This is a genomic window from Mycobacterium shimoidei, from assembly GCF_900417275.1.
Lineage (GTDB): Bacteria > Actinomycetota > Actinomycetes > Mycobacteriales > Mycobacteriaceae > Mycobacterium > Mycobacterium shimoidei.
Genome location: NZ_UEGW01000001.1, coordinates 3,989,262 through 4,103,027, shown reverse-complemented (window position 1 = coordinate 4,103,027; position 113,766 = coordinate 3,989,262). Strand labels below are relative to the sequence as shown.

Annotated in this window: 113 protein-coding genes and 1 pseudogene (2 of these 114 running past the window's edge); 78 read left to right on the top strand and 36 right to left on the bottom strand. The window is 67.1% G+C overall.

What is annotated here, in order from left to right:
• The 4 genes in view from hcaB to MSP7336_RS19710 are tightly spaced (each overlapping or abutting the next) and all read right to left on the bottom strand, a layout consistent with a single transcriptional unit that may run on beyond the window.
• On the bottom strand, positions 1–555 hold the 5' portion of the coding sequence (gene hcaB, locus MSP7336_RS19725; protein WP_069396651.1) for a 3-(cis-5,6-dihydroxycyclohexa-1,3-dien-1-yl)propanoate dehydrogenase. 228 nt of this gene lie to the left of the window's left edge; only the first 555 of its 783 coding nucleotides appear in the window; the start codon lies at positions 553–555; the stop codon falls past the left edge of the window.
• Positions 552–764, bottom strand: coding sequence for a dihydrodiol dehydrogenase (locus MSP7336_RS19720; RefSeq protein WP_069396652.1), 213 nt, complete (start codon positions 762–764; stop codon positions 552–554). The genes hcaB and MSP7336_RS19720 overlap by 4 nt, the downstream gene beginning before the upstream one ends.
• Positions 761–1,276 (bottom strand): 3-phenylpropionate/cinnamic acid dioxygenase subunit beta, encoded by a 516-nt coding sequence (locus MSP7336_RS19715; protein ID WP_069396653.1) that lies wholly within the window; start codon positions 1,274–1,276, stop codon positions 761–763. Before MSP7336_RS19715 ends, MSP7336_RS19720 begins: the two co-directional genes overlap by 4 nt.
• Entirely contained in the window at positions 1,273–2,613 is a 1,341-nt protein-coding gene (locus tag MSP7336_RS19710; RefSeq protein ID WP_069396654.1) for an aromatic ring-hydroxylating dioxygenase subunit alpha, read from the bottom strand. Before MSP7336_RS19710 ends, MSP7336_RS19715 begins: the two co-directional genes overlap by 4 nt.
• Before the next feature lie 183 nt (positions 2,614–2,796).
• Between MSP7336_RS19710 and MSP7336_RS23910 the strand changes: the two genes are divergently transcribed.
• Genes MSP7336_RS23910 through pcaC form a run of 6 tightly spaced genes read left to right on the top strand, consistent with a single transcriptional unit; the run spans position 2,797 to position 6,590 of the window.
• Positions 2,797–2,949 carry a hypothetical protein gene (locus tag MSP7336_RS23910; protein WP_181786858.1) on the top strand — a complete coding sequence of 51 codons (153 nt, stop codon included), beginning with the start codon at positions 2,797–2,799 and terminating at the stop codon, positions 2,947–2,949.
• Positions 2,950–2,984: 35 nt separating this feature from the next.
• Positions 2,985–3,707 (top strand): protocatechuate 3,4-dioxygenase subunit beta, encoded by a 723-nt coding sequence (gene pcaH, locus MSP7336_RS19705; protein WP_069396655.1) that lies wholly within the window; start codon positions 2,985–2,987, stop codon positions 3,705–3,707.
• Positions 3,700–4,242: a protocatechuate 3,4-dioxygenase subunit alpha gene (gene pcaG, locus MSP7336_RS19700; protein WP_069396656.1), complete on the top strand. Its 543-nt coding sequence runs from the start codon at positions 3,700–3,702 to the stop codon at positions 4,240–4,242. Before pcaH ends, pcaG begins: the two co-directional genes overlap by 8 nt.
• Complete coding sequence (locus tag MSP7336_RS19695; RefSeq protein WP_069396657.1) at positions 4,239–5,432, top strand: lyase family protein; 1,194 nt, start codon at positions 4,239–4,241, stop codon at positions 5,430–5,432. The genes pcaG and MSP7336_RS19695 overlap by 4 nt, the downstream gene beginning before the upstream one ends.
• Positions 5,429–6,208 carry an alpha/beta fold hydrolase gene (locus tag MSP7336_RS19690; RefSeq protein WP_069396658.1) on the top strand — a complete coding sequence of 260 codons (780 nt, stop codon included), beginning with the start codon at positions 5,429–5,431 and terminating at the stop codon, positions 6,206–6,208. The genes MSP7336_RS19695 and MSP7336_RS19690 overlap by 4 nt, the downstream gene beginning before the upstream one ends.
• A gap of 1 nt (position 6,209) precedes the next feature.
• Positions 6,210–6,590, top strand: coding sequence for a 4-carboxymuconolactone decarboxylase (gene pcaC / locus MSP7336_RS19685; protein ID WP_069396659.1), 381 nt, complete (start codon positions 6,210–6,212; stop codon positions 6,588–6,590).
• Here pcaC and MSP7336_RS19680 read toward each other — a convergent pair.
• The gene (locus MSP7336_RS19680; protein ID WP_069396660.1) at positions 6,587–7,438 is read right to left on the bottom strand and encodes a class I SAM-dependent methyltransferase; all 852 of its coding nucleotides are present in this window, start codon (positions 7,436–7,438) and stop codon (positions 6,587–6,589) included. The genes pcaC and MSP7336_RS19680 overlap by 4 nt on opposite strands.
• Positions 7,438–8,034 (bottom strand): DUF2249 domain-containing protein, encoded by a 597-nt coding sequence (locus tag MSP7336_RS19675; RefSeq protein WP_069396661.1) that lies wholly within the window; start codon positions 8,032–8,034, stop codon positions 7,438–7,440. Before MSP7336_RS19675 ends, MSP7336_RS19680 begins: the two co-directional genes overlap by 1 nt.
• 54 nt (positions 8,035–8,088) lie before the next feature.
• Between MSP7336_RS19675 and fdxA the strand changes: the two genes are divergently transcribed.
• From fdxA to MSP7336_RS19650, 5 genes are read left to right on the top strand one after another with little or no spacing between them, the layout of a single operon-like run.
• A complete protein-coding gene (gene fdxA, locus MSP7336_RS19670) occupies positions 8,089–8,445 on the top strand; it encodes a ferredoxin (RefSeq protein WP_069396662.1) in 357 nt (118 codons plus the stop codon).
• A complete protein-coding gene (locus MSP7336_RS19665; RefSeq protein ID WP_069396663.1) occupies positions 8,442–9,098 on the top strand; it encodes a helix-turn-helix transcriptional regulator in 657 nt (218 codons plus the stop codon). The genes fdxA and MSP7336_RS19665 overlap by 4 nt, the downstream gene beginning before the upstream one ends.
• On the top strand, positions 9,095–9,520 hold the full coding sequence (locus MSP7336_RS19660; RefSeq protein WP_069396664.1) for a hypothetical protein: 426 nt from the start codon (positions 9,095–9,097) through the stop codon (positions 9,518–9,520). The genes MSP7336_RS19665 and MSP7336_RS19660 overlap by 4 nt, the downstream gene beginning before the upstream one ends.
• A 23-nt stretch (positions 9,521–9,543) precedes the next feature.
• A complete protein-coding gene (locus MSP7336_RS19655) occupies positions 9,544–9,885 on the top strand; it encodes a cupin domain-containing protein (RefSeq protein WP_069396665.1) in 342 nt (113 codons plus the stop codon).
• Between the two features lie 12 nt (positions 9,886–9,897).
• On the top strand, positions 9,898–10,875 hold the full coding sequence (locus tag MSP7336_RS19650; protein WP_113964389.1) for an NAD(P)H-dependent flavin oxidoreductase: 978 nt from the start codon (positions 9,898–9,900) through the stop codon (positions 10,873–10,875).
• Here the strand turns inward: MSP7336_RS19650 and MSP7336_RS19645 are convergent.
• Positions 10,842–11,525 carry a helix-turn-helix transcriptional regulator gene (locus tag MSP7336_RS19645; protein WP_069396667.1) on the bottom strand — a complete coding sequence of 228 codons (684 nt, stop codon included), beginning with the start codon at positions 11,523–11,525 and terminating at the stop codon, positions 10,842–10,844. The genes MSP7336_RS19650 and MSP7336_RS19645 overlap by 34 nt on opposite strands.
• 90 nt (positions 11,526–11,615) lie before the next feature.
• Between MSP7336_RS19645 and MSP7336_RS19640 the strand changes: the two genes are divergently transcribed.
• Positions 11,616–12,053 (top strand): Rv2617c family stress response/phage resistance protein, encoded by a 438-nt coding sequence (locus MSP7336_RS19640; RefSeq protein ID WP_069396668.1) that lies wholly within the window; start codon positions 11,616–11,618, stop codon positions 12,051–12,053.
• A 55-nt stretch (positions 12,054–12,108) separates the two neighbouring features.
• On the opposite strand, the gene MSP7336_RS19635 is transcribed toward MSP7336_RS19640, so the two are convergent.
• Positions 12,109–12,606 (bottom strand): DUF1990 domain-containing protein, encoded by a 498-nt coding sequence (locus tag MSP7336_RS19635; RefSeq protein ID WP_069396696.1) that lies wholly within the window; start codon positions 12,604–12,606, stop codon positions 12,109–12,111.
• A gap of 33 nt (positions 12,607–12,639) precedes the next feature.
• Here MSP7336_RS19635 and MSP7336_RS19630 point away from each other — a divergent pair, with 33 nt between their 5' ends.
• Both MSP7336_RS19630 and MSP7336_RS19625 read left to right on the top strand, forming a co-directional pair.
• The gene (locus tag MSP7336_RS19630; RefSeq protein ID WP_113964388.1) at positions 12,640–13,503 is read left to right on the top strand and encodes an aldo/keto reductase; all 864 of its coding nucleotides are present in this window, start codon (positions 12,640–12,642) and stop codon (positions 13,501–13,503) included.
• 50 nt (positions 13,504–13,553) lie between these two features.
• Complete coding sequence (locus MSP7336_RS19625) at positions 13,554–14,168, top strand: PaaI family thioesterase (RefSeq protein ID WP_069396670.1); 615 nt, start codon at positions 13,554–13,556, stop codon at positions 14,166–14,168.
• 3 nt (positions 14,169–14,171) lie between these two features.
• On the opposite strand, the gene MSP7336_RS19620 is transcribed toward MSP7336_RS19625, so the two are convergent.
• Positions 14,172–15,866: a Na+/H+ antiporter gene (locus tag MSP7336_RS19620; RefSeq protein WP_069396697.1), complete on the bottom strand. Its 1,695-nt coding sequence runs from the start codon at positions 15,864–15,866 to the stop codon at positions 14,172–14,174.
• Between the two features lie 101 nt (positions 15,867–15,967).
• Between MSP7336_RS19620 and MSP7336_RS19615 the strand changes: the two genes are divergently transcribed.
• The 12 genes from MSP7336_RS19615 to MSP7336_RS19560 all read left to right on the top strand — a co-directional run bounded on the left by MSP7336_RS19615 (position 15,968) and on the right by MSP7336_RS19560 (position 27,468).
• Positions 15,968–16,408, top strand: a complete 441-nt coding sequence (locus tag MSP7336_RS19615) for a TIGR02611 family protein (protein ID WP_069396671.1) — start codon at positions 15,968–15,970, stop codon at positions 16,406–16,408.
• Positions 16,409–16,470: 62 nt separating this feature from the next.
• Complete coding sequence (gene thrS / locus MSP7336_RS19610; protein ID WP_069396698.1) at positions 16,471–18,525, top strand: threonine--tRNA ligase; 2,055 nt, start codon at positions 16,471–16,473, stop codon at positions 18,523–18,525.
• The gene (locus tag MSP7336_RS19605) at positions 18,518–19,069 is read left to right on the top strand and encodes an ATP adenylyltransferase (protein ID WP_069396672.1); all 552 of its coding nucleotides are present in this window, start codon (positions 18,518–18,520) and stop codon (positions 19,067–19,069) included. Before thrS ends, MSP7336_RS19605 begins: the two co-directional genes overlap by 8 nt.
• Positions 19,051–19,710, top strand: a complete 660-nt coding sequence (gene pgsA / locus MSP7336_RS19600; RefSeq protein WP_113964387.1) for a phosphatidylinositol phosphate synthase — start codon at positions 19,051–19,053, stop codon at positions 19,708–19,710. The genes MSP7336_RS19605 and pgsA overlap by 19 nt, the downstream gene beginning before the upstream one ends.
• The gene (locus tag MSP7336_RS19595; protein ID WP_084226494.1) at positions 19,707–20,690 is read left to right on the top strand and encodes a phosphatidylinositol mannoside acyltransferase; all 984 of its coding nucleotides are present in this window, start codon (positions 19,707–19,709) and stop codon (positions 20,688–20,690) included. Before pgsA ends, MSP7336_RS19595 begins: the two co-directional genes overlap by 4 nt.
• Entirely contained in the window at positions 20,690–21,820 is a 1,131-nt protein-coding gene (locus tag MSP7336_RS19590) for a glycosyltransferase family 4 protein (protein WP_113964386.1), read from the top strand. Before MSP7336_RS19595 ends, MSP7336_RS19590 begins: the two co-directional genes overlap by 1 nt.
• Positions 21,820–22,848: an NUDIX hydrolase gene (locus tag MSP7336_RS19585; RefSeq protein ID WP_069396674.1), complete on the top strand. Its 1,029-nt coding sequence runs from the start codon at positions 21,820–21,822 to the stop codon at positions 22,846–22,848. Before MSP7336_RS19590 ends, MSP7336_RS19585 begins: the two co-directional genes overlap by 1 nt.
• Positions 22,849–22,962: 114 nt before the next feature.
• On the top strand, positions 22,963–23,856 hold the full coding sequence (gene pdxS, locus MSP7336_RS19580) for a pyridoxal 5'-phosphate synthase lyase subunit PdxS (protein ID WP_280524369.1): 894 nt from the start codon (positions 22,963–22,965) through the stop codon (positions 23,854–23,856).
• 6 nt (positions 23,857–23,862) lie between these two features.
• Positions 23,863–24,696: an acyl-CoA thioesterase II gene (gene tesB, locus MSP7336_RS19575; protein WP_113964384.1), complete on the top strand. Its 834-nt coding sequence runs from the start codon at positions 23,863–23,865 to the stop codon at positions 24,694–24,696.
• Positions 24,693–25,289 (top strand): pyridoxal 5'-phosphate synthase glutaminase subunit PdxT, encoded by a 597-nt coding sequence (gene pdxT, locus MSP7336_RS19570; RefSeq protein ID WP_069396676.1) that lies wholly within the window; start codon positions 24,693–24,695, stop codon positions 25,287–25,289. The genes tesB and pdxT overlap by 4 nt, the downstream gene beginning before the upstream one ends.
• Positions 25,290–25,322: 33 nt before the next feature.
• The gene (locus MSP7336_RS19565) at positions 25,323–26,672 is read left to right on the top strand and encodes an ABC1 kinase family protein (protein ID WP_113965108.1); all 1,350 of its coding nucleotides are present in this window, start codon (positions 25,323–25,325) and stop codon (positions 26,670–26,672) included.
• A 43-nt stretch (positions 26,673–26,715) separates the two neighbouring features.
• Complete coding sequence (locus MSP7336_RS19560) at positions 26,716–27,468, top strand: YebC/PmpR family DNA-binding transcriptional regulator (protein WP_069396677.1); 753 nt, start codon at positions 26,716–26,718, stop codon at positions 27,466–27,468.
• A gap of 158 nt (positions 27,469–27,626) precedes the next feature.
• On the opposite strand, the gene MSP7336_RS23905 is transcribed toward MSP7336_RS19560, so the two are convergent.
• From MSP7336_RS23905 to MSP7336_RS19545, 3 genes are all read right to left on the bottom strand, one after another.
• Positions 27,627–28,229: a hypothetical protein gene (locus MSP7336_RS23905; protein WP_181786856.1), complete on the bottom strand. Its 603-nt coding sequence runs from the start codon at positions 28,227–28,229 to the stop codon at positions 27,627–27,629.
• Positions 28,230–28,331: 102 nt separating this feature from the next.
• Positions 28,332–29,393, bottom strand: a complete 1,062-nt coding sequence (locus MSP7336_RS19550) for a class I SAM-dependent methyltransferase (RefSeq protein ID WP_069396679.1) — start codon at positions 29,391–29,393, stop codon at positions 28,332–28,334.
• Between the two features lie 21 nt (positions 29,394–29,414).
• Positions 29,415–30,014: a hypothetical protein gene (locus MSP7336_RS19545; protein WP_084226496.1), complete on the bottom strand. Its 600-nt coding sequence runs from the start codon at positions 30,012–30,014 to the stop codon at positions 29,415–29,417.
• Between the two features lie 236 nt (positions 30,015–30,250).
• Between MSP7336_RS19545 and ruvC the strand changes: the two genes are divergently transcribed.
• From ruvC to ruvB, 3 genes are all read left to right on the top strand, one after another.
• Complete coding sequence (ruvC, locus tag MSP7336_RS19540) at positions 30,251–30,805, top strand: crossover junction endodeoxyribonuclease RuvC (protein WP_069396680.1); 555 nt, start codon at positions 30,251–30,253, stop codon at positions 30,803–30,805.
• A complete protein-coding gene (gene ruvA, locus MSP7336_RS19535; RefSeq protein ID WP_069396681.1) occupies positions 30,802–31,380 on the top strand; it encodes a Holliday junction branch migration protein RuvA in 579 nt (192 codons plus the stop codon). Before ruvC ends, ruvA begins: the two co-directional genes overlap by 4 nt.
• A 105-nt stretch (positions 31,381–31,485) precedes the next feature.
• On the top strand, positions 31,486–32,529 hold the full coding sequence (ruvB, locus tag MSP7336_RS19530; protein WP_069396682.1) for a Holliday junction branch migration DNA helicase RuvB: 1,044 nt from the start codon (positions 31,486–31,488) through the stop codon (positions 32,527–32,529).
• A gap of 16 nt (positions 32,530–32,545) precedes the next feature.
• Here ruvB and MSP7336_RS19525 read toward each other — a convergent pair whose 3' ends face one another.
• Positions 32,546–33,769: a class I SAM-dependent methyltransferase gene (locus MSP7336_RS19525; RefSeq protein ID WP_113964382.1), complete on the bottom strand. Its 1,224-nt coding sequence runs from the start codon at positions 33,767–33,769 to the stop codon at positions 32,546–32,548.
• 4,965 nt (positions 33,770–38,734) lie between these two features.
• On the opposite strand from MSP7336_RS19525, the gene MSP7336_RS19480 reads away from it, so the two are divergent.
• Positions 38,735–39,544 (top strand): sulfotransferase family protein, encoded by an 810-nt coding sequence (locus tag MSP7336_RS19480; RefSeq protein WP_069397246.1) that lies wholly within the window; start codon positions 38,735–38,737, stop codon positions 39,542–39,544.
• A gap of 42 nt (positions 39,545–39,586) precedes the next feature.
• On the opposite strand, the gene MSP7336_RS19475 is transcribed toward MSP7336_RS19480, so the two are convergent.
• Positions 39,587–40,147 carry a hypothetical protein gene (locus MSP7336_RS19475; RefSeq protein ID WP_244917496.1) on the bottom strand — a complete coding sequence of 187 codons (561 nt, stop codon included), beginning with the start codon at positions 40,145–40,147 and terminating at the stop codon, positions 39,587–39,589.
• A gap of 149 nt (positions 40,148–40,296) precedes the next feature.
• Between MSP7336_RS19475 and MSP7336_RS19470 the strand changes: the two genes are divergently transcribed.
• A complete protein-coding gene (locus tag MSP7336_RS19470) occupies positions 40,297–40,965 on the top strand; it encodes a hypothetical protein (protein WP_069397247.1) in 669 nt (222 codons plus the stop codon).
• A gap of 33 nt (positions 40,966–40,998) precedes the next feature.
• Here MSP7336_RS19470 and car read toward each other — a convergent pair whose 3' ends face one another.
• From car to MSP7336_RS19450, 4 genes are all read right to left on the bottom strand, one after another.
• Entirely contained in the window at positions 40,999–44,460 is a 3,462-nt protein-coding gene (car, locus tag MSP7336_RS19465; RefSeq protein ID WP_113964376.1) for a carboxylic acid reductase, read from the bottom strand.
• A gap of 153 nt (positions 44,461–44,613) precedes the next feature.
• Complete coding sequence (gene gabT / locus MSP7336_RS19460; protein WP_113964375.1) at positions 44,614–45,936, bottom strand: 4-aminobutyrate--2-oxoglutarate transaminase; 1,323 nt, start codon at positions 45,934–45,936, stop codon at positions 44,614–44,616.
• 36 nt (positions 45,937–45,972) lie between these two features.
• On the bottom strand, positions 45,973–46,284 hold the full coding sequence (locus MSP7336_RS19455; protein ID WP_069397250.1) for a hypothetical protein: 312 nt from the start codon (positions 46,282–46,284) through the stop codon (positions 45,973–45,975).
• Positions 46,285–46,329: 45 nt separating this feature from the next.
• On the bottom strand, positions 46,330–47,004 hold the full coding sequence (locus MSP7336_RS19450; RefSeq protein WP_113964374.1) for a nitroreductase family protein: 675 nt from the start codon (positions 47,002–47,004) through the stop codon (positions 46,330–46,332).
• 68 nt (positions 47,005–47,072) lie between these two features.
• On the opposite strand from MSP7336_RS19450, the gene yajC reads away from it, so the two are divergent.
• From yajC to MSP7336_RS19420, 6 genes are read left to right on the top strand one after another with little or no spacing between them, the layout of a single operon-like run.
• The gene (gene yajC, locus MSP7336_RS19445; protein ID WP_069397252.1) at positions 47,073–47,396 is read left to right on the top strand and encodes a preprotein translocase subunit YajC; all 324 of its coding nucleotides are present in this window, start codon (positions 47,073–47,075) and stop codon (positions 47,394–47,396) included.
• 59 nt (positions 47,397–47,455) lie between these two features.
• On the top strand, positions 47,456–49,309 hold the full coding sequence (gene secD, locus MSP7336_RS19440) for a protein translocase subunit SecD (protein WP_069397253.1): 1,854 nt from the start codon (positions 47,456–47,458) through the stop codon (positions 49,307–49,309).
• A 4-nt stretch (positions 49,310–49,313) separates the two neighbouring features.
• The gene (gene secF, locus MSP7336_RS19435) at positions 49,314–50,546 is read left to right on the top strand and encodes a protein translocase subunit SecF (protein ID WP_113964373.1); all 1,233 of its coding nucleotides are present in this window, start codon (positions 49,314–49,316) and stop codon (positions 50,544–50,546) included.
• A gap of 6 nt (positions 50,547–50,552) precedes the next feature.
• Positions 50,553–52,211 (top strand): ABC transporter substrate-binding protein, encoded by a 1,659-nt coding sequence (locus MSP7336_RS19430; RefSeq protein ID WP_113964372.1) that lies wholly within the window; start codon positions 50,553–50,555, stop codon positions 52,209–52,211.
• Positions 52,193–52,732, top strand: a complete 540-nt coding sequence (locus tag MSP7336_RS19425; protein ID WP_113965101.1) for an adenine phosphoribosyltransferase — start codon at positions 52,193–52,195, stop codon at positions 52,730–52,732. The genes MSP7336_RS19430 and MSP7336_RS19425 overlap by 19 nt, the downstream gene beginning before the upstream one ends.
• A 31-nt stretch (positions 52,733–52,763) precedes the next feature.
• Entirely contained in the window at positions 52,764–55,121 is a 2,358-nt protein-coding gene (locus MSP7336_RS19420) for a RelA/SpoT family protein (protein ID WP_113965098.1), read from the top strand.
• Positions 55,122–55,139: 18 nt separating this feature from the next.
• Here the strand turns inward: MSP7336_RS19420 and MSP7336_RS19415 are convergent, their stop codons facing one another.
• Entirely contained in the window at positions 55,140–56,042 is a 903-nt protein-coding gene (locus MSP7336_RS19415; protein WP_113964371.1) for a peptidylprolyl isomerase, read from the bottom strand.
• A 99-nt stretch (positions 56,043–56,141) separates the two neighbouring features.
• On the opposite strand from MSP7336_RS19415, the gene MSP7336_RS19410 reads away from it, so the two are divergent.
• The 3 genes from MSP7336_RS19410 to MSP7336_RS19400 all read left to right on the top strand — a co-directional run bounded on the left by MSP7336_RS19410 (position 56,142) and on the right by MSP7336_RS19400 (position 60,376).
• On the top strand, positions 56,142–56,816 hold the full coding sequence (locus MSP7336_RS19410) for an MBL fold metallo-hydrolase (protein WP_069397257.1): 675 nt from the start codon (positions 56,142–56,144) through the stop codon (positions 56,814–56,816).
• A complete protein-coding gene (hisS, locus tag MSP7336_RS19405) occupies positions 56,813–58,075 on the top strand; it encodes a histidine--tRNA ligase (protein WP_113964370.1) in 1,263 nt (420 codons plus the stop codon). The genes MSP7336_RS19410 and hisS overlap by 4 nt, the downstream gene beginning before the upstream one ends.
• Before the next feature lie 123 nt (positions 58,076–58,198).
• Positions 58,199–60,376, top strand: a complete 2,178-nt coding sequence (locus MSP7336_RS19400) for a cellulase family glycosylhydrolase (RefSeq protein ID WP_113964369.1) — start codon at positions 58,199–58,201, stop codon at positions 60,374–60,376.
• Between the two features lie 26 nt (positions 60,377–60,402).
• Here MSP7336_RS19400 and MSP7336_RS19395 read toward each other — a convergent pair whose 3' ends face one another.
• Positions 60,403–61,968, bottom strand: a complete 1,566-nt coding sequence (locus MSP7336_RS19395) for a purple acid phosphatase family protein (protein ID WP_244917495.1) — start codon at positions 61,966–61,968, stop codon at positions 60,403–60,405.
• A gap of 82 nt (positions 61,969–62,050) precedes the next feature.
• On the opposite strand from MSP7336_RS19395, the gene MSP7336_RS19390 reads away from it, so the two are divergent.
• The 3 genes from MSP7336_RS19390 to MSP7336_RS19380 all read left to right on the top strand — a co-directional run bounded on the left by MSP7336_RS19390 (position 62,051) and on the right by MSP7336_RS19380 (position 64,911).
• Complete coding sequence (locus MSP7336_RS19390; RefSeq protein WP_113964368.1) at positions 62,051–62,836, top strand: aldolase; 786 nt, start codon at positions 62,051–62,053, stop codon at positions 62,834–62,836.
• Between the two features lie 11 nt (positions 62,837–62,847).
• Positions 62,848–63,723: a dihydrodipicolinate synthase family protein gene (locus MSP7336_RS19385; RefSeq protein ID WP_113964367.1), complete on the top strand. Its 876-nt coding sequence runs from the start codon at positions 62,848–62,850 to the stop codon at positions 63,721–63,723.
• Positions 63,724–64,044: 321 nt separating this feature from the next.
• On the top strand, positions 64,045–64,911 hold the full coding sequence (locus tag MSP7336_RS19380) for a hypothetical protein (RefSeq protein WP_139819657.1): 867 nt from the start codon (positions 64,045–64,047) through the stop codon (positions 64,909–64,911).
• Between the two features lie 33 nt (positions 64,912–64,944).
• Here MSP7336_RS19380 and MSP7336_RS19375 read toward each other — a convergent pair whose 3' ends face one another.
• Entirely contained in the window at positions 64,945–65,967 is a 1,023-nt protein-coding gene (locus MSP7336_RS19375) for a hypothetical protein (protein ID WP_142706812.1), read from the bottom strand.
• An 80-nt stretch (positions 65,968–66,047) separates the two neighbouring features.
• On the opposite strand from MSP7336_RS19375, the gene MSP7336_RS19370 reads away from it, so the two are divergent.
• A complete protein-coding gene (locus tag MSP7336_RS19370; RefSeq protein WP_069397263.1) occupies positions 66,048–67,058 on the top strand; it encodes an Rv2578c family radical SAM protein in 1,011 nt (336 codons plus the stop codon).
• Between the two features lie 6 nt (positions 67,059–67,064).
• Here the strand turns inward: MSP7336_RS19370 and ypfJ are convergent, their stop codons facing one another.
• Positions 67,065–67,943 (bottom strand): KPN_02809 family neutral zinc metallopeptidase, encoded by an 879-nt coding sequence (gene ypfJ / locus MSP7336_RS19365; RefSeq protein WP_069397264.1) that lies wholly within the window; start codon positions 67,941–67,943, stop codon positions 67,065–67,067.
• A 61-nt stretch (positions 67,944–68,004) separates the two neighbouring features.
• Complete coding sequence (locus tag MSP7336_RS19360; protein WP_084226551.1) at positions 68,005–68,895, bottom strand: oxidoreductase; 891 nt, start codon at positions 68,893–68,895, stop codon at positions 68,005–68,007.
• 39 nt (positions 68,896–68,934) lie between these two features.
• Between MSP7336_RS19360 and aspS the strand changes: the two genes are divergently transcribed.
• Together aspS and MSP7336_RS19350 are read left to right on the top strand one after the other, a co-directional pair.
• Complete coding sequence (gene aspS / locus MSP7336_RS19355; protein ID WP_069397265.1) at positions 68,935–70,710, top strand: aspartate--tRNA ligase; 1,776 nt, start codon at positions 68,935–68,937, stop codon at positions 70,708–70,710.
• 70 nt (positions 70,711–70,780) lie between these two features.
• Positions 70,781–71,173, top strand: a complete 393-nt coding sequence (locus MSP7336_RS19350) for a PaaI family thioesterase (protein WP_069397266.1) — start codon at positions 70,781–70,783, stop codon at positions 71,171–71,173.
• Between the two features lie 2 nt (positions 71,174–71,175).
• On the opposite strand, the gene MSP7336_RS19345 is transcribed toward MSP7336_RS19350, so the two are convergent.
• From MSP7336_RS19345 to MSP7336_RS19335, 3 genes are all read right to left on the bottom strand, one after another.
• A complete protein-coding gene (locus tag MSP7336_RS19345) occupies positions 71,176–71,619 on the bottom strand; it encodes a transglycosylase family protein (RefSeq protein WP_069397267.1) in 444 nt (147 codons plus the stop codon).
• A gap of 241 nt (positions 71,620–71,860) precedes the next feature.
• The gene (locus tag MSP7336_RS19340) at positions 71,861–72,250 is read right to left on the bottom strand and encodes an MmcQ/YjbR family DNA-binding protein (protein ID WP_069397312.1); all 390 of its coding nucleotides are present in this window, start codon (positions 72,248–72,250) and stop codon (positions 71,861–71,863) included.
• A 52-nt stretch (positions 72,251–72,302) separates the two neighbouring features.
• Positions 72,303–73,283, bottom strand: a complete 981-nt coding sequence (locus tag MSP7336_RS19335; protein WP_069397268.1) for a DUF7544 domain-containing protein — start codon at positions 73,281–73,283, stop codon at positions 72,303–72,305.
• Between the two features lie 143 nt (positions 73,284–73,426).
• Between MSP7336_RS19335 and MSP7336_RS19330 the strand changes: the two genes are divergently transcribed.
• Entirely contained in the window at positions 73,427–74,770 is a 1,344-nt protein-coding gene (locus MSP7336_RS19330; RefSeq protein ID WP_069397269.1) for a replication-associated recombination protein A, read from the top strand.
• A 36-nt stretch (positions 74,771–74,806) separates the two neighbouring features.
• Here the strand turns inward: MSP7336_RS19330 and MSP7336_RS19325 are convergent, their stop codons facing one another.
• On the bottom strand, positions 74,807–75,427 hold the full coding sequence (locus tag MSP7336_RS19325) for an antibiotic biosynthesis monooxygenase (protein ID WP_069397270.1): 621 nt from the start codon (positions 75,425–75,427) through the stop codon (positions 74,807–74,809).
• 202 nt (positions 75,428–75,629) lie between these two features.
• Between MSP7336_RS19325 and MSP7336_RS19320 the strand changes: the two genes are divergently transcribed.
• The 10 genes and pseudogenes from MSP7336_RS19320 (at position 75,630) to aroQ (ending at position 85,222) form a co-directional block, all read left to right on the top strand.
• Positions 75,630–76,019: a secondary thiamine-phosphate synthase enzyme YjbQ gene (locus MSP7336_RS19320; protein WP_181787010.1), complete on the top strand. Its 390-nt coding sequence runs from the start codon at positions 75,630–75,632 to the stop codon at positions 76,017–76,019.
• Between the two features lie 56 nt (positions 76,020–76,075).
• Positions 76,076–78,766 (top strand): alanine--tRNA ligase, encoded by a 2,691-nt coding sequence (alaS, locus tag MSP7336_RS19315; protein ID WP_113964365.1) that lies wholly within the window; start codon positions 76,076–76,078, stop codon positions 78,764–78,766.
• Position 78,767: 1 nt separating this feature from the next.
• A complete protein-coding gene (gene ruvX, locus MSP7336_RS19310) occupies positions 78,768–79,268 on the top strand; it encodes a Holliday junction resolvase RuvX (protein ID WP_113964364.1) in 501 nt (166 codons plus the stop codon).
• A gap of 91 nt (positions 79,269–79,359) precedes the next feature.
• A complete protein-coding gene (locus MSP7336_RS19305) occupies positions 79,360–80,538 on the top strand; it encodes an endolytic transglycosylase MltG (RefSeq protein ID WP_113964363.1) in 1,179 nt (392 codons plus the stop codon).
• On the top strand, positions 80,516–81,310 hold the full coding sequence (locus MSP7336_RS19300; RefSeq protein WP_244917494.1) for a shikimate dehydrogenase: 795 nt from the start codon (positions 80,516–80,518) through the stop codon (positions 81,308–81,310). Before MSP7336_RS19305 ends, MSP7336_RS19300 begins: the two co-directional genes overlap by 23 nt.
• A gap of 9 nt (positions 81,311–81,319) precedes the next feature.
• Positions 81,320–81,727, top strand: coding sequence for a prepilin peptidase (locus MSP7336_RS19295; protein ID WP_113964361.1), 408 nt, complete (start codon positions 81,320–81,322; stop codon positions 81,725–81,727).
• A 126-nt stretch (positions 81,728–81,853) separates the two neighbouring features.
• Positions 81,854–83,059: a chorismate synthase gene (aroC, locus tag MSP7336_RS19290; RefSeq protein ID WP_113965092.1), complete on the top strand. Its 1,206-nt coding sequence runs from the start codon at positions 81,854–81,856 to the stop codon at positions 83,057–83,059.
• A pseudogene (locus MSP7336_RS19285) lies at positions 83,059–83,565 on the top strand (shikimate kinase); the annotation flags it as partial. The gene aroC and the pseudogene MSP7336_RS19285, both read left to right, overlap by 1 nt.
• Before the next feature lie 143 nt (positions 83,566–83,708).
• A complete protein-coding gene (aroB, locus tag MSP7336_RS19280) occupies positions 83,709–84,797 on the top strand; it encodes a 3-dehydroquinate synthase (RefSeq protein WP_069397277.1) in 1,089 nt (362 codons plus the stop codon).
• A complete protein-coding gene (gene aroQ, locus MSP7336_RS19275; RefSeq protein ID WP_069397278.1) occupies positions 84,794–85,222 on the top strand; it encodes a type II 3-dehydroquinate dehydratase in 429 nt (142 codons plus the stop codon). Before aroB ends, aroQ begins: the two co-directional genes overlap by 4 nt.
• 3 nt (positions 85,223–85,225) lie before the next feature.
• Here aroQ and MSP7336_RS19270 read toward each other — a convergent pair whose 3' ends face one another.
• Complete coding sequence (locus MSP7336_RS19270; RefSeq protein WP_181786851.1) at positions 85,226–85,834, bottom strand: B-4DMT family transporter; 609 nt, start codon at positions 85,832–85,834, stop codon at positions 85,226–85,228.
• A gap of 33 nt (positions 85,835–85,867) precedes the next feature.
• Between MSP7336_RS19270 and MSP7336_RS19265 the strand changes: the two genes are divergently transcribed.
• The 7 genes from MSP7336_RS19265 (at position 85,868) to MSP7336_RS19235 (ending at position 90,706) form a co-directional block, all read left to right on the top strand.
• The gene (locus MSP7336_RS19265; protein ID WP_113964359.1) at positions 85,868–86,950 is read left to right on the top strand and encodes a M24 family metallopeptidase; all 1,083 of its coding nucleotides are present in this window, start codon (positions 85,868–85,870) and stop codon (positions 86,948–86,950) included.
• Positions 86,951–86,965: 15 nt separating this feature from the next.
• Positions 86,966–87,523, top strand: a complete 558-nt coding sequence (gene efp / locus MSP7336_RS19260; RefSeq protein WP_069397281.1) for an elongation factor P — start codon at positions 86,966–86,968, stop codon at positions 87,521–87,523.
• Positions 87,516–87,989 (top strand): transcription antitermination factor NusB, encoded by a 474-nt coding sequence (nusB, locus tag MSP7336_RS19255; RefSeq protein ID WP_113964358.1) that lies wholly within the window; start codon positions 87,516–87,518, stop codon positions 87,987–87,989. Before efp ends, nusB begins: the two co-directional genes overlap by 8 nt.
• The gene (locus MSP7336_RS19250) at positions 87,986–88,369 is read left to right on the top strand and encodes an antitermination protein NusB (protein ID WP_069397283.1); all 384 of its coding nucleotides are present in this window, start codon (positions 87,986–87,988) and stop codon (positions 88,367–88,369) included. The genes nusB and MSP7336_RS19250 overlap by 4 nt, the downstream gene beginning before the upstream one ends.
• Positions 88,370–88,498: 129 nt before the next feature.
• The gene (locus MSP7336_RS19245) at positions 88,499–88,879 is read left to right on the top strand and encodes a hypothetical protein (protein ID WP_069397284.1); all 381 of its coding nucleotides are present in this window, start codon (positions 88,499–88,501) and stop codon (positions 88,877–88,879) included.
• A gap of 82 nt (positions 88,880–88,961) precedes the next feature.
• Positions 88,962–89,525, top strand: a complete 564-nt coding sequence (locus tag MSP7336_RS19240; protein ID WP_069397285.1) for a TetR/AcrR family transcriptional regulator — start codon at positions 88,962–88,964, stop codon at positions 89,523–89,525.
• Between the two features lie 38 nt (positions 89,526–89,563).
• Positions 89,564–90,706, top strand: a complete 1,143-nt coding sequence (locus MSP7336_RS19235; RefSeq protein ID WP_113964357.1) for an acyl-CoA dehydrogenase family protein — start codon at positions 89,564–89,566, stop codon at positions 90,704–90,706.
• A 91-nt stretch (positions 90,707–90,797) separates the two neighbouring features.
• Here the strand turns inward: MSP7336_RS19235 and MSP7336_RS19230 are convergent, their stop codons facing one another.
• Positions 90,798–92,024 (bottom strand): serine hydrolase domain-containing protein, encoded by a 1,227-nt coding sequence (locus MSP7336_RS19230; protein WP_069397287.1) that lies wholly within the window; start codon positions 92,022–92,024, stop codon positions 90,798–90,800.
• Positions 92,025–92,118: 94 nt separating this feature from the next.
• Between MSP7336_RS19230 and pyrR the strand changes: the two genes are divergently transcribed.
• The 7 genes from pyrR (at position 92,119) to pyrF (ending at position 100,810) form a co-directional block, all read left to right on the top strand.
• Complete coding sequence (gene pyrR / locus MSP7336_RS19225) at positions 92,119–92,691, top strand: bifunctional pyr operon transcriptional regulator/uracil phosphoribosyltransferase PyrR (RefSeq protein WP_069397288.1); 573 nt, start codon at positions 92,119–92,121, stop codon at positions 92,689–92,691.
• A complete protein-coding gene (locus MSP7336_RS19220; protein WP_113964356.1) occupies positions 92,688–93,632 on the top strand; it encodes an aspartate carbamoyltransferase catalytic subunit in 945 nt (314 codons plus the stop codon). The genes pyrR and MSP7336_RS19220 overlap by 4 nt, the downstream gene beginning before the upstream one ends.
• Positions 93,629–94,933, top strand: coding sequence for a dihydroorotase (locus tag MSP7336_RS19215; protein WP_069397290.1), 1,305 nt, complete (start codon positions 93,629–93,631; stop codon positions 94,931–94,933). The genes MSP7336_RS19220 and MSP7336_RS19215 overlap by 4 nt, the downstream gene beginning before the upstream one ends.
• Positions 94,930–95,436, top strand: a complete 507-nt coding sequence (locus MSP7336_RS19210) for a PH-like domain-containing protein (RefSeq protein WP_069397291.1) — start codon at positions 94,930–94,932, stop codon at positions 95,434–95,436. Before MSP7336_RS19215 ends, MSP7336_RS19210 begins: the two co-directional genes overlap by 4 nt.
• Complete coding sequence (gene carA, locus MSP7336_RS19205; RefSeq protein WP_113964355.1) at positions 95,433–96,545, top strand: glutamine-hydrolyzing carbamoyl-phosphate synthase small subunit; 1,113 nt, start codon at positions 95,433–95,435, stop codon at positions 96,543–96,545. Before MSP7336_RS19210 ends, carA begins: the two co-directional genes overlap by 4 nt.
• A gap of 96 nt (positions 96,546–96,641) precedes the next feature.
• On the top strand, positions 96,642–99,989 hold the full coding sequence (gene carB / locus MSP7336_RS19200) for a carbamoyl-phosphate synthase large subunit (protein WP_069397293.1): 3,348 nt from the start codon (positions 96,642–96,644) through the stop codon (positions 99,987–99,989).
• 2 nt (positions 99,990–99,991) lie between these two features.
• Positions 99,992–100,810 carry an orotidine-5'-phosphate decarboxylase gene (pyrF, locus tag MSP7336_RS19195; protein WP_069397294.1) on the top strand — a complete coding sequence of 273 codons (819 nt, stop codon included), beginning with the start codon at positions 99,992–99,994 and terminating at the stop codon, positions 100,808–100,810.
• Positions 100,811–100,827: 17 nt separating this feature from the next.
• Here pyrF and MSP7336_RS19190 read toward each other — a convergent pair whose 3' ends face one another.
• Positions 100,828–101,250 (bottom strand): TOBE domain-containing protein, encoded by a 423-nt coding sequence (locus tag MSP7336_RS19190; RefSeq protein WP_069397295.1) that lies wholly within the window; start codon positions 101,248–101,250, stop codon positions 100,828–100,830.
• Between the two features lie 727 nt (positions 101,251–101,977).
• On the opposite strand from MSP7336_RS19190, the gene mihF reads away from it, so the two are divergent.
• From mihF to metK, 5 genes are all read left to right on the top strand, one after another.
• Positions 101,978–102,295, top strand: a complete 318-nt coding sequence (mihF, locus tag MSP7336_RS19185) for an integration host factor, actinobacterial type (RefSeq protein WP_003932123.1) — start codon at positions 101,978–101,980, stop codon at positions 102,293–102,295.
• A gap of 175 nt (positions 102,296–102,470) precedes the next feature.
• Positions 102,471–103,097, top strand: coding sequence for a guanylate kinase (gene gmk, locus MSP7336_RS19180; RefSeq protein WP_113964354.1), 627 nt, complete (start codon positions 102,471–102,473; stop codon positions 103,095–103,097).
• A gap of 69 nt (positions 103,098–103,166) precedes the next feature.
• On the top strand, positions 103,167–103,490 hold the full coding sequence (gene rpoZ, locus MSP7336_RS19175) for a DNA-directed RNA polymerase subunit omega (RefSeq protein WP_069397297.1): 324 nt from the start codon (positions 103,167–103,169) through the stop codon (positions 103,488–103,490).
• Positions 103,491–103,510: 20 nt separating this feature from the next.
• A complete protein-coding gene (coaBC, locus tag MSP7336_RS19170; RefSeq protein ID WP_113964353.1) occupies positions 103,511–104,761 on the top strand; it encodes a bifunctional phosphopantothenoylcysteine decarboxylase/phosphopantothenate--cysteine ligase CoaBC in 1,251 nt (416 codons plus the stop codon).
• A 100-nt stretch (positions 104,762–104,861) separates the two neighbouring features.
• Positions 104,862–106,073, top strand: coding sequence for a methionine adenosyltransferase (gene metK / locus MSP7336_RS19165; protein ID WP_069397299.1), 1,212 nt, complete (start codon positions 104,862–104,864; stop codon positions 106,071–106,073).
• Here the strand turns inward: metK and MSP7336_RS19160 are convergent.
• The 4 genes from MSP7336_RS19160 to MSP7336_RS19145 all read right to left on the bottom strand — a co-directional run bounded on the left by MSP7336_RS19160 (position 106,070) and on the right by MSP7336_RS19145 (position 109,858).
• On the bottom strand, positions 106,070–107,554 hold the full coding sequence (locus MSP7336_RS19160; RefSeq protein WP_069397300.1) for a flavin-containing monooxygenase: 1,485 nt from the start codon (positions 107,552–107,554) through the stop codon (positions 106,070–106,072). The genes metK and MSP7336_RS19160 overlap by 4 nt on opposite strands.
• 41 nt (positions 107,555–107,595) lie before the next feature.
• Entirely contained in the window at positions 107,596–107,880 is a 285-nt protein-coding gene (locus tag MSP7336_RS19155; RefSeq protein ID WP_069397301.1) for a hypothetical protein, read from the bottom strand.
• Between the two features lie 89 nt (positions 107,881–107,969).
• Positions 107,970–108,923 (bottom strand): alpha/beta hydrolase, encoded by a 954-nt coding sequence (locus tag MSP7336_RS19150; RefSeq protein WP_113964352.1) that lies wholly within the window; start codon positions 108,921–108,923, stop codon positions 107,970–107,972.
• On the bottom strand, positions 108,920–109,858 hold the full coding sequence (locus tag MSP7336_RS19145; RefSeq protein WP_113964351.1) for an alpha/beta hydrolase: 939 nt from the start codon (positions 109,856–109,858) through the stop codon (positions 108,920–108,922). The genes MSP7336_RS19150 and MSP7336_RS19145 overlap by 4 nt, the downstream gene beginning before the upstream one ends.
• On the opposite strand from MSP7336_RS19145, the gene MSP7336_RS19140 reads away from it, so the two are divergent.
• Together MSP7336_RS19140 and MSP7336_RS19135 are read left to right on the top strand one after the other, a co-directional pair.
• Positions 109,857–110,582, top strand: coding sequence for a lysoplasmalogenase (locus tag MSP7336_RS19140; protein WP_113964350.1), 726 nt, complete (start codon positions 109,857–109,859; stop codon positions 110,580–110,582). The two genes, MSP7336_RS19145 and MSP7336_RS19140, sit on opposite strands and share 2 nt — an antisense overlap.
• Positions 110,583–110,645: 63 nt before the next feature.
• Positions 110,646–112,586: a primosomal protein N' gene (locus tag MSP7336_RS19135; RefSeq protein ID WP_113965089.1), complete on the top strand. Its 1,941-nt coding sequence runs from the start codon at positions 110,646–110,648 to the stop codon at positions 112,584–112,586.
• A 29-nt stretch (positions 112,587–112,615) separates the two neighbouring features.
• On the opposite strand, the gene MSP7336_RS19130 is transcribed toward MSP7336_RS19135, so the two are convergent.
• Positions 112,616–113,266 carry a hypothetical protein gene (locus MSP7336_RS19130; protein ID WP_113964349.1) on the bottom strand — a complete coding sequence of 217 codons (651 nt, stop codon included), beginning with the start codon at positions 113,264–113,266 and terminating at the stop codon, positions 112,616–112,618.
• A 62-nt stretch (positions 113,267–113,328) separates the two neighbouring features.
• Positions 113,329–113,766, bottom strand: partial view of a hypothetical protein gene (locus MSP7336_RS24520; RefSeq protein ID WP_181786849.1) — the end only. The gene runs 843 nt beyond the window's last position; 438 of the gene's 1,281 nt are visible here — the last part of the coding sequence; its start codon lies beyond the right edge, outside the window; it ends in the stop codon at positions 113,329–113,331.

Sequence of the window (113,766 nt, the reverse complement as noted above, 5' to 3'; positions counted from 1 at the left end):
GGCCACGCCATTGACCCGGATCCGCGGTGCGAGCTCCCGGGCAAGCGCGGCGACAAGCCCGCGCACCGCGAACTTCGACGCCACATACAGCACGCCGCCACGTCCGGGATAAAACGACGACGCGGATTCGGCCAGCACGATCGACGACCCGGCCTGGGCGTGCAACGCCGGCACCGCAGCCTTGACCGATTGCAGATGGCTGAGCACGTTGGTGCGGAACATTTCCTCGAACGCCGCCTCGAGGTCCTCGGCGTCGATGTCGCGGATTCCCTTGTAGAAGTCGAAAACTCCCACACAGTTTACGAGTGTGTCGAGCCCGCCGAAGCGCTCGACCGCGGCGGCCACCGCGCGCTCGTTGGCGTCGCGACTGATCGCGTCGCCACTGACCACCGGTACCTCGGGACACTGCTGTTGCAGGGTGTCGCACTTGCCCGGATCGCGTTCGAGCACGGCCACTTTCGCGCCCTCGGCCAGGAACGCGTCAACCACAGCCCTGCCGATTCCCGATCCGGCGCCCACCACCAGTGCGCGCTTGCCGGCTAGCCAACCGGTCATGGCAGCAGTGGTCCGTCCGTATTGCCCACCATTGACTCGAGTGTTCGGGTGTTCTGGCGGGTCAGTGCCTCGAGCTCGAGTGCATCCAGGCTGATCGACTGCCCGGACTTGACAGCAGTGATCAGCAAGCGTGCCCCGTTGCGGGTATCGATGCAGCGAACCTCGACCTCGGTGAATTCGTTTGCGATGGTGAGAGTTTCTCCGTTCACAGGAACACCGCCAAATTCTGCATGCGTAATACCGACTCGTCGACCATGATGGTGCGCCGCGCGAGCTTCAGTCGATCATTGCAGCGACGCAGCATGTCGCGCCGGCCGCAGGACACCAGCGCGGCCTCGTTGCGATCACCGCGGCTGCGGAACAGCAGTTCGGCAGATTCGACGATCAGGTGATCGGCGTCCTCGCCGGCGAACGTGCGCACGTTGGTGATGTAGTGTCGCAGCCGCGACGGCGGATCCTCGGTCCAGGCATGTTCGGTGCGCAACCGGGCCACCCGTCGGGTCAGTGAGTACTTGTCCTCGTCGAAATGCGCCATGCCCGGCGAGGTGTCGAAGCCGGCGCCCACTGCCGTGGTGACTCGCACCGGCATCAGGTAGCGAATGTCATCGGTCAGGGTGTCCAGCCACGCGTCGTACTCCTGCGCGTCGAGTAGGTAGGCTTCGTCAACCAGGAACTGGTGTGCCTGGAGGTGTCGATCGTCGTTGAACGGTAGTGGTCTCACGCCGACTCCAGGTGCTCGGCCCACAGTTTGAGTAGCTCGCGCTGGTTGTGCTCGTTGTAGCCGACTTGAGCGCGGCCGGGCCCGTGAAAGGCTGTCGCGGGGAGTGTTTCGACGACCGGTCGGTCATCGCAGAGCAGACCCATTCGGCTGTTGAGCAGCAGTCGGCGCGCCATCAAGCCGCCAGCGGTGGTGGTCAACGACACCCAGTTCTCCACGTCGTCCTGCTCGAACATGCCGGTCGATCCGAAGCACATCAGATAAGCCTTGTACGAGTTCTGCTTGTAATCCGGCGGCGCCGCCGAGTCCACCGCGAACCACGAGCACACCTCGGTTTCGTTCTCACTGATCGGCTGCCAGAGCCGGATCGAGATGAACGGTAGAACGCTTTCTTCTTTGTGCGAACCGTCCTGCACTTTGGGCCAATTGTGCACAAAGCTGAGATTCGGAAAGCACGACGCGGCCGAGATCATGAACCCATCGTCACCAACCATCTGTCGATGCCTGGGCGACCAGACGTCCTTGACGCGATCGATCATGTCGTCTGGATAACCCACATAGCGCATGCGTTCCTCGAAACTGCCCGGCGGGAGCTTGTAGGTGGTGCCGCCCCCGCACCCGGCCCAGTAAGTGGCGCCATCTTTGCGCTTCTGGGCTTTGGGTTCACGGAAGAGCCCGATCTCGACGATCGAGGCGTGGGTGTGTGGGGTGTGGTACATGTCGCCGGCGAAGTTTTCCGCGCCGATCTTCCAGTTGGCTTTGATCCGCCAGCGCTGCGGGCCGCGGACCTCCAGGCCGGTGGTGCTCTGTTTGGTGTAGAAGTCCAAATAGAACCGGAAATCGCCGAGGAAGTCCTCCAGCGGCTGTGCGTCGCGGTCCATGTTGATGAAGATCAAGCCGTTGTAGCTGGCGAGATTCGGTGCAGGCAAGAGACTTTGGCCATCCTTGGGGAATCCATCCTCACCGCCGTACGCTTCTCGGTGGAATGGCAGGCCGGTGAGTCGACCGTCATTGCGGTACGTCCACCCGTGGTACGGGCAGCGGAAGTTGGACGCGTTACCGATCTCTGCACGGCACACCTGCATCCCGCGGTGCAGGCACATGTTAAAGAGCGCGCGGATGTCACCGTTCGAGTCGCGGGTGATGATGAACGAGTCGTCGAGGACTCGCCGCACCACGTAGTCGCCGTCGTGGGGGATCTCCGATTCGTGGGCCACGTAGATCCAGGCCCGGCTGAACAGCCGCTCCTTTTCGAGCTCGAAGAGTTCTTTGTCGTTGTAGATGTGCGCGGGAACCATTCCACGCCGGACAGCGTCGAAGACTTCCCGGTGATCGGCCATAGGCAGGATCCCAATCTCAGCGAAGCAACACTTTGTCTGCTGAACAGAGCACAATTCTGTCAATTAGAGGATGTCGCAGTGGGGGGCTCTGGTCAACGGGAGCTGCACAGTACGAGGCCCTGACGCCAATAAGACCGTACATGCGTAGACCTAATCGTGATTAATCCGAATTTGAGGAAACAAGTGATATGGCTGCGCGGCCCTCGGAGCGGCCAGCTGGACCAGGTCGCCGTGCTGCTGCGCACGTCGCCGACCGCGCCCACCTGCGACGACGAATGGCATGCGGTTGCGACGGTCCTCGAGGTGCACGCCGAGGAGGAGGAACGTGACACATAGCCACTCGCCACGACCTGACGGTACGGTCTGCAACCATGGCGGCGTCCCAACGTGACATCACGGCGGAGATCGCGAGCATCGCAGCCGAATACCGAGACAACCACCAAATCCAGCCGCTGCTGAACTATCCGCCGTATCGCAGCAGCGCACTGCGGCATCCGCAGTCGCCGTTTGTGCGGGTAGACCCCGAGCAGCTCGAGCTTTCCGCCCCGTGCTTCGGCGAGCGAGACGTCCATCCGGTCGACGCGGACCTCACCGCGGGGCACCGCGGTGAGCCGATCGGCGAGCGCATCATCGTGACCGGACGCCTGCTCGACTCGGCGGGCCGGCCGCTGGCCGGACAACTGGTGGAGATCTGGCAAGCCAACGCCAGCGGCCGTTACCACCATCAACGCGACCAACACCCGGCGCCGATCGACCCGAACTTCACCGGCGTCGGCCGCTGCCTGACCCAGGCCGACGGGACCTACCGTTTCCTGACCATCAAGCCGGGACCTTACCCCTGGCGTAATCACGAAAATGCCTGGCGGCCAGCACATATCCACTTTTCGCTGTTCGGAACCGCCTTCACCCAACGGCTGGTCACCCAAATGTACTTTGCGGGCGATCCGCTATTGGATCTGGACCCCATCTACCAGTCGATCACCGATCCCATTGCCCGCCAACGTCTGATCGCCGCCTACGATCACGATCTCACTGAACCCGAGTATGCGACGGGCTATCGTTGGGACATTGTGCTGGCGGGTGGCTATGCCTGAATTCTCATGCACCCCAGCGCAAACCGTCGGCCCATTCTTCCACTGCGCGTTGCCCTATCCTGGCGACAACCAGTTGGTCGGTGACGCTCACCCAGGTGCGGTGCGGCTGCACGGGACGGTGTACGACGGCGCGGGGGAGGGCATTCCAGATGCACTGGTCGAACTGTGGCAGCCTGATCCAGACGGCAACGTCATCGCGCAAACCGGTTCGCTACGGCGCGATGATGACACGTTCACCGGATGGGGCAGGTGCGCAACCGACGCCGCCGGGCACTACAGCTTTACCACGCTGACCCCCGGGCGGCCGGCGTTCTTTGCGATCACCGTCTTTGCCCGAGGGTTGTTGAACCGGCTGTTCACTCGCGCTTATCTGCCCGGCGCCGACGTCAACGACGACCCGCTGCTGTCGGCACTCGACGCCGGACAGCGCAACACCCTGCTGTGCGCCGCCGAACCGGGCGGATACCGCTTCGACATCCATCTGCAGGGCAGGCATGAGACGGTTTTCCTGACATACCAGGATGATTCGGCATGACGAACCTGCTGTGGCCGGGAGATCACCGGGCCGGTGAGCTGATGACTGACCAGGCCCTGCTGGCGTCGATGGTTGCGGTGGAATCGGCTTGGCTGGCTACGCTGGCCGCCCACGGGCTGGCGCCGCCCGCTGACCTCGGCCAGCTGATCCAACCGCGGGACCGCGAGATACTGGCGGCTGGTGCCGAAGACGGCGGCAACCCGGTCATCGGCTTGGTTTCACTGCTGCGTGAGCGCACGACACCGGAGGTCAGCCGATGGATTCACCGCGGCCTCACCAGCCAGGACGTTCTCGACACCAGCCTCATGTTGGGCGCCCGAGCCGCCGTCGACACGCTCACAACCCAATTGTCCGAACAGATTTCGACACTGTCGGACTTGGCGGCAACCCACCGGACCACGCCGATGGTGGCCCGCACGATGACCCAGCACGCCGTGCCGACCACGTTCGGCGCAAAGGTTGCCGGCTGGCTGAACGGAGTCGTCGACGCCTACCACCAGCTGCGAGCGCTGCGCTATCCGATTCAAATCGGCGGAGCCGGTGGAACGCTCGCCGCGACAACCGAATTAGCGTCCAGCGAGGTCTCCATACAGTTGGTGCACGCCACTGCTGACGCTTTGAACCTGGAAGTCAGCGCGCCCTGGCACACGACGAGGGCGCCGGTCACTGCGCTCGCCGATGCTTTGGTCGGGTGTACCGACGCCTGGGGGCATATCGCCTCGGACATCGTCACGCTCGCGCGGCCGGAGATCGCCGAGCTCAGCGAGCCGGCCGCCGCCAATCGAGGCGGATCGTCGAGTATGCCCCACAAACGTAACCCGGTGTTGTCCATCCTGATTCGACGCGCCACGCTGGCAGCGCCACCCCTGGCGGCGACACTGCACACTGCGGCCGCGTTGGCGCACGACGAACGGCCAGACGGCACCTGGCACGCTGAATGGGACACGCTGCGCACACTGGCCCGCCGGACCGTTGTCGCGGGCTCGCAATGCACTGAGCTGGTTTCCGGGCTCGAGGTCCACGCAGATCGGATGGCAGAGAATCTCGATGGCGCCGATGTATTCAGCGAACAGCGCGACATAGCGCAGCTCGCCGGAAAGGCAGCATCGCCAGCCTATTTCGGTAGCGTCGAGCGGATCATCGATGACAGCTTGGATCAGGCCCGGCGGATTCTCGAGGGTCACCAATGAGCATCCCCGCTATCCGCGGATCACAGCTGGGGGGCACGCCTGACCTTCCGTTGCTGATCGTGGGCCCCTCGCTGGGAACCTCGGTGGCGACGCTGTGGTCGGCAGCGGCCCGCCGGCTGGCGAGTCACTATCACGTGATCGGGTGGGATCTACCGGGCCATGGTGTTAGTCCTCCGCCGCGCGAGGGGTTCAGCATCGCCGACTTGGCTTCCGCGGTCATCAAATTGGTGGATCACCAGCTGGGCACGGAGCCGTTCACCTATGCCGGTGTGTCGGTCGCCGGCGCTGTCGGGCTTCAGCTGTTGCTCACCCACCCGGAGCGGATTTTGTCAGCCGCGCTGATCTGCACGGCCGCCCGGCTCGGCGACCCGGATGATTGGCGTTCCCGCGCCCAGGTGGTGCGTGATGCGGGTACCGGTGAAGTGGTCTCCCGATCGGTTCGACGGTGGTTCTCACCGGGGTTTTTCGAGCGCAACCCACGATCGGCGCAGGCGTTGTTGGACTCGTTGCGCCGGGTGGACGACGACGGCTACGCGCGTACCTGCGAGGCGTTGGCCGAATTCGACGCGCGCGCTCGGCTCGGCGAGATCGATACGCCGATCGTTGCGGTCGCCGGCGCCAACGACATCGCGACTCCACCCGACTCGGTGCGGTTCATCGCAACGAACGTGAGCCGTGGCCGTTTCGTACAGGTACCCAACGCCGCACACCTGGCACCCGCCGAGCAACCCGACCGCGTCGCCGATGTGCTTGCCACCCTGAGGAAGTGGAGATGAAATGAGCGATAGCCGATACGACCGCGGGATGGCCGTGCGACGTGAAGTGCTTGGCGACGGCCACGTCGAGGGGGCCGAGGCCCGAACGACGGATTTCACCCGCGACTTTCAAACTCTGATCACCGAATACGCGTGGGGCGCAATCTGGGCGCGCCCGGGGCTGGACCGCCGCAGCCGCTCGATGATCGCGTTGACCGCGCTGATCGCGCGGGGCCGCGACGAGGAGCTGGCGGCGCACATCCGGGCGGCCCTGCGTAACGGGCTGTCTCGCGATGAACTCAAGGAAGTCCTGTTGCAGACCGCCATCTACTGCAGTGTGCCCGACGCCAACAGTGCCTTTCGGATCGCCCAGGCCGTGTTCGACGAAATGGACGAAAACTAGCGTGCCTTGTGGGCCACGATGGCCACCGCGGTTAACTGGTCGCGATATCTGCGGAAGGTGCGGCGCATGATCAGCACCCGCCGCCGCGCATCGCGATGGGTCAGCAGATTCTTGGCGAATCGCAGTGTCCCGAGCAGACCTTCGTCGGAGACGAGGCGGCGCGGTTGCAGCAGCGCCATCGGCGCCGTTGCGATCTCGTCGACCACCAGGCCGCTGTCGGCCAGCAGCTGGGTCCATTCGGTCACCGTCAGCGGGCGGGCATTGACTTTGATCGCTCGCGCCAGCGACTGGCGGACATCGGTCTTCACCGCTTCGGAGATGTCGTCAGGCGTAAGCGCAAGTTCGTGGATGGCGTAGCGCCCACCCGGACGCAGCACTCGCGACGCCTCGGACACGATGGTGCGCTTGGCGGTGTCGCCCTGCATGGTGAGCATCGCCTCGCCGATTACAACGTCTCTGCTGGCGTCGGGCAGGCCGGTATCCGCGGCGTCAGTAACGCGCACATCGCCGTGTCCGGCCTGGCTTCTCAGAATCTCCTCGACCGTGCGGGCGGCGTCGGGATCTTGCTCGGCGCCGATGTATGACCGCGGGCCGCGGGCCAGGATCTCGGTCGCGGTGCGGCCCAATCCCGGTGCCAGCTCGAGCACGTCGGCATCGGTGACGTCGGCGCGGGCCAACAGCTTGCGGGTCAGCTCGATGCCGCCCGGCCGCAGCACCCGCTTGCCGAGCCGGGCGAGCAGCCAGTGGCCTTGTACCTGGCTGTCGGCGACGGCCCGTTGCGACCGGCTCCGCCGCGTTCGCGACCGTCGCGTGTCGTCGGTCCGGTTGGCCGATGTCGGGAAAGCCATCAGACCGCCTGCCGCACGGTCGGCATCAGCGGGAGGATCTCCCGTTTCTGGTGCACGGTCAAATAGCGTAGGCCATCCGGGCCGGCGCTGAACTGGCGTCGGGACCGCTTAGGCAGCCACAGCAACGCCCCCGGGACCAGCTCGATGTCGCCTCGCTCGGTGGTGAGCCGGCCGCCACCGGCGAGCACGTGGATCAACACGTCGACGTCAGCGCCGGCGTGCGCGTCAATTCCGCCGCCCGGCGCCAGCGAGATGACATTCGAATCCAGATCGCGATCGCGGACCTCCAGCTTCCACACCGCCCCGGCCACGTCGGGCTCGGCTGCGATCTCGCCGGTGTTGGCGAGGACCCGGGGCAGCGGGGTGGTGGCAAGCTTGGTGATCCGGATACGCCAGCGCTCAGGCCCTTTTTCCACGTACTCCCAGCCGTAGCTGCCGGCGTGGTCCAGTTCGAACTCGTCTCGCAGATGCTTGGGATCATGGTTGTTGACCAGCACGAACGACTCACCGACCGACAGGGCGGCATAGGTGGCGAATATCTTCGGGTGTTTTTGCGGCTTGGGTAGCTGTCGGACGTCAAGTTCGTTCTCGGCCATGCAGTTTCATGCCTCCTCTAGTTTTCACAAGTCCACTTGTGTAAACTCTAGCGCATGACGTACGTGATCGGAAAGCCCTGCGTCGACGTGATGGATCGGGCATGCGTCGATGAGTGCCCGGTCGATTGCATTTACGAGGGCGCGCGCGCACTCTACATTCACCCCGACGAGTGCGTGGATTGCGGAGCATGCGAACCGGTTTGCCCGGTTGACGCGATTTATTACGAAGACGACCTGCCCGAGGATCTGCAGCCGTACATAGCCGACAATGCAGCGTTCTTCAGTGAGACGTTGCCGGGACGAGACGAGCCGTTGGGTTCACCGGGGGGAGCGGCCAAGGTGGGGCCGCTGGGCGTGGACGCTCCGCTGGTGGCTAGCCTGCCGAAGGCGGACGAAGCGCAAGGAGCGTGAGCGAGATCGTCAAGACAACAACCGAACCGGTCGGTCATCGCCGTGACGTATTGCGGGTGCTCAAATCGGCGAGCGCCCCGATGAGCATCGCCGCGATCGCCGACGAGCTACATCTGCACCCCAACACCGTGCGCTTCCATCTCGACAGGCTGGTCAATGCCGGCCAGGTCGAGCAGGTGGCGGCGGATCACAAGCGGCCGGGCCGGCCGCCGCTGATGTTTCGGGCAACTGCCCGGATGGACCGGGATGGCCCACGGAGTTACCAGGTGCTCGCCGAGATCCTCAGCTTGGCGTTCGCGGCGGAGAGCGACCCGGGTACAAAGGCTCTGGCTGCCGGTCGGGCGTGGGGACGGCAGCTGCAATCGCCTACCGGAAAGGTAGGAGTCAAGAAATCCGTCGAGCACCTTCTCGAGGTTCTCGACGAGCTCGGGTTCGCACCCGAGCGCCGCGGCCAACATCGGGTCGGTTTGCGGCACTGCCCGTTTCTGGAGCTGGCCGAGGCCCGCACCGCCGTGGTCTGCCCGATCCACCTCGGGCTCATGCAGGGAGCGCTGGAAGCCTGGAACGCGCCAGTGACCGTCGACCGCCTGGACGCGTTCGCGGAGCCAGACCTCTGCCTGGCTCACCTAACCCGAACGGACACCGTCACATGAGTACTGCACCTGCGATCGCCGTCGCCCTGACCTTCCTCTGGCTGGGCATGGTGCTGGCCATTTCATTTTTGGAAGCACCGCTGAAGTTCCGTGCCCCCAACGTGACGCTGCAGATCGGGCTCGGGATCGGCCGGTTGGTCTTTCGGGCACTCAACACCGTCGAGGTCATCCTGGCGGTCGTCATCTTGGTGGCCATGCTGATCGATCTGCCGACTCCGGCTGCCAACGTCGCCTTTGTCGTCGCGTTCGCCGTGCTGGCCGGTCAGCTGCTCCTGGTGCGCCCGTGGCTGAACCGCCGGTCGGACAAGGTGCTGGCCGGCCTCAACGCGCCACGGTCGCGTGCCCACTACGCTTATGTAGGCCTCGAGCTGGTCAAGGTGTTCGCCCTGGCGGCAGCCGGGATCCTTCTACTGTCCAGCTGAAACCGCGACCGAAGGACGCATCGATGGAATCCATCTCGCTGACCGGCTTGGCCGACCAAAAGCTGGCCGAGGCCCGGCAAGCGCACAGTGGGCGCGCCGCGCACACCCTGCACGGGGGGCACGACCACGAACTCCGGCAGACCGTGATGGCGTTGTTGGCCGGTCAGGGCCTTGCCGAACACGACAGCCCCGGTCAGGCGTCGCTGCAGGTCCTGCAGGGGCACGTGCAGCTCATCGCCGGCGACGACAAGTGGGAGGGTAAGACCGGCGACTACGTCATCATCCCGCCGCAACGGCACTCACTGCAGGCCGTCGAGGATTCGGTGATCATGCTGACCGTCTTCAAGAGTCTGTCGACGGCATAGCTGGCATAGCGGGTGCTCTCCACGCAGTGGTCCCGAGCCATGGGGCTGGCGGTGCCGATCGTCAACGCCCCGATGGGCGGAGTCGCCGGCGGACGGCTTGCCGCGGCGGTCACCGCGGCGGGCGGACTGGGCATGGTCGGCATGGGCAGTGCCGGATCGGCGTCATCGCTGCGTGCCGAACTGCAGCACGTGCGCGGCAGGTTCGGCATCGGCTTGGTCGACTGGGTGATGCGCCAGGAACCGGAGCTGTTCGATGCGGCGCTGGCCGCGCGACCGGTACTGTTGTCGGTCAGTTTCGGTACCGACCTGTCATGGGTGACGCCCGCGCATGATGCCGAAATCGCCACGGCCACACAGGTTTACGATGTCGACCAGGCCCGGCGTGCGCAAGACGCCGGCATCGACGTGCTGATTGCCCGCGGCGCCGAAGGCGGCGGCCACGGGGAGGCCAAGATCGCATTGCTGCCACTGCTCGATGCGGTCTTGGACGCGGTGTCGGTACCGGTGCTGGCCGCCGGCGGAATCGCCTCGCCGCGAAGCCTGGCCGCAGTTCTGGCTGCCGGGGCCAGCGGGGTGTGGTTGGGCACATGTTTGTCGGCCTGCCCCGAGGCACTGACCAGCGACGCCGGCCGCCAAGCACTGATCGCCGCGCGCGAAACCGACACCACGGCCACCCGGGTCTTCGACGTCGGCCGCGGACGTCCATGGCCGCAGCGGTTTCCGTCGCGTGTGCTGCGCAACGACTTCGTCGCACGCTGGGACGGCCACGAAGATGCGCTGGCTGACGATCCCGGCGCGCAGGCTGAGCTTGCCGCGGCGATCGAGGCCGAGGATTACCGGGTCGCGCCCGTCGACGCCGGTGAGGGCGTCGGCAAGATCACCGGCGTGGAACCGGTCGCCGACGTGATCGAGCGACTGTGCGCGGGCGCGGAAAGCCTGTTGACCCGTTGGGGCGATCAGTCCCCCGCCGTCACCACCACACAGCACTGATCCGGGTGCGGCTGCAGCCGTGCGCGCGGACAGTGCGGGGTGAACGCCTCGGCCACGCCGGAGATCAGGGCATGGTTCATGCCGCAGGCCAGTTCGGTCTGGCGCTGGGCCAGCGCGTGAAACGGGCAATTGGCCAAGTGGATCTCGTCGTCAACACGTCGTGGCTCGTAACCGTGCTCGGCCAGCACTGCCGCGGCAAGTAAGAGCGCTGACTTGCCGTCGCCCGCCCGTTGGCCGTCGGCGATGGCGCGGCCGTAGTCGCGGGCGATTTGGTGCAGCGCCTCGATGACCGGCACGCCGGTCAGTGCCGACGAGGCGATGGCATCGGCCATCAGTCGCCCGGCCAGCTCGTAGTCGCGTCGCGGCAGGCTGACCGCGATGTCGCGGCGGGCGCGCCGGTACCGCTTCGAGGTCCGTCCGGCACCGGGACCCGACCGCCCGGTCAACCGCGCGTAGTCGCATTCCAGCAGCCCCTCGGCCTCCAGCCGATCGAGGTGGAATTTCGCCTGGTGGCGGGCAATGCCGACGGCCTGCGCCGCCTGGTCACGACTGACCGGCCCGTCTTGCGAGCAGACATACCGGTAAAGGTCACGGCGCACCGGGTCGGCCAGCGCACCGATGCCGGCGGCATCGCGCTGCAGGTCGTCCATTTTGCCCACTTCTAAGTAGTAGAACTCTTGACGTTAGAGTGTACAGGTTCTAACGTCCAAATTAGTATCCGTTAGGTTCAGGAGGAAATCATGACCGCTACCCAAAGCAGTTCCACCACTGTGGACCGACTGAAGGACCCAGCGTTTTCCGCGTATGCGCTGCTGCGTCTCGGGTTCACCGTCGCGCCGATCCTGTTCGGTCTGGACAAGTTCTTCAATTTGCTGACACATCCACATCACTGGAGCATGTATCTGGCCGGTTGGATCGACGACATCGTGCCCGGCACCGCTGACCAGTGCATGTATCTGGTGGGCGTGATCGAGATCGCGGCCGGGATACTCGTCGCGGTCGCGCCGCGCATCGGCGGCTGGGTGGTTGCCGCCTGGCTGGCCGGCATCATCATCAACCTGGTCACCTATTCCGGCTACTACGACATCGCGCTGCGCGACTTCGGCCTGTTGCTCGGCGCCGTCGCGCTCGCCCGGCTGGCGCAGGCGTACCACACGGCCACACCAGCCCGGCACTAGCCGGCCGGACCCTCGGCGACCGCGTGCTCTTGCCGCGGTCGCCGAGCCGTGTTTTCTACACCGCGTGTACGTAGCGCTTGGCGATGATCCGCTGACCCAGCGTGAGCAGTGGCCCGGCGGCTTTGCTCCACCACTTGGCCGGCCGGGAGAACGACGACACTTCGGCGAACACCGCGGCGGTGACCGGGTCGTGGCGCACCACGAAGCGCTCCTCACCGGACTCCGGGTGGCCGGGCAGCGTGCCGTAGGCGAAACCTTTGATGTCGGGTTCGTCGATGACGTAGACCACCCGGCAGGGCGCCCACACGAAACCGAGCCCGACCATGACCACGGCGCCGATGGTGACGACGTCGCTGCTGGCCCGCACCCGCAACCCGGCCCCGCGCTGCATGCCCCAGTGCATCACCGCGGCCGCGGCGTCCTGAAAACGCTTCTGGCCCACTCCGATTTGGCTGGAAAACCCCAGGTACTTGTAGCCAGGCGGCGGGGGACCGGCCGTCGCGCCCACTTCTGGATAGGTCAGCGGAAAGTCTGCCAGCGTGTCTAGGTCCACGCATTTCAGCTTGCCACGCGTACGGTCGGCACTGTGACTGCGCAACTTTCCGGAACGTTGACTCTCGGCGACCTCACGGTCAACCGGCTCGGATACGGCGCGATGCGCCTCACCGGCCCGGGCGTGTGGGGCCCGCCGGCCGACCGCGACGAAGCGGTGCGGGTGTTGCGCCGCGCGGTGGAACTCGGCGTCAACTTCATCGACACCGCAGACTCGTACGGTCCCTACATTGCCGAGGAGATCATCTGCGAGGCATTGCATCCCTATGACGGCGTGGTGATTGCGACCAAGGCGGGGCTGCTGCGCACCGGGCCGGATGTATGGATCCCGCTGGGCAATCCCAGCTACCTGCGCCAGGAATGCGAGATGAGTCTGCGGCGCCTGGGCGTCGAGACCATCGACCTGTTCCAGCTGCATCGGGTGGATCGCAACTTTCCGCTGGCCGACCAGGTCGGCGAGTTGGCCAAGCTGAAAGACGAAGGCAAGATCCGGCACATCGGCCTGTCCGAGGTCACCGTCGACCAGCTCACCGAGGCCCAGCAGATCACCCAGATCGTGTCGGTGCAGAACCTGTACAACCTGGCCGCGCGGACCGCCGAGCCGCTGGTGGACGCCGCGACCGAGCAGGGGATCGCATTCATCCCGTGGTTCCCGCTGGCGGCCGGGCCGTTGGCCGCGCCGGACGGACCGCTGCAGAAGATCGCCGCCGAACACAACGCGACGCCCTCGCAGCTGGCGCTGGCGTGGCTGCTCAAGCGCTCACCGGTAATGCTGCCGATCCCGGGCACATCCAGCGTGGCGCACCTGGAGGAAAACGTCGCCGCCGCCGAGATCACACTGTCCGACGACGAGTTCGAGACACTCGCGGCGGCCGGGGCCCAGCTGAGCGCCAACTGACTCTGCGGCTACCGTGCAAAAGTGCGAGTGGACCGCGCGGTGAGCGCAGAGTGAACGCCAAACATCCCGGCGGCGGATTCAACCCGCCCGAGCCGACGACCAAGGGCGGTCCGGATTACGGCCGGTTCATCGACGCCATGCGAGCGCTGCAGGATCACGCCCGCGCCGTCGACGCACCCGACGAGGTGATCAGCGAGGCGGCCAACCTCATCGAGAAGGTGTCCGACCTGTTGAGCCCGTTCGACACCGACGAATGGCGCTCCCCGTCGGGCCGCCGAATGGACCTGCCGATGCGCGGCAACCTGTTGTCGGTGCCGATGAAGATGAAGAAAACAGACGACGGCCGCATCCGCGGCTGGGCTTACTTTCGCCGGTTTCATCTGGGCCGCAACGGCGCCGTGCATGGCGGCGAGGTCGCGCACCTCTTCGATTCGGTGCTCGGGCTGGCCTCGGCGGTGCTCACCGGTGGGCCCTATCAGCGCACCGCCTACCTGCACGTCAACTACCGCCAGATCGTGCCGATCGAAAAAGAGCTTCACGTCGACGCCGGAATAAGTCGCGTGGACGGCCGCAAGATCTTCGTCGAGGGACGGTTGTGCGACGGCGACACAGTGTTGACCGACGCCGAGGCGCTGTTCGTACGGCTCAAGCCCGGCCAGCCGTAGGCGCTACGCGTCGCGCCAGGGTGATTGCGGCGTGCTCACCGGCAGCGTGCCCTCTTCGTGGTCGAGTTCGCGTCCGAGCACGCGAAGACTGCGGTCCGACAACATGCCGGCGTCGCGCCACCGGACGAGCTCATCGCGCTGGGCATCGATCACGGCCCGGCGCAACCCGATGGTCGCCTCAAACCCTGTGGGCTTGGGAATCTCGTCGGAATCCGCCGACTCCAGCACGTCGATGCGACGGCGATATCGCCTCAGCCGAGCGGATAACTGTTCGCGCACCGCTTCGAGCGCGCGGACGTCGACGTCCTCATCATCGTCGTGTTCGATCTCGTCGAGCCGGTCCAGCGCGGCCTCGACGGCAGCCGCGCGAGCGTGGTTGCGCAGCCGCAGTTCATCGATCGCGTTGGCGCGAACGTCCAAAGCGCGCACCAGCGGCGCGAACGTGCTGCCCTGTCCGATCAGCGTCACCAACACGACCGCGAACGTGCACAACAACAGCAGATCGCGGTTGGGAAAAGGTGCGCCGCTGTGCGTCACCATCGGCACCGCGAAAATCGCCGCGACACTGACCACTCCGCGGGTGCCTGCCCAGCTCAATACGAAGATCTCACGGCCGCTGAGCTTTTCCGAGTCGCCGTTGCGGCCGGCAGCGTCGACGTCCTCATCGGAGTCGGCGACGTTTCCCAGCCGGGTATGCAGCCGGCGGGGAAATAGCTGGGTGAGCACCAACCACAGCGGCCGAACCAGCAGTACCACCGCGACGGTGACAGTGACCGCCACGATGATCGTCGACGTTTCGTAATGCGCCAAGCCGTCGACGATGCCCGGAAGCTGCTGACCGATCAGCAAGAACACCAGGCCTTCGAGCAAAAAGTTGACCAGTTGCCAAACCGCCCGGGTCTGCAGGCGGTTGGCTCCGGATTCCAACCGTGGCGAGTAGTGCCCGACGATCAGTCCGCACACCACGACCGCCAGTACGCCGGAGGCGTGGATCTCCTCGGCCAGCACATAGGCCAAAAACGGTGTGGCCAGCGAGACCGCGTTGGCCGTCAGCACGTCGTGGGTCCAGCGTCGAACGAAACGTCGGCAGAACGCCAGCACCACGCCGACCACCAGACCGCCCACCGCCGCGAGCGCGAATTCCTCAACCGCCGACGGCACCGAGAATTCGGCTCCGCTCGCGGCCGCGATGGCGACCGACAGCGTGGTGAGCGCGGTGGCGTCGTTGAGCAGTCCCTCACCTTCGATCAAGGTGACGATGTTCAGCGGCAGCCCCACCTTGCGCGCGACGGCGAGCGCCGCCACCGGATCGGTGGGTGCCACGGCAGCGCCCAGCACCATGCCCACCGCGATGGTCGTGCCGCCGACCAGCAGGCCGAATGCGACACCGACCGACGCCGCGGTCAGCAGCACAAGAACCACCGACAAGCTGATGACCGTGCGCAGGTTGCGCCGGATCCCGACAAGCGACGACTCCAGCGCCGCGTTGTAGAGCAGCGGCGGCAGGATGCAGGTCATCACGACGTCGGGTGCAAGGCTGACGTTCGGACCCGGCAGCAGCGCATAACCAATGCCGACCAGCGTGAGCAGGCCGGCGCTCGGCAAGCCGGTGCGCACGCTGATCCAGTTCACCACCACGAAGACGCCGATGGCTGCGAGCAATAACGCCAACGCCGTCTGGACCCCCATCCCGCACATTGTGCCGGACACCGGTGATCGCGACGCTCGTGGCGCACTGGTCGACCCGCCGACGGCAAGTATCGGCGCGCGGACGGGCGCACCTAAACTAACGTCTTATCGTGTCCACCGAAAACGAAGCAACGCGCGGCGCCAGCATCAGGCGCCGCTGGGCCCGATGGCGTGACGGGCTGCGCGATCGGCCGGTCGCCGACTTCGGCTACCGCGTCGCGGTTGCCGGGGTGGGGTTCCCGGTGGTCGCGGTCGGCATCGTTGCAATTCCGTATCCAGGTCCGGGATGGGCCATCGTGTTCGTGGGCCTGGCCATTCTCGCCAGCGAATTCGCCTGGGCGCGCAAGTTCCTGAAGTACGTCAGGAGCCGATACGACGCGGTGATGGCCTGGTTCACCCGCAGGGGTTTGTGGACGCAGGCACTGGGCGTCGCGTTCACCGCGGCGGTTGTGGTGACGACGCTATGGCTGCTCGGCGTTGTGCACTGGTCGGCTGCTTTGGTGGGCATCGATCGGCCGTGGTTGACCAGCCCGATCGCCCTGCACTCGTAGTCGGCTGCACCGATAGCATTGGGCACGATCGGAATCAGCCCGCTTACTTGGAGACCGCCGCGATGACCGCCCCCGCAGAACCCGCCTGGCCGGCTGCGATCCGGGTTCCCGCCGGCACGAGCGCGGCCGCCGCGGTGCGCGACGCCGGGTTGCCCGGTCGCGGCGCTCCCGACGCCGTGGTGGTGGTGCGCGACGCCGACGGCAAACTGCGGGACCTGGCCTGGGTGCCTGACGCCGACACCGAGGTGGTCCCGGTGCCGGCCAACACTGACGAGGGTCGCAGCGTGATCCGGCATTCCTGCGCTCATGTGCTGGCCCAGGCCGTGCAGGATCTCTTCCCGGATGCCAAGCTCGGCATCGGCCCGCCGATCACCGACGGCTTCTACTACGACTTCGATGTCCCGAAGCCGTTCACGCCGGAAGATCTGGAGGCGCTGGAAAAGCGGATGCGTCAGATCGTCAAGGATGGGCAGCTGTTTTCCCGGCGAGTGTACGAATCCAAGGACCAGGCCCGCGCGGAGTTGGCCGACGAGCCGTACAAGCTCGAGCTAGTTGACGACAAGTCGGGCGACCCTGCGATCATGGAGGTCGGCGGCGATGAGCTCACTGCCTACGACAATCTCAATCCTCGTACCCGCGAACGGGTTTGGGGTGATTTGTGCCGAGGTCCGCACATTCCGACCACCCGGCACATTCCAGCGTTCAAGCTGACCCGCACCTCGGCGGCCTACTGGCGCGGCGACCAGAACAACGCCAGCCTGCAACGGGTCTACGGCACCGCCTGGGAGTCGCAGGAGGCGTTGGAGCGGCATCTGAGGTTGATCGAAGAAGCACAGCGCCGCGATCACCGCAAGCTGGGCATCGAACTCGACTTGTTCAGTTTTCCGGACGAAATCGGTTCTGGCTTACCGGTTTTCCACCCGAAGGGTGGCATTGTGCGCCGGGAGTTGGAGGAGTACTCCCGGCGTAAGCACATCGAGGCCGGTTACGAGTTCGTCAACACCCCGCACATCACCAAGGCCGAGCTGTTCGCCACGTCCGGGCATCTGGACTGGTACGCCGAGAGCATGTACCCGCCGATGCACCTGGACGCGGAGTACAACGACGACGGCACGGTGCGCAAGCCCGGGCAGGACTACTACCTAAAGCCGATGAACTGCCCGATGCACTGCCTGATTTATCAGGCCCGGGGCCGGTCCTACCGCGAATTGCCGTTGCGGCTCTTCGAGTTCGGCACCGTCTACCGCTACGAGAAATCCGGCGTGGTGCACGGTCTGACCCGAGTGCGTGGCCTGACCATGGACGACGCCCACATCTTCTGCACCCGTGAGCAGATGCGCGACGAACTCGCATCGCTGCTGCATTTCATCCTCGAGTTGCTCAGCGATTACGGCCTGGCCGACTTCTATTTGGAGCTGTCCACCAAGGACCCGGAAAAGTTCGTCGGCTCCGAGGAGATCTGGGACGAGGCCACCGCGACACTGGCCGAGGTGGCCGAGGCGTCGGGTCTGCAGCTGGTGCCCGACCCGGGCGGCGCGGCGTTCTACGGCCCCAAGATCTCGGTGCAGGCCCGCGACGCGCTGGGCCGCAGCTGGCAGATGTCCACCATTCAGCTGGACTTCAACACCCCTGAGCGTTTCGAGCTGGAATACACCGCCGTCGACGGGATGCGCCGGCGCCCGGTGATGATTCACCGGGCGCTGTTCGGATCGATCGAGCGGTTCTTCGGGATCCTCACCGAGCACTACGCGGGGGCGTTCCCGGCCTGGCTCGCGCCGGTTCAGGTGGTCGGCATCCCGGTCGCAGACGACCATGTGCCGTATCTGGAAGATGTTGCCGCACAGCTTCGCTCGCACGGTGTGCGGGTCGAAGTCGACGCCAGCGACGACCGGATGGCCAAGAAGATCGTCAACAACACCAACCTGAAGGTGCCGTTCATGCTGGTGGCCGGTGACCGCGACGCCGCCGCCGAAGCGGTGAGCTTCCGGTTCGGTGACCGCACGCAAATCAACGGGGTGCCGCGTGCCGACGCCGTAGCCGCGATCGTGAAATGGATCGCGGATCGCGAGAACGCTACGCCCACAGCAGATCTGGTGAAGGTAGCCAGCCGTGGCTGACGAGGACTTCATTGTCGACCGCGGCGTCGGTGAGACCGATCACCTGCAGCGGTTGTGGACGCCCTATCGGATGTCCTATCTGGCCGAGGGGCCGCTGAAGCAGGAAAACGACAGCCGTGCACAACCTTTTACTGACATTCCGCAGCTGCCCGACGAAGACGGGCTGGTGGTGGCTCGCGGCGAGCTGGTGTACGCCGTGCTCAATCTGTACCCGTACAACCCGGGTCACCTGATGGTGGTGCCATACCGGCGGGTGTCCGAATTGGAGGACCTCACCGAGAAAGAGAGCGCGGAGCTGATGGCGTTCACGCAGAAGGCGATTCGCGTGATCAAGAAGGTGTCGCGACCGCACGGGTTCAACGTCGGGATGAACCTGGGCACATCGGCGGGCGGATCGCTGGCCGAACACCTGCACATGCACGTGGTACCGCGGTGGGGTGGCGACGCCAACTTCATCACGATCATCGGCGACTCCAAGGTCATCCCGCAGCTGTTGCGCGATACCCGGCAACTGCTGGCCACCGAATGGGCACGCCAACCGTGAGCAGGGTTTTCTCCCGTGAAGGAGTTGCCCACGTCACCACGCCGGTGGCCCGCGCGTTGCTGCGGGCCGGGTTCACCGCCGACGGGGTGACGATCGTCGCGACCGCGGCGGCAGTGGTGGCGTCGTTGACGCTGTTCCCGACCGGGCAGCTGTTCGCCGGGACCTTGGTGATCTGGTTCTTCGTGATGTTCGACCTGGTCGACGGGGCGATGGCGCGAGAAAGCGGCGGCGGCAGCCGGTTCGGGGCCGTGCTGGACGCCACCTGCGATCGGATCAGCGACGGCGCGGTCTTCTGTGGGCTGGCGTGGTGGGCGGCGTTCGGCCTGCGGAGTCCGTCGTTGGTGGCGGCGACGTTGATCTGCCTGGTCACCTCGCAGGTGATCTCCTATATCAAGGCCCGAGCCGAGGCCAGCGGACTGCGCGGTGACGGCGGGTTCATCGAGCGCCCGGAACGGTTGATCATCGTGCTGGTGGGCGCTGGGTTGTCGGATCTGCCGGTGATCCCGCTGCCGTGGGCGCTGCATATCGCGATGTGGCTGCTGGCGGCGGCCAGCCTGATCACTTGCGCGCAGCGCGTGCACACCGTGCGGCACTCGCCCGGGGCAGCTGAACCGCTGAAGCCGGGGAAGAGCGAGTCGTGATCGCTGTCCCGGGGGGTTTGAAGGTGCCCGGGGTGAGCCTGAGCGACTGGGGTTATGCCTCCGGCTGGATGATGGTGCGTTTTATGCCGGAGTTCGCCGCGCGCAACCTGTTCGACGCCGCGGCGCTCTACGCGTCGCGGGGCGGCGGACCCGATCAGCTGCGCAAGAACCTGGCCCGGGTGATCGGCGTGCAACCGGCCGAAGTGCCGGGCTCGCTGATGCGGGCCTCGTTGGCTTCCTACGCCCGGTATTGGCGCGAGGCGTTTCGACTGCCGACCATGAACCACGCCAAGCTGCGCCGGCAACTGGACGACCTTGTTGCCGGCAGGCACCATCTGGAGGCGGCGCTCGCGGCCGGGCGCGGTGCGGTGCTGGCCTTGCCGCACAGCGGCAACTGGGACATGGCCGGGGTGTGGCTGGTCCAGACCCACGGTCAATTCACCACCGTCGCCGAGCGACTCAAACCCGAATCGCTGTACAAGCGGTTCATCGACTACCGGGAAAAGCTGGGCTTCGAAGTCCTTCCGCTGTCCGGCGGCGAACGCCCGCCGTATGGTCTGCTGCGGGAACGGTTGAACGACAACAAGATTGTGTGTTTGTTGGCCGAACGTGACCTCACCCGCAACGGCATCCAGGTCGACTTCTTCGGCGAAGCCACCCGGATGCCGGCCGGGCCGGCGAAGCTGGCGATCGAAACCGGCGCCGCGCTGTTGCCGGTGCACTGCTGGTTTTCCGACGGGGGCTGGGGTTTCGAGGTCTTTCCCGCGCTGGACTGCTCCAGCGGAGACATCGGTGTGATAACCCAGGCGTTGGCGGACCGGTTCGCGAGTAACATTGCCGCACACCCGGCCGACTGGCATATGCTGCAGCCGCAGTGGCTGGCCGATCTGCGCACCGGCGACGATGCGGGCCGGAAGGACCCGACAAGTAGCCGGGCAGACAGCTCCGAGCAGCGACGGGCCAGATTGGGGGACACCTGATGCGTATCGGCATGGTGTGCCCGTACTCGTTCGATGTGCCGGGTGGGGTGCAGTCGCACGTACTGCAGCTGGCCGAGGTGATGCGCTCCCGCGGACACACCGTCAGCGTGTTGGCCCCCGCTTCTCCAGAGGCGCACGTGAAGTTGCCCGACTACGTCGTCTCAGCGGGCAAAGCCATCCCAATTCCCTACAACGGGTCGGTGGCCCGCCTGCAATTCAGCCCCGCGGTGCACGGCCGGGTCCGGCGATGGCTGGCCGACGGCAACTTCGACGTGTTACACCTGCACGAGCCCAACGCGCCGAGCCTGTCGATGTGGGCGCTGCGGGTGGCCGAGGGCCCGATCGTCGCGACATTTCACACCTCGACCACCAAATCGCTGACGCTGTCGGTGTTTCAGGGTGTGCTGCGCCCCTGGCACGAGAAGATTGTCGGCCGGATCGCGGTGTCGGACCTGGCGCGACGCTGGCAGATGGAAGCGTTGGGTTCCGATGCGGTCGAGATTCCCAACGGTGTGGACGTGGCGTCGTTCGCGTCGGCGCCGTTGCTGGACGGGTATCCGCGGGCCGGCAAGACGGTGTTGTTCCTGGGCCGCTACGACGAACCGCGCAAGGGCATGGCGGTGTTGATCGACGCGCTGCCCAGCGTGGTCTCACGTTTCCCGGATGTGCAGCTGATGGTTGTCGGGCGCGGCGACGAAGACGAACTTCGCGACAGCGCAGGCTCGTTGGCGAAGCACCTGTGCTTTATGGGTCAGCTCGACGACGCCGCGAAGGCATCGGCGCTGCGGAGCGCCGACGTCTACTGTGCGCCCAATACCGGCGGCGAGAGTTTCGGCATCGTGTTGGTGGAGGCGATGGCCGCCGGCACCGCGGTGGTGGCCAGCGACCTGCACGCGTTTCGCCGGGTATTGCGCGACGGCGAGGCCGGGCGGCTGGTGCCCGTCGACGACGGTGCGGCTCTGGGTTCCGCGCTGGTCGAGGTGCTGGAGAACGATGTGCTGCGCGAACGATACGTCGCGGCCGGCGCCGAGGCGGTGCGCCGCTACGACTGGTCGGTGGTGGCCAACCAGATCATGCGGGTCTACGAAACGGTCGCCGGTTCGGGTGCCAAGGTCCAGGTGGCCAGCTGATGGTGTGGCTGGTCAGCACCGGCACCGCGCTGGCCGTTTTGCTGGTGTTGCTGCTGGTGCTGGCCGCGTGGGGGTATCAGACCGCGCACCGGCTGGACCGGCTGCACGTGCGCTACGACCTGTCCTGGCAGGCGCTCGATGCTGCGCTGGCACGCCGGGCGGTGGTGGCCCGAGCGGTCGCGCTGGATGCTTTTCAGGGCGCCGCCGAGGGCCGGCGCCTGGCGGCGCTGGCCGATGCCGCCGAGAACGCGCCGCGGCATCGTCGGGAAGCCTGCGAAAACGAGTTGTCCGCGGCGTTGGCGGCCGTGGACCCCGAGTCGTTGCCGTCGGGTCTGGTCGCCGAGCTGGCCGACGCCGAAGCCCGGGTGGTGCTGGCCCGCCGGTTTCACAACGACGCGGTCCGCGACCTTTTGGCGCTGGGCGAGCGACGCATGGTCAAGCTGCTGCGGCTGGGCGGAAGAGCGCCACTGCCAAGCTATTTCGAGATCGCCGAGCGTTCGGGAGCGGCTACACACCATGGCGCATCCGACAAGCGGAGGTCGGCGCGGGTGGTGTTGGTCGACGAGACCGGTGCGGTGTTGCTGTTGTGCGGCTCCGATCCGGCGCTGCCGGCCGACAGCGCGCCGCGGTGGTGGTTCACCATCGGCGGGCAGATCCGCGACGGCGAGGAGCTGGCCGAGGCGGCCGCTCGCGAGCTGGCCGAGGAGACGGGTTTGCGGGTCGACCCGGCCGACATGGTCGGCCCGATCTGGCGGCGCGACGCTGTCTTCCAGTTCAACGGCGCGGTGCTCGACAGCCAGGAGTACTTCTTCGTCTACCGCACCCACCGGTTCGAGCCGTCCGGGACCGGGCGGACCGAGCTGGAACGCCGCTACATCCATTGCCACCGCTGGTGTGACGCCGCCGACATCGCCGCGTTGACGGCCGCCGGTGAAACGGTCTATCCGCTGCAGCTGTCCGAACTGCTGGCCGACGCGGTGTCGGTGGCCAGCGCCGGTGCGCCCGGCGAGTTGCAGTCCATCCGCTAGCCGCCCCGACTTGTGCCGAGTGTGCGGCCAGCTTCACGTTCGGCGCCGAGTGTGCAGCTAGCTTCACGTTCGGTGGGCAAATACTGATTTGGGCCCACCATTAGACTGGTAGCCGTGACTTCTAACGGGCAGACCGGCACGGCGCGGGTCAAACGCGGCATGGCCGAGATGCTCAAAGGCGGCGTCATCATGGACGTCGTCACACCCGAGCAGGCCCGTATCGCCGAGGGCGCCGGCGCCGTGGCGGTGATGGCGCTGGAGCGGGTGCCCGCCGACATCCGCGCCCAGGGCGGTGTGTCCCGGATGAGCGACCCGGACATGATCGAAAGCATCATCTCCGCGGTGACCATCCCGGTGATGGCCAAGGTGCGCATCGGGCATTTCGTGGAGGCGCAGATCCTGCAGAGCCTCGGGGTGGACTACATCGACGAGTCCGAGGTCCTCACGCCCGCCGACTACACCCACCACATCGACAAGTGGAAGTTCACCGTGCCGTTCGTGTGCGGCGCGACGAACCTCGGCGAGGCGTTGCGACGCATCAGCGAGGGTGCGGCCATGATCCGCTCCAAGGGCGAGGCCGGCACCGGCGATGTCTCCAACGCCACCAAGCACATGCGGGCCATAAGTAGCGAGATCCGTCGGCTGACGTCGCTGTCCGACGACGAATTGTATGTAGCCGCAAAGGAATTAGGGGCGTCCTACGAGCTGGTCGTCGAGGTGGCGCGGGCGGGCAAACTGCCGGTCACGCTGTTCACCGCCGGTGGCATCGCCACCCCGGCCGACGCGGCGATGATGATGCAGCTCGGCGCCGAGGGCGTGTTCGTCGGCTCGGGCATCTTCAAGTCCGGCGCGCCGGAGCACCGCGCCGCCGCGATCGTCAAGGCCACCACCTTCTACGACGATCCCGACGTGCTGGCGAAGGTGTCACGCGGACTTGGCGAGCCGATGGTCGGCATCAACGTCGAGGACATCGCCCCGCCGCATCGTCTGGCCGAGCGCGGTTGGTAACGCTTCGTGTCGATCGAAAAGATCCTCGATCTCGAGCAACTCGAGGTCAACATCTACCGGGGCAGTGTGTTCAGCCCGGAATCGGGCTATTTCCAGCGCACCTTTGGGGGGCATGTGGCCGGCCAGTCGCTGGTGTCGGCGGTGCGTACGGTGGACCCGCGCTTTTTGGTGCATTCGCTGCACGGTTACTTCATCCGGCCGGGAGATGCCAAGGCGTCCACTATTTTCCTCGTCGAGCGGATCCGTGACGGCGGCTCGTTCTGCACCAGAAGAGTTAACGCCATCCAGCATGGGGAAACCATTTTCAGCATGTCGGCGTCGTTTCAAACCGATCAGAGCGGCATCGAGCACCAGGACGCGATGCCGTCGGCGCCGCCGCCCGACGACCTGCCCGGGCTGAACTCGATGAAGGTGTTCGACGACGCGGGATTTCGCCAGTTCGAAGAATGGGATGTGCGGATCGTGCCGCGGGAGAAGTTGGCGTTGTTACCCGGTCTGGCGTCCCAGCAGCAGGTGTGGTTTCGCCACCGGGACCCCCTGCCCGACGACCCGGTGCTGCACATCTGCGCGCTGGCCTACATGAGCGATCTGACGTTGCTGGGCTCGGCACAGGTCACCCACCTCGACGAGCGTGAGCATCTGCAGGTGGCCTCACTGGACCACGCCATGTGGTTCATGCGCATGTTCCGCGCCGACGAGTGGTTGCTCTACGACCAGACATCGCCGTCGGCGTGCGGCGGACGGGCGCTGTGCCAAGGCAAGCTGTTCAACCGGCACGGCGAAATGGTCGCGGCGGTGATGCAAGAGGGTCTGACCCGCTACAAGCGGGATTTCCAATGAGCACTCCACGCATCGGGGTTTTGGCGCTGCAGGGAGACACTCGCGAACATCTGTCGGCCCTGCGGGAAGCCGGCGCGACTGCGACACCGGTGCGGCGACTCAGCGAGCTCGACGCGGTGGATGCTCTGGTCATTCCCGGTGGGGAGTCCACCACGATGAGCCATCTGCTGCGCGATTTCGACCTGCTCGATCCGCTGCGCAAACGGCTGCTCGACGGTATGCCCGCCTACGGGGCGTGCGCCGGGATGATTCTGCTGGCCAGTGAGATCCTCGACGCCGGATCCGTGGGCCGCGAAGCGGTGCCGTTGGGTGGTATCGATATGACAGTGCGTCGCAACGCTTTTGGACGCCAGGTCGACTCGTTCGAGGAGGACATCGAATTCCAGGGTCTCGACGATCCGGTACATGCGGTGTTCATCCGCGCACCCTGGGTGGAGCGGGTCGGCGACGGTGTGCAGGTGCTGGGCAGCGCGGCCGGTCACGCTGTCGCGGTGCGGCAGGGCCCGGTGCTGGCGACGGCGTTTCATCCGGAGATGACCGGGGATCGCCGCATTCACCGGCTGTTCGTCGACATGGTGACCGGAAAGCGCTAGGCCGTAGGCCCTCCCACCAGGCATGATGTGGTGATGGCCGACATCGTGCGGGGCCGACTGGGACGTGTCGCAAAGCTGGCGGGCCTTCCGGCCGGGGCGGCCGGGCGGGCCGCGTTGGGCATGGGCAAGCGGATGACCGGCAAGTCCAAGGAAGAGGTCAACGCGGAGCTTCTGGAAAAAGCCGCCGACGAGCTGTTCCAGGTCTTGGGCGAACTCAAAGGCGGAGCCATGAAGGTCGGTCAGGCGCTGTCGGTGATGGAGGCCGCGATACCTCCGCAGTTCGCCGAGCCGTTTCGCGACGCGTTGGTCAAGCTGCAAAGCGAGGCCCCGCCGTTGCCGGCGGCCAAGGTACACCGGGTGCTTGATGCCCAACTCGGCACCAAGTGGCGCGAACGTTTCCAGTCCTTCGAGGACACGCCAGTGGCGTCGGCGAGCATCGGCCAGGTCCACAAAGGTATTTGGAAAGACGGGCGCGAGGTCGCCGTCAAGGTCCAATACCCTGGTGCCGACGAGGCATTGCGCGCCGATCTCAAGCTGATCCAACGGTTTTCCTGGCTGGCCAAGCAGGTTATGCCGCGAGCAGATGTGGACCGACTGGTTTCAGAGGTCGGCGAGCACATCGAAGCGGAGCTGGACTACCGTCAGGAAGCCGAGTATCAGCGTGCGTTCGCGAAAGCCTTTGCCGGAGACCAGAAGTTCTTCGTGCCGGCGGTGATCGCCAGCGCGCCGAAGGTGATCATCTCCGAATGGATGGAGGGCCGCCGGCTTTCCTCGATCATCGCCGGCGGCACCGCGGATGAACGAAATTTTGTGTGCGCCTTGCTAATCGAATTCACCCTCAGTTCGCCCGCGCGGGTCGGGCTGGTGCATGCCGATCCCCATCCGGGTAATTTCATGGTGTTGGCCGACGGCCGACTGGGAGTCATCGATTTCGGCGCCGTTGCCGAACACCCCGGCGGGGTGCCTGCCGACTTCGGTGAACTCTTGTGCTGGGCGCGCGACGAACAGTGGGATGAAGTAATCCGGCTGTTGAAGAAGCTCGGGTTCATGCCGCACGCGTACGACCTGACTGCCGAGCAGCTGGTGGAGTACATCGCTCCGCTGTGGGCGTACATCGACCCGCTGCGGGCGGGCGAGTTCCACTTCACCCGGGAATGGTTCCAGAAGTCGGCATTGGTCACCGCCGACCCCCTCGAGGAGGGATTCGCCGACCGGTTCAAGGTCGCCCGCCAGCTGACGGTGCCGCCCGGCTACGTCATGTTGCTGCGCACGCTCGGCGGTCTGCTCGGGGTCGCCGTGCAGCTTGACGCGCATGTGGCCTACGCCACGCTGATCGAGCGGTGGGTGCCGGGATTCTTCGAGCCCAATGCGGGTCACACGTAGACTCGTCTGGCGAACTTTCAGAGCGAGAAGAGGTAGTCAGGCGATGAGCGGCCATTCCAAGTGGGCCACCACCAAACACAAGAAGGCTGTCATCGATGCGCGCCGCGGCAAGAACTTCGCCCGGCTGATAAAGAACGTCGAGGTCGCGGCCCGTGTCGGTGGCGGCGACCCAGCCGGTAATCCGACGCTGTACGACGCCATCCAGAAGGCGAAGAAGAACTCGGTGCCCAACGACAACATCGAGCGGGCCCGCAAGCGCGGCGCCGGCGAGGAGGCCGGCGGCGCCGACTACCAGACCATCACCTACGAGGGCTACGGCCCCAACGGGGTGGCGGTGCTCATCGAATGTCTGACCGACAATCGCAACCGCGCCGCCAGCGAGGTGCGAGTGGCGATGACCCGCAATGGCGGCAGCATGGCCGATCCAGGCTCGGTGTCCTACCTGTTCGCCCGCAAGGGTGTGGTGACGCTGGAGAAGAACGGGCTCACCGAGGACGACGTGCTGGCCGCGGTGCTCGAGGCCGGTGCCGAAGACGTCAACGATCTCGGCGACAGCTTCGAAATCATCACCGAGCCGGGCGACCTGGTCGCGGTGCGCACCGCGCTGCAGGACGCCGGCATTGACTACGACTCGGCCGAGGCGGGCTTTCAGCCGTCGGTGACGGTTCCGCTGGATGCCGAGGGCGCGCAGAAGGTGATGAGGCTGGTCGACGCGCTCGAGGACAGCGACGACGTGCAGAACGTCTACACCAACGCCGACATCCCCGACGAGATCCTGGCTCAGATCGAGGAGTAGGCCCACACCCTTTGCGCCTTTGCGCCTTTGCGCCGAGATCGACACCAGCGTGCTGCTCTCTCGCGGTTTTCCGCGCTGAGGTCAATCTCGGCGTGGGTGTGGATGGGTGTCGGCGGGCGCGTCCGCGCGGATCAACGGTGCGGTGAAACTAACAGGTTTCAGCCGCCTGGTTGGCCGTGTGCGCCGGGCTGACCGGGGGTTCCGCCAGGGCCGGGCGCGCCTCCGGCGCCGCCCTCGCCGCCCTGCCCGGGCTGACCGCCTGGACCGGCCGCACCGCCCTGACCGCCGGCGCCGCCGTTACCGCCATGACCTCCCTGGCCGCCGGCGCCGCCCTGACCGCCCTGACCTCCCTGGCCGCCGTGACCTCCCTGGCCGCCCTGCCCGCCGTGACCGCCCTGGCCGCCGGCACCGGGTGCCCCGGGTGCACCGGGTGCGCCTGGTGCGCCTGGTGCGCCGTCGCCGGCGTTGCCGACTGTCCCGCCGCTGCCGCCATCACCGCCGTTGCCGCCGGCACCGCCGGACGCGCCGGGGGTGGGGGTGTCGGGCCCGTCGCCGCCGTCGGTGCCGGGCAGCGGATCGCCGAGAGCCGGGCCGCTGAAATTGGTGGTGACGAAGCCTCCGACGTCGGCGTTTGCGATGCTCGTCGCGGCCAGCGGCGTCACCGCCGCGGCCAGCAGCGTGGCGGCCGCAGCCCCCCCGCCGAGCACCCGATGTCCCTTACGCGACCTGCGTGCCCGCGCAATGTTGTCTTGTCGAGCCATGAATCATGCCTTTCTGCGCAGCCACACATATTTGCCGTTCGCGTCAACTTAGATGCTGGCGCGACCACGGTCGGCCGAATGTCACAAATTCATCGAATATGTTCAGGTTTCCGATCGAGCGTGCCGGCCCAGCTTGCGGTAGACCAGCCAGCGCATTTCGATCGGAGACGCCGCGCGCTCGACGTCGAACACGTCGAGACCGCTGACCCAGTCGGCGTACCAACTTGTGGGTGGCCATGCGCCGGCGGGCAGGTGTGTTTTCTCGTAGTCATAGACCGAATCGTCGGCGATCAGTTCCAGCGGCAGGCCGGCCGCCGCACTGTTCATCTCGTCGCGGGTGAAGATCGCGGTGTAGGTCTGCTGTCCGAGTTCACGCGCGGCGTCGTCGGGGGTGTAGTCCGGGTTTGCCAAGAACGCGTTGAACACCAGACGCCCACCGGCGGCCAGGCAATCGGCGGCGAGTTGGAACGTCCCGCGCAACTGCTCGACCGTCTTGAAGTCGGACACCACCTCCGAGAGCAGGATCAGCTGGTAGTCCCGTCTCAGATCATCGGTGGTCGCGAAGACGTCGCGCTGGATGACCCGAACGTCGAGTGACTCCCGTTGCGCCTCCGTGCGAATGATGTCGGCGAACTTCGGGGTCATCTCCACCACGTCCACCGGGTGGCCACGCCGCGCCAGCGCCAGCGCGTTGCGGCCGGTCCCGCCGCCGATGTCGAGCACACCAAATGTGGCGGGGTCGGCTGCTTCGCCGGCCAACGCCCACACCCGCGCGTCCGGTTCGGTCCCGAACAGCGGCGGCTTGCGGTTGACAATCCAGTTCTCGTAGGCCGCCTCGATCGTCAGCCATTCGGGTCTCACGTGGTAATTCAGCACGGTGCCGACCGGGGAGTCGTAGGAGATGACGATGTTCGAACGCACCGAGGCCTGATAGGCCGCCGCTAACTCACCCTCCAGCACCGACTTCAGATGAGCGAGTTCGTCGATGGTGAACCGCACACCCACGGCGGCAAAGATGCCGTCGCACATCCTGACGTATTCGTCGATCATGCCCGGGACAGCCGGCAACGTGATCTGCCCGCTGACCACCGATCGGCGATGCAGCCGCCGCGCCATCGCCTCGCGCAGCTGCGCTGGATCGACGGAACGGAGCGGCGGCTCCATCAGACCCTGCCGACCAAACGCTTAGCCGCACATCTGGTTGAGCTGGCTGATCTGGTTGTCGAGGTCGTGGCGCAGCGGCTCCTGAACGTCATTGGGTGCCCCGGCCATATAGTTGACGCCCAGCTGTTGGATCGTGTTGGCCATAGCATCGACGACCTTGGCGAGATCGGCTGGAGCCGCCGTGTTCGCCGCCAGCCGATCCTTCAGATACGAGCCGCCCCCCAACAGGGACAGGCGTGCGTTGGCGGCGACCGAAAGTTGGCCCACTGGGTTGTCCGGGGTGGGGTTTGCCATGTGGGTGTTGGCGACGACCCCTTCGTGAACGGTGTTGTAGGCCGCGCAAACGTTGGTCTTCGCGTCGCCGCCCTGCTGCTCGACGGCGCCGGCCGAGGCCTTGTCGTGCGATGGGTGGAAATAAGCCAGGGCAGCAAGGACCACGGCGATCACGGCGAGCGCGATGGCCGCGTACGCGGCCCACTTCGTGGCCTGCGATCCGTCGGGGTATGGCAGAGCCCCCTTCGGCGCGGAGCCCTTGGAGGCAGGCTCCTTGGATGCAGATTCCTTCTGGGTTTCGGCGTCGCTCGCCGACGAGCTGGATTTACCGAGAGGTCTGTCAGACATTGGGCGATAGTATCGCGCCTCACCAACTCCGTTGAGGCATTGCTGAAATCTGTTCGGGCACAAGCAGTCCCCTTACGATTCGATACGAAATCGTTATGTTGGGCGCGTCGTCGGTGGACCGGCGATCTGCTACCGCGCCAAAGTCCTGCGCTCGGCGTCCGCGTGTCTGCCGAACGATGTCAGTCCGGCCCGCTAAGGTATCGAACAACCGTTCGGCTACTCGAGGGAGCGTTGACGTGCGTGTGATGGGCGTCGACCCTGGACTGACCCGTTGCGGGCTGTCGGTCATCGAGGGCGGCGTGGGCAGACAGGTCATCGCGCTGGATGTCGACGTGGTGCGTACCCCGGCCGAGGTGGCGCTGCAGCAACGGCTGCTGACCATCAGCGATGCCGTCGAGCACTGGCTGGATACCCATCATCCGGACGTCCTCGCGATCGAGCGGGTGTTCTCTCAGCAGAACGTGTCCACGGTGATGGGCACTGCGCAGGCCGGCGGCGTGATCGCGTTGGCCGCCGCCAAACGCGGCATCGACGTGCACTTCCACACCCCCAGCGAGGTCAAGGCTGCGGTCACCGGCAACGGCGGCGCGGACAAAGCTCAGGTCACCGCGATGGTCACCAGAATCCTTGGGCTGCAAGCCAAACCGACCCCGGCTGATGCTGCTGATGCGCTGGCGCTGGCGATCTGCCACTGCTGGCGCGCGCCGATGATCGCGCGGATGGCCGCCGCCGAAGCCAAGGCGGCTGAGCAGCGCAAGAAATTCAAGGCGAAAGTCAAGGCCGCCACATGATTGCCTCGGTTCGCGGTGAAGTTCTCGACGTGGCGCTCGACCATGTCGTGATCGAGGCCGCCGGGGTGGGTTACAAGTTGATGGCCACCCCGTCGACGCTGGCGACACTGCGTCGCGGCAGCGAGGCGCGGCTGGTCACCGCGATGATCGTGCGCGAAGATTCCATGACGCTGTACGGATTTCTCGACACCGACGCCCGCGACTTGTTCCTGACGTTGCTGAGCGTGTCCGGTGTCGGGCCCAAAATCGCGCTGGCCACACTTGCGGTGTACGACGCGCCCGGGTTGCGGCAGGCGCTGGCCGACGGCGACGTCACCGCGCTGACCCGAGTGCCCGGCATCGGTAAGCGCGGTGCCGAGCGGATGGTGCTGGAGCTGCGCGACAAGATGGGTGCGGCGCCGAGCGCATCGGTCAATGGTCATTCGGTCCGCGGTCCGGTGGTGGAAGCCCTTGTGGGACTTGGCTTTGCGGTCAAGCAGGCCGAGGAGGCCACTGACAAGGTGCTGGCGGGCGACGACGGTGCGACCACCTCCAGTGCGCTGCGGGCGGCGCTGTCGATACTGGGCAAGAAATGACCCACCAATCACCGTTGAGATTGCGTGCAGGGCTGTTGTTTCAGCGGAATCACGACCCTGTGCGCAATCTCAACCGACCCGAGCGCTGTCAATGTTAGGGAAAAAGTGACCGAACCCGACGAACGGGAGCTGTCGCCGGCGCTGACCGTTGGCGAGGGGGACGTGGACGCCAGCCTGCGGCCGCGTTCCCTGCAGGAATTCATCGGTCAGCCACGGGTTCGCGAACAATTGCAACTGGTGCTCGAAGGCGCCAAAAACCGTGGCGGCACACCGGATCACATTCTGCTGTCGGGGCCGCCGGGGTTGGGCAAGACGTCGTTGGCGATGATCATCGCCGCCGAGCTGGGATCGTCGTTGCGGGTGACGTCCGGGCCGGCGCTGGAACGCGCCGGCGACTTGGCGGCGATGTTGTCCAACCTCGTCGAGCACGACGTGTTGTTCATCGACGAGATCCATCGCATCGCCCGGCCCGCCGAGGAGATGCTGTACTTAGCGATGGAAGACTTCCGCGTCGACGTGGTTGTCGGTAAAGGCCCTGGGGCAACATCGATTCCGCTGGAGGTGGCGCCGTTCACCTTGGTCGGCGCCACCACTCGGTCCGGGGCGCTGACCGGGCCACTGCGCGACCGGTTCGGTTTCACCGCGCACATGGATTTCTACGAGCCGGCCGAGCTGGAGCGGGTGCTGGCGCGCTCGGCGGGGATCTTGGGCATCGAATTGGGCGGCGAGGCCGCCGCGGAGATCGCCCTGCGGTCCCGGGGAACCCCGCGGATCGCCAACCGGCTGCTGCGCCGGGTCCGGGACTACGCCGAGGTGCGCGCGGACGGCGTCATCACCCGCGACGTCGCCAAGTCCGCGTTGGAGGTCTACGACGTCGACGAGCTGGGTCTGGACCGGCTGGACCGCGCGGTGCTTTCTGCGCTGACCCGCAGCTTCGGCGGCGGCCCGGTCGGGGTGTCGACGCTGGCGGTGGCCGTGGGGGAGGAGGCCACCACCGTCGAGGAGGTGTGCGAGCCGTTCCTGGTACGTGCGGGCATGATCGCGCGCACCCCGCGAGGGCGGGTGGCCACCGCGCAGGCCTGGACGCATCTGGGTCTGGTGCCGCCCGTCGGGGCCGGCGGGCTGGGACAAGCGGGTCTGTTCGACTAGCTGTACTAGCCGCTCGTTAGCCCTGCGACGTCTTCTCCAGCCCCATCGCGACGAAGTCGAGGCGCCACAGTGCCTCAAAGAGCCTGCGCGCGAACTTTTCAACGTCGGCAACGCTGCCCCGCTGCGAGCCTTCGCCACGGACGGACGCGGCGATCTCGCGGATGGTGCGATTGCCGTCGACCTGTTGCACGAACGGCAACTGGGCCGAGTTGAGGTTGGTTCGCCAATCCGACCGATAAATGGCGTTACCGGCGAGCCCGCACCGCATGCGCATCAGCGGGACATAGTCCAGGCAGTCCAGCGTCGAAAAATCAATCGCATAGCTCTTTTTCGGCCGCTCGGGACGGCATGCCATAAAGAAATGGCACGCGTTGACCGTGTGCAAACGCTCCATCACCGACCACAGCATCGGCTCTGGCAGCGCGTTGATCGCCGGATAGAGCTGGTTGGGGGCCGCGAACAAGTCGTGCGGGTAGTACGGCGCCTTGTGAAACCAGCCCTGAAACTCCAGTCCGGCGGAGGTGACGAGGTCGATGCACTCGTCGACGGTGTAGCTGCGCTCGCGGCCGTGCAAAAACGTATCCACCAGCACCGCGTCGGATGCCAAGTCGTTCGCTACGTTCAGATAGCTTTGCACCGGATGACTTGCGGGCAGCAACGAAAGCGTCTGCCGCACAAGCGCTATCGATGCTTCGTTTTGGCCCAGGCCTAGGTCGCGGAAGACCGACTGCAGCAACTCCAGCCCTATTCGGCCGTTCTTCGCGTACAGCATGATCCCGATCGCGCCGTCGGGACGCAGACAACTCGCGATCGCATTCATTCCCACTTGCGGATCGGCCATGTGATGCAGCACGCCGGTCGACACGATCAGGTCGAAATCGCGGCCCAGGGTGGGCAACTCCTCGATCGGAAGCAGGTGCAACTCGAGGTTGAACAGCCCGTGTTTGTCTTTGAGGTACTGCTGATGATCCAGCGACGGCTGGCTGATATCGACCGCCACAACCTTGGCATCCGGGTTCATGAATGCGAAAACCGCCGCCTGGTTGGTGCCGCAGCCCGCGATCAGAATGTCCAGATCGGGCTTGTATTCGCGGTCCGGCCACAACACCCGGTGCGCATGGCTGGGGTCGAACCATTCCCAGTTGTTCGCCAGCCACGCTTCGAGGTCCTGGATCGGGTGGGGATACCTGTACCGCTCGTACTGGCGAGTGACCACATCGGCACGCGGATTGTCGTTCACTTCTGCGGTATCTCCTTCACGGAATGCTTGTCAGCCGAAAGCGTTTCGCCTCGGCGCAGCTCCCCACCCACGCAGCGATTATCGGCTACCGGCCCCGTCGCCCGCAGGCGATTCGGGAACCGTTCCGGGATTGCTCACGACGTGCCCGTCGTGCGGGGTCCTCAGGTAAGGGGAAAGGCCCGCCGTAGCGGGCCTTTCCGTTGTGTACCTCCTGATTGGTTACGGAGCGCCATCGCCGCCGTTGCCGGCGTTGCCGCCGGTGCCGCCGTCGCCGCCGAGGTTGCCGTTTGGCGGTTGGCCGGGTGTGCCGGGGGTGGGTCCGCCCGCGACGCCGAGCCCGGGTGCGGTGGTGCCGGGGACTCCGGCGCCGTTGGCTCCGCCGTTGCCGCCGACGGTGCCGTTGGTGGCGTTGCCGCCGGTTCCGCCGGTGCCGGCGGGTGTGGCGTCGCCGCCGTCGCCGCCGTCGCCGCCGTAAGCGCCAACCGAGCCGTCGCCGCCGGATCCGGGTGCGCCGGCCAGGCCGCCGCCGGGTGCGCCTGCGGCCCCGCCGGCGCCGCCGTTGCCGCCGTCACCGCCGATGCCCGCGGTTCCGGCGTTGCCGCCGGTGCCGCCGGTGCCACCGGGTCCTGCGGTTCCGCCGTCGCCACCGGTTCCGCCGTCCGACGAGTTGAATCCGAAGTACCCGCCGTCGCCGCCGTCGCCGCCGTCGCCGCCGTTGCCGCCGCCGACGACGTTGCTGGCTGCCCCGCCGTTGCCGCCGTTGCCGCCGGCGGTGGCGTTGGAGGCATTACCGCCGGCACCGCCGTTGCCGCCGTGGCCGGACCCGGCCGCAGCGCCGCCGTTGCCGCCGTCGCCGGTGTCCCCCAATGCGGCGTAGTTGCCGGCTCCGCCGTCGCCGCCGTCGCCGCCGTCGCGGGTGGCGCTGGCGGCTCCGCCGTCGCCGCCGTTGCCGCCGACACCGTTGGTGCCGCTGTCGCCGCCGGCTCCGCCGTTGCCGCCGTTGCCGTTGCCGGCCGCGTCGCCGCCGTAGCCGCCGTCGCCGCCGGTGCCGGCCGAGCCACCGAGGCCGCCGTCGCCGCCGTCGCCGCCGATGTCGGTGGCGGTGGCTGCGCCGCCGTTGCCTNGCCGCCGACACCGTTGGTGCCGCTGTCGCCGCCGGCTCCGCCGCTGCCGCCGTTGCCGTTGCCGGCCGCGTCGCCGCCGTAGCCGCCGTCGCCGCCGGTGCCGGCCGAGCCACCGAGGCCGCCGTCGCCGCCGTCGCCGCCGATGTCGGTGGCGGTGGCTGCGCCGCCGGCGCCGCCCGTGCCGCCGTTACCGGTGGGCCCGAGCGCCGAGCCGCCGGCGCCGCCGTCGCCGCCGTTGCCGGCGCGACCGCCATACCCGCCGTCACCGCCGTCACCGGGGACGCCGAAGCCGCCGAGACCGCCGATGCCGGCCGCCGCGCCGGTGTTGCCGCCGGTGCCACCGACGCCGCCGTTGCCGCCGTTGCCGCCGAGGCTGCCGCTGTCGCCGCCGTCGCCGGCGCCACCGCCGTGGCCGCCCCACCCGGCGTCACCGCCGTTGCCGCCGTCGCCGGTGCCGGTTGCGGTACCGCCGTTGGCGCCGAGGCCGCCGTTGCCGCCGGTGCCGCCGTTGGCGCCGGCGCCGCCGTTGCCGGTGCCGAAGCCGTTGCCGCCGTCACCGCCGTACCCGCCGTGGCCGCCGTGGCCGCCGTCGCCGCCGTCGCCGCCGTCGGCGTTGGCGTTGATGGGTCCGTTGCCGCCGAGGGCGTTGGAGCCGGCTCCGCCGTTGCCGCCGGCCCCGCCGCTGGCTGCCGCGCCGCCGTCGCCGCCGTTGCCGTTGCCGCCGAGGGCGTTGCCGCCGTCCCCGCCGGTGCCGGCGTCGCCGCCGTGGCCGCCGTCGCCGCCGTCGAAGCCGTCGCTGTTGGCGATGTTGCCGGTGGGCTGGAAGCCGGCCCCGCCGTTGCCGCCGACACCGCCGCCGCCGGCGGCGCCGCCGTCGCCGCCGTCACCGCCGAGCAGGCCACCGTCGCCGCCGGCACCAGCGGATCCGCCGTGGCCGCCGTCGCCGCCGTCGCCACCTTCGGGGTTTTGCAGGGCGATAAGGGAGCCGCCGTCCTTGCCGTTGCTGGCGTTGCCGCCTTGGCCGCCGTTGCCGCCGACGCCGCCGGTGCCTATTCCGTTGCCGCCGGAGCCGCCGGCCCCGCCGTGGCCGCCGTCGCCGCCGTCGCGGCCGTTGCCGTTGTTGGCCAGGGTGGCGTTGTAGGTGCCGATGGCGTTGCCGCCGTTACCGCCGTTGCCGCCGGTGCCGCCGACGCCGCTGGCGCCGGTGAGCCCGGCTGCCCCGCCGGTGCCGGGGCCGGCGTTGCCGCCGTTGCCGAACGTGCCGGCCGCCCCGCCGTCGCCGCCGTCGCCGCCGTCGCCGCCGGGGTGGTTGCCGGTGGTGAAGGTGAACCCGTTACCGCCGTTGCCGCCGTTACCCGCGACTCCTGCGGAGCCGCCTTGGCCGCCGTCGCCGGCGCTGCCGATACCGGATGCGCCGCTGGCCCCGGCCGCGCCGCCGTTACCGCCGGTGCCGCCGGTGCCGGCGTCGCCGCCGTGACCGCCATCAAAGCCGTCGGGGTGCACCGAGGTGCCGTCCACGCCGTCGCCGCCGTTGCCGCCGTTGCCCGCGGCCCCGCCGACACCGCCGTCACCGCCGTTGCCGCTGACCCCGGACACGGTGCCGCCGTTACCGCCTTGGCCGCCGTTGCCGCCGAGCCCGCCGCCACCGCCGTCGGTGCCGTCGGTGCCGTTACCGGAGTTGCCGCCGGTGACCCCGTCGGTGCCATTCAGGCCGGCCCCGCCGGTACCACCGACCCCGCCGTTGCCGCCGTTGCCGTTTTGTCCGGCGTTACCGCCGGCGCCGCCCTGGCCGCCGTTGCCGCCGGTCGGATGCGCGGCCACCCCTTGGGCGCCGGCGCCGCCGGCCCCGCCGTCACCACCGGAGCCGTTGGTGCCGCCGTTACCGCCCTGACCGCCGATAAACCCGTTACCGGAGCCGCCGTTGGCGAAGCTGCCATCGGCGCCGCGCCCGCCGTCACCGCCGTTGCCGCTGGCGGTGCTGGCGCTGCCATTAGGTCCTTGGCCGCCGTCGACGCCGCCGGTGCCGCCGCTGCCGGCCTTACCACCGGAGCCGCCGGTGCCGGCCTGGGTGCCGGCCTCCCCGCCGTTACCGCCGTTGCCGCCGGCCCCGAGGATCCCGTTGGAGCCCGCGACCCCGATCACACCGTCAGCGCCGACACCGCCGTCCCCGCCGGCCCCGGCGTTGCCGCCGGCCCCGCCGTTGCCGCCGTTGCCGTTGACCCCGGCCACGCCGAAGATGCCGCCCTTGGCGCCATTACCGCCGTTACCGCCGGCCCCACCGTTAGCGCCGGCCCCGCCGTTGCCGCCGTCGCCGCCGGTGCCGTTGTTGACCCCGGACACCCCGGCAGCCCCGGTCGTGCCGGTGGCGCCGTCACCGCCGGCCCCGCCGGTGCCGCCGTTACCGCCCGAGCCGCCGTTGCTGAACCAGCTCAACAAGCCCACCGCGCCGCCGTCACCGCCGTCGCCGCCGGCCCCGCCGACCTGAGCCGCGGTGTTGATGGTGCCGTCCGCGCCGGCTATCCCGGTGCCGCCGTCGCCGCCGTTGCCGCCGTTGCCCCAGAACAACCCGCCGGCACCGCCGTCACCACCGTCGCCGCCGTTGAGGCCATCACCGCCGTTGCCGCCGTTGCCGAACCAGAACGCGTCCCCACCGTCGCCGCCGGTGCCATCGGCCGCGGTCGCGCCATCACCACCGTTGCCGAACCACAACCCACCACCCTGGCCGGTGGCCTCGGCCAGCGTGCCATCGCCGATGCCGTCGGCGCCGTTACAGATCAACCCACACGCCCCACCGGTGGGATCAGCAGCCGGAAACGCCGCAGCGAACCACGAATTGAGCTGCTCATCGACCTGCTGGCCGAACGGGGAGGTGATCCAGTCCTGCTGCAAATCCTGAATGAACGCGGTGAACGGATCGGTCGACCCCGCCGCCAGCCCACCGCCGGCGTCCAGCCCCAACAGCGAGTCCCAATTGGCCGGGTTCAGCCACGCATCCCAACTGGCCGGATTCAGCAGCGCGTCCAAGCTGCCCACATCGATTGTCGGCTCCGCGGCCGTGGCCCACGCGCTCGGATCCAACAAATCGAACAAGTCATCAAAGCCGAAATCGGCATGCGCCGGCGGGGCCGCCGCCAGCGGACCCAACCCGAACGCCAAAAAAGCCCCCGCACTCGCCCCCAGACCGGCCACACGCGCACGCCGACGCGCCCTAGCCCTACCCGACTGACGATTCCCCTTGCTAGAGCGCTGACGAGCCATTTCCATTTCCTCCCGTAGCCAGAGTCGATCTCAGGTGGCGTTAAGCTAATCATTAAGTCGCACTGAAACAACACAAACGGCAAAAAGATCTTGAAGAATTTTCTGACGGCATCTAAATGCGGTGTTGCCAGTGCGTAACCGGTCTTCTTCTCCACGATGAGTGTGTGCTGGTGTCTCTTAATAAGACTGGCTATGTTTCCCTTACAAGATCACTATTTAGTGTAATTTTCTCGCTGGCTTATTTATTTAACCGTAGTAGACGTTGTCGGCTACTATCGGTGCTGGTCAGAGCCTTGCCGCGCTCCCGGCCCCGCCTCCCGCAACGCCGCGCCAGCCGGCTGGCACCGGCAACACTTGCTGAGTCTGCGGGCCCGTCGCCGATGCGCTCACGGCCACCACAACAGACCGCCGGTCGTCCTTGCGATCGGCGTGTCGCAACCACCACGCCCGGCACCACAACCCCCACCCGCCACCTTTACCTCCGAACCCCACACGCCTCAGCAGACACTCAGCTACTGTGAGCCATCACCGGGGGTCGATGTCCCAGGCAGTCACGGTTCGGACATTAGGTAGGGGAGCGCGCATGGCATCCATTCATTTCATCTCGGGCTTGCCGCGTTCTGGCTCGACGCTGCTGGCCGCGCTGCTGCGACAAAATCCGCGGTTTCAGGCGGGGATGTCCGGCCCACTGGCCGGGTTGTTCGGCGCCCTGCTGAGCGAGATGAGCGCCCGCAACGAATTCTCCGTGTTCATCGACGACGCCAAGCGTGAGCGCATCCTGCATGGGTTGTTCGACAATTTCTACGCGGATAGCACCGCCGAGGTAATTTTCGACACCAACCGCGCCTGGTGCGCCTGGATGCCGGCAATCGCCAAGCTGTTTCCCGAGGCCAAAGTGATCGCCTGCGTGCGCGAACTGCCCTGGGTGATCGACAGCATCGAGCGATTGGTCCAGCGCAACGTGTTCAGCCCGTCGTCGATCTTCAACTACAGCTCTGGCGGCACCGTGTACACCCGCGCCAACGGTGTAGCGGCCGCCGACGGCATGGTCGGTGCTCCCTACGATGCGCTCAAGCAGGCCTGCTATGGGGCTCAACGGGATCGCCTGCTGCTAGTCCAGTACGAAACCTTGACCACCGACCCGGCCAAGACCATGCACGCCATCTACGCCTTCATCGGCGAGCCGGTGTTCGAGCACGACTTCGACCACGTCGATTACGACGTCACCGAGTTCGATGAGCGTGCCGGCACGCCGGGACTGCACACGGTGCGCAGCACGGTCAAGGCCGACCGGCGCCCGAGCCTGCTGCCCCCGGATCTGTTCAACCGCTTTGTCAACGACGCCTTCTGGCGCGATCCGAAGAATGTCCCGGAGGGACTGCAAGTGATCTGAGGTCAAATCCCTTGATATTCAAGGCGATTAGCGAAGACACTGCTACTTGCAGATCGCGTTGACCGATTCGATCTGGGAATCGAAATCGTGCCGCAACGGGTCTAGCGTCGCGCTGAGGCCCGCAAGGTAGCCGATGCTCAGCTCCTCGAGAGTGTTCGCCATCGCAGTGACAGCCTTGGCCAGGTCGGCCGGCGTCGCGGGCTCCGCTTCGAGGCGCTCTCGCAGGTACCCGCCGCGCGCGAACAGCGCCAGCCGGGCGCTCGTCGCAACGGCAAGAGAACTCATAGGGTCGTTCGGCGCCGGGTTCTCCAGGTGCGTGTTGCTGACCACCGCCTCATGCACCGACTGGTAGGCGGTGCACACGTGTGTCTTCGCGTCCTTCACCTGCTGGTCGGTGAAGGATCGCGACGTGTCGCCGGATGACCGCGGGAAGAACCACCCTGTGACGGCCACGCCGACGGCGAGCAGTGCGACCGCCAGGGCAGCGAAGTTCGGCCATCGTGCCGGTTGAGCAGCCGCGGGCGGTTTCGTGGAATCTTCTGGACCAATTGGCTTTTCGGGATCCGGCGTACCCGACGGATCACTGGCAGACGTATCTGACATCGGGCGATGGTATCGCTCGACAACAGTGTCTGTATTCGGTTTGGGTTGCGCTTTGGCAACGGCGCCGGACACCCGATTAGTAAGCGCGGCCCCCGGGTACTCAGCACGGACTCGACACCGCCGGTGTCGACGAGCTGAGGAGATTCTCAATGCATGACTCGCAGATGGGGCGCCTGCACATGCCGCGCAGCCGCGGCGCGGTCACCGGATTGCTCCTGATCATCCTGGGTGCTTGGGGCGCGTTGATCCCGTTTGTCGGGCCCTTTTTCCACTGGGCATACACGCCAGACCAGGCCTGGACATGGACGACGGCTCGGGGCTGGCTGGAAGTGTTCCCCGGTGTCACCGCGGTGCTGGGTGGTCTGTTACTGGTGGGGTCGGGTAACCGCGCGACCGCAATGTTCGGCGGCTGGCTCGCTGCTTTCGCCGGTGCCTGGTTTGTCATAGGTCGGTCGTTCGCGTCAATCCTGCAGCTTGGGGACGTAGGCCAGCCGGTGGCCAAGACTGATGTCAAGCGGGCCTTACTGGAGATCACCTACTTCTCCGGGCTGGGCGCGCTGATCGTCTTCCTGGCCGGTGCGGTTCTGGCGCGCTTGGCGGTCCGGATGGCCCGCGACGTGGAAGGCGTCCCGGTGGGGACGGCACCACAAGCGTCGACCTCCGACGCGCCACCGGCCGCCGGGTACACACCGGCATCTCCGGTCGCGCCGGATGCGGTGACGCAGGCGCGGGGCGAGGTTCCCGCCGACGCGGAACCGGAGGAGCACCGAGCCAGGGGGTTCTTCCGCCGGCGCAAGCACGTCGGCGCGTCCCGGTAGGGCATAGGCAGGGCTATAGGCCCACAAAGCCGATCAGAGCAAGCCGAGCAGCTGCAGGTCGGTGATGTATTTGACGATCACCTGCGGCGAGACATGTGGAATGTCTTTGTCCGGGCCGATTTTCGCTTCCTGGACTGCCGCGCGGAACCGGTCGGTAGGCGCGAGCGATCCGCGCATCGGCTTTTGCGGTGACCGGTAATTGTGCAACAGCGGCAATAGCGAGGCCTGGCGCTGCTTGTCAGGCAGCGCACGCAGCGCGGTTTCGAACCGCTGCACCCACTCGTGGTAGTCGCCGACCCGGTGGATCGGGTAGCCGGCCTCGATCAGCCAGTCGACGTACTCGTCGAGCCCGACGCCGTCGTCGTAGGGGTTCATCACGTGGAAGGTCTGGAAGGTCGCAGAGCTGTCCAGGTTCCGGGTCCCTAATGTCGAGATCGCCTCGGCGATGAACTCCACCGGCAGGCCGTCGTAGTGGGAGCGTTGGCGGTTACCGTGGGCGTCCAGCTCGTAGAACGAGCCGGGGGCGATCCCGGTGGCGACCAACGACAGCATCATCCGGGTGAACATGTCGGGCACATTCAGCTGGCCCGCGTAACTGGTGTCGGCCAGGATCATGTCGCAGCGGAACACCGACACCGGCAGCCCGCACAGGTCATGCGCCTCCCGCAAGAGCACCTCTCCGGCCCACTTGCTGTTGCCATAGCCGTTGGCATAGCTCTCGTCGATCTTGCGGGTCGGGCTCATCACCCGCACGTCGGCGTCCTCGACGAAGCTGCCCGGTGTGATCTGGTCGCCCACCCCGATCGTCGAGACGTAGACGTAGGGCTTGATCTTGGTGGTCAGGGCGATGCGGATCAGCTCGGCGGTGCCCAGCGCGTTGGGCCCGAACAGCTCGCTGTAGGGCAGCACGTGGTTGACCAGTGCGGCCGGGTCGACGATCAAATCGACGGTGTCGGCCAATCGCTGCCAGGTCGCCGTATCGAGGCCGAGGTTAGCTTCACTCTTGTCGCCGGCGACGACTTCCAGGTGGTCGGCGGCCAATTCCTGGTAATGCGCAAGCAGTTTCGGGTCGCCGCTGTCGAAGGTGTTGTCCAGCCGCGCCCGGGCCTCCTCATCAGAGCGGGCCCGCACCAGCGCGATCACCTTGCCGTTCACCAGGTCCATCCGCTCGAGCCACTCCAGCGCCAGGTAGCGGCCCAAAAAGCCGGTCGCGCCGGTTAGCAGCACGGTGCGCACCGCGGGGTTGGCCTGCGGCAGGTTCGACGCGCCCGCCAGGGTGTCGACGTCGAGGAACTTGTCCAGCGTCAGATCTTTCGCGTGCACCACGGTGGCGTCGCGCCCGTGCACCGACGCGAACGACGGCCGCTTGCTGCCGTCACGTTGGCCTTCGATGTAGTCGGCGATGGCCTGCAAATCGCTGGCGGGGCTGACCATCACGCCCACCGGCACGTCGACATCGAAGATCTCTCGCAGCAGGTTGCCAAAGCTCAACGCCGACAACGAATCTCCACCCAAGTCCGTGAAATGGGCGTCGGGTGCCACGTCGCTGGTCGACGCGCCCAGCAGGGCAGCCGCCGCCCGGGCGACGGTTTGCAGCACCGGCTGGTCGGCGCCGCTGCGGCGAAGCTCACTTAGCTCGTTGGCCTGGCTCTCGGCCAGTTCGGCATACAGCGCTTCGAGCCGTTCGCCGTAGCGGGCCTTGAGCTTGGGCCAGGCCAGCTTGCGGATGCCGGTAAGCAGGCCGTTCTCCAGCGTGAAAGGCGTTGTCTCGATGATGAAGTCGCGCGGCACCTCATAGGACTGCAGACCCGCCTGCTTGGCCACCGCCTGCAGCGACTCGGCGATCGCCGACTTCGAAACAGCCGCGTCGGTGGGCACAACTACCGCCAACAGATAGGGCTGGGCGCTGTTGCCATAGACATAGATCTGGTGCACCAGCGGGCTGTTGCCGAACACCGCCTCCAGCTTGGCCAGCGTGACGAACTCGCCCTGGGCCAATTTGAGCACGTTGTTGCGCCGATCCACGTACACCAGCCGATTCGGCGCGACCTCGGCGAACACGTCACCGGTGCGGTAGTAGCCGTCGGCGTCGAACACCCCGGCCGTGGTTTCGGCCCGCTTGTAATAGCCAGGGAACATGTTCTCGGTCCGCAGCAGCAACTCGCCGCGCGGATGCGGGCGGTCGGTGCTGAAGTAGCCCAAATCCGGAACGTCAACCAATTTGTAGTCCAGCACCGGCGGACGCTGAATCTGCCCATCGAGCATGACCATGCCGGCCTCGGTCGAGCCGTAGGCGTCGACCAAATGCATCTCCAGCAGCGACTCCACCCAGGCGCGCAACTGTGCAGAGGTCGGCGCCGACCCGGTCAGCGCAGCGATGAACCGCCCGCCCAGCAGCTTCGTCCGCATCTCCGCCAGGACTTCGGCTTCCCCGCGGCCACGCCCGAGTTCGCGCTGGAACTCGCCGTAGAGCATCTCCCAGATCCGCGGCACGAAATTCATCTCGGTCGGGCGTACCAACGCGATGTCTTCCAACAGCGTCGACAGGTCGCTCTTTGCGCTGAAGTAAGCCGTGCCGCCATTGCCGAGGGTGCCGTAGAGGATGGTGCGGCCCATGACGTGGCTCATCGGCATGAAGTTCAGCGTGATCGACGCGGCACTGGGCCCGAACCAATCGCGGGCCGACCGGCGCCACATCTTGGCCACATTGCGCCGCGGATACATCGCGCCTTTGGGCGCCCCGGTACTACCGGAGGTGTAGATCAACAGCGCCAACGCGTCGTCGTCGGTGTCGACCACCGGCGCGGCCGTCGTCCCGCGGCCCAGCACGTCGACCAACGTCTGCACCTGGGTGCCCTGCAACTGCGCCTTCGCGTTGTCGACGGCCTCGCGGTGGTCGTCGACTTCGGGGTGAAAGTCGAACACCACCAACCGTTTTGGTGCGTAACCGGCCTGGACCAATTCGACGGCTTCGGACAGGTTGTCCACGCTGGCGGCAAGTACGGTCGGTTCGGCCTCGATGACGATCGGCTGCAGCTGAGCGGTCGCGGCGCTGGTCTGCAGGGGTACGGCCACCGCACCCAGCCGGCCGAGCGCCAGGTCGATGGTGGTGTAGTCGACGCTGGTGAAACCCAGCACCGCGACGCGATCGCCCGGTTGTACGTCGCCGGCCCACGCGCTGGCGAGCGTGTCGACCCGGTTGCCCAGCTCGCGGTAGGTGATGGTGTCGAATCGGGGCAGCAGCCGCGCCGACGTGCGGCCGGTCTGCGCGTCGGTGACGAACTCGACGGCACGCTGACCAAGCGCGGGCCGCTCGGCGTAGCCGTCGATGACGATCCGAACGATGTCGGAGAGCGCCAGTCCGGGTTCCTCGACGGCAGCGGCGACGGCCTCATCGGGCCGGGCGGCGGCGAACTGCGGGTCGTGGGCGGCTAGATCGGCGATACGGCGCTCGAGGCGCTCTTCTTGGGAATCAAGTTGGGAATCAAGCGACATGGGCACAACCTCGACGATTTTGAGAGTTTGACCGGGCGCCGCACTGCGTCCAACTCGAAACTACGTTAGCAAAGCTAAAGTTATTCCGAAACGAGCCTGACTGTGAGTTAGGTAACCGGCGGGCCTAACCTGCGACGGCTGCGGCGGATGTGACTAGAGCTCGGCGAGGCTCGAAGCGACCACGTCCAACCCTTCGCTCAGCAGCTCATCGTTGATCGTCAGCGGCGGCAGCAAGCGCAGGACGTTGCCGAAAGTGCCTGCGGTCAACACGATTACACCCGCCGCGTGCGCGGCGGCAGCCAGCTTGTTGGTCAACTCCCGGTCCGGCTCGGTGGTCCCGGATTTCACCAGCTCGGCCGCGATCATCGCGCCGCGGCCCCGGACATCGCCGACACGGTCGTCGTCGGCCTGCAGCTGCGACAGGCGCTCGGTGATCAGCTGCCCGATCTGCTGAGCACGCGAAACCAACCCCTCGCTCTCGATGGTCGCGATGGTGGCCAGCGCCGCCGCGCACGCAACCGGGTTGCCGCCAAATGTTCCACCCAGCCCGCCGGGATGCGGGGCGTCCATGATCTCGGCGCGCCCGGTGACCGCCGACAAGGGCAGCCCGTCGGCAATGCCCTTAGCGGTGCAGATCAGGTCCGGCTCAATGCCCTCGTGCTCGCACGCAAACATCGCGCCGGTGCGGGCAAAGCCGGTCTGCACCTCGTCGGCGATGAAGACGACATTATTTTCCCGGCACCACTGGAGCAGGGTGGGCAAAAATCCCTCGGCGGGCACGATGAACCCGCCCTCGCCCTGGATCGGCTCGATGACGACGGCGGCCAGGTTGTCCGCGCCCACGAGTCGGCGAATCTCCTGGATCGCCCGCATAGCGGCGCGTTCTCCGTCGAGCTCACCGTCGCGGTACGGGTAAGACAGCGGCGCCCGGTAGATTTCCGGCGCGAACGGCCCGAAGCCGCTCTTGTACGGCATGGACTGGGCGGTCAGGGCCATCGCCAGGTTGGTGCGACCGTGGTAGGCGTGGTCGAACGCCACCACCGCGGTTTTGCGGGTATGGGCGCGGGCAATCTTGACCGCGTTCTCCACCGCCTCGGCGCCGGAGTTGAACAGCACTGAGCGCTTCTCGGCAGAGCCCGGTGTCAGCCGGTTGAGCTCCTCGGCGACGGCGATGTACTGCTCATACGGCGTCACCATGAAGCAGGTATGGGTGAAGTCGGCGACCTGCGCGCGCACCGCATCGACGACCCGGGGCGAGGCGTTACCGACCGTGGTGACTGCGATCCCGGAACTCAAGTCGATCAGCCGATTACCGTCGACGTCTTCGACGATTCCGCCCCCGGCACGCACGGCGTACACCGGCATCGTGCTGCGCACTCCGCGGGCCACCGCCGCGCCGCGGCGCTTGCTCAACTCCAACGACACGGGGCCGGGGAGTTCAGTGACGAGGTGGCGACTCTGTTGGAGAGTGGTCACCTCCGCAGCCTAGCCGCGACCCGCCTACCTGGACCGTTATCCGGCCGGCGGCCCCTCGCCGAGTGGCCGGCAGACGTTGGTCGTCGGGTCCCACCACTGCCCGGGATCGCAATTCAGCGGCTGTGGTCCCTCGCCCAGTGGCCGGCAGATGTTGCCGCTGGGGTCCCACCACTGGCCGGGCTCGCAGCCCAGCGGCGTAGGTCCGACGCCCAGTGGATAACAGGCCTTGCTGAACGGCTCCCACCACTGCCCGGGCTCGCACTGCGCCGAGCTCACCGCCGGCGTCGCGATCGCCGTCGCCGCGGCAAGGACCGCCGAGGCCGCCAACCGGCCGATAAAGGATCTCATCGTGAACCTCCCGCACAGATTGTGCTCATGGCTCGCGGCGAAGCGCTAGCCCGGTCCGAACGTCGGCCCGTCGATCGAGTCGACAGTGGCGAACGAGGCGACAGACGTGCGACGCAGCTTTCGCGCCGCCCGCACCGGGTAGCCCAGAGCGATCACCGCGGCCAGCGCAAATTGGTCGGGTGCGCCCAGCAGCGACTTCACCTGCGGCTCTTCCCGAATCGCGATCGTGGTGATGACGCCGCCCAGCCCTTCCTCGCGAGCGGCCAGCAGGATGCTCCACGCGAACGGGTAAATCGACGCGCCGCCGGCAAACGTGTACCGGTCTGCGTCACGGTCCACCGCCGCCAGCAGCGACAAATCGGCGAACAGCGCGAGCAGCACCGGTGACTCGTCGAACCGTTCGGCGAAACCGCCTGGGGCGGGTAGGTTTTCTGCGGCCAGGGCGCGCGCCTCGACGTCGCGGTCGTTGGTCGGCGCCCAGGGTCGCAGACCCGCGACACTCAGCGCCAAATAGTCTCGTGACCCGGCCAGATAAAGGTCCCGCAGCCGGCGTCGTCGCTCGACGTCCTTGATCACCACGACTCGCCAGGCCTGCGCGTTGGCGCCGCTGGGCGCGAACCGTGCGGTTTCGAGCACCCTCGCCACGATCGCATCGTCGACGGGTCGATCGGTGAAGTCGCGGACCGCGCCTGTACTTCGTAACGCCTCGGTCAGTTCCATAAAAGTAATGCTGCTACACGCCCGGACGGCGCCCGCCGCGAAATCCGCCTTAGGGCACACTGGCGGGCATGGACCAACTGCTCGTTTTCATGCCGCTGCTGGTCGTCTTGGCGGTGTTCATGTTCTTCACGTCGCGGCGGCAGAAGCGCGCGATGCAGGCCACCATCGACTTGCACGAGTCGCTGCAGGTGGGGGACCGAGTGCACACCACCTCGGGATTGCAGGCAACCGTCGCCAGGATCACCGACGAGACCATCGACCTCGAGATCTCGCCGGGCGTGGTGACTACCTGGATGAAGCTGGCGATTCGCGACCGCATCGAACCGGAAGTTCTTGACACCGACGTCGACCCCGAGATCACAGCCGACCCGGAGCGACTGCACAAAGACTGAGTTCACGTACTCTTTCCGGGTGCAGTCGAACTGATCGGCAAACGAGGAGACTCAACAACGTGGCATCGCCTTCGGCGCCGGTGCATCCTGCCCGCTATGTGTCGGTGTTTCTAGTCCTGCTCATCGGGGTGTACCTGCTGGTCTTCTTGACCGGGAACAAGCGCGCCGAACCCAAGCTGGGCATCGACCTGCAGGGCGGCACCCGGGTCACCTTGACTGCCCGGACGCCGGATGGTTCCCGGCCGTCCCGCGATGCGTTGTCGCAGGCCCAGCAGATCATCAGCGCCCGGGTCAATGGACTGGGCGTCTCGGGGTCCGAGGTCGTCATCGACGGCGACAATCTGGTGATCACGGTGCCCGGCAGCGACGGCAACGAGGCACGCAACCTGGGCCAGACCGCGCGACTGTATATCCGACCGGTGATCAACTCGCTGCCCGCGCAGTCCGGCGCCGAGCAGCCACGGAGACTGCCGCAGCCACCGCCCGGCAAGCAGCCGCCCGGAATGCCACCGCCCGGTGAGGCGCCCGGCGAGATCCCTGAAGCGCCCTCCGGGGAGTCGCCGACAGAGCCCGGGCTGCCGCTGTCGCCGGGTGGGCAGCCGGGACAAGCGCCCGAAGCGCCCCTGTCGCCGATCGGACCCGGCGACGTGTTCGGCACTGAGCCCGGCCCGGCCGAGTTGCCGACGCCCCCGGCGCAGCCGCGGCCATACCCGCAGGACCCACCGCCATCGCCGGCTCCGCCGCCCCCGCCGCCCGGCGAAGGGCCGCCGGTGCAACCAGGTCCGCCCGACCCGCGCAAGGACCTCGCCGAGCGCATCGCCAAGGAGAAGCAGTGGCGGCAGAGCACCAACAAAGGTGTGCAGTTCCTGGGTCTGCAATTTCAGGCCACCCGGTGCGATCAAGAGGACATCCTGGCCGGCAACGACGACCCGAAGCTGCCCTTGATCACCTGCGACAAAGACCACAAGGCGGCCTACCTGCTGGCGCCGTCGATCATCAGCGGCGACCAGATCCAAAACGCGACGTCCGGTCTGGACCAGCGCAGCGGCGGCTACGTCGTCGACCTGCAGTTCAAGAGCGGGGCGGCCAACACCTGGGCTGATTTCACCGCAGCTCACGTCGGCACCCAGACCGCTTTCACCCTGGACTCCCAAGTGGTGAGCGCACCGCAGATCCGCGAAGCCATCCCCGGCGGGCGAACCCAGATCACCGGCGGCGACCCGCCGTTCACCGCCGACAGCGCGCGCCAGCTGGCCAACGTCCTCAAATATGGGTCGCTGCCGCTGTCCTTCGAATCCTCAGAAGCTGAAACCGTTTCGGCCACACTGGGTTTGACGTCTCTGCGGGCGGGCCTGATCGCCGGGGCGATCGGTTTGGCGCTGGTACTCGTGTACTCGCTGCTGTACTACCGGGTGCTCGGGCTGCTCACCGCGCTGTCGCTGGTGGCTTCGGGCGCGATGATTTTCGCGATCCTCGTCCTGCTGGGCCGCTACATCAACTACACCCTGGACCTGGCCGGCATCGCGGGTTTGATCATCGGTATCGGGACGACGGCCGACTCGTTCGTGGTGTTCTTCGAGCGCATCAAAGACGAGATCCGCGAAGGGCGCTCGTTCCGCTCGGCCGTTCCGCGCGGGTGGGGGCGGGCCCGCAAGACGATCGTGTCGGGCAACGCCGTGACCTTCCTGGCCGCCGCGGTGCTGTACGTCCTGGCCATCGGCCAGGTGAAAGGCTTTGCATTCACCCTGGGGCTCACGACGGTCCTGGACCTCGTCGTGGTGTTCCTGATCACCTGGCCGCTGGTCTACGTGGCGTCCAAGTCACCGACGATGGCCAAGCCGGTCTACAACGGCTTGGGCGCGGTGCAGCAAGTCGCGCGCGAACGGCGAGCCGCGCACGTAGGACGGGGATAGCGAAATGGCTTCCAAATCAACCGAAGCGGTAGAACTCACCGAGTCCGACGCCGCGGTTTTGGACGACGAGACCAGCGCCCAACTGCCGCATCACAGCTTCTTGTCGCGGCTTTACACCGGCACCGGCGCGTTCGAGGTGATCGGCCGGCGGCGGATGTGGTACGTGATCAGCGGGGTGATCGTGGCGATCTCGATCGCCGCGATCCTGGTGCGGGGGTTCACCTTCGGAATCGACTTCGCAGGCGGCACCAAGGTGTCCTTCCCGCGCGGCGACACCCAGGTCAGTCAGGTCGAAGACGTATTCCGCCAAACGCTCGGCAGCGGCCCGGAGTCGGTGGTGATCGTCGGCAGCGGCTCGTCGGCCACGGTGCAGATCCGCTCCGAACACCTCACCAACGACCAAACCGAGCAGCTGCGCAACGCGCTGTTCGATAAATTCCAGCCCAAAGGCCCCGACGGCAAACCCAGCAAGCAGGCCATCAGCGACTCGGCGGTGTCGTCGACCTGGGGCGGCCAGATCACCAAGAAGGCAGTGATCGCGCTGGTGGTGTTCTTGGTGCTGGTGTCCCTTTACATCACCGTCCGCTACGAGCGCTACATGGCGATCTCGGCCCTGGCCTCGCTGGTTTTCGACCTGGTCGTCACCGCCGGTGTCTACGCGCTGGTCGGCTTCGAGGTGACTCCGGCCACCGTGATCGGGTTCCTGACCATTCTGGGCTTCTCCGTCTATGACAGTGTCATCGTGTTCGACAAGGTCGAAGAGAACACCCACGGCTTCCAGCACACCACCCGCCGCACCTACGCTGAGTGGGCCAACCTGGCGGTCAACCAGACCTTCATGCGGTCGATCAACACCAGCCTCATCTCGGTGCTGCCGGTGGTCGCGCTGCTGGTGGTGGCGGTATGGCTGCTGGGTGTGGGCACGCTCAAGGACCTGGCGCTGGTGCAGTTGGTGGGCATCATCGTCGGCACCTACTCGTCGATCTTCTTTGCCACCCCGCTACTGGTCACCCTGCGCGAGCGCACTGAGCTGGTACGCACCCATACCCGCCGGGTGATGCGGCGCCGCAGCCCCGCCAAGTCCGCCAGCAAGGCCGCCGAGCCCACCTCAGAGTCAGCATCCGCCGGCGACGAGCCGAAAAAGATCACCGCCGCCAGCGCGCCCAGCAAGCCGGCCCCGGGTGCGCGGCCCGCCGGTGGTCGGCACGCACGTCCGACCGGCAAACGAAACAGGTGAAGCCCGATGGCTGCCTGGCGTCGGCGCATCGCGGTGAGCTGGCTGGCAGCGATTACAGCGGCAGCTCCCTACGCCCTGACCGGATGTTCGGGCAGCGCGGTCGGACAGATCGATTACGCGGTCGACGGCGCGCTGGTCACCTATAACGCCAACACCGTCAACGGTGCCGCTTCCGCAGCGGCGCAGGCGTTCGCCCGCACCCTGACCGGGTTCGGCTATCACGGCCCCGACGGGCAGGTGGTCGCCGACCGGGACTTCGGCACCGTGTCGGTGGTGGGCGGTTCGCCGTTGGTGCTCGACTACCAAATCGCTGACAACGCAGTCTATTCCGACGGTAAGCCGATCAGCTGCGACGACTTGGTGCTGACCTGGGCGGCTCACTCTGGACGGTTTCCCGGTTTCGACGCCGCCAGCCGCGCCGGCTACATCGACGTTGCCGCGATCGACTGCCAGCCCGGGCAGAAGAAAGCCCGGGTGACGTTCGCGCCGGATCGCGGCATCGTCGACTACGACGAGCTGTTCACCGCGAGCTCGATGATGCCGTCGCATGTCATCGCCCAGGAGCTGGGCATCTCCGAAGCCAACGTGACCACCGCGCTGTTGACCAAGAACATGCCGGTCGTCGACCGCATCGCGCAGGTATGGAACACCACCTGGGATCTCAAACCCGACCTGGACACGAAGCATTTCCCGTCGTCGGGGCCGTACCGGATCGAATCAGTGTTGCGTGACGGCTCGGTAGTGCTGGTTGCCAACGACCGTTGGTGGGGCGCGAAGCCGCTGACCAAGCGGATCACGGTGTGGCCGCAGAAGGCCGACATCGCCGACCGGCTCAAGAACAAGAGCATCGACGTCGCCGACGTCGCGGCGGGGTCATCGGGATCGGTGGTCACCCCGGACGACTACCGGCGTACGGATGCGCCGTCAGACGGCATTGTGCAGCTGATCTTCGGGTCGCGCGGCCGGTTCGCCGACACCGTCGTGCGCCGTGCCGTCGCATTGTGTACTCCGCGGGACGTGATCGCCCGCGACGCCGGGGTGCCGATCGCCAACGGGCGGCTGCACACGGCCGCCGAGGACGCCATTGGCCAGGCCGAAAATGTGCCCGCGGCAGCGCAATTCGACAAATCCGATCCCGAGGCGGCCCGTACGACGTTGGGCGGAGCACCATTGACCGTGCGGATCGGGTATCGGGCGCCCAACGCGCGGCTGGCCGCCACCGTCGGCGCGATCGCCAAAGCCTGCGAGCCGGCCGGCATCACCGTCACCGACGTCACCTCGGAGACCACCGGGCCGCAGGCGTTGCGGGACGGACAGATCGACGTGCTGTTGGCCAGCACCGGCGGCGCCAGCGGCAGCGGATCGACCGGCTCGCCGGCGATGGACGCCTATACGCTGCACACCGCCAACGGCAACAATCTGCCCGGCTACAGCAACGAACAGATCGACGGGATCATCAGTGCGCTGGCGGTGTCGGCCGACCCTGCCGAGCTGGTGCGGCTGCTGGGGGAGAGCGGTCCGGTGTTGTGGGCCGACATGCCGACGCTGCCGCTGTACCGCCAACAGCGAACCCTGCTGGCGTCGAAGAAGATGTACGCCGTCGTCGGCAACCCCACCCGGTGGGGCGCCGGCTGGAACATGGACCGATGGGTGCTGGTGCGGTGACTTCGGTCTCCGAGCTTGTCGCGTCCTTGACCCGGGAGGTATCCAACTTCCCTACGGCGGGCATCGAATTCAAAGACCTCACTCCGCTGTTCGCTGATCGCCATGGGCTCGCGGTGGTCACCGAGGCGCTGGCCGAGGTGGCCGCCGGGGCAGACCTGATAGCAGGTATCGACGCCCGCGGCTTCGTGGTGGGCGGGGCCGTCGCGGCCCGGCTGGGCACCGGAATGCTGGCCATTCGGAAGGGCGGCAAGCTGCCGCCGCCGGTGCTCGGCGAAACCTACGACCTGGAATACGGCAGCGCCACCCTGGAGATCCCCGCCGACGGCATCGAGCTGGCCGACCGCAGCGTGGTCATCGTCGACGACGTGCTGGCCACCGGGGGGACGCTGGCGGCGGCTTCCCGGTTGCTCGAGCACAGCGGCGCCCGGGTGACGGCGGTTGCGGTGGTACTGGAGCTGGCTGCCCAGGGTGGTCGCGAGCTGCTGGCGCCGCTGCCGGTCCACAGCTTGCGGCGGGTATGAGCGATATCCTGGGAGATCGGAGGTGACGAACGTGGCGGATGACCAGCGCACGGCCCTGCAGACGCCGACTGAGCCGTTCCCGGTCCCGGACGCCCTGCCGGCCGAGTCTCGGGTCGGCCTGAAGACCTCCACCAGCGCGTCGCGGCGGGTGCGGGCCCGCTTGGCGCGCCGGATGACCTCCCAGCGCAGCACGGTCAGCCCGGTGCTCGAGCCGCTGGTGGCGGTGCACCGCAAGATCCATCCCAAGGCGGACTTGTCGCCGTTGCAGCGGGCCTACGAGGTCGCCGAGAAACGCCACGCCGACCAGTTGCGGCATTCCGGCGACCCCTACATCACCCACCCGGTCGCGGTGGCCAACATCCTGGCCGAGCTCGGTATGGACACCACCACGCTGGTCGCCGCGCTGCTGCACGACACCGTCGAGGACACCGGATACAGCCTGGAGCAGCTGTCAGAGGAATTCGGCGAGGAGGTAAGCCATCTCGTCGACGGGGTGACCAAGCTGGACCGGGTGGTGCTGGGCAGCGCCGCCGAGGGCGAGACGATCCGCAAGATGATCACCGCGATGGCGCGCGACCCGCGGGTGCTGGTGATCAAGGTGGCCGACCGGCTGCACAACATGCGCACGATGCGCTTCCTGCCGCCGGAAAAGCAGGCCCGCAAGGCCCGCGAAACGCTGGAAGTGATTGCCCCACTGGCGCATCGGCTGGGAATGGCCACCGTCAAGTGGGAACTCGAAGACTTGTCGTTTGCGATTCTGCACCCCAAGAAGTACGAGGAGATCGTGCGGCTGGTGGCCGGCCGGGCGCCGTCGCGCGACACCTACCTGGCAAAGGTGCGCGCCGAGATCGTCGCCAACCTCAATGCCGCGAAGATCAGCGCGGTGGTCGAGGGCCGCCCCAAGCATTACTGGTCGATCTACCAGAAGATGATCGTCAAGGGCCGCGACTTCGACGACATCCACGACCTGGTCGGGGTGCGCATCCTGTGTGACCAGATCCGAGACTGTTACGCCGCGGTGGGCGTGGTGCATTCGCTGTGGCAGCCGATGGCGGGCCGGTTCAAGGACTACATCGCCCAGCCGCGCTACGGCGTGTACCAGTCGCTGCACACCACCGTCGTCGGGCCGGAGGGCAAACCGCTGGAGGTGCAGATCCGCACCCGCGACATGCACCGCACCGCCGAATACGGCATCGCAGCACACTGGCGCTACAAGGAAGCCAAGGGCCGCAACGGAGTTCCGCATCCGCACGCCGCCGCCGAGATCGACGACATGGCCTGGATGCGGCAACTGCTGGACTGGCAGCGAGAGGCCGCGGACCCCGGCGAGTTCCTCGAATCGCTGCGTTACGACCTTGCCGTCAAAGAGATCTTCGTGTTCACCCCCAAGGGTGACGTGATCACGCTGCCCGCCGGGTCCACGCCGGTGGACTTCGCCTACGCCGTGCACACCGAAGTCGGTCACCGCTGCATCGGCGCGCGGGTCAACGGTCGGCTGGTGGCGCTGGAACGCAGGCTCGAAAATGGGGAAGTCGTCGAGGTTTTCACGTCCAAGGCGCCCAACGCCGGGCCGTCGCGGGACTGGCAGCAGTTCGTGGTCTCGCCACGGGCCAAGGCGAAGATCCGGCAATGGTTCGCCAAAGAGCGCCGCGAGGAGGCGTTGGAGGCCGGCAAGGAGGCCATCGCCCGTGAGGTGCGACGCGGCGGACTTCCGTTGCAGCGCTTGGTCAGTGGCGGGTCGATGGCCGCGGTGGCCACCGAGCTTCATTACGCCGACGTGTCGGCACTCTACACCGCGATCGGTGAGGGACACGTCTCGGCCAAGCATGTCGTGCAACGACTGGTGGCCGAACTCGGCGGCATCGACCAGGCCGAGGAAGACCTCGCCGAGCGGTCCACTCCGGCGACCATGCTGCGGCGTCCGCGCAGCAGCGACGACGTCGGCGTCGCGGTGCCTGGCGCGGCGAACGTGCTGACCAAGCTGGCCAAGTGCTGCACCCCGGTGCCGGGCGATCAGATCATGGGATTCGTCACCCGCGGCGGCGGGGTGAGCGTGCACCGCACCGACTGCACCAATGCCGCGTCATTGCAACAACAATCCGAGCGGATCATCGAAGTGCACTGGGCCCCCTCGCCGTCGTCGGTGTTCCTGGTGGCGATTCAGGTCGAGGCGCTCGACCGGCACCGGTTGCTCTCGGACATCACCCGCGTGCTTGCCGACGAGAAGGTGAACATCCTGTCGGCGTCGGTGACAACATCCGGTGACCGGGTTGCGATCAGCCGGTTCACCTTCGAGATGGGCGACCCCAAGCACCTGGGGCACCTACTCGACGTGGTCCGCAACGTCGAAGGCGTCTACGACGTCTACCGGGTGACGTCCGCAGCGTAACGTCTGCTCGCGCCGAAATCAGTCCAGCAGCACCGATTTGATCGTGACTTCGGTCGCGGGTGCGCCGTCCTCGCCGCCGCCGGACACCCCGGCCTGGGCGATCTTGTCCAGCGTGGCCAGTCCGTCGTCTTGAATCGTGCCGAAAACGGTGTATTCGGGCGGTAATTGGGAGTCCTTGTACACCATGAAGAACTGGCTGCTGTTGGTGCCCGGGCCGGCGTTGGCCATCGCCAGCGTGCCCCGCGGATAGATCACCGGATGATGCAGCGCCGGATCGTCGGGCGCGTACTGATCGGTCGGGTATTCGTTGCCGAATTGGTAGCCCGGCCCCCCGGTGCCGTCACCCTTCGGGTCGCCACATTGCAGCACGCCGAGCGTCGGCGACGTCGTCAGCCGGTGGCATTTGGTGTCGTCGAAAAACCCCTGCTGGGCAAGGTTGGCGAAACTGTTGACCGTGCACGGCGATTTGGCGTTGTCCAGCAGCAGCCCGATCCTGCCCTCGCTGGTCACCATGCTGGCGCTGACGGTAGCCGGGTCGGTGGGCACCCGGCCGGTACGCGGCGGCTTCGCCGGCTTGCTGGCAAGTTCCGGTGACGGCGGATACAGGCAATTGGCGCCCACGTCGGCCGACGGCTTGAACAACGGCAGCGGCGGCAGTTGCGTGGGTTCGGCGGGGGCCGCGCTCGTGGTGGTCGAGTCCGCGGCGGCCGAGCTTTCGGCGGCGGCCGCCGTCGCTTTGTCGTTCTTGTTGTGGTTGGCGTACCAAACGCTGTAACCGACCAGCGCGACGACGAGCAACGCGCCGATCGACCCGCCGACGATGGTCAGCAGACGGCGGCGACGAGCTTGCTGGGCCCGACGTTCCAGCTGCCGTTCGAGTTTGCGCTTGGCTGAAGCACGTCGCTGTTCGTTGGTCGGCACCGCCGATATCCCTCCCTGGTCGTTTGTCGTGTCCAGCACAGAGTGTGCCAGCTGATGCTGAATACGGCTGGCGCGGTCCCTCGTGGGAAACTGGGAAGCGTGTTGATCTCCGCGTTTCCGGCCGGGCTGCTGGCGTGCAATTGCTATGTGCTGGCTCAGCGGCCCGGGGCAGACGCCATCGTCATCGATCCCGGCCAGCGGGCGATGGGCCAGCTGCGGCGCATCCTGGACGAGAATCGGCTGACCCCGGCGGCGGTGCTGTTGACCCATGGGCACATCGACCACATCTGGTCGGCCCAGAAGGTGTCCGACACCTTCGGCTGCCCGGCCTACATCCACCCCGAGGACCGGTTCATGCTGACCGATCCGATCAAGGGCTTCGGCCCCAAGCTGGGCCAGCTGCTGATGCGGGCGATGTTCCGCGAGCCCAAGCAGGTCATCGAACTGGATCGCGACGGCGACAAGATCGACCTGGCCGACATCACCGTCACCGTCGACCACACTCCCGGCCACACCCGCGGCTCGGTGTGCTTCCGGGTTACCGCCGATAGCCCGGTCGATGCCGAGGCGGTGTTCACCGGCGACACGCTGTTCCAGGGCTCAGTGGGCCGCACCGATCTGTTCGGCGGCAGCGGGCGCGACCTGTTGACCTCCATCGTCGACAAGCTGCTGGTGCTCGACGACAAGACCGTGGTGCTGCCCGGACACGGCCCGCAGACCACGATCGGCGCCGAACGCCGGCACAACCCGTTCCTCGAAGGGCTGAGTGGGTGAGCAGATTCTCAGCCCCTAAAGGAGTGCCGGATTACGTGCCGCCGGATTCGGTGCGGTTCGTCGCGGTGCGCGACGGCCTGCTCGAGGCCGCGCGCCGGGCCGGTTACAGCGACATCGAGTTGCCGATCTTCGAGGACACCGCGCTGTTCGCCCGCGGCGTGGGGGAGTCCACCGACGTCGTGTCGAAGGAGATGTACACCTTCGCCGATCGCGGTGACCGGTCGGTCACGCTGCGGCCGGAGGGCACCGCCGGGGTGGTGCGCGCGGTGATCGAGCACGGGCTGGACCGCGGGGTGCTGCCGGTCAAGCTGTGCTACGCCGGCCCGTTCTTTCGCTACGAACGACCGCAAGCCGGGCGCTATCGCCAGCTGCAGCAGGTCGGCGTGGAGGCGATCGGCGTCGACGACCCAGCGCTGGACGCCGAGGTGATCGCGGTAGCCGACGCCGGGTTCCGGTCGGTGGGGCTGGAAGGCTTCCGGCTGGAGATCACTTCGCTGGGTGACGACACCTGCCGCCCGCAATATCGAGAACTATTGCAGGAGTTCCTCTTTCAGCTCGACCTGGATCCTGAAACGCGAAAACGCGCGGAGATCAATCCGATGCGGGTGCTCGACGACAAGCGCCCGGAGGTCCGGGCCATGACGGCCGATGCGCCGGTGATGCTCGACAACCTCTCCGATTCGGCCAAGCAGCACTTCGAAACGGTGCTCGCGCACCTCGACGCGCTGGGCGTGCGCTATGTCATCAACCCGCGGATGGTGCGCGGGCTGGACTACTACACCAAGACCACGTTCGAGTTCGTGCACGACGGGCTGGGCGCGCAGTCCGGCATCGGCGGCGGCGGTCGCTACGACGGGCTGATGAAAGAGCTTGGCGGACAAAATCTTTCGGGTATCGGCTTCGGCCTGGGCGTGGACCGCACCCTGTTGGCGCTGCAGGCCGAGGGCAAAGAAGTCGGCGTCAGGGCGCGCTGCGACGTGTTCGGCGTGCCGCTCGGCGAACAGGCCAAGCAGCGACTGGCCGTGCTGGCCGGGCGGCTGCGCGCCGCCGGTGTACGGGTAGATCTGGCCTATGGTGATCGCGGCCTCAAGGGTGCGATGCGCGCGGCCGACCGATCGAATGCGCGGATCGCACTGATCGCCGGTGACCGCGATATCGAGGCTGGCACTGTGGGCGTCAAGGATCTGGCCAGCGGCGAGCAAGTGGACGTCGCCGCCGACGAGGTGGTCGCCGAGATCCTCTCCCGCCTCGCGCACTAACCGCGCGCTAACCCACAGCTCCGCCGGTCTTAGTAGAAAGTCTTAGTAAAAAATGAAAGTTTTCACACTATAGTCTCAGCCATATCCTCAGCGGCAGCGCGGCACAGGAGGGTGCACCGAGATATGGCTCGTCACCGCAGCAGCAAGACAATCGTTCTGGGCGCGGCTGCGGGAGCGTTTCTCGCGCTGGCGACCGCGCCGCCGGTGCACGCCGACTTCGGCTTCGACGACATTTTCGACCTTTTCGACCCGGCGGCCTATGCGGCCGCGGCCCCGGATTTCGAGAGCAGTCTGGACAGCCTGATCGGGCAGATTTCGGCGATTGACCCGTCGTTCATGTCCGGGATGCAACAACTCAACCTCTGGCTCGAAGACAACTGGATCAACACCCCGCTCGGTGAACAGGTCGACAGCCAGATCAATGCCTGGGCCGTCGCGGCCGGTATACCGCCGCTCATCGGTAACGGAACAGACGGTACGTTCGACAATCCCGACGGTGGTCCGGGCGGACTGTTGTTCGGCGACGGGGGCGACGGCTTCAGTTACGCCCCGGGCAGCGGCTTTCACGATGGCGGGGACGGCGGCGACGCGTCCTACTTCGGTAACGGGGGCGACGGCGGTGATGGCTCGGACGGCGGCGCCGGCGGCGACGGCGGTGATGGCGGGCTGTTCTACGGCAACGGCGGCGATGGCGGCAACGGCGGTGACGGCCTAGACGGCGCCGTCGGCGGTCATGGCGGTGACGGCGGTGACGCCATGGGGTGGTTCGGCATCGGCGGCGACGGCGGCAACGGCGGCGACGGCGGCAACCCGGGTGATTTGCCAGCCCTGGGCGGGGCCGGCGGCAACGGCAGCAGCCTGTTCGGCATCCACGGCGCGGCCGGTCATTTCGGCGCGCTGACCACCAGCGGTGACGACACCAGCGCCCCGATCGGGATCACCGACGGCTGGCTGACCAACAGCGCGGGCCAGGTCGTCCTTTTGCACGGCCTCAACGAGGTGTACAAGGTGGCGCCGTTCGAGCCGTCGGCCGCCGGATTCGACGAAGACGACGCCGCGTTCCTGGCCGCCAACGGCTTCAACGCCGTGCGGCTGGGCGTCATCTGGGAGGCTGTGGAGCCCGCGCCGGGCGTCTTCAACGACGATTACCTCGCATCGATCGAGCAGACCGTGAACATCCTGCAAAGCCACGGCATCGTCGCCATCCTCGACTTCCATCAGGACGGCTACTCCGGCGCGTTCGGCGGCGAAGGCGCCCCGGCGTGGGCGGTGCAGGACGGCGGATTGCCCAACCCCGAGCTACCCTTCCCGCTCAACATCTTCTTCAATCCCGCCGAACAGCAGGCCTGGGAGTCGTTCTGGACCAACTCCGATGGCCCGAATGGTGTTGGGCTGGAGAACAGTTACGCGCAGATGCTCGAGTACGTGGCCAACTACTTCCGCGACAACCCCAACGTGGCCGGCTACGAAATCATGAACGAACCGTCGCCGGGCGCATCCACGTTCTACGCCACCCTGTTCGGCAACACGTTCTTCGACGCCCAGCAGCTGACTCCGTTCTACAACCAGGCGGCGTTGGCGATCCGCGCCGTCGACTCGGACACGCCGGTGTTGTTCGAACCGAATGTGCTGTCCAATGCGGGAATACCCACCGGCCTGGGCACGGTGGATGTCGCGAACACCATTCTGTCGTTCCACAACTACTGCGCGTTCGACCTGGGTCCGTTCGGTTGCCTACCGAGCGTCGACGGGATCGTGGGCAACGCCCTGGCCTACGCGCAGGCGCACAACATCCCCGCGTTGATGACCGAATTCGGCGCCAGCTCCAACCAGGTTCAGGTCGGCGCGCCGATGGTAAGCGCCAACCAGCAGCTGCTCGGCTGGACAGAGTGGCAGTACAGCGGCAAGGGCGACATCACCACCAGCGCGTCGCCGCCGAGCTCGGAATCGCTGGTGTTCGACCCTGCCCAGCCTCCGAGCGGTGACAACGTCAACACCCCAAACCTGCTGACACTGGCCCAGCCGTACCCGCAGCTGGTATCTGGGACGCCGAGCTCTTTCTCGTTTGAGAACGGCGTTTTCCAATTCAGCTACTCCACCGAGAGAGTCGACGGCGCAGGCAATTTCGATGCCGGAGCGCAGACCACCATCTCGGTGCCCGCGGTCGAATTCCCCAACGGCTATCAGGCAACCGTCACTGGAGGTCAAGTGATCTCAGCGCCAAACGCCGCCGAACTGGTGATCGCCCAAAACCCGGGCGCAACCAGCGTCAGCGTCACTGTGAGCCCGGCGGGCGGATAGGTCTCCGTGCGGGAAGCCGGCTCCGGTCACCCGGACTGCTCGGCGCTGCGCGGTTTGGTCAGAGTGAATTTCTCCACCACGCTGATTGCCCCGAACGGCCCGGTGACCGCGTAGTGTGTCGCCTCGATCGAGGTATTCCCGCCGGGCACGCCGGGGTCGACATCGAAGGCGACGAAACCGTAGGGGTGGTCGCGGTCGCGAAACGCCGACCACGGCGCATCCTCAACTACATAGATCGGCGTTCGGCGCCCAGTTGCCGGATTGGGCCCGCCCACACCGGTGATCACCCGGCACCGGGGTTGCGGGAAGAACATCGTGTTCGACGGCGCCGAAGTGCCACCGCCGCCGATGACGGTATGCACGGTTCCCTTGGTGGTGTCGATGACGCCGCCGCGGGTGTCGACCGGTATCGGCGTGCGGGTTTGGGTGTCCTGAGCCCCACGTATCGGATGTGAACGTTCGTAGTGGTGTTCGTGACCGCATACCACCAGATCGACCGCATACCGGTCGAACAGCGGCAGCCACTGCTGGCGGATGCCCAGGTCGGCTCCGTTGGTGCGGTCGGCGGTCGAGATCGCCGGCTGGTGCATGCACACCACAATCCAGTCCACGTCGGGATCGCGCCGCGCGTCGGCGAGTTCGGTTTCCAGCCAACGGCGTTGGGCGCCGCCGGAATAGCCGTGCACATAGAAGTTGCCGCCGTCCTGGTAGCAGACGTCGTCGTTGTTGAGGCTGATCACCCGCACCGATCCGGCGGTGAAGGAATACCACAGGCCGCGTAGCGGCGCCTCGGCCCCGGAATCTGGCAACGCGAAGAATGCCTGGTAGGCCGCGAATCCGACTGGGCCATTGCCCATTTCGTTCTCGTGATTGCCCGCGGCCGGCATCCACGGCCGGTAACGCGCTGAGCGGGTGTTGTTTTCGAACCAGTCCGACCAGGTGCGGATTCGATCATGGGCCAGGTTGGCATAACACAGGTCGCCGTTGACCAGGTTGAACAGCGGGGCAATGCGTTCGATCGCCGCGGTGGTGTCACCGGCGGCCGGCGACCCGAGATTGTCGCTGACGTAGGTGGTGCCGTTGAGCCGGCCGAGCGTCGGAGTGGCTTGATCACCGAAGCTGGTGAAAGACAACGGCTTTCGACCAGACGGAGCTGTACGTACCGTGCCCAGCTCCGGTTCGGCGCCGTCGTGGACGGCGGCGTAGATGTATTCGGTGTCCGGCGTGAGGTTATCCAGCACCGCATGGTTGACGCGGACCTCGGTGCCCGACTTGGCATCCCGATAGGTGCGGGTCTGGGCCTGCACTGTGCTGCCAAAGCCCGATGTCGGGGTCCCCACCATCACTCGCGGGTTGCCGACCGGGTCGGTGCTGTGCCAGGACACCACCACCTGGCGGGCGGCGTTTTTGCCGAACTGCAGGTGCAGGCCACCCACCGGCGGCGCGCCGCTGCGGTCGGGCTGCGTCCACAGCCCGGGACCCGATGGACGCAGCAGCGTGGCCCCGGCCCCGCCGACACCCACGCCGAGGATCGCGGCTGCCCCCGCCGTCAACAAGTTCCGACGGCGGATGCCGTCGTGGTTTTCACCCACCCCTGTTTCATACCGGATGTTCGCCGCGTAGGTGCTTGTGCACCTCTGACCGCACACTCGATGGCCAAGTAATCTGGCATAGATGGCAACCACGTTCTCCGATTCGAAGGCCGATCTGATGCGGCGCGCGCAGGACGGCCTTGCCGCCAACGTCGGTGAGTCCGGGCTGACTACCCGGCAGAAGCTGGCGCTGACCTGCCGCGTGCTGTTCGATGCCGGACATGACTCGGGTCTGGCCGGGCAGATCACCGCGCGGGCCGAGCAGCCCGGCACCTACTACACCCAACGGCTGGGCCTGGGGTTCGACGAGATCACCGAAGGCAACCTGCTCACCGTCGACGAAGACCTCAACGTGCTCGACGGCGAGGGAATGGCCAATCCCGCCAACCGGTTTCACAGCTGGATCTACCGAGTGCGGCCCGATGTGCAGTGCATTGTGCATACGCATCCCTTCCATGTGGCAGCTCTGTCGATGCTCGAGGTGCCGTTGGTCGTGTCGCAGATGGACACCACACCGCTCTATGACGACTGCGCTTTCTTGGCCGACTGGCCCGGGGTTCCGGTCGGCAACGAAGAGGGCGAGATCATCTCTACCGCGCTCGGCGACAAGAAGGCCATCCTGCTGGCGCACCATGGCCAGGTGGTGGCCGGAGCCAGCGTCGAGGAAGCTTGCTCGCTGGCCGTGCTCATCGAGCGGGCCGCCAGGCTGCAGCTGGCCGCGATGGCCGCCGGCACCATCAAGGAGCTGCCGGAGTCGCTGGCCCGCGAGGCCCATGACTGGACACTGAGGCCCGCACGCAGCCAAGCGAACTTCGCCTACTACGCTCGTCGAGCGCTTGCCCGACACCCCGACGTGCTGACCAGTTGAGGAGCTTCGCGGTGCCCGAAATCCACGGAATCATCGCCTACCCGGTAACCCCGTTCGATTCGACCGACAGCGTCGACACCGCGGCACTCAGCGCGCTGGTCGACCGGTTGGTGAGTGCCGGGGTGCACGCCATCGCCCCGCTCGGCAGCACCGGCGAACTGGCCTATCTGGACGAATCCGAATTCGACGCTGTCGTGGACACCACGATCGCGGCGACCGACGGCCGGGTGCCCGTCGTCGTCGGCGCGTCAGACCTGACCACTGCCAACACAATTCGGCGTGCCCGGTATGCGGAGAAGGCGGGCGCCGCCGCGGTCATGATCTTGCCGGTGTCCTACTGGAAGCTCACCGAGCGCGAGATCACCGCGCACTACGCCAGTATCGGCGAGTCGATCGGAATTCCGATCATGGCCTACAACAACCCGGCCACCAGCGGGATCGACATGAGTCCCGAGCTGTTGGTCCGGATGTTCGAGACTATCGACAACCTGACCATGGTCAAGGAGTCCACCGGTGAGCTGTCGCGGATGCGGCGGATCGCCGAGCTCAGTGGCGGACAGCTGCCGTTCTACAACGGCAGCAATCCGTTGGTGCTCGACGCGTTACGAGTGGGTGCGGCCGGTTGGTGCACGGCCGCGCCCTGCCTGCGCCCACAACCGTGCATCGATCTGTACGACGCGGTGCGCGGCGGGGATTTGGCTCGGGCGGAAGCGATTTACGCCGAACTCAAGCCGCTGCTGGAGTTCATCGTCGCCGGCGGCCTGCCCACCACGGTGAAGGCCGGCCTCGAATTGCTCGGCGCCGGGGTGGGCGATCCTCGTCGCCCGCTGTTGCCGCTCGACGACGCGGGCCGCGCCGAGTTGCGGGGCTTGCTGACCAGCGTCTGAACCAGCCCAGTATCGCAGTCAGCAAACATTTGAGCGTCTTCGCGATGGGGCACTGACGTGGAGTTGTCTAACTGGCGGGTAACTTTTCGCAAATTCACCGGCCGACCTGCACCCGACCCGTATCGCGGGTTTGGGTTGGACATATCGGCATCAGATGTCCTATCACCAGGCACTTTAATACGTTCTGCATCACCAGCCAGAGAAATCCGATCGCAAATAATTTTCAAATATGTGTTGTCTATTAGGTTACTCTTAAGTAGGGTTACGGTCCGTCGGATTCGCCGCTGCCCCGCGCGGGGGCTGTCAGCAAAGGAGATTTCTGTGCAGCAAGTTCTTCGTCCGTACCTGACCGCTGGTGTCGTCCTGGCAGGTGCCAGCCTCATCGCCCTCACTCCGATGGCGGGATCGCACGATATTCAGCAACGGGCGGTTCAGCTCGTCGCCGACACCGACCCGGTCACGGTCTGGACCGAGTTCTTCGAAACCACGCAGAACAATCTGAATCACCTGAGCGAGCTGGTGGCCGCCGACCCAAATCCGATCCTGGACCAAATCATCGCCAATCAGGCCGCAAGCTCCGAGCAACTCAACACCGCAGCCGAAACCGCCTTCCAAGGCCTCAACGACTACTTCAGCGGCGACGCGCCGCTGAACTTTCCCGACGCGTTCCAGCAGGGCATCGACATGATCAACAACGGCGATGCTGCGGACGGATTCGCGCAAATCTACGACGCGTTCATCGTGTTCCCGGGACTGCAGATCCTCCCGCTTGTCACGCAGCTCGGAGATGTCGTCGAGGGGCAGTTCGACAACACGGCCGCGGGAGTCACCGCCCTCTTCGACGGGCTGTTCGGCCCGGTGCTCGCGCTCATCGACGCCGGCTTTTCGCAGTCAAAGGCGCTCGGCGGCGTGTTCGGGGACCTTTCTTCCGAACTGCAATCCGGTGATTTGGAAGGGTACTTCAACACGCTGCTGGCCGCCCCGGCCACGATCATGGGCGGTTTGCTCAACGGAGTCTCACCCGACGCCGGCTTGCTGTCGGAGGGCAGCTTGGGATTCTTCAACTCGTTGTACAACCTGCAAGTCGCAATCGCCGATGCGATCACGCCGTCGGCCGACACCGACTTCGGTGCGGCGCTGACGGACATGTTCGCCGGATTCGATCTGACCGACTTCCTGCCGGTCTGAGCCAAAGACCAAGCCTGTGCGGCGGCCGGGGCGCTAAATGCCCAGCGCCGCACAGGCCCCCAGGATCGTCGTGGACACGTAGCTTGCTGCGTTGGCCAGATGGTTATCGGCCGGCACATAGCTGGGCAGCGCGACGACGAATGCGCGGCGATACTGTGCCGACAGGTTGGCCAGATCTTGCCATATCGGGTTAGAGCTTTGCCGCCCAAGCAGTTCCAGCTTGCCGGCGAAAGCGTTCATCACCGACGCGACGGCGTAGTTGGTGGCCTTTTGCTCCTTGTTCCAGTAGATCGACGGGATGTTGGGATCGATCTGCTGCCAGGCGGCCGTATTTTTTCCGAACTGGTCCAACGCCGTTCTCCAGTCCCGACAAACAGGGCTGGTGGTAGTGAGAAACGGCTGGGGGTTGGCGGGATTGCCCAGCGGTGCGGCCTGCTGGGGTGGTGCCGGCGGCGGCACCAGCGGCCCGCGGGCTGCCGCCGAACCATCGACGATGGCCGCGCAGATCGCCCCCAGCGCGGACGCCGCGCTGTTGGCGGCGCCGGCAAGGTTGTCGTCGGCCGGGGTGTATTTGGGAATGCGCTCGGCGTAAGCACGTGCGTAGGCGATGAACTGCTCGTAGAGCTCACGCATGACCCGATGCGGGGTCAACTTCACCAATCCGACCGCCTGCGCGGCGGCGCCACGCATCGACTGCCCTGCCGCCATGAACTGCATGCGCTGCTTGTCGTTCCAGGCCGAGGCCGGAACCGACCGGTCGCGCTCGTTCCAGATGCCTTCGCCGCCGGAGGACAACGCGTTGTTGATGGCGGTCCACGCTGCGCAGCTGGGATCTTCGGTGATGACGGTGACCGGCCCGTTGTCGTTGGCGCTGGCGATGTTCGCGGCGTCTTGGCCGGAGGGATCGGACTGGCCCGCGGGTTTGGTGCTCGGATCCCCGCCCCCGAATAGCAATGTCACCGCGAGGACGGTGGCCAAGACCGCCATCAGGGTTACCGCGCCCAACGCCCACTTGAGATTTTTGTGGTCTTTTGGCGCCTCCGTATCAGACGTCACGGGGGCAAGCTTAGTCACGGTCTTGGCGCCGCCGCGCAGAATCACCTTGACATCGGATCGAACACAGGTTCGAATAAAGTATGCGGTGGGACGGCCAGGGCGTCGACGTCGACGACGGTGCGCTGCCCGGCTTGGAGCGCATCGGCTTCGTCCGCAGCGTGCGCACGCCGGAGTTCGAGGGCATCACCTTCCACGAGGTGCTGTGCAAATCGGCACTGAACAAGATCCCCAACGCCGCCTTCCTGCCGTTCCGATACACGGTCAATGGCTACCGCGGATGCTCGCACGCTTGCCGTTACTGCTTTGCCCGGCCCACCCATGAGTACCTAGATCTCAACTGCGGCAAGGACTTCGACACCGAAATCGTCGTCAAGACCAATGTCGTGGACGTGTTGCGCCGCGAGCTGCACGGCAAGTCGTGGCAGCAGGAGACGGTCGCGCTGGGTACAAACACCGATCCCTATCAGCGCGCCGAGGGGCGTTACGCGCTGATGCCTGGAATCATCAGCGCCCTAGCGGAATCCGGTACGCCACTGTCGATTCTGACCAAGGGCACACTGCTGCGGCGCGATCTGCCGCTGATCGCCGACGCGGCAGCGCGAGTACCGGTGCGGGTGGCCGTCTCGCTCGCGGTCGCTGATCCCGAGCTACACAAGGACGTCGAGCCGGGCACCCCCAGCCCGCAGGCGCGGCTCGCGCTGATCAGGTCTATCCGTGACGCCGGCTTGGACTGTCATGTCATGGTGGCGCCGGTGCTGCCGTATCTCACCGACTCCGTCGAACACCTCGACGGCCTGCTGGGCCAAATCGCCGGGGCCGGAGCCACCGGCGCGACGGTATTCGGATTACATCTGCGCGGGCCGACGCGCGGCTGGTTCATGTCTTGGCTGGCCGACAGCCACCCGCGCCTGGTGTCGCACTATCGCGAGTTGTATCGCCGCAGCGCATATTTGCCACCGCACTACCGCGACGCGCTGAGAGACCGGGTGGCGCCGCTGATCGCGAAATACCGGCTGGCCGGCGATCGGGCTCGGGTGAGCCCGGTCGCGGCCCAGCCGCTGGCCGGACCGGTGCAGCCCACCCTGTTCTAGGCGTTGCTAACCGAGATCTCCGGCGCGGAAGGTGTCGCACTGGTTGGGGTCACCGGTTTGGTAGCCGACCGTGAACCAGTGCTGGCGCTGCTCGGAGGATCCGTGCGTCCATGACTCGGGATTGGTGCGCCCGGTGGCCTGCTTCTGGATCCGGTCGTCGCCCACTGCGGCCGCGGCTGACAAGGCGTCCTGAATGTCCTTGTCGCTCAATGGCTCTAGGTAAGGAACGCCGGTGCTCTCCTGCTTGGTGATCGACGCGTAGTGTGCCCATACCCCGGCGTAGCAGTCAGCCTGCAACTCGGTGCGTACGCCGCTGCCGCCGGCGCCCTGCGCGCCCTGCTGGGCCCGGCCGAGCGAACCTTGCAGGTTTTGCACATGGTGACCGAACTCATGCGCGACCACATACTCCTGCGCCAACGGCCCGCCGCTGGAGCCGAATTGGTCTTTGAGCACTTCGAAGAAGTCGGTGTCGAAATAGGCGGTCTTGTCGACCGGGCAGTAGAACGGGCCGACGTCGCTGGTCGCCATGCCGCAACCGGTGTCCACACGATTGCTGAACAGCCGTACATGCGGGCGTTCATACCCCGGCATCAGCTGCTTCCAGACCCCGTCCACGGAGTTGCCGGTGGCCACCACGCGGCATTGCACATAGGTGTTGGCGTCGGCGCCGGTGCGGCACCGGCTCAGGTCGAACCCGGGCGCGCTTGCGCCGCCGACATCCATGGTCTGCGGGGTCATCACCTTGCCGGGATCGACGCCCAAGAGCAGCGCCACCACCACGATCAGCAGCCCACCGAGGCCGCCGCCGATGGCGATCCCGCGGCCACCGCCACCCGATGAGGACGTGGTGCTGGTGTCGATCTGCATACCCTCGTTGAAGGTCATCGCGCGCTCCGTTGTGCCGGTAGGTGGTGGCTGAGATCAGCTTTCCACATTTGTGGCCTTATCAACCCGGTCCGTCGCTCGAAGCGGCCAGCAGCGGCACGACGATATCGCTGATCGGCGTGGCCAGGCCGTGACGGCGTGCCTTACGGATGATCACCCCGTTGCGGATGTCCCACTCCTGCGGCCGGTGCGCCTCGCGGTCGGTGAGCATCGAGGTCGTCATGTCGGCCGGCACGTGACGGAACAACTCGACGATCTCCTTGGCGACGCCGTCCACGTCGTCGCCAAAATTGGCGCCCTCGGCATGGGCCACGGCCAGGCATTCGGCGACGTACCGACGGGACAACTCGGCCACATCGTCGCGGCGGAACATCCCTGAGCGCCGGCCGGTCAGCACCATCAGGCCCGCCAGCGCGTTCGTCAGCAGCTTGCGCCAGGCGGCGGTGGTGAAATCGGGATCGCAGTCCACCACGCAGCCCGCGTCGCGTAGCAATTCGGCCACCCCGGCGGCGGCCGGGACGTCAGGCAGGACCAGCCGGGCTTCGGTGCGCAGCCTGACCCAACCGTCGGGCTGCGTTTCGGCGGAATACCAGACGATTCCGGGCAGCACCGTCGACTCCGGGCAGAGCGGCTGCACCTGCTCAACCTGCTCGACGCCGTTTTGCAGCACCAGCACGACGGTTTTCTCGTCGCACAACCGGGCGAGCCAGCCCGCGACGTCACCGTTCTGCGTCGCCTTGACCGCCAGCACCACCACGTCGACCGCAGCGGTGATCGCCGCGGGGTCGGTCAGGACCGGCCCGGGCACCACGATCGGATCGTGATCGTCGGGCCGCAGTTCGATCTGCTGTCGTGGCGTGCGCCCGCACAGCAGCACGGAGTGACCAGCGGCGTATAGCAATGCGGCGACCGTCGTACCGACAGCACCGGGACCGACGAGAGCAATATCCATGGTGATCCTCGAAATTACCCGCCTCTAGACTGTGCAGTCGTGTTGCGTAGTCACTCCGCCGGTTCGCTGCGAGCCGCCGACGCGGGGCAAAAGGTCACGTTGGCCGGTTGGGTGGCGCATCGCCGTGATCACGGCGGAGTGATTTTCATCGACCTGCGCGACGCGTCGGGGATCTCGCAGGTTGTCTTCCGGGCCGCCGACGTGCTGGCCCAGGCGCACCGGCTGCGTGCGGAGTTCTGTATCGCCGTCGAAGGTGTCGTCGAATTGCGCCCGGAAGGCAATGCCAACCCGGACATCGCCACCGGCGAGATCGAGGTCAACGCGACGGCGCTGACGGTGCTGGGAGAGTGCGCGCCACTGCCGTTCCAGCTCGACGAACCCGCCGGCGAAGAGATCCGGTTGAAGTATCGCTACCTCGACCTGCGCCGTGACGGACCAGGCTCGGCAATCCGGTTGCGCTCCAAGGTAAACGCAGCTGCGCGCGCTGTTTTGGCCGAACACGACTTCGTCGAGATCGAAACACCGACCATGACGCGCTCAACGCCGGAAGGGGCGCGCGACTTTCTGGTGCCGGCCCGGCTGCAGCCGGGGTCGTTCTATGCATTGCCGCAAAGCCCGCAGCTGTTCAAGCAGCTGCTGATGGTGGCCGGCATGGAGCGCTACTACCAGATCGCCCGCTGCTACCGCGACGAGGATTTCCGCGCTGACCGTCAGCCGGAATTCACCCAGCTCGACATGGAGATGAGTTTCGTCGACGCCGACGACATCATCGCGATCTCCGAAGAGATCCTCACCGCGTTGTGGGCGCTGATCGGATATCGGGTACCCACCCCGATTCCGCGGATCACCTATGCCGAAGCCATGAGCCGCTTCGGCACCGACAAGCCCGACATGCGTTTCGGCCTGGAATTGGTGGATTGCACGGAGTTCTTCGCCGACACCACTTTTCGCGTGTTTCAGGCACCCTATGTCGGCGCGGTCGTAATGCCCGGGGGCGCGTCGCAACCCAGGCGCACGCTCGACGGCTGGCAGGAGTGGGCCAAGCAACGCGGACACCGGGGGCTGGCCTACGTGCTGGTCGCCGACGACGGCACATTGGGCGGCCCGGTCGCCAAGAACCTGTCGGATGCCGAACGCGACGGCCTGGCCGCGCATGTCGGCGCTTCACCCGGCGACTGCATCTTCTTCTCGGCAGGCCCGCCGAGATCGTCGCGTGCCCTGCTGGGTGCGGCGCGCAACGAGATTGCCAAGCGGCTCAACATGATCGATCCCGACGCGTGGTCGTTCGTGTGGGTCGTCGACCCGCCCTTGTTCGAGCCGGCTGAAGAAGCCACTGCCCACGGCGAGGTCACGGTCGGATCGGGGGCGTGGACAGCGGTGCACCACGCGTTCACCGCGCCCAAGCCCGAGTACGAGGCCAGTATTGATTCCGATCCGGGCGCTGTGCTGGCCGACGCCTACGACATTGTCTGCAATGGGCACGAGATCGGCGGCGGGTCAATCCGTATCCACCGCCGTGATGTTCAAGAAAAGGTGTTCGCGGTGATGGGCCTGGACAAGGCCCAGGCGGAGGAAAAGTTTGGGTTCCTCTTGCAGGCTTTCACCTTTGGAGCACCTCCGCATGGCGGCATCGCGTTCGGCTGGGACAGGATCACCGCTCTGCTTGCCGGCGCCGACTCCATTCGCGAGGTGATCGCGTTCCCGAAATCCGGCGGCGGCGTCGACCCGCTCACCGACGCGCCCGCCCCGATCACCGCACAGCAGCGTAAGGAATCCGGGATCGACGCCGTGCCGGAACCTCGAGATCGACGGTAGCGAGGCCCGCTCTCGAACTTTTCCGCGCTGGCGTCGATCTCGGCGCCGGGTCGTCTGGCAGGCTGCTGGCATGGACACTGATGCACTCGCTTCGACCATCCCCTTCGCTGCCACCCTCGGAATCGACATCAACGAAGTGACGCCGCAGCGGGTGAGCGCCACCATGGATTGGGCGGAGGAACGCTGCACCACCGGCGGGATACTGCACGGCGGGGCATTGATGGCGTTCGCCGACACGATCGGGGCGGTATGCGCCGTAGCCAATCTGCCACCCGGCGCCGGGACCGCGACGATCGAGTCGAAAACAAACTTTTTCCGCGCCGTGCGCCAAGGAGTGGTCACCGCGGTCTGCGAGCCACTCCACATCGGACGGACCACCATCGTGGTGCAGACCAATCTCACCGACGAGCGGGCGAAGTTGGTCGCTCAGGTGACTCAGACCCAGGCCGTCCTGGCCGGATAGGACTAGTGCGGAATCGCCATCGACCACAGCTTGTGCAAGGTGCTGCGCAGCGGGTGCCCCGAACGCAGGATGTTGATGACTTCCATCGGGAACAGTTGCTGATTGGGGCCGCACTTCGGCCACGCTTCCGGGCCCTGGTTGGCCAGAACCCGTTCGGCGACCGCAATCTGCTGCTCCCGCGAGGCATCGGCCGGTGAGCCGAGGCCGCCGTTTTCGTCCCACGTGGATTGTTTGAACTGCAGCCCGCCATAGAACCCGTTGCCGGTGTCAGCATCCCAGTCGCCGCCGGACTCACACTCGGCGACGGCATCCCAATTGACGCTGTCCGCATAGGCCACGCCTGTTGCGGGATCGATCACGACGGAAATTGCAATGACGACGATGGCGGCCTTCACAAATGACATACACAGTGATTTCGCAATGAGTGCTCCACCGAAATGCGCCATTTAATCGGTCTAACAAACCAGCGTGAAAGCTGTCAATCCCTGAGGCTGAATTCACTTAGCGGGATTTCTGATGCGCAACATAATTCAGTAACTGTGGTCAATTAAAGAGGTATATGATGCCAAAGTTCTAAAAGTTGTTTATGTGGTTATTGTTACTTTGTTATGCGGATGTGATTGGCTTAGACCAAAGTGACTAGAGTTATCAAAGATACTGATGGTGCTGGAGTGGCTTCATCGACGGTCAGCTCGGCTCGCCGAGGAACTCCTCGACCAGACGCTTGGGCGCCTGGGTCAGCCAAGCCTCGGTGAGCACCTCGCGCAGGCCCAGCTCGTCGATTTCGGCCAGTCTGACCAGCACCGCCGGATAGCCATCGAAGTGTGGGGTGGTGAAATACACGCTCGGCTCGTCGGCGATGAGCGCGAACTTGACCCCCTCGTCGGCCACCCGCACGCCGAGGATGTCGCCTTCGGGCGCCTCGATTCCCCGTTCCGCCAACGCCTCTCGGTCAGCGTTGCGCAGCGGCCGTTCCCAGGCGATGAGCTTCTTGCCCACCCGCCAGTCGTGTGGTGCGGGCTCGTTGGTGAGCGGCAGCTCACCGACGATGCTGGCAACGTCGTCCCACGTGGCCACACCCCGATTGTGCTCCCGCACCCGCCGTGGCGGACCGGTATTTCGTCAGGTGTCAGCTCAGCGGTGCCACCTGCCCGCCGGAGAGGCGACGGTAGGTGTAGGTCTGGATGAGCAAGGCCACCGGTGCTGCCACGATAAGCCCCACGCCGCAAAGCAACTCGCCCACAAACAGCACCGCTAGTTGCACGAGTACTGACAACAGCGCTCCGCCGACGTTCGACCTGACTGTCGCGATACTGGCTTTCAACGCGTCGACCGGGGCCAGCGAGCGATCGATCACGAACGGGATCGTGAACATCGCGAGGAACGTGAAGATGATGCCGGGGATCACGCAGAGCAGGTAGCCGATCGAGGAGATAACCGCGACCAGCAACGCCGCCAGAACCATCGGACCGAGGTTGCGAGGCCGGAAAAACGAGCTGGCGGTCACCGGTCTTCCGTCGGCGATGTCGAGACACCCGGAGACGTATGCGGCTTGCATATAGAAGCCCAATGCCGCCAGCACCAGGTAGCCGAGGATGAGCACAAGTGTCTGGCCGGCGCCGAAATTCGCCGTCGCCGAGGTCTCGTAATAGCCGCTGTCGCTGACGGTGGTCGTATTGATGGCCGGGTACAAGACGGCGAACAGCACACCGCCGATGACGGCGAGCACCAAGCCGTACACCAACGCCGGGATTATGAGCGCGCCGGCGTTCTTGGTGAACTTGTTCCACGACCAGTTGAACGCGTCACCGACACTGAATTGCTGTGCGGGGCCGCCGAATCCGGCCTCCGGGCCGTAGCCGACGGGCGGCTGACCGCCGTATCCGGGCGGTGGTGCACCGTACCCGGGAGGTGGCGGCGGGGGCGGTGGATAGCCTGCGCCCGGACCGGGCTGACCGGGTGGGCCATACCCGGGCGGCGGTGGTGGCGGCTGGTTGTAACCAGGCTGGCTGTAACCAGGTTGGCCGTAACCCGGCTGGCCGTAACCGGCGGGATTGGGTTCACCAGCGCCCGGATTCGGGCTGCCGGGGTATTGCGGAGGTTGGCTCATGTGCCGCTCCTACCTCGTAGGAATGCCGATGGTGGGCAGAACTTAGCAAGTATTCGGTGGCCGCGGCGGGTTTGCGCAAATGAACTGGCTCTCGATGCGAGCCAAGTCTGCGCACCCGAACTCATCGGTGGTATGCCTGAGTCGTGTCCGACGGTCTGTTCGACGTCCCCGGCGCCGCCGGCTCCACCGACCGCGGCCCCAGCGGGGCGACGGGCGCGCCGCTAGCGGTGCGGATGCGCCCGGCGACTCTCGACGAGGTCGTCGGGCAAGACCACCTGTTGCAGCCCGGTTCACCGTTGCGCCGTCTGGTCGAGGGCTCGGGCGTGGCCTCGGTCATCCTCTACGGCCCGCCGGGAAGCGGCAAGACCACGCTGGCGGCACTGATCTCGCAGGCCACCGGCCGACGGTTCGAGGCGCTGTCCGCGCTGTCGGCCGGCGTCAAGGAAGTGCGGGCGGTCATCGACACCGCGCGGCAGGCGGCCGCGTACGGCGAGCAGACGGTGCTGTTCATCGACGAGGTGCACCGCTTCTCCAAGACCCAGCAGGACGCGCTGCTGTCCGCGGTGGAGAACCGGGTGGTGCTGCTGGTGGCGGCCACGACCGAGAACCCATCGTTTTCGGTGGTGGCGCCGCTGCTGTCCCGGTCGTTGATCCTGCAGTTGCGGCCGCTGAGCGGCGACGACATCCGCACCGTGGTGCAGCGTGCGATCGACGATCCGCGCGGGCTGAACGGTCAGGTCAAAGTGGCCCCCGACGCGGTCGACCTGCTGGTGCGGCTGGGCGCGGGCGATGCCCGCCGGGCGCTGACCGCGCTGGAAGTGGCCGCGGAAGCGGCCCAAGCGTCAGGGGAGCAGGTCACCGTCGAGGCCGTCGAACAGTCGCTGGATGAGGCCGCGGTCCGCTACGACCGCGACGGCGATCAGCACTACGACGTCATCAGCGCGTTCATCAAGTCGGTGCGGGGCTCTGACGTCGACGCCGCGCTGCACTACCTGGCCCGGATGCTGGTCGCCGGGGAGGACCCGCGATTCATCGCCCGCCGGCTGATGATCCTGGCCAGCGAGGACATCGGCATGGCCGACCCGACCGCACTTCAGACCGCGGTGGCCGCCGCACAGACCGTTGCGCTCATTGGTATGCCCGAGGCGCAGCTGACGCTGGCGCATGCCACCGTGCATTTGGCCACCGCGCCGAAGTCCAACGCCGTGACGACCGCGCTGGGCGCGGCAATGGCCGACATCAAGGCGGGCAAGGCCGGCCTGGTGCCGCCGCATCTGCGCGACGGCCACTACTCGGGTGCCGCGGGCCTGGGCCACGCCCAGGGCTACAAGTATTCCCACGACCACCCGGATGGCGTTGTGCCGCAACAGTATCCACCCGACGAACTGGTCGGCGTCGACTACTACCAGCCCACCGGTCACGGCGGCGAACGCGAAATCGCCGGGCGGCTGGAGCGGCTGCGGGCCATCATCCGCCGCCGGCGCTAGCAGATCACCGGACCGTGGTGATCGGGCGCCGATCCGCTATACCAGCTCGGGTACCCGCAGGTGGGCCAGCGCCAACTCGAACTCGCCGACGTCGAACTGATCGGCGCCCAGATCACGCAGCCGGGCGGTGCGCAACGAGCGCGCCGCATCACCGTTGCGCTCCATGGCCTCCATGCTGTCGAACGTCGACGACGACACCGCGCGCCACGACGCCCGGTCGAGCATCAGGCTTGCGCTGCAAAAGCCTTCCAGCTCCTCGATGGCGGGCAGCACCGACTCGCGGTAGAACTCGATGGCCCGGTCGAACTGATCGGGTCGGATCTTGAGCCAGGTGGCGCGCACGCAGGCGCCCGGACCGGAGCGGTGGTCACGGTGCAGGACCGCGATTTCCCACTCGTCGAGAGTGGGGCTGCCGCCGAACGTCTGCGCAGCCGTGTCGCGCACCGGCCGTACCCGGTCGGCGCTGGCATGCATGGCCTCCAGGGTCTCCCAGGAACTGGTCGCGATGCAGCGACCGGATTGCCGGTCGACCAACAACGACAGGCCAAGGCACCCGTCAATCTGTTGGAGTGTGGGCATGACCACGTCGCGGATGTGCGCGATGCCGGCGTCGATGGACGCCGGTTGCGCCTCGATAGTGGTAGAGCGGGCGTACACGATCGGACCCCTCCCTGCTCGGGGCGACGCCCGGTGGCGCCACCGCTGTACTTCTCACTTTGCTCCAACCGGATAGGCGTGGCAATGCCTCTTGAGGGCCTCTTGAGGGCCTCTTGAGTTGCTTTGAAGATGACGGCCACGGGCCGCGCCCGGGCGTTTTCTCGCTTGCAATCGCCGTAGGCTGGTGAATATGGATACCGATGTGCTCGACGTGGACACCCGGCGCCGCCGCATCGTCGATCTGACCGATGCAGTGCGGAAGTTCTGCGCGCCCCGTGCTGACGGCCTGTGCAATGTGTTCGTGCCGCACGCGACGGCCGGTGTTGCGATCATCGAGACCGGCGCCGGCTCCGACGAGGACCTCGTCGACACGCTGGAGCGGCTGCTGCCGCGCGACGACCGCTACCGGCATGCGCATGGCTCGCCGGGTCATGGCGCCGATCACGTGTTGCCGGCCCTGGTAGCCCCGTCGGTGACCGTGCCGGTGGTCGGCGGGGAACCACTGCTGGGTACCTGGCAGAGCGTGGTGCTCGTCGACCTCAACCGCGACAACCCGAGGCGATCAGTGCGGCTGAGCTTCGTAGCGGGCTGACCTGCGCAGGCGAGGAGACCGGTACTGTAGTGCGGTCGAAAAAGAGGAAGTAGAACGTGCAGACACACGAGATCAGGAAGCGGTTCCTGGATCACTTTGTGAAGGCGGGTCACACCGAGGTGCCCAGCGCCTCGGTGATCCTCGACGACCCCAATCTGCTGTTCGTCAACGCCGGCATGGTTCAGTTCGTGCCGTACTTCCTTGGCCAGCGCACCCCGCCGTACCGGACGGCCACCAGCATCCAGAAGTGCATCCGCACCCCGGATATCGACGAGGTCGGGATCACCACCCGGCACAACACCTTTTTCCAGATGGCCGGCAATTTCTCGTTCGGCGACTACTTTAAACGCGGCGCCATCGAGCTGGCCTGGACCCTGCTGACTAAACCCGTCGACGAGGGCGGCTACGGTTTCGACCCGGAAAAGATTTGGGCCACCGTCTATTTAGAAGACGACGAGGCGGCCGAGTTGTGGCAGGAGGTGGCCGGCCTGCCGCCGGCGCGGATCCAGCGTCGCGGCATGGCCCACAACTACTGGTCGATGGGCATTCCCGGTCCGTGTGGGCCGTCGTCGGAGATCTACGTCGACCGAGGCCCGGAATACGGCCCCGAGGGCGGCCCGGCGATCAGTGAAGAGCGCTACATCGAGATCTGGAACCTCGTGTTCATGGAGAACGAACGCGGCGAGGGCACCAGCAAAGACGACTACGAGATCCTTGGGCCCTTGCCGCGCAAGAACATCGACACCGGTATGGGTATCGAGCGGGTGGCGGTGCTGCTGCAGGGCGTACACAACGTGTACGAAACCGACCTGCTGCGACCGGTTATCGATACCGTCGCCAAGCGCGCCCCACGCGGGTACGACGTGGGTAAGCACGACGACGACGTTCGTTACCGGATCATCGCCGACCACAGCCGCACCGCGGCGATCCTGATCGGCGACGGGGTGAGCCCTGGTAACGACGGCCGCGGATATGTGTTGCGCCGATTGTTGCGCCGGGTGATCCGCTCGGCCAAGCTGCTGGGCATCGACGATCCGATCGTCGGCGACCTGATCGCCACGGTGCGCGACGCGATGGGCCCGTCGTACCCCGAACTGGTCGCCGACTTCGAGCGGATCAACCGGATCGCCGTCGCCGAAGAAAGGGCGTTCAACCGCACCCTGGCATCGGGCTCGCGGCTGTTCGACGAGGTAGCCAGTGCCACCAAGGCTTCCGGAGCCACCGTGCTGTCCGGGTCGGACGCCTTCACGCTGCACGACACCTACGGATTCCCGATCGAGCTCACCCTCGAGATGGCCGCCGAAGCCGGCCTGCGCGTCGACGAGGAGGGCTTCCGTGAGCTGATGGCCGAGCAGCGTCGTCGCGCGAAAGCCGATGCGGCCGCCCGCAAGCACGCACACGCCGACTTGAGCGCCTACCGCGAGCTGGTCGACGCCGGCCCCACCGAATTCACCGGCTTCAACGAGTTATCCTCCGAAGCAAGGATTTTGGGCATCTTCGTCGACGGCAAGCGAGTTCCGGTAGTGGCGCACGGCACCGACGGCGCGGATCGTGTCGAGTTGGTCCTCGACCGCACCCCGCTTTACGCCGAGTCGGGTGGGCAGGTCGCCGACGTGGGCACTATCACCGGCACCGGCGCCGGCGAGACGGCACGGGCGGCGGTCACCGACGTGCAGAAGATCGCACACACCGTGTGGGTACACCGGGTCAATGTGGAGTCCGGGGAATTCGTCGAGGGCGACACCGTCGTCGCGGCGGTGGACCCCGGCTGGCGCAAAGGCGCCACCCAAGGACACTCCGGCACCCACATGGTGCATGCGGCACTACGACAAGTGTTGGGGCCCAATGCCGTTCAGGCAGGCTCGCTGAACCGGCCCGGCTATTTGCGCTTCGACTTCAATTGGCAGGGGCCGCTGACCGAAGAGCAGCGCACCCAGATTGAAGAGGTGACCAACGAGGCGGTACAGGCCGACTTCGAGGTGCACACCTTCACTGAGCAGCTCGACAAGGCCAAGGCGATGGGCGCGCTGGCGCTGTTCGGTGAGCGCTACCCGGACATCGTGCGGGTCGTCGAGATCGGTGGGCCGTTCTCGCTTGAGCTGTGCGGTGGCACGCACGTGCACAACTCGGCGCAGATCGGGCCGGTGACGATTCTCGGTGAGTCGTCGATCGGGTCCGGCGTGCGCCGGGTGGAGGCCTACGTCGGGCTGGAGTCGTTTAAGCACCTGGCCAAGGAGCGCGCGCTGATGGCCGCGCTGGCCTCGTCGCTGAAGGTGCCGTCCGAGGAGGTGCCCGCGCGGGTGGCCAACCTGGTGGAGCGGCTGCGGGCCGCCGAAAAGGAACTCGAACGCACCCGCCTGGCGAATGCGCGCGCCGCCGCGGCCAATGCCGCCGCAGGTGCTCAGCGCATCGGTAACGTGCGTGTGGTGGCGCAGCGGATGTCGGCGGGTATGACGGCCGCTGACCTGCGCTCGCTGGTCGGCGACATCCGCGGAAAGCTGGGCAGCGAACCGGCGGTGGTGGCGTTGATCGCCGAGAACGACGGCTCGGTCCCGTATGCGGTGGCCACCAACCCCGCGGCGCAGGATCTCGGCATCCGGGCCGACGACCTGGTCAAGCAGCTGGCCGGGGCGGTCGACGGACGCGGCGGCGGCAAGCCCGACCTCGCGCAGGGGTCTGGCAAGGACCCGTCGGGCATCGATGCCGCGCTCGACGCGGTACGGGCAGAGATAGCGCGGGTCGGCTGACTTGGACACCGCAGTGGACCGGCTTCCGGACCGGCCCGGGGGAGACGACCCCGGGCGGGGGCGGCGGCTCGGCATCGACGTGGGCAGCGTGCGTATCGGTGTTGCCGCCTGCGACCCGGACGGCATTTTGGCCACCCCGGTGGAAACTGTGCGCCGTGACCGCTCAGGAGCTCATCTGCGCCGGCTGGCCGAGCTGGCCACCGAGCTGGACGTGGTCGAGGTGATCGTCGGGCTGCCGCGCACCCTGGCTGATCGCAGCGGCTCGGCGGCTCGCGACGCGATCGAGTTGGCCGACCTGCTGGCCCGCCGGATCGCCCCGATTCCGGTGCGGCTGGCCGACGAGCGGTTGACAACGGTCAGCGCGCAGCGCTCGTTGCGCGCAGCCGGGGTGCGGGCCAAGGGGCAGCGTGGGGTGATCGACCAGGCCGCCGCCGTCGCCATCCTGCAAGGCTGGCTCGATCTGCGCCGCGCTGTACTACCCGGGGAGGTCAGCGGTGCGTGACCATCCTTCTCGCCGCCGGGCACCCGGTGGCAACGGACAGCGCGGCGAGTCCCAGCGAGTACCTGTTGCGGTCGGGCCGGCGCGCCGCACGATGAGCCGCGCCGACCGGATCCGCGCCGAGCGCGCTCGGCGCCGTCGGCGAATCACCGCCGGCTTGGCTACCGGCCTGCTTGTCGTCGTCGTCGTCGGCGCGGTGTTCGTCGGGTCGAAGCTCTGGCACATGTTCGGCTCGCAAAACGACTACACCGGCAACGGCAAACGCGACCTGGTAATCCAGATCCACAACGGCGACTCGACCACCGCCATCGGGCAGATGCTGCAGGAGCGCGGCGTGGTCCGTACCGTCCGCGCGTTCGTCGAAGCGGCACATGGCAATTCCGCCATCTCGTCGATCCAGCCCGGCTACTACCGGTTGCGCACCGAGATTCCGGCGGCCTCGGCAGTGGAGCGACTCGCGAATCCCGACAGCCGGGTGGGCAAGCTGGTCATCCCGGAGGGACGGCAACTCGACGACACCACCGACGTCAAGACCAACGCCGCGACTCCCGGCATTTTCACGTTGATATCGCGGGCCACCTGTGTGGAGCTTGACGGTGAGAAGCGGTGCGTCGCGGCGAACGACCTGCGAGCCGCCGCCGGTACCACCCCGCCGGCCGTGCTGGAAGTGCCGCCGTGGGCGATGGATTCGGTGACCCGGATGGGCAGCGATCATCGCCGGATCGAAGGGCTGATCGCGCCGGGCACCTTCAACGTCAACCCGGCGGCATCGCCGCAGAAGATTTTGACGAGCCTGATCAGCGCCAGTGCCGCCGAGTATGCGAAGTCCGGGCTGGCCGACACCGCCAAAGCGATGAACTTGTCGCCCCACGACGTGCTGGTGGTGGCGTCGCTGGTGCAGCGCGAAGCCACACCACCGGATTTCCCGAAGGTGGCCCGGGTCATCTACAACCGGCTGGCCGAGCACCGCACGCTGGAGTTCGACTCGACGGTGAACTACCCGCTGGACCGGCGGGAAGTGGCGACCACCGACGCCGACCGGGCGGAGCCCACCGCGTGGAACACCTACGTGTCGGAGGGGTTGCCGGAGACGGCGATCTGTTCGCCGGGCATCGATGCGCTCAAAGCGGCCGAGCATCCCGAGCCCGGCGACTGGCTGTACTTCGTCACGATCGATGCCCGCGGCACGACACTGTTCACCCGCGATTACCAGCAGCACCTGGCGAATATCGAGCTGGCCAAGCACAACGGTGTCCTCGACTCCGCGAGGTAGGCGGGCGGGCGTGCTCGGCTCGCCGATCGCGCACTCGCGTTCCCCGCAGCTGCACCTGGCCGCCTATCGCGCGCTGGGCCTGCACGACTGGACCTATGAGCGCATTGAATGCGGCGCCGACGAATTGCCCAGCGTGGTCGGCAGTTTCGGGCCGGAGTGGGTCGGGGTATCGGTGACGATGCCGGGCAAGTTCGCCGCGTTGGCCTTCGCCGACGAGCGCACCTCACGCGCGGAGCTGGTCGGCTCGGCCAACACGCTGGTGCGCACGCCGCACGGTTGGCGGGCCGACAACACCGACATCGACGGCGTGAAAGGCGCGCTGGGCGCCGCTTCCGGACACGCGGTGGTCACCGGGTCGGGCGGCACCGCGCCGGCGGTCGTGGTGGGGTTGGCCGAGCTCGGGGTCAGCAGCATCACCGTCCTTGCCCGCAACCCGGACAAGGCCGCCCGGTTGGTGGAGCTGGGGGAGCGCATCGGTGTCTCGGTCCGGTTCAGTGGGCTGGACGACGCCGCTGTGGACGACGCGACGGTGCTGGTCAACACCCTGCCGGCGGACGTGGCTTCCCGGTACGCACCGGCGTTTGCCTCGGTGCCGGTGCTGTTGGACGCGATCTACGATCCCTGGCCGACGCCGTTGGCTGAGGCGGTGACCGCGGCCGGGGGACGGGTGATCAGCGGGTTGCAGATGCTGTTGCACCAGGCGTTCACGCAGGTCGAACAATTCACAGGGCAACCTGCGCCGCGAGCGGCGATGGCGGCCGCACTGGGTTAACGTGCCGCGATGGCGATGGTGGCCATGGCGCTGTGGATGGGTGTGCTCAGCGGCTACGACATCGCGCAGCGCCGGTTGCCGAACTGGTTGACGCTGCCCGGGGCCGTGGTCGTGATTGCCGCCGCTCACATCGCTGGCCGCGGCCTGTCCGCCGTCCTGGGGGGTTCGGTGCTCGCGGGGCTGTATGCGGTGGTGCACCTGGTGTCGCGGCGTGGGATGGGTGCCGGCGACGTGAAGCTGGCGCTGGGGCTGGGCGCGTTGACGGGATGCTACGGCGCGGACGTGTGGTTCTTGGCGGCGCTGGTCGCGCCGGTGCTGACCACGGTCGTCGCGTTGGTGCGCGGTGTGCGCCGTGTGCCGCACGGCCCGTCGATGTGTCTGGCCAGCGCAACAGCCGTGGGCCTGGTCGTCTGGTGACCTGCACGTCCGTCCCCGAAATCGACGACAGCGCGGAAAAGTGCGAGAGCGGGCATCGCTGACGTCGATCTCGACGCGATTCTCGGGAATTACGTCCGCCGAGCCCGACATGGGAAGATGGGACTCGTGTTGCGTTGGACCACTGCCGGTGAATCCCACGGCCGAGCTTTGGTGGCCGTGCTCGAAGGCATGGTCGCCGGGGTGAGCGTCACCTCTGAGGACATCGCCGACCAGTTGGCCCGCCGCCGGCTCGGCTACGGCCGCGGCGCCCGGATGAAGTTCGAGCGTGACCAGGTCACCGTGCTGGCCGGGGTGCGGCACGGCAGCACACTGGGCGGCCCGATCGCCATCGAGATCGGCAACACCGAATGGCCCAAGTGGGAACAGGTGATGGCCGCTGACCCGGTCGACGCCGCCGCGCTCGACGTGGCCCGCAACGCGCCGCTGACCCGGCCCCGGCCCGGCCACGCCGATTACGCGGGCATGCTCAAATACGGTTTCGACGACGCCCGCCCAGTGCTGGAGCGCGCCAGCGCCCGCGAAACCGCGGCCCGCGTCGCCGCCGGCACCATCGCCCGGCACTTCCTGCGGCAGGCACTCGGTGTCGAGGTGCTGTCCCATGTCATCTCGATCGGCGGGTCGCAGCCCTACGACGGCCCACCGCCGCAGCCCGAGGACCTCCCGGCAATCGACGCCAGCCCGGTACGGGCATTCGGCGAGGAAGCCGAAAAATCCATGATCGCCGAAATCGAGGCCGCCAAGAAGGACGGCGACACGCTCGGGGGCGTGGTGGAGGCCGTCGCGGTGGGCCTGCCGGTCGGACTCGGATCGTTCACCAGCGGCGACAACCGGCTCGACAGCCAGCTGGCCGGCGCGGTGATGGGCATCCAGGCGATCAAGGGCGTGGAAATCGGCGACGGCTTCGAGACGGCGCGGCGCCGCGGCAGCCGTGCCCACGACGAGATGTATCCCGGCCCCGACGGTGTGATCCGCTCGACCAACCGGGCCGGCGGGCTGGAAGGCGGCATGACCAACGGCCAGCCCTTGCGGGTGCGAGCGGCGATGAAACCGATCTCCACCGTGCCCCGGGCATTGGCGACCGTCGACATGGCCACCGGCGACGAGGCCGTCGCCATCCACCAGCGCTCCGACGTGTGCGCGGTGCCGGCGGCAGGCGTGGTGGTCGAGACCATGGTGGCGCTGGTGCTGGCCCGCGCGGCATTGGAGAAATTCGGCGGTGACTCGCTGACCGAAACCCGCCGCAACGTCGAGGCTTACCTGCGCTCGGTCGCCGAGCGCGAACCTGCCGCCGAAGTTCGGGTGTCGGGGTAATGGCGCCCAGGGCCGTGCTGGTCGGCTTGCCCGGATCGGGCAAGTCCACCATCGGACGACGGCTGGCCAAGGCGCTGGGGGTCGAGCTGCTCGACACCGACGCCGCCATCGAGCAGCGGACCGGGCGCAGCATCGCCGACATCTTCGCCACCGATGGTGAGCAGGAATTCCGCCGCATCGAGGAGGAAGTGATCCGCGAGGCGCTGGCCAATCACGACGGCATCGTGTCGCTGGGCGGCGGCGCCGTCACCTCGCCGGGCGTGCGCGCCGCGCTGGCCGGCCACACCGTGGTCTTCCTGGAGATCACCGCGGCCGAAGGAGTGCGCCGCACCGGCGGCAACACCGTGCGCCCGTTGCTGGACGGCCCCGACCGCGCCGAGAAGTTCCGGGCGCTGATGTCGCAGCGGATTCCGTTGTACCGGCGCGTGGCCACCATCCGGGTGAACACCAACCGGCGCAATCCCGGCGCGGTCGTCCGCCATATCGTGGCGCGGCTGGAAGACCCGTGCACCGTCCGGGCCCGTCAACAGCCCTCGTGGCGCCGCACCACGCCGCCGCCGGCGCCGAGTCAGCCCGACACGGAACCTCAGAAACCGCCGACTCCCCTCACTCCCGCCGCACTGGCCGCACGCCGCGCCGAGGCGCGCAAATGACCAAGCCGGCTGCACCGGTCACCGTGCAGGTGGCCGTCGACCCGCCCTACCCGGTGCTGATCGGCACCGGACTGCTCGCCGAGCTCGACGAACTACTCGCCGGTCGGCACCGAGTGGCCATCCTGCATCAGCCGGTGCTGGCGACGACCGCAGAGATGATCCGAAAGCGTCTGGCCGACAAGGGTGTTGATGCGCATCGAATCGAAATCCCGGACGCCGAAGCGGGCAAGGATCTGCCGGTAGTGGGATTCATCTGGGAAGTGTTGGGTCGCATCGGAGTTGGGCGCAAGGATGCTCTGGTCAGCCTGGGCGGTGGGGCCGCCACCGACGTCGCCGGCTTCGCGGCCGCCACCTGGCTGCGCGGGGTCGACATCGTGCACGTGCCCACCACCTTGCTAGGCATGGTCGACGCAGCCGTTGGCGGCAAGACTGGTATCAACACCGACGCCGGCAAAAACCTGGTCGGCGCGTTTCACCAGCCGACTGCCGTGCTCGTCGACCTTGCCACCCTGGAAACGTTGCCGGCCAACGAAATCACCGCCGGGATGGCCGAAGTCGTCAAGGCGGGTTTCATCGCCGACCCGGTGATCCTCGACCTCATCGAGGCCGATCCCGCCGCGGCGGTGCAACCGGACGGCAAGGTACTGCCTGAGCTGATCCACCGTGCGGTCGCGGTGAAGGCACAGGTGGTGGCCGCCGATGAGAAGGAGTCGCAGCTGCGTGAAATCCTCAACTACGGGCATACTTTGGCGCACGCCATCGAACGGCGCGAGCACTACCAGTGGCGTCACGGCGCCGCGGTTTCGGTGGGCCTGGTGTTCGCCGCCGAGCTGGGCCGACTGACCGGGCGGCTCGACGACGCCACCGCCGACCGGCACCGGGCCATCCTCACCTCGCTGGGATTGCCGGTCAGCTATGACGCCGACGCGTTGCCGGAATTGCTGGAGTTCATGGCCGGTGATAAGAAAACCCGTTCGGGGGTCCTGCGATTCGTGGTTCTCGACGGGTTGGCCAAACCCGGCCGGCTGGAGGGGCCGGACCCCGCGCTGCTGGCCGCTGCCTACGCCGAAGTGGGTGCCCGATGACTACCGTCAACGTCATCAACGGACCAAACCTCGGCCGGCTCGGCCGTCGGGAGCCCGACGTCTACGGCGACACCACTCACGACGACCTCGTGGCGCTGATCGAGCGCGAGGCGAGCAATCTTGGCTTGAAAGTTGTTGTGCGCCAGAGCGATAGCGAAGCTGAGCTGCTGGAGTGGATTCATGCGGCCGCCGATGCGGCCGAACCGGTGATCCTCAACGCCGGCGGGCTGACCCACACCTCGGTGGCGCTACGCGATGCCTGTGCCGAGCTGCGCGCCCCGTTGATCGAAGTGCATATCTCCAATGTGTATGCCCGCGAGGAGTTTCGGCGCCACTCCTACCTGAGCTCGGTAGCGACCGGGGTGATCGTCGGTCTCGGCGTGCAGGGGTATGTGCTGGCGTTGCGCTACCTGGCGGGCGGTTAACGCCTACTGTTCTTCCGGCTTGGGCTGCTGGGCCTCGTCCAGCTTGATTTCCTCGGTGGGCGACTCGCTGTAGGCCGGCTGCGTGGCCGTAGGCTGCTCGACGCCCTGGGCCGCCGCGTTGCCGCCCCCGACGGCGGCGAACACGTCGGTGTCGACCCGCTCTTCGTCCCGGCCTGAGCGTGGGGCGTAGGCACCGGTGCGGTCGATGCGCCAGCGCCCGAACGTCACACCGGCAATCCCGGACACGAAAACCACCAGCGCGGTGAAGGATGCAAAGGTGGTGACCTCGTTGATCAGCCCGCCAGCGTAGATGCCCTTGTAGAACAGCGTGATCAGCCACACGACGAAACCGCTGAGGATTCCGGCCACCAGTCCGGCCACCAGCCAAACCATCGCCAGATCGCCGCGCCGATCGGGGTCCGGGTTGGCCGCGGCGTCGGCACGGCCGTCGAAGTTGCCCCACACCATCGCGGCGGCGATGAACAGCAGGAGCAGCACAATGCTGATCAATGCGGCCTGGGTTTGGAAGGCGTTGATCAACGCTCCTTGAAACAGCCGGACGACGACCATCGCCCCTGCGAACACCAGCCCGCGCAGCATCCAGTTAGTCATGGGGCCACAGCGTAGCGAGTAGCGTCGGCGGGCGTGACACATTCCCAGCGGCGAGTCAATCTCAGCACCCGGATTCGTGCCGCAGGACTGGACGCGATGCTGATCAGCGACCTCATCAACGTGCGGTACCTGTCCGGTTTCACCGGCTCGAACGCCGCGCTATTGGTGTTCGCCGACGACCAGCCGCCGGTGCTGGCCACCGACGCCCGCTACCGCACCCAGGCAGCCCAGCAGGCGCCCGACCTGGAGGTGGCCATCGAGCGGGCCTGCGGACGGCATCTGGCCGGGCGGGCCGCCTCAGCCGGAGTGCGGCGGCTGGGTTTCGAAAGCCATGTGGTCACCGTTGAGGGTTTCGACGCCCTGGCCGACGAAGCGTGCGGGGTCGAGCTGGTTCGCGCCCCGGGGATGGTGGAAGCGCTGCGCGAGGTCAAGGACGCCGGCGAGGTGGCGCTGTTGCGGCTGGCCTGTGAGGCGGCCGACGCCGCGTTGACCGCCCTGGTGCAGGGCGGCGGGTTGCGGCCCGGCCGGACCGAACGCGAGGTGAGCCGCGAGCTCGAGTCGCTGATGATCGACCACGGTGCCGACGGGGTGTCGTTCGAGACCATCGTGGCCGCCGGGCCGAATTCGGCGATCCCGCACCACCGGCCGACCGACGCGGTGCTGGCTGCCGGCGATTTCGTCAAGATCGACTTCGGTGCGTTGGTCGGTGGCTATCACTCCGACATGACGCGCACCTTCATCCTGAGCCCGGCCGCGGATTGGCAGGAAGAGATCTACCAATTGGTCGCCACGGCACAGCAAGCCGGGCGCGACGCGCTGCAACCCGGCGCCGCGTTGTCCGAGGTGGACGCCTGCGCTCGAACGGTGATCGCCGACGCCGGCCATGGCGAGCATTTCGGGCACGGCCTGGGTCACGGTGTGGGGCTACAGATCCACGAAGCGCCGGGGATCAGCGCCAGCGCCGTCGGTACACTACTTGCGGGCTCCGTGGTGACGGTGGAGCCCGGTGTGTATGTGCCCGGCCGTGGCGGCGTCCGCATCGAGGACACGTTGGTCGTGGGAGCACACGGCCCCGAATTGCTGACCCGGTTCCCCAAGGAACTGGCCATTCTCTAGGAGACATAGAAGACTGTGGCCTCGACTGCCGACTTCAAGAACGGACTGGTGCTGGTGATCGACGGCCAGCTGTGGCAGATCGTCGAGTTCCAACACGTCAAACCCGGCAAGGGACCGGCATTTGTGCGCACCAAGCTGAAAAACGTGGTCTCCGGCAAGGTCGTCGACAAGACCTACAACGCGGGCGTCAAAGTGGAAACCGCCACCGTCGACCGGCGCGACACCACCTACCTGTACCGCGACGGCTCGGACTTCGTGTTCATGGACAGCGAGGACTACGAGCAGCATCATCTGCCGGAGTCGCTGGTCGGCGACGCCGCGAAGTTCCTGCTGGAGGGCATGCCGGTGCAGGTGGCCTTCCACGACGGGTCGCCGCTGTACATCGAGTTGCCGGTCACCGTCGAGCTGGAGGTCACCCACACCGAGCCGGGGCTGCAGGGCGACCGGTCCAGCGCGGGCACCAAGCCGGCGACGCTGGAGACCGGCGCACAGATCAACGTGCCGTTGTTCATCAATACCGGCGACAAGCTCAAGGTCGACTCCCGCGACGGGAGCTACCTCGGCCGTGCCTGAGGGTAGGCCGGTCAAAGGACGGCATCAGGCCCGCAAACGCGCCGTCGACCTGCTGTTCGAGGCCGAGGCCCGCGGCTTGTCCCCGGTCGATGTGGTCCAGTCCCGCACGGCGCTGGCCGATGCGAAGCGCGATGTGGCGCCGCTGCACCCGTACACCGAGACGGTGGCGCGCGGGGTCGCCGAGCACATCGCCCACATCGACGACCTGATCGCGTCGCATCTGCAGGGCTGGACACTGGAACGGCTGCCGGCGGTGGACCGGGCCATTCTACGAGTCGCGGTGTGGGAGTTGCTGCACGCCGATGACGTGCCGGAGCCGGTGGCCGTGGACGAGGCGGTGCAGCTGGCCAAGGAGCTGTCCACCGACGAGTCGCCCGGGTTCGTCAACGGCGTGCTGGGTCAGGTGATGCTGGTGACGCCGCAGATCCGGGCCGCGTCGCAGGCGGTACGGAGCAACGAGTCGTGACCCGGCTCGAGCTGCGGGTGCTGGTCGCTGCCGTCCTGGGGGCGACCGTGGTGCTGGGCGCGGTGGTCTGCGCGGCATACGGGCAGGCGGTGATCGCGGCGACGCTGGCGATCTATGCGCTGGGTGTCGGGGCGTGGCTGTACCACTCGGTCGAGCGCTATGTGGTGGCCCGGCGCATCAGCACCGTCCGCTCGGTGGCCAAGCCGTTCCAGCCGCTGCTGCCGGTGATGGCCGCGATCATGGGCTTGACTCAGGCGGTGGTGCGCTCGCTGTCCGACGTCACCGACACCGGAACACGGCGCTGGGACCTGCCCGTACGGCGGTGGATGGCCATCAACCGGGGCAGTTCGGGAGATACCGACGACCAGCTCGACGGCTGAGGCCCCTTGAGTAAAGGACGCGGATAATTGGCTGCTGCCTTTGGTTGTTTCTCAGTCACTTCTCAGATAGGCTTGTGACCACCAGTTTTGAAACCACCAGGACTGGCCAGCAAGCGACGGAAAAAGAAAATGCAGTTGGCGCTTCGCCCCTACCTCATCGCCGGTGCCGCAATCGCAGGTGCCGGAATAATCGTGCTTGCCCCGGCCACGCCTCGTCTGCCAGACGTTCAGGTCCCGGCAGTACAGCCCGCCGGCTCGGAGACGCTCGATTTCCGCGACTTCAACGTGCAGGACCTACTCGGCGCGCTGGCCAACAGCGAAGGTGCGTTCTCGATTCCCGACACCGAAACGTTCGACGTCCCCGAAAGCGGACCGGCCGACCTCGGCGGCTTGCTCAATCCCTCCATCACGGCACCCGACCCGGGCCCGCTGGACGTGAACAAGCTGCGGATCGGCGCGGCACTCGGTCCCGGCAACCCGCTGGCACCGGACGCTCCAGCCACCCAGTAGGTGTTGCAGCGCGAAACGCCGATGGCCCGCGCATTGCCAGCGCGTGTGAACGCGCTGGAGTTACTAGGTGCAATGAATTGTGGTGACCTCGGGTAGCTCGTCCAATTCCCGGCTCTCCGTGGACGATTGGGTGCAAACGGGCTTCCGTGTACTCGCCGAAGAGGGACTCAAGGCGCTGACCGTCGACCGGCTCTGCCGTCGGCTTTCAGTCACCAAAGGCAGCTTCTATTGGCACTTCAGCGACATGAAGGCGTACCGCAAGGCGCTGGTCGACGCCTGGGCGGCGGTCCGCGATGAGGACCGCTGGTATTTCGACGACCTGGCGACGGACCCGCCGCGGCAGCGACTGTCCCGGATGATGACAGCGCTGGTGGGCCCCCGACATTGGATGCTGGAGCGTGCGATGCGCGAGTGGGCGCGATCGGAGGAGAGCGTCGCCGCGGCGGTACGCGAATCCGACCAGCGGGTGGTCGCGGCCGTCCGCCAAGCCTTCCTCGACGAGGGGTTCGGCCCAGAAGAGGCCGATATGCGCGCCAACGTCACGTTCGCCGCCGGTATCGGCTTCTTGCACCTGTCGGGTTCGCGGCCGAACCCGCAGGCTGCCAGCCGACGCGAGGATTTCCTCGAACTCATGCTGCGGCACTGAAAGCCGTTCCATACCAAAAGGTATGGTACGGTCCGGCCATGACGGTCTCCGCGGACTTCGTCGCCCGACTTGCCGAGCGTGCCGTCGACGCGGAGAAGCAGCGCCGGCTGCCGCAAGCCACCATCGACGACTACCGGGAGTCCGGACTGGCCCGGCTGTTGCAGCCGGCACGCTACGGCGGACAGCAGGCCGAATTCCCGGAGATCTTCGACATGGTGCGTCAAATGGCCCACGGCTGTGCCTCGAGTGCCTGGACTCTGGGCTTCTACACGCTGCACAACTGGATGCTCGGGCTGTTCAGCGAGCAGGCCCAGGATGAGGTGTTCGCCGACGGCCCGGTGCTTTGCCCGGCGCCGCTGGCGCCGACCGGCAAGGGTGTACCGGTCGACGGCGGCATCCGGCTGACCGGGCGGTGGTCCTGGGCGACCGGTGTGATGGACGCCGACTGGGTGATGGTGGGCGCGATCTGCGACCCCGACGGCGCGCCGTATCCGGCGCTGGTGCTGCTGCCGGCGTCCGAGGTCGAAGTCGACGACGTGTGGCATACCGCCGGCATGTGTGCGACCGGTTCCAACGATGTCGTTATCGACGACGTGTGGGTGCCCGGTCATCGTCTGGTGCATGTCGCCGACATCTACCGGGGCAGCACGCCGGGCGCGGCGCTGCACGGCGCCGCGGTGTACCGATGGCCGATGGTGCCGGCGTTGGCGTTGACCGCCGCGATGCCGGCGCTGGGGTCAGCGGAGTTCGTCGCCGACACCTACGCTCAGCGGCTGGGCGAGCGCGTGCTGGCCTATTCCGGTGTGGCACAAAAGGATCAGCCCGCCGCGCGGATACGGCTGGGCGAGGCCAGGGTGCGGTTGCGCGCACTAACTGCCTTGCTCGACCAAACCGCCGGGCTGATCCAGAGCACCGTCGAGACTGGTCAGCGGGTCAGCCGTGCAATGCGCGCCGACGCCCGGGCCGCGGCGGCGTTGATCGTGCACGAGTCGCGTGCCGTGATTGCCGATCTGCTGGAGGCCTCCGGGGCGAGCGCACAGTTTCTGGACAACCCGTTGCAGCGGGCCAAACGCGACGTCGACGTCATCTCCGGGCATGTGGTGTTCGACTACGACGTCAGCCGTGAGCTCGCCTGCGCGCTGGAGATCGGCGCCGAGGTGTCGCCATTCGCGATGATCTGATTCGCCGGGATCCGCCGAGATTCGCCGAGATCGACGCTAGCGTGCGGCCCTCTCGAACTTTTCCACGTCACGGTCGATCTCGGCGTAGCCCTTACAAATCCAAGGCGCGATACGTGCGGCGCACCCACTTCGGTTGCACCGCTTGCAGTCTGGCCAGCGACGTGTTGCCGGCGACCGCCGCGGCGGCATCCGAGGACAACGTCGGCATGTTCTGCACCAGATACAGCAGGATCAGGTCCGCGCTCGGGTCGGCTTGCCACCATGTCCCGTAAGCGCCTGGCCAGCTGAAGGTGCCGAGGCCGCCGGGCCCGAACAGCGGCGTCGCCTTCGCCGGGTCGGTGACGATCGACAGGTTGAGCCCGAACCCGCGGCCCACCCAGAACGGGGCGCCCAGAAACGGGTGTCGCTTTTGCTCGTCGGTAAGTCGATCGGTGCGCATCGCCCGCGCCGACTCCGGCGACAACACCCGGACCCCGTCGAAAGTGCCATCACGCAAGAGCATTTCGATGAACCGTAGATAGTCATCAGCCGTCGACAACAAGCCGCCACCGGCATTGCAGAATGCCGGCAGAGTCAGCGGCGGCGGCCCCATCACGTCGTGTTGCAGCTGGTTGTGTTCGTCGAGGCGGTACATCGTCGCGGCTCGCCGGCGCGCCTCAGGGGTTACCGCAAAACCGGTGTCGACCATGCCCAGCGGTCGCAGGATTCGCTCGTCGAGCACCTGGTGGAATGGTTTGCCCTCGATGCGCGACAGCAGCACCCCGACCACGTCGATGGCGTGACTGTAGGTCATCCGTTCACCGGGCTGATGCACCAACGGCAACTCGGCGAGCGCAGCCAGCCAGGTGTCCGGCCCCTGCCCGAACGGCAACCGGACATAGGCCCGCGATATCGGGCCGTCGACCGAGAAGCCGTACGCCAGCCCACTGGTGTGGGTGAGCAGATCCTCGACCAGGATGGTCCGCCGCGCGGGATGGGTCTTGTCCAGCGGGCCGGCTGGGTCGTCAAGCACCCGCATGTCGGCGAACTCGGGAAGCCAACGCGTGATCGGATCGCGTAGCGCCAGCTTGCCCTCGTCGACCAGGGTCATCGCGGCCGCGACGGTCACCGGTTTGGTCATCGAGGCGATGCGGAACAAGGTGTCGCGGCGCATCGGCAGCCCGGCGTCGACGTCGCGGTAACCGATCTCGTTGACCTGCAACACCTCTCCGCGCTGCCAGACCATCGTCACAGCGCCGGCCAGCAGGCCGGCCTCGCATGCCTCGCGGATGGAGGCCTGGTTGCCGTCGAGATTGTTCAGTGCCGCAGAGCCTGTCATTTTCGTCAGAGTAGCTGGCAGTGTTACGCTGCCCGGCAGTCGACATCCTTTAACGATCCGTCCAGTGAGGCGGAGAAGGAGGTCAAGAACTCGCATGAATGCTGCGAGTGAAACCGGCTTAGGCCGCGATTCGAGGGAATTGATGTCGGCGGCCGACGTGGGCCGCACCATTGCTCGTATTGCGCATCAGATCATCGAAAAGACTGCGCTCGACGGACCCGACGCGCCGCGGGTGGTACTGCTGGGCATCCCGACTCGTGGCGTGACGCTGGCCACGCGGCTGGCCTCCCACATCGCCGAATTCAGTGGCGTGCACGTCGATCACGGCGCGTTGGACATCACGCTCTACCGCGACGACCTGATGCAAAAACCGCCACGCCCGCTGGAAAACACCTCGATCCCGGCCGGTGGCATCGACGACGCCCTGGTCATCCTGGTCGACGACGTGCTGTACTCCGGGCGCTCGGTGCGCTCGGCGCTCGACGCACTGCGCGACATCGGACGGCCGCGGGCCGTGCAGCTTGCGGTGCTGGTCGACCGCGGCCACCGCGAGCTGCCGCTACGCGCCGACTACGTGGGCAAGAATGTGCCGACCTCGCGCAGCGAGAGCGTGCATGTGCGGCTGGCCGAACACGACGACCGCGATCAGGTGGTGATCTCCCGATGAGCAGGCACCTGCTGGCCGCGAGCGACCTGAGCCGCGACGACGCCACCGCGATCCTCGATGATGCCGACCGGTTCGCCCAGGCGCTGCTGGGCCGCGAGGTCCGCAAGTTGCCGACGCTGCGCGGCCGCACCATCATCACGATGTTCTACGAGAACTCCACCCGCACCCGGGTGTCGTTCGAGGTCGCCGGCAAGTGGATGAGCGCCGACGTCATCAACGTCAGCTCGGTGGGATCGTCCGTGGCCAAGGGCGAGTCGTTGCGGGACACCGCGCTGACGTTGCGCGCCGCCGGCGCCGACGCGCTGATCATCCGCCATCCCGCCTCCGGTGCGGCGCACCGGCTGGCCGACTGGACCGCCACCGAATCCGGTGGCCCGACGGTGATCAACGCCGGCGACGGCACCCACGAGCACCCGACGCAGGCCCTGCTGGACGCGCTGACCATCCGGCAGCGGCTCGGCGGGATCGAGGGTCGGCGGGTGGTGATCGTCGGCGACATCCTGCACAGCCGCGTCGCGAGATCCAATGTCATGCTGCTGGCGACGCTCGGCGCCGAAGTGGTGTTGGTGGCCCCGCCGACACTGCTGCCGGTCGGCGTGGCCGACTGGCCGGTCACCGTGTCCTACGATCTGGACGCCGAATTGCCCGTCGCCGACGCGGTGTTGATGCTGCGGGTGCAGGCCGAGCGGATGACCGGCGGCTTCTTCCCGTCGGCGCGCGAGTACTCGGTGCGTTACGGCCTGTCCGATCGGCGTCAGGCAATGCTGCCCGGCCACGCGGTGGTGTTGCACCCCGGCCCGATGCTGCGGGGCATGGAGATCGCGTTCTCGGTGGCCGACTCGTCGCAATCTGCTGTGCTGCAACAGGTTTCCAACGGCGTGCATGTACGGATGGCGGTGCTGTTCCATCTGCTGGTCGGGACTGAGGAAATCGCGGCATGAGTGTGCTCATCCGCGGGGTGCGGCTATACGGCGAGGGCGACCAGGTCGACGTGCTGGTCGACGGTCCCGGTTTTGCAGGTCAGATCACCGACATCGGTGCGGACCTTGCCATTCCGGAGACTGCCGACGTGATCGACGCGACCGGGCAGGTGCTGCTACCCGGCCTGGTCGACTTGCACACCCACCTGCGTGAGCCGGGCCGCGAATACGCCGAAGACATCGAAACCGGTTCGGCCGCAGCGGCGTTGGGCGGCTACACAGCGGTGTTTGCGATGGCCAACACGAATCCGGTCGCCGACAGCCCGGTGGTCACCGACCACGTCTGGCATCGCGGCCAGGAAGTCGGGCTGGTCGACGTGCACCCGGTCGGCGCTGTCACCGTCGGGCTGGCCGGGGCCGAGCTCACCGAAATGGGCATGATGGCCGACGGTGCCGCACAGGTGCGGATGTTCTCCGACGACGGCAAATGCGTACACGATCCGCTGGTGATGCGCCGCGCCCTGGAATACGCCACCGGCCTGGGCGTGCTGATTGCCCAGCACGCCGAAGAGCCGCGGCTGACCGTGGGCGCCGTCGCCCACGAAGGACCCCACGCCGCGCGGCTCGGGCTGTCGGGCTGGCCGCGGGCGGCCGAGGAGTCGATCGTCGCGCGCGACGCGCTGCTGGCCCGCGACGCCGGCGCCCGGGTGCATATCTGCCACGCTTCCACCGCGGGCACCGTCGAGATCCTGAAATGGGCCAAGGATCAAGGCATTGCGATCACCGCCGAGGTCACACCACATCATCTGCTGCTCGACGATTCCCGGTTGGCCAGCTACGACGGAAACAACCGGGTCAACCCACCGCTGCGCGAAGCCGCCGATGCGCAGGCGCTGCGTCAAGCGCTGGCCGACGGGGTAATCGACTGCGTGGCCACCGATCATGCCCCGCACGCTGAGCACGAGAAATGCGTCGAGTTCGCTGCCGCGCTGCCGGGCATGCTGGGGCTGCAGACCGCGCTGTCGGTGGTCGCGCAGACGATGGTGCTTCCCGGGCTGTTGACCTGGCGCGACGTGGCCCGGGTGATGAGCGAGAATCCCGCCCGCATCGCGCGCCTGCCCGATCAGGGTCGGCCCCTGGAGATCGGTGAGCCGGCGAATCTGACCGTGGTCGACCCCGAGGCAAGCTGGACAGTGGCCGGAGACGAGCTGGCCAGCCGGTCGGCCAACACCCCGTACGAGCAGATGACTTTGCCGGCCACGGTGACCGCGACGCTGTTGCGCGGCAAGGTCACCGCCCGCGACGGAAAGAGTCCGGCATGAATTCGGCAACGCTGGTCGCATCGCTGATCTTCGCCGCAGTGCTCGTGGTGCTGATCGCTGTCGTGATCTCGATGATGATGCGCGGCTGGCGCCGCCGCGGTGAGCGGCAGGCCGCGCTGATCGGCACGCTGCCGACCAGGCCCGACATGGTCGGCTCGGCGACCGTCGGGCCCACCCGTGGGTTGTATGTCGGCAGCACGCTGGCGCCCAACTGGAACGACCGGGTCGCCGTCGGTGATCTGGGTTATCGCAGCAAGGCGGTGATGACCCGCTACCGGCAAGGGATCATGCTGCAACGCAGCGGCGCCAGCCCGATCTGGATTCCGCAGGAGTCCATCAAGGACATCCGCACCGAACGCGCCTTGGTCGGCAAGGTCGGCCCGCGGGAGGGGATTTTGGCCATCCGGTGGCGGCTACCGTCGGGCACTGAGATCGACACCGGTTTCCGCGGCGATGACCGCGCCGAATACGCCAGCTGGCTGGCGGTGGGAGACGCCCGATGAAAGCGCTGCTGGTCCTCGAGGACGGCCGGGTCTTCACCGGCACACCATTCGGGGCGATCGGCCAAACACTCGGTGAGGCAGTGTTTTCCACCGGCATGTCGGGCTACCAGGAGACACTCACCGATCCGAGCTATCACCGCCAGATCGTGGTTGCCACCGCACCGCAGATCGGCAACACCGGCTGGAACACCGAAGACGCCGAAAGCCGTGGCGACAAGATCTGGGTGGCCGGCTATGCGGTGCGCGATCCCTCACCGCGCCCATCGAATTGGCGTGCCACCGGCACGCTGGAAGACGAACTGGTCCGGCAGCACATCGTCGGTATCGCCGGCATCGATACCCGCGCGGTCGTGCGTCACCTGCGCAGCCGCGGCTCGATGAAGGCCGGCGTGTTCTCCTCGGACGCGCTTGGCCCGCACGAAGAACTGCTGGACCGGGTGCGCAGCCAGCAGCCGATGCTGGGCGCCGACCTGGCCGGAGAAGTCACCACCCCCACGCCTTATGTCGTGGAACCCGAGGGACCGCGACGATTTACCGTGGTGGCGCTCGACCTCGGGATCAAAACCAACACTCCGCGCAACTTCGCCCGGCGCGGGATCCGCACCCACGTGCTGCCGTCGTCGGCCACCTTCGAGCAGATCGCCGAAGTGCAACCCGATGGCGTGTTCTTGTCCAACGGGCCGGGCGACCCCGCCACCGCCGACCACATCGTCGCGGTGACCCGCGACGTGCTCGGCGCCGGGATCCCGCTGTTCGGCATCTGTTTCGGCAACCAGATCCTGGGCCGGGCCCTGGGTCTGTCGACCTACAAGATGGTGTTCGGCCATCGCGGCATCAATGTCCCGGTGATCGATCACGCCACCGGGCGGGTGGCGGTGACCGCACAAAACCACGGTTTCGCACTGGAGGGTGAGGCCGGGCAGCGGTTCGACACGCCGTTCGGTGCGGCGGTGGTCAGTCACACCTGCGCCAACGACGGCGTCGTCGAAGGCGTCAAACTTGTTAGCGGGCGGGCGTTTTCGGTGCAATACCATCCGGAGGCGGCTGCCGGCCCGCACGACGCGGAGTATCTGTTCGATCAGTTCGTCGACCTGATGGGCGGCCAATGACGACCACCATTTGCGCGAGCGGGCGTGTTTGTACGGCGACACGCCGCAACCGGCGTACAACTGTGCCCGCTCGCGCCGGGACCGGAGGGGTCGCTGATGCCGCGGCGGACTGACTTAAACCACGTGCTGGTCATCGGTTCGGGCCCCATCGTCATCGGCCAGGCCGCCGAGTTCGACTATTCGGGCACCCAGGCGTGCCGGGTGCTGCGCAGCGAAGGCCTGCAGGTCAGCCTGATCAACTCCAACCCGGCGACCATCATGACCGATCCGGAGTACGCCGATCACACGTACATCGAGCCGATCACCCCGGCATTCGTCGAGCGAGTGATCGCGCAACAGGCGCAGCGTGGCAACAAGATCGACGCGCTGCTGGCCACCCTGGGCGGGCAGACCGCGCTCAACACCGCGGTCGCGCTGTATGAGAACGGGGTGCTGGAGCGCTACGGCGTGGAGCTGATCGGTGCCGACTTCGACGCCATCCAGCGCGGCGAGGACCGGCAGCGATTCAAAGACATCGTGGCCAAGGTCGGTGGCGAATCCGCCCGAAGCCGGGTGTGTTTCACCATGGACGAGGTCCGTGAGGCCGTCGCCGAGCTCGGACTGCCGGTGGTGGTACGGCCAAGTTTCACCATGGGCGGCCTGGGTTCGGGGATGGCACACAGCGCCGAGGAGGTCGACCGGATGGCCGGCATCGGCCTGGCCGCCTCGCCGAGCGCCAATGTGCTCATCGAGGAATCCGTCCACGGCTGGAAGGAATTCGAGCTCGAGCTGATGCGCGACGGGCACGACAACGTCGTGGTGGTGTGCTCGATCGAAAACGTGGACCCGATGGGCGTGCACACCGGCGACTCGGTGACCGTCGCACCCGCGATGACGCTGACCGACCGGGAATACCAGCGGATGCGGGATCTGGGCATCGCGATCCTGCGCGAGGTCGGCGTGGATACCGGCGGCTGCAACATCCAGTTCGCGGTCAACCCGCGCGATGGTCGGCTGATCGTCATCGAGATGAATCCGCGGGTGTCGCGGTCGTCCGCGCTGGCGTCGAAAGCCACCGGCTTTCCGATCGCCAAGATCGCCGCCAAGCTTGCCATCGGCTACACCCTCGACGAGATCCTCAACGACATCACCCGGGAAACCCCGGCCTGCTTCGAGCCCACCCTCGACTACGTCGTGGTCAAGGCACCGCGGTTCGCCTTCGAGAAATTCCCCGGGGCGGATTCGACGCTGACCACCACTATGAAGTCGGTTGGTGAGGCAATGTCGTTGGGACGCAACTTCATCGAAGCTCTCGGCAAGGTGATGCGCTCGTTGGAGACCAGCCGTGCCGGGTTCTGGACCAAGCCCGATCCAGACGGCGACGTCGACGCCATCCTGACCCGGCTGCAGACGCCCACCGAAGGCCGTCTCTACGACATCGAGTTGGCGCTGCGACGCGGCGCCTCGGTCGAGCAGGTCGCCCAGGCCAGCGGTGTGGACCCATGGTTCGTCGCGCAGATCGAGCAACTGGTCACCCTGCGCACCGAGCTCGTCGATGCCGCGGTGCTGGACGTGGATCTGTTGCTTCGCGCCAAGCACAGCGGGCTCTCGGATCGCCAGATCGCCGCACTGCGACCGGAACTGGCCGGCGAAAACGGAGTGAGGTCACTGCGCGAACGACTCGGTATCCACCCGGTCTACAAGACCGTGGACACCTGCGCGGCGGAGTTCGAAGCCAAAACTCCCTACCACTACAGCAGCTACGAACTCGATCCCGCGGCCGAGACCGAAATCGCGCCGCAGACCGACAAACCCAAGGTGCTCATCCTCGGGTCCGGGCCCAACCGCATCGGGCAGGGCATCGAATTCGACTACAGCTGCGTGCACGCCGCGACGACGCTGAGCCAGGCCGGTTTCGAGACAGTGATGGTCAATTGCAACCCCGAAACCGTGTCCACCGACTACGACACCGCCGACCGGCTGTATTTCGAGCCGTTGACTTTCGAGGACGTCCTCGAGGTGTTCTACGCCGAATCCCAGTCGGGCAGCGGGGGACCCGGCGTGGTCGGTGTCATCGTGCAGCTGGGCGGTCAGACCCCGCTCGGGCTGGCTCAGCGGCTCGCCGATGCCGGCGTGCCGATCGTGGGTACACCGCCGCACGCCATCGATCTGGCCGAGGACCGCGGCGCGTTCGGCGACCTCCTCACCGCCGCGGGCCTACCGGCCCCGCGATACGGCATGGCGACGACGTTCGAACAGGCCCGTCGCATCGCAGGCGAGATCGGCTATCCGGTCCTGGTCCGCCCGTCGTACGTATTGGGCGGTCGGGGCATGGAAATCGTCTACGACGACGAGACGCTCAAGGACTACATCACCCGGGCCACCGAGCTGTCCCCGGAACACCCGGTACTCGTCGACCGCTTCCTCGAAGACGCCATCGAAATCGACGTGGACGCCCTCTGCGACGGCAACGAGGTCTACATCGGCGGGATCATGGAGCACATCGAGGAGGCCGGCATTCACTCCGGCGATTCCGCGTGCGCGTTGCCGCCGGTGACGTTGGGACGCACCGACATCGACAAGGTGCGCCACGCCACCGAAGCTATTGCGCGCGGCATCGGAGTGGTCGGGTTGCTCAATGTGCAATTCGCGCTGAAAGACGATGTGCTCTACGTGCTGGAAGCAAACCCACGCGCCAGCCGCACCGTTCCGTTCGTCTCCAAGGCGACGGCGGTCCCGCTGGCCAAAGCATGTTCGCGGATCATGTTGGGCGCCACGATTTCTCAGCTGCGCGACGAGGGGATGCTGGTTCCGACCGGTGACGGCGCCAGCGCGGCACCGAACGCGCCGATCGCGGTGAAAGAAGCGGTATTGCCGTTCCACCGGTTCCGCAAGTCCGACGGCTCGGGCATCGATTCGCTGCTGGGCCCGGAGATGAAATCGACCGGCGAGGTGATGGGCATCGACCGTGACTTCGGCAGCGCGTTCGCCAAGAGCCAAGCCGCGGCCTACGGGTCGCTGCCGGCGCAGGGCACGGTGTTCGTGTCCGTGGCCAACCGGGACAAGCGGTCGCTGGTGTTCCCGGTCAAGCGGCTGGCCGATCTGGGTTTCCGGGTGCTCGCGACCGAAGGAACCGCCGAGATGCTGCGCCGCAACGGCATCCCGTGCGACGAAGTCCGTAAGCATTTCGAAGAGCCCACCCCGGGGCGTCCGGCGTTGTCAGCGGTCGATGCGATCCGCGCCGGTGAGGTCGACATGGTGATCAACACGCCGTACGGCAACTCAGGTCCTCGTATCGACGGCTACGAGATCCGCTCGGCCGCCGTCGGCGGGAACATTCCCTGCGTCACCACCGTGCAGGGCGCGTCGGCCGCCGTTCAGGGCATCGAGGCCGGCATCCGCGGCGTCATCGGTGTGCGCTCCCTGCAGGAGCTGCACAGCGCGCTCGGCAACGGCGGACGCTAGCAGTGTCAGGGTTCGGCGACCGGCTGGCCGCGGCACGATCGGCCCGCGGAGCGTTGTGCGTCGGTATCGACCCGCATCCCGAGCTCCTGGAGGCATGGGGGTTAGCGGCGACGGCCGACGGCCTGGCGGCGTTCTGCGACATCTGCGTGACCGCGTTCGCCGGCTTCGCCATGGTCAAACCGCAGGTCGCCTTTTTCGAGTCGTACGGCTCCGCGGGTTACGCGATCCTGGAACGCACCATCGCCGCGCTGCGCGCCGCCGGGGTCCTGGTGCTGGCGGACGCCAAACGCGCGGATATCGGCTCGACGATGGCGGCGTATGCGAAGGCGTGGGTTGGTGATTCGCCGCTGGCCGCCGATGCGGTCACGGCCTCGCCGTACCTGGGGTTCGGAGCACTGCAGCCACTGCTGGATCTGGCCGCCGAGCGGGGCCGTGGGGTCTTTGTGCTGGCGGCCACCTCGAATCCCGAGGGAGCCGGCGTGCAGAGCGCGGTTTTCGGCGGCCGCAGCGTCGCACAGGCCGTGATCCACGACGTCGCCGCATGGAACCGGACGCAACAGTCGGGGTCGGTGGGCGTCGTCGTCGGCGCCACGCGGGACCGGCTGCCCGATCTCAGTGACGTGGGCGGCCCGGTGTTGGTGCCGGGTATCGGCGCCCAGGGCGGCCGGCCGGAAGCGCTGGGAACGTTCGGTGGTGCGCCGTCAAATCAGCTGTGGCCCGCGGTTTCCCGTGCGGTGTTGCGGGCAGGGCCGGATGTCGCGGCACTACGGGCGGCAGCGGAGCGGATGAACACTGCGGTTGCCTACCTGGTGGCGCGCTGATCCTCCGGTGGGGCTCGCTATTCGCCGCCCGACGTCTTGACTTCGGGTGTCTCGACGATGACGTTGGTCGCCTTGACTTTCGCCACAGCGACGCTGCCGGGTTCCAGTTTCAGCTCGCGCGCCGCGTCGGTGCTCATCAGCGATACGACGGTGAACGGCCCGCACTGCATTTCGACTTGGGTCATCACCTTGTCGGCAACCACCTTGGTGACCAGCCCCACGAAGCGGTTACGTGCCGAGCTGGCGACATCACCGAGCGGGTTCGGGGGCAGTGCCGGTGCGTTGGCGCGGGAGAATTCGGCAAGCACATCACCCGGGATCACCTTGCGGCCGGAGCGGTCCTGACTTACCGGCAGTGCGCCCTGGTCAATCCATCGCCGCACGGTGTCGTCGCTGACTCCCAGCAGCTCGGCTGCCTCGCGGATGCGCATCATCGCCATTGGGAAATAGTACCGATACAGCCGCGGAACAAGGGGCAGTTGCGGGCCGTAAAAGCGGTAGCCATCAGCGATTCAAACCGCACGCCAGGAGTCGAGCGACGACGGTCCGCGCGGAGCCTGACGGAGCACAGATTTGCCGCCCGAAGTGCACTTATGCCGAGCGCGACGGCCGGGGACGCGCGGCGGTCGGCGCTGTGCGTGCATGGCCTGAACTACGGGAAGCTCCGTTTGCTGGCGCGGGTGGCGTCGGGCGCTGGATCGAGTATTCGGCGCTCAGGAGGCCGCCAGGAGGCCGCCAGGAGGGCTACTTCACGGCTACTACACCGCTACTACACAAGGTAGTTCTGGCCCATTTCTGCCGTCGCGGTTGTCTGAGCAAGCGCCGGCGACACGCCCGACACGCCGTGACGTGCAGAATTGGCCGATTTTGGGTTCACGGGCTCATTAGGGACCAGCCGGGCAGCCTGGTCGCGGTCGCGATCCCGAGCGATGTCACCTCAAAAGTGCTGGTAGACAGCATGTTCCGGGGAGCTGCAAGATCTCGGGCGGGTTCGCGCGCGGTGGTCGCCGGTCGGGGGGTCATCCCCGCGCACAGCCCCGCACGCTGGGGGTTTGTGGCTGAAAGCCGGGGGGCGGGTTAGATTTCGTCAGACGGCGTGGGTACGGTCGTCTGCGCTGGCTGGGAGTTCCCCGGCTGACAAGTCAAGATCGATGAGACGGAGGAATCGTGGCCCTTCCCCAGTTGACCGACGAGCAGCGCGCGGCCGCGTTGGAGAAGGCTGCTGCCGCACGTCGAGCGCGTGCCGAGCTCAAGGACCGGCTGAAGCGCGGTGGCACCAACCTCAAGCAGGTGCTCAAGGATGCCGAGACCGACGAGGTCTTGGGCAAGATGAAGGTTTCTGCGTTGCTGGAGGCGTTGCCGAAGGTAGGCAAGGTCAAGGCGCAGGAAATCATGACTGAGCTCGAGATCGCCCCGACCCGCCGTCTGCGTGGCCTCGGTGATCGCCAGCGCAAAGCACTGCTGGAAAAGTTCGACTTTTCCTAGGCCGCGTGGCGACGATGCGGGCCGAAAGGCCTGCTGAGGAGCCGCGCAATCGGGCCTCGGTGGCGACGATGCGGGCCGAAAGGCCTGCTGAGGAGCCGCGCAATCGGGCCTCGGTGGCGACGATGCGGGCCGAAAGGCCTGCTGAGGAGCCGCGTGACTGTGTCCGGGGGAGTCGGTGAACGCCGACGTGGGACCGGACCAGGCGCACGAGCAGCGTCAACGGCCGCAGGGCACCGGGCGCGTGGTCGTGTTGTCCGGTCCCTCCGCGGTCGGCAAGTCGACGCTGGTCCGGTGTCTGCGTGAGCGCATCCCGGATCTGCACTTCAGCGTGTCGGCCACCACCCGTGAGCCCCGCCCGGGCGAAGTCGACGGCGTCGACTACCACTTCGTGACCCCGGAACAGTTCCAGCAGTTGATCGACACGGGCGCGCTGCTGGAGTGGGCGGAAATCCACGGTGGCCTGCACAGATCGGGCACGCTCGCGGCGCCTGTCCGGGAAGCCACGCAGGCGGGACACCCGGTGCTGATCGAGGTGGATCTCGCCGGCGCCCGAGCCATCAAGCGGGCGATGCCGGAGGCGATCACTGTTTTCCTGGCGCCGCCGAGCTGGGAAGACCTGGAGGCCAGACTCGTCGGCCGGGGCACCGAGACACCCGAGGTGATCGAGCGTCGACTGGCCACCGCCCGCACCGAACTGGCAGCTCAGGATGACTTCGACGAGGTCGTGGTGAACAGTCGATTGGAAACTGCCTGCGCGCAATTGGTATCCTTGCTGGTGGATACTGCGCCGGGCACGGCGTGACCCATCATCTGAATCCGATCCAGGACTGAACCGTTCGCCGCTTTATGCCGCCAGGAGAAAGACTTTCAAGTGAGTAGCTCGCAAGCCGACGCGCCCCTGACCGCCGTTCCCGACCAGTTCGATCCGGCGTCGGGTGCGGTCGGTTACGACACGCCGTTGGGTATCACCAACCCGCCGATCGACGAGTTGCTCGATCGCGTGTCGAGCAAGTACGCCCTGGTGATCTACGCAGCCAAGCGAGCGCGGCAGATCAACGACTACTACAACCAGCTCGGCGAGGGCATCCTCGAATACGTCGGCCCGCTGGTCGAACCGGGCCTGCAGGAGAAGCCGCTGTCGATCGCCCTACGTGAGATCCACGCCGATCTGCTCGAACACACCGAGGGCGAGTAACGAGCGGGGCCGGGAGCGCTGTGGACCGCAAACGGATCATCGTCGGCGTCTCCGGAGGCATCGCCGCCTACAAGGCATGCACCGTTGTCCGCCAGCTCACTGAGGCCGGTCATCAGGTCCGCGTCATCCCCACCGAATCCGCGCTGCGTTTCATCGGGGCAGCCACCTTCGAGGCATTGTCGGGCGAACCGGTGCAGACCGGCGTTTTCGACGACGTCCCGTCGGTACCGCACGTCGCAATCGGCCAGAAAGCCGACCTGGTCGTCGTCGCACCGGCCACCGCCGACCTGCTGGCCCGGGCGGTCAGCGGCCGCGCCGATGACCTGCTGACCGCGACCCTGCTCACCGCACGATGTCCGGTGCTGTTCGCACCCGCCATGCACACCGAGATGTGGCTGCACCCCGCGACGCAGGACAACGTGGCCACGCTGCGCCGCCGCGGCGCGGTGGTGCTGGAACCGGCGTCCGGACGGCTCACCGGCACCGACAGCGGCGCCGGGCGGCTCCCCGAGGCCGAGGAGATCGTCACGTTCGCCACGCTGCTGCTGGAGCGCCACGACGCCCTGCCTCACGACCTGGCCGGTTGCAAGCTGTTGGTGACGGCCGGCGGCACCCGCGAACCCATCGACCCGGTGCGCTTCATCGGTAACCGCAGCTCAGGCAAGCAGGGTTACGCGGTCGCCCGAGTCGCCGCGCAACGCGGCGCCGAGGTCACGCTGATCGCCGGACACACCGCCGGGCTCATCGACCCCGCAGGCGTCGACGTGGTGCACGTGAGCTCGGCTCAGCAGCTTGGTGACGCGGTGTCCAAGCACGCGCCCGACTCCCATGTCCTGGTGATGGCCGCCGCGGTGGCCGACTTTCGGCCTGCCCGGGTGGCGGCCGCCAAGATCAAGAAGGGGGCGGCAGAAGATACCGCGGCGCCGACCATCGAGCTGGTCCGCAACGACGACGTGCTCGCTACCGTGGTGCGTGCCCGCGCGGACGGGCAGTTGCCCAACATGCGCGCCATCGTGGGATTCGCCGCCGAAACCGGCGACGCCAACGGCGACGTGCTGTTCCATGCGCGAGCCAAATTGCGCCGCAAGGGCTGTGACCTGTTGGTGGTCAATGCGGTCGGCGAGGGCAAGGCGTTCGAAGTGGACAGCAACGACGGCTGGCTGCTGGCCGCCGACGGCACCGAGTCCGCGCTACAGCACGGCTCCAAGACGCAGATGGCCAGTCGTATTGTTGACGCGATCGCCACCTTCGTGCACGGCGGCAGCGGGTAGACGCGCTATCGTGTGACGCCCGGTCCGAACGGCGGGGCACAGGACGTGACGATATACTTCGTCTAACTAACATTTTGTCGAGGATGGGAAGGATCGGGGTGTGAGCGAAAAGGGTCGGCTGTTCACCAGTGAGTCGGTAACCGAGGGCCATCCCGACAAGATCTGTGACGCGATCAGCGACTCGGTGCTCGACGCGCTGATCGCCGGCGATCCGAAATCGCGGGTGGCGGTCGAGACGTTGGTCACCACCGGACAGGTGCACGTGGTCGGTGAGGTGACCACCACGGCGAAAGAGGCTTTCGCCGACATCACCAACACGGTGCGCGAACGCATCCTCGAAATCGGCTATGACTCTTCGGAGAAGGGTTTCGACGGCGCCACCTGTGGCGTCAACATCGGCATCGGCGCGCAATCGCCCGACATCGCCCAGGGCGTCGACGCCGCCCACGAGACCCGGGTCGAGGGCGCAGGTGACCCACTCGACGCCCAGGGCGCCGGCGACCAGGGCTTGATGTTCGGCTACGCGATCAAGGACACCCCGGAGTACATGCCGCTGCCGATCGCGCTGGCGCACCGGCTGTCCCGGCGGCTGACCGAGGTCCGCAAGAACGGCGTGCTCGACTACCTGCGGCCGGACGGCAAGACGCAGGTCACCGTCCAATACGAGGGCGTCACCCCGGTGCGGCTGGACACCGTGGTGCTGTCCACCCAGCACGCCGACGGCATCGACCTGGAAGCCACCCTCACCCCCGACATCCGGGAAAAGGTCGTCAACACGGTCCTGGCCGATCTCGCCCACGACACCCTGGACACCTCCGACTACCGGCTGCTGATCAACCCGACCGGCAAGTTCGTGCTCGGGGGCCCGATGGGCGACGCCGGCCTGACCGGCCGCAAGATCATCGTCGACACCTACGGCGGGTGGGCCCGTCACGGCGGCGGAGCGTTCTCCGGCAAGGACCCGTCCAAGGTGGACCGTTCCGCGGCGTACGCGATGCGCTGGGTGGCCAAGAACGTGGTCGCCGCCGGGCTGGCCGAGCGGGCCGAAGTCCAGGTGGCATATGCGATCGGCAAGGCCGCCCCGGTCGGGTTGTTCGTCGAGACGTTCGGCACCGAGACCGTCGACCCGGTCAAGATCGAGAAAGCCATCGGTGAGGTGTTCGACCTGCGGCCCGGCGCGATCATCCGCGACCTAGACCTGCTCCGGCCGATCTACGCACAGACCGCCGCCTACGGCCACTTCGGCCGCACCGACATCGAGTTGCCGTGGGAGCGACTCGACAAGGTCGACGACCTCAAGGCTGCCGTCTAGGCCGAGAACCGGTAGTCGTCGAGGTCGAAGCGGCGGCTGCGCCAGTAGGCCTCCAGAGTTGTGGTCGGCCGCAGCGGCACGTCGCCGTGCTTGTCGAAGTAGTAGCTGTTGGCCCGCCGACAGCTGTCCTGCCAGAACACCTGGCGGTGCCGGCGTCGCATCATCTCGGCGAAGTAGCGGTCGTTGGCCTGTTCGGTGACCTCGACGCGGGTGGCGTTGCGGCGACGGGCCGCCTTCAGGCACCGCACGATGTGGTGAGTCTGCGCCTCGATCAGCGCGAAATACGACGACCCGACATAGCCGTACGGCCCGAACACGCTGAACAGGTTCGGGAATCCCGGAATGCTGACCCCTTCGTAGGCCTGCAGCCGATGCTCGTCCCAAAACGCGCTCAACGACCGGCCGCCGCTGCCGGTGACGGCGAAGGTGGGCACGCTGTCGATGTCCATCACCTTGAACCCGGTCGCGAGCACCAGCACGTCGATGTCGTGGCTTTCGCCGTCGGTGGTGGCCACGCCCGTCGGGGTGATCTTGTCGATCGGCTCGGTCACCAACCGAACGTTGTCGCGGTTGTATGTCGCCAGATAGGTGTTGTGAAAGCCCGGCCGTTTGCAGCCGACCGCGTAGTCCGGGGTGAGCTTTTCCCGCAGCACCGGGTCCTTGACCTGTCGGCGCAGGTAGTTTCTTCCGGCCCGCTCCATCCATTTGGCCATCGGGAACACCGTGAAGTACTGAGCCGGGATCGGGAACGTCGCCTCGACGAAAGCTTGGCTGGCCAGCCGGTGCACTGCTCTGCCGCCCGGTAGCCGCATGGCCCAGCGGACCGGTGCCGGCAGCGGCACGTCGAACTTGGGGAAACACCAGATCGGTGTGCGTTGAAAGACGGTGAGGTGGGAGACGATCGGCGCGATCTCCGGGATCACCTGCACCGCCGATGCGCCGGTGCCGATGACCGCCACCCGCTTGCCGGTGAGATCTTGCTGGTGATCCCACCGCGCGGTGTGCATGGTGACGCCGTCGAAGGAGTCGACACCATCGATATCGGGCAGCTTCGGCGTGGTCAGCACACCGCTGGCATTGATTAAAAATCGTGCGGTGACGACGCCGCCGGGGTCGGTCTGCACCCGCCACAGCGCGTGTTCGTCGTCGTAGTCGGCGGCCAGAACCTTCGTGTTGAACCGGATCTTGGGACGGATGCCGTACTTGTCGACGCAGTGCTCGGCGTAGGCCTTCAGTTCCTTGCCCGGTGCGTAGGTCCGCGACCAGTCCGGCCGCTGCTCGAACGAGAACTGATACGAAAACGACGGAATATCCACGGCGATACCGGGATAGGTGTTCCAGTGCCAGGTGCCGCCGGCCCCGTCGCCGGCCTCGATCAGCAGGTATTCACCTAATCCCGCCTCGTCGAGCTTGATGGCGGCGCCGATGCCGGAGAACCCGGCGCCGACGACGACGGTGTGGTAGTCGGGCTGTGTCGTCATACCGCCACGGTAACCGGTTGGCCCGTCGCGGGACGATCAACTCACTGCTGGTCGAACACCACGAACTGGGTGGAGCCGTCCTCGTTCACTCGCGCGTCCAGCGTCTTGTCGGCCAGGAACTCGGCGACGCGCGCTTCGAGGAATACCCGCGCGCCCTCGCCCTCCACGATCTGGTCCCCTTCGCCCGGCCCCTCGGCGGTGCTGAGCTGCAAGGCGTTCTGTTCGTCGGACGTCGACGCGATCCGCAGCCCGGCAGCTTCGGGGGCGTTCGGCGCGTTGGTCACGGCCTTGACGACCTCGACGGCCGCCGGTGTGAGTACAAGCATGGATCGGCTCCTGTTCGACGTTGTTCCCCGAAGCCGCCAACGGTAGTGGTGGATGGGCGCGCGCGCATCAGGCCAGGCCAGCGGTGGTCTTAGCGGTGCGCCGTGCAGCGCAAGGCCGCTTTCAGCGCCGCGAGCCCACGAGTGGTCGCCTCGGCTGCGGCCGGCACGACGAGCGCGAAGCTGACAAAACCGTGTACCAGTGTCGGCTCGTTGCTCAGCTCGACGGGCACACCGGAGGCTGTGAGCAGCTCGGCGTAGCGAGCGCCGTCGTCGCGCAGCGGGTCGTGTTCGGCGGTTCCGATGTAGGCCGGCGCCAGCCCGGAGAAATCCGTCGCGTTGGCCGGCGAAAGCGTGACCGGCAGGGCAGCGGGATCGCTGATGTCGATGTCGGGCAGATACCACTGCAGAAACGCGTCGATGACGTCGCGGTCCAACACCGGCGCGTCGGCGTTTTCGCTGAACGACGGCAACGACAGGTCAGCGGTGGTCGACGGGTACCACAGCAGTTGGAAGGCCAGGTCCGGCCCGCCGTTGTCGCGGGCCAGGTGCGCCATGACCGCCGATAGGTTGCCGCCCGCGGAGTCCCCCGCCACGGCGATCCGCCGCGCATCGCCGCCGAGCTCGGCGGCATGCTCGGTGACCCACCGCAACGCGGCCCAGCAGTCGTCTACACCGGCCGGAAACGGATGCTCGGGCGCGAGCCGGTAATCGACCGACACCACGATGGCCTCCGCACCCACAGCGTGCGCACGAGCCACCGCGTCATGGGTGTCCAGGTCGCCGATCGACCAGCCGCCGCCATGGTAGAAGACGACCACGGGCAAGTCGGCGTGGTCGACACCCGACGGCCAGTAGATGCGGACCGGGATGCCCGACACTATAGTTCGCTCTTCAATCCGCAACTGCGGCAACATATCTCGTGGAGCCTGCAGCTGGCGCAGCTTGGCTCGCGCCGCCTCGACGCCGTCGGCGGCGCTGAAGGTCAGCGGCACCGCGTCCAGCAACGACTTGAGTAACGGATCGATCGGCGCTCGAGCGGTCATCCGCGCAGGCCCTTGTGCAGCGCCGCCAATCCGCGGTCGGTGGCCTCGGTGGCCGCCGGCACCACCCCGGCATAGCCGACATAGCCGTGGACCAGCGTCTCGGCGTTGTGCACCTCGACCGAAACACCGGCGGCCGCGAGCAGTTCCCCGTAGCGCATGCCGTCGTCGCGCAGCGGGTCGTGGCCTGCGACGGCGATGTAGGCCGGCGGTAGGTCGGCCAGGTTCTTGGCGCGCCCGGGCGCCATCCCCGCCGGCGGGTCGGTTATGTCGACTTCGCCTGCATACCAACGGGAGAACGCCGCGATCGCGTCACGGTCGAGGATGAGCGCCGACGCGTTTTCGGTGAACGACGGCAGCGACGGATCCCACATCGTCGACGGATACCACAACAGCTGGAATGCGATTGGCGGGCCGTCGTTGTCGCGGGCGCGCTGGGCGATCACCGCGGAAATGGTGGCGCCGGCGGAGTCCCCGGCCACCGCCAGGCGGGTGGTGTCGGCGCCGATGTCCTCGCCGTGCTCGGCGACCCATTGCGTTGCGGCCCAGGCGTCGTCGATGGCGGCGGGGTAGGGGTGTTCGGGTGCCAGACGGTAGTCGACGGAGACGACGACGGCCTCGGCGCCGACGGCGTGCAGACGACACGTGCCGTCGTGGGTGTCGAGGTCACCGACAACGAAGCCGCCGCCGTGGAAGAAGACCACCACTGGAGCCGCAGGATCCGTTGGGGGCCAATAGATTCGGATGTTGATGGGGCCGGCGGGCCCGTCGATCGCGCGGTTCTCAACCCGTAGCTCCGGGTGCACCGGACGTCTCGGCAGATCCCGCAGGCGTCGGCGCGCCTCCTCGACGCCGTCGTCAAGCGACAACTGAAACGGCACCGCATCCAGTACCTTCAGCAGGATGGGATCGATCGCAGAACGGGTGTCGTCGGGCATGCAGACACCGTACGCACCGCGTCTGGTGGTCGGCGCGTGGGTGCTGGCCGGGTGGGCCGGCGTCGGTTACGGGTTGTTTCTCACCATCACCGCACTGCGATCATTGCCGGGCGCGGATTTGACCGGGCGGTTTCCCGGCCAACCAGGCGTCAAGGCGTTGATGGCGCTGCTGTTGGCGGCCGCCGCGGCCGCACACCCACTGGTGCGCGAACGGCGCTGGCTGATGCCGGCGTTGGTGTGCTCGGCGATCGGGGATGCGTTGCTGGCCATCACATGGTGGACGGCCTCGTTCGTGCTCGGCCTGAGTGCGTTTCTGGTGGCGCACCTGTGCTATCTCGGTGCGCTGATACCGCTGGCGCGCCCATCGCGTCCGCGGCTGATCGCCGTCGGTATCACCTGTGCGGCATGCGCGTCGCTGGTGGTGTGGTTCTGGCCGGGCCTTGTTGGGCAAGGCCTCGTGTTGCCCGTGATCGTGTACATGGTTGTGCTGGTCGCGATGGTGTGCGCGGCGCTGCTGGCGCGGCTGCCCACCGTGTTGACTGCGGTCGGCGCGGTGTGTTTCGCGGTGTCGGACGCGATGATCGGCATCGGGCGATTCGTATTGATGAATGAGGCGCTGGCCGTGCCGATCTGGTGGGCGTACGCCGCGGCCCAGATCCTGATCACCGCCGGGTTTTTCTTCGGCCGGCCGGGCGTGCGCGAATCCCGTAAATCCGAGGAATAGCGCGGCGTGTCGGCCGGGGACACGCACGCTGGCGCGGGTGGGGGGATCGCGCGGGTGCTGCCGATGCTGTCGGTGCCGCACCTGGACCGCGAATTCGATTACCTGGTCACCGCCGACCAATCCGATGACGCCCAGCCCGGCGTGCGGGTTCGTGTCCGGTTCCACGGTCGGCTGGTCGACGGGTTCATCCTGGAGCGCCGCACCGACACCGACCACCCCGGCAAGCTCGCCGGCCTCGACCGAGTCGTCTCAGCCGAACCGGTGCTCACGCCCGAGATCTACCGGCTGGTCGAGGCCGTTGCGGCACGCTACGCCGGCACCCGCGCCGACGTGCTGCGACTGGCCGTCCCGCCCCGGCACGCCCGGGTTGAACGCGAAACTCCAACGGCGCCAACACAACCCCTCGTCGCAGCGGTCGACCGGACCCGCTGGGAATCTTACGAGCGGGGTGGACAGTTTTTGACCGCGCTGGCCGAATCGCGGGCCGCTCGCGCGGTGTGGCAGGCACTGCCCGGCGACCCGTGGCCGGACCGGTTCGCCGAGGCGGCCGCGCAGGCGGTGCAGGCCGGGCGGGGAGTGCTGGCGATCGTGCCCGACCAGCGCGACGTCGACGCGCTGTGGCGGGCCGCGACGGCGTCGCTCGGCGAGAGCAGCGTGGTGGCGCTGTCGGCGGGGTTGGGCCCGGCCGCGCGTTATCGGCGCTGGCTGGCCGCGCTGCGCGGCAGCGCACGGATGGTGATCGGCACCCGCAGCGCGGTGTTCGCGCCGGTGACCGACCTGGGTCTGGTCATGGTGTGGGACGACGGTGATGACACCCTGGCCGAGCCGCGAGCACCGTATCCACACGCCCGCGAAGTGGCGATGCTGCGCGCCCACCAGATGCGCTGCGGCGCGCTGATCGGTGGCTATGCCCGCACGGCCGAAGCGCACGCGCTGGTGCGCAACGGCTGGGCGCATGACATTGTCGCGACGCGCCCGGTGGTGCGGGCCCGCACCCCACGGGTGGTGGCGCTCGACGACAGCGGATACGCCGACGAGCGCGACCCGGCGGCCCGCACCGCCCGGCTGCCGTCGGTGGCGCTGCGGGCCGCCCGCTCCGCACTGGAAGGCGGCGCGCCGGTGCTGGTGCAGGTGCCGCGCCGAGGCTATGTGCCGGCCCTGGCGTGCGGGCGATGCCGGGCGATTGCGCGCTGCCGGCATTGCACCGGTCCGCTGTCGCTGCCCGAGGCCGGCAGTGCGGTCTGCCGCTGGTGTGGACGGGTGGATCCCGCGCTGCGCTGCCCGCGGTGCGGCTCCGATGCGGTGCGCGCAGTCGTCGTCGGCGCGCGGCGCACCGCGGAAGAACTGGGGCGGGCGTTTCCGGGAGCCACCGTGATCACCTCCGGCGGGGACGGCGTCGTCGCCGAGGTGGCCGATCGGCCCGCCCTGGTGGTTGCCACACCAGGAGCCGAGCCGCGGGCGCCAACCGGATACGGAGCGGCGTTGCTGCTGGACAGCTGGGCGCTGCTGGGGCGCCAAGACCTTCGCGCGGCCGAGGACACCCTGCGGCGCTGGCTGGCCGCGGCGGCGCTGGTGCGGGCGCGCGGCGACGGCGGGGTAGTGGTGGTGGTCGCCGAGTCGTCGATCCCGACCGTGCAAGCGCTGATCCGATGGGATCCGGTCGGGCACGCCGAGGCTGAGCTGGCCGCCCGCACCGAGGTCGGCTTGCCGCCGAGCGTGCACATCGCCGCGCTCGACGGCACGGCCGAGGCCGTCGAGGCGCTGTTGGACCACAGCGAGCTGCCCGACGACGCCGAACGGCTCGGCCCGGTGGAGCTGCCGCCCGGAGCCCGCCGGCCGGCGGGCGTGGCTCCGGACGCCCCGGTCATCCGGATGCTGGTGCGGGTGCGGCGCGAGCACGGTTTGGCGTTGGCGGCGGGCCTGCGCCGGGCTGTGGGTGTGCTCAGCGCCCGGCAGGATCACGAGCCGGTCCGCGTACAGATCGACCCGCTGCACATCGGCTGAGGCTTGGCTAGGGCGAGCGCATCGAGTCCTTAGAAGAACGGTGCGATGTGGAAGACAAAATCGTTGAAGGCCGACACGACGTTCACGTCGTCGATAAAGGCGCCGGCGACGTTGAAATCGCCACCCAAGCCGGCGAAGACCTGGGTCCCAAGGGTGCCGAACGGGTCGACGACGAAGGCGAGGTCGCCCGTGCCGAGTTCACTCTCGGCGAAGCTGAGGTTTGAAGGCGCTGCCGCGAGATTGGCCAAGATGCTCGCGAAGTCAAAGTCAGCGGGGACCACCGTGGTGCCAATGCCGGCGTGGGCGGTGACGTTGTAGCCGACAGCGCTGGCCGAGTCAAAGCTGCCGTTGAGGCCTGCAGCCGCCTGGGTGGAGGGACCGAGGGCGCTGGCGAAATCAAAGTTGTTGTCCGTGGTGCCGGGGACGTTGCTGCCGGCGACGGCGAAACTGTCGGCGCCAAGGGCGCTGGCGAAGTCGCCGAAACCGCCGTCGGCGATGGCGAGGCTACCGGCGCCGTCGGCAATCGCGAAGTCGCCGATTCCGGAGGTTGCGGTCGCGGTGCCTACCTGGAACAAGGTGAACCCGTCGATCGAGATGGCGAAATCGTTCGGATCGAATGGCGGCGGAAACGGGTCGGCGGCGGCCCTCGGCACGGCGCCCACCGCCAGCCCGACGGCCAAAACACTTAGCCCGGCCGCCAGGGTGACGTTCCGGCGAATCCTCGTAGCGTGGCTCATGACCCTTACCCCTTGTCTTGACCGGGTGTGCCCGTCGTGCCCGGTGTGCCGTCGTCGCCGCCTGGGCCACCGGGGAAGCCATTGCCGCCGGTTTGATCGTTGCTGCCGGTGCCGCCGCGACCGCCGACACCGCCGCTACCGTCCCCGTTGGGACCCGGTAGCCCGCCGGGACCCCCTTTGCCGCCGTTGCCACCGACGCCATTGAGCCCGTCGCCGCCGGCGCCGCCGGTGCCGCCGCTCCCCCCGTCGCTGGTGAGGCTGGACCGGCGGCCGTCGCCGCCGTCGCCGCCGGCACCGCCGACGCTGGACCCACCGTTGCTGATGGCGTTACCACCGGGGCCGCCGTCGCCGCCGGCACCGCCGGTGTGTCCGTCGAACCCGATGCCGCCGTCGCCGGCTGTCGTGAACGAGCTTTGGAGCAACAGCCCCCCGGGACCGCCGTC

What these genes read in the sequence shown, in the direction of transcription:
- MSP7336_RS19710 (WP_069396654.1), bottom strand. Translation starts at nt 2,613, where the DNA reads ATGGCCGATCACCGGGAAGTCTTCGACGCTGTCCGGCGTGGAATGGTT.
- pcaH (WP_069396655.1), top strand. Translation starts at nt 2,985, where the DNA reads ATGGCGGCGTCCCAACGTGACATCACGGCGGAGATCGCGAGCATCGCA.
- pcaG (WP_069396656.1), top strand. Translation starts at nt 3,700, where the DNA reads ATGCCTGAATTCTCATGCACCCCAGCGCAAACCGTCGGCCCATTCTTC.
- MSP7336_RS19695 (WP_069396657.1), top strand. Translation starts at nt 4,239, where the DNA reads ATGACGAACCTGCTGTGGCCGGGAGATCACCGGGCCGGTGAGCTGATG.
- MSP7336_RS19690 (WP_069396658.1), top strand. Translation starts at nt 5,429, where the DNA reads ATGAGCATCCCCGCTATCCGCGGATCACAGCTGGGGGGCACGCCTGAC.
- pcaC (WP_069396659.1), top strand. Translation starts at nt 6,210, where the DNA reads ATGAGCGATAGCCGATACGACCGCGGGATGGCCGTGCGACGTGAAGTG.
- MSP7336_RS19680 (WP_069396660.1), bottom strand. Translation starts at nt 7,438, where the DNA reads ATGGCTTTCCCGACATCGGCCAACCGGACCGACGACACGCGACGGTCG.
- MSP7336_RS19675 (WP_069396661.1), bottom strand. Translation starts at nt 8,034, where the DNA reads ATGGCCGAGAACGAACTTGACGTCCGACAGCTACCCAAGCCGCAAAAA.
- fdxA (WP_069396662.1), top strand. Translation starts at nt 8,089, where the DNA reads ATGACGTACGTGATCGGAAAGCCCTGCGTCGACGTGATGGATCGGGCA.
- MSP7336_RS19660 (WP_069396664.1), top strand. Translation starts at nt 9,095, where the DNA reads ATGAGTACTGCACCTGCGATCGCCGTCGCCCTGACCTTCCTCTGGCTG.
- MSP7336_RS19655 (WP_069396665.1), top strand. Translation starts at nt 9,544, where the DNA reads ATGGAATCCATCTCGCTGACCGGCTTGGCCGACCAAAAGCTGGCCGAG.
- MSP7336_RS19645 (WP_069396667.1), bottom strand. Translation starts at nt 11,525, where the DNA reads ATGGACGACCTGCAGCGCGATGCCGCCGGCATCGGTGCGCTGGCCGAC.
- MSP7336_RS19640 (WP_069396668.1), top strand. Translation starts at nt 11,616, where the DNA reads ATGACCGCTACCCAAAGCAGTTCCACCACTGTGGACCGACTGAAGGAC.
- MSP7336_RS19620 (WP_069396697.1), bottom strand. Translation starts at nt 15,866, where the DNA reads ATGTGCGGGATGGGGGTCCAGACGGCGTTGGCGTTATTGCTCGCAGCC.
- thrS (WP_069396698.1), top strand. Translation starts at nt 16,471, where the DNA reads ATGACCGCCCCCGCAGAACCCGCCTGGCCGGCTGCGATCCGGGTTCCC.
- pgsA (WP_113964387.1), top strand. Translation starts at nt 19,051, where the DNA reads ATGGGCACGCCAACCGTGAGCAGGGTTTTCTCCCGTGAAGGAGTTGCC.
- MSP7336_RS19590 (WP_113964386.1), top strand. Translation starts at nt 20,690, where the DNA reads ATGCGTATCGGCATGGTGTGCCCGTACTCGTTCGATGTGCCGGGTGGG.
- MSP7336_RS19585 (WP_069396674.1), top strand. Translation starts at nt 21,820, where the DNA reads ATGGTGTGGCTGGTCAGCACCGGCACCGCGCTGGCCGTTTTGCTGGTG.
- pdxT (WP_069396676.1), top strand. Translation starts at nt 24,693, where the DNA reads ATGAGCACTCCACGCATCGGGGTTTTGGCGCTGCAGGGAGACACTCGC.
- MSP7336_RS19565 (WP_113965108.1), top strand. Translation starts at nt 25,323, where the DNA reads ATGGCCGACATCGTGCGGGGCCGACTGGGACGTGTCGCAAAGCTGGCG.
- MSP7336_RS19560 (WP_069396677.1), top strand. Translation starts at nt 26,716, where the DNA reads ATGAGCGGCCATTCCAAGTGGGCCACCACCAAACACAAGAAGGCTGTC.
- MSP7336_RS23905 (WP_181786856.1), bottom strand. Translation starts at nt 28,229, where the DNA reads ATGGCTCGACAAGACAACATTGCGCGGGCACGCAGGTCGCGTAAGGGA.
- MSP7336_RS19550 (WP_069396679.1), bottom strand. Translation starts at nt 29,393, where the DNA reads ATGGAGCCGCCGCTCCGTTCCGTCGATCCAGCGCAGCTGCGCGAGGCG.
- MSP7336_RS19545 (WP_084226496.1), bottom strand. Translation starts at nt 30,014, where the DNA reads ATGTCTGACAGACCTCTCGGTAAATCCAGCTCGTCGGCGAGCGACGCC.
- ruvA (WP_069396681.1), top strand. Translation starts at nt 30,802, where the DNA reads ATGATTGCCTCGGTTCGCGGTGAAGTTCTCGACGTGGCGCTCGACCAT.
- MSP7336_RS19480 (WP_069397246.1), top strand. Translation starts at nt 38,735, where the DNA reads ATGGCATCCATTCATTTCATCTCGGGCTTGCCGCGTTCTGGCTCGACG.
- MSP7336_RS19475 (WP_244917496.1), bottom strand. Translation starts at nt 40,147, where the DNA reads ATGTCAGATACGTCTGCCAGTGATCCGTCGGGTACGCCGGATCCCGAA.
- MSP7336_RS19470 (WP_069397247.1), top strand. Translation starts at nt 40,297, where the DNA reads ATGCATGACTCGCAGATGGGGCGCCTGCACATGCCGCGCAGCCGCGGC.
- car (WP_113964376.1), bottom strand. Translation starts at nt 44,460, where the DNA reads ATGTCGCTTGATTCCCAACTTGATTCCCAAGAAGAGCGCCTCGAGCGC.
- MSP7336_RS19455 (WP_069397250.1), bottom strand. Translation starts at nt 46,284, where the DNA reads ATGAGATCCTTTATCGGCCGGTTGGCGGCCTCGGCGGTCCTTGCCGCG.
- MSP7336_RS19450 (WP_113964374.1), bottom strand. Translation starts at nt 47,004, where the DNA reads ATGGAACTGACCGAGGCGTTACGAAGTACAGGCGCGGTCCGCGACTTC.
- yajC (WP_069397252.1), top strand. Translation starts at nt 47,073, where the DNA reads ATGGACCAACTGCTCGTTTTCATGCCGCTGCTGGTCGTCTTGGCGGTG.
- secF (WP_113964373.1), top strand. Translation starts at nt 49,314, where the DNA reads ATGGCTTCCAAATCAACCGAAGCGGTAGAACTCACCGAGTCCGACGCC.
- MSP7336_RS19430 (WP_113964372.1), top strand. Translation starts at nt 50,553, where the DNA reads ATGGCTGCCTGGCGTCGGCGCATCGCGGTGAGCTGGCTGGCAGCGATT.
- MSP7336_RS19425 (WP_113965101.1), top strand. Translation starts at nt 52,193, where the DNA reads ATGGGTGCTGGTGCGGTGACTTCGGTCTCCGAGCTTGTCGCGTCCTTG.
- MSP7336_RS19400 (WP_113964369.1), top strand. Translation starts at nt 58,199, where the DNA reads ATGGCTCGTCACCGCAGCAGCAAGACAATCGTTCTGGGCGCGGCTGCG.
- MSP7336_RS19390 (WP_113964368.1), top strand. Translation starts at nt 62,051, where the DNA reads ATGGCAACCACGTTCTCCGATTCGAAGGCCGATCTGATGCGGCGCGCG.
- MSP7336_RS19370 (WP_069397263.1), top strand. Translation starts at nt 66,048, where the DNA reads ATGCGGTGGGACGGCCAGGGCGTCGACGTCGACGACGGTGCGCTGCCC.
- ypfJ (WP_069397264.1), bottom strand. Translation starts at nt 67,943, where the DNA reads ATGACCTTCAACGAGGGTATGCAGATCGACACCAGCACCACGTCCTCA.
- MSP7336_RS19360 (WP_084226551.1), bottom strand. Translation starts at nt 68,895, where the DNA reads ATGGATATTGCTCTCGTCGGTCCCGGTGCTGTCGGTACGACGGTCGCC.
- MSP7336_RS19350 (WP_069397266.1), top strand. Translation starts at nt 70,781, where the DNA reads ATGGACACTGATGCACTCGCTTCGACCATCCCCTTCGCTGCCACCCTC.
- MSP7336_RS19345 (WP_069397267.1), bottom strand. Translation starts at nt 71,619, where the DNA reads ATGGCGCATTTCGGTGGAGCACTCATTGCGAAATCACTGTGTATGTCA.
- MSP7336_RS19335 (WP_069397268.1), bottom strand. Translation starts at nt 73,283, where the DNA reads ATGAGCCAACCTCCGCAATACCCCGGCAGCCCGAATCCGGGCGCTGGT.
- MSP7336_RS19305 (WP_113964363.1), top strand. Translation starts at nt 79,360, where the DNA reads ATGAGCCGCGCCGACCGGATCCGCGCCGAGCGCGCTCGGCGCCGTCGG.
- MSP7336_RS19295 (WP_113964361.1), top strand. Translation starts at nt 81,320, where the DNA reads ATGGCGATGGTGGCCATGGCGCTGTGGATGGGTGTGCTCAGCGGCTAC.
- aroB (WP_069397277.1), top strand. Translation starts at nt 83,709, where the DNA reads ATGACCAAGCCGGCTGCACCGGTCACCGTGCAGGTGGCCGTCGACCCG.
- aroQ (WP_069397278.1), top strand. Translation starts at nt 84,794, where the DNA reads ATGACTACCGTCAACGTCATCAACGGACCAAACCTCGGCCGGCTCGGC.
- MSP7336_RS19270 (WP_181786851.1), bottom strand. Translation starts at nt 85,834, where the DNA reads ATGACTAACTGGATGCTGCGCGGGCTGGTGTTCGCAGGGGCGATGGTC.
- MSP7336_RS19245 (WP_069397284.1), top strand. Translation starts at nt 88,499, where the DNA reads ATGCAGTTGGCGCTTCGCCCCTACCTCATCGCCGGTGCCGCAATCGCA.
- MSP7336_RS19235 (WP_113964357.1), top strand. Translation starts at nt 89,564, where the DNA reads ATGACGGTCTCCGCGGACTTCGTCGCCCGACTTGCCGAGCGTGCCGTC.
- MSP7336_RS19230 (WP_069397287.1), bottom strand. Translation starts at nt 92,024, where the DNA reads ATGACAGGCTCTGCGGCACTGAACAATCTCGACGGCAACCAGGCCTCC.
- pyrR (WP_069397288.1), top strand. Translation starts at nt 92,119, where the DNA reads ATGAATGCTGCGAGTGAAACCGGCTTAGGCCGCGATTCGAGGGAATTG.
- MSP7336_RS19220 (WP_113964356.1), top strand. Translation starts at nt 92,688, where the DNA reads ATGAGCAGGCACCTGCTGGCCGCGAGCGACCTGAGCCGCGACGACGCC.
- MSP7336_RS19215 (WP_069397290.1), top strand. Translation starts at nt 93,629, where the DNA reads ATGAGTGTGCTCATCCGCGGGGTGCGGCTATACGGCGAGGGCGACCAG.
- MSP7336_RS19210 (WP_069397291.1), top strand. Translation starts at nt 94,930, where the DNA reads ATGAATTCGGCAACGCTGGTCGCATCGCTGATCTTCGCCGCAGTGCTC.
- carA (WP_113964355.1), top strand. Translation starts at nt 95,433, where the DNA reads ATGAAAGCGCTGCTGGTCCTCGAGGACGGCCGGGTCTTCACCGGCACA.
- carB (WP_069397293.1), top strand. Translation starts at nt 96,642, where the DNA reads ATGCCGCGGCGGACTGACTTAAACCACGTGCTGGTCATCGGTTCGGGC.
- MSP7336_RS19190 (WP_069397295.1), bottom strand. Translation starts at nt 101,250, where the DNA reads ATGGCGATGATGCGCATCCGCGAGGCAGCCGAGCTGCTGGGAGTCAGC.
- MSP7336_RS19160 (WP_069397300.1), bottom strand. Translation starts at nt 107,554, where the DNA reads ATGACGACACAGCCCGACTACCACACCGTCGTCGTCGGCGCCGGGTTC.
- MSP7336_RS19155 (WP_069397301.1), bottom strand. Translation starts at nt 107,880, where the DNA reads ATGCTTGTACTCACACCGGCGGCCGTCGAGGTCGTCAAGGCCGTGACC.
- MSP7336_RS19150 (WP_113964352.1), bottom strand. Translation starts at nt 108,923, where the DNA reads ATGACCGCTCGAGCGCCGATCGATCCGTTACTCAAGTCGTTGCTGGAC.
- MSP7336_RS19140 (WP_113964350.1), top strand. Translation starts at nt 109,857, where the DNA reads ATGCAGACACCGTACGCACCGCGTCTGGTGGTCGGCGCGTGGGTGCTG.
- MSP7336_RS19145 (WP_113964351.1), bottom strand. Translation starts at nt 109,858, where the DNA reads ATGCCCGACGACACCCGTTCTGCGATCGATCCCATCCTGCTGAAGGTA.
- MSP7336_RS19135 (WP_113965089.1), top strand. Translation starts at nt 110,646, where the DNA reads ATGCTGTCGGTGCCGCACCTGGACCGCGAATTCGATTACCTGGTCACC.